Source organism: Methanogenium sp. S4BF (assembly GCF_029633965.1).
In the GTDB taxonomy this organism is placed as follows: Archaea; Halobacteriota; Methanomicrobia; order Methanomicrobiales; family Methanomicrobiaceae; genus Methanogenium.
The window spans coordinates 692,059-807,137 of sequence record NZ_CP091277.1 but is presented as its reverse complement, the minus strand read 5'-3'; the positions used below and the strand labels follow the sequence as shown (position 1 = coordinate 807,137).

General features: G+C 48.6%; 120 protein-coding genes and 1 tRNA gene (1 of these 121 running past the window's edge). 54 read left to right on the top strand and 67 right to left on the bottom strand.

Features of this window, described 5'->3' with window-relative positions; genetic code table 11:
- Positions 1-421 precede the first annotated feature (421 nt).
- From L1S32_RS03960 to L1S32_RS03940, 5 genes are all read left to right on the top strand, one after another.
- Complete coding sequence (locus tag L1S32_RS03960) at positions 422-793, top strand: hypothetical protein (protein ID WP_278156314.1); 372 nt, start codon at positions 422-424, stop codon at positions 791-793.
- 121 nt (positions 794-914) lie between these two features.
- Positions 915-1,103 (top strand): hypothetical protein, encoded by a 189-nt coding sequence (locus L1S32_RS03955; RefSeq protein WP_278156313.1) that lies wholly within the window; start codon positions 915-917, stop codon positions 1,101-1,103.
- A gap of 102 nt (positions 1,104-1,205) precedes the next feature.
- Entirely contained in the window at positions 1,206-1,508 is a 303-nt protein-coding gene (locus L1S32_RS03950; protein WP_278156312.1) for a nucleotidyltransferase family protein, read from the top strand.
- Positions 1,492-1,827 (top strand): DUF86 domain-containing protein, encoded by a 336-nt coding sequence (locus L1S32_RS03945; protein WP_278156311.1) that lies wholly within the window; start codon positions 1,492-1,494, stop codon positions 1,825-1,827. Before L1S32_RS03950 ends, L1S32_RS03945 begins: the two co-directional genes overlap by 17 nt.
- A 969-nt stretch (positions 1,828-2,796) precedes the next feature.
- Positions 2,797-5,076, top strand: a complete 2,280-nt coding sequence (locus L1S32_RS03940) for a hydrophobe/amphiphile efflux-3 (HAE3) family transporter (RefSeq protein ID WP_347403374.1) — start codon at positions 2,797-2,799, stop codon at positions 5,074-5,076.
- A gap of 23 nt (positions 5,077-5,099) precedes the next feature.
- Here the strand turns inward: L1S32_RS03940 and L1S32_RS03935 are convergent, their stop codons facing one another.
- The 6 genes from L1S32_RS03935 to L1S32_RS03910 all read right to left on the bottom strand — a co-directional run bounded on the left by L1S32_RS03935 (position 5,100) and on the right by L1S32_RS03910 (position 11,243).
- Positions 5,100-6,197 carry an MFS transporter gene (locus tag L1S32_RS03935; RefSeq protein WP_278156310.1) on the bottom strand — a complete coding sequence of 366 codons (1,098 nt, stop codon included), beginning with the start codon at positions 6,195-6,197 and terminating at the stop codon, positions 5,100-5,102.
- Positions 6,198-6,236: 39 nt separating this feature from the next.
- Entirely contained in the window at positions 6,237-8,129 is a 1,893-nt protein-coding gene (locus L1S32_RS03930) for a beta-CASP ribonuclease aCPSF1 (protein ID WP_278156309.1), read from the bottom strand.
- Positions 8,130-8,173: 44 nt separating this feature from the next.
- Positions 8,174-8,788, bottom strand: a complete 615-nt coding sequence (psmB, locus tag L1S32_RS03925; RefSeq protein ID WP_278156308.1) for an archaeal proteasome endopeptidase complex subunit beta — start codon at positions 8,786-8,788, stop codon at positions 8,174-8,176.
- A 135-nt stretch (positions 8,789-8,923) separates the two neighbouring features.
- Positions 8,924-9,748: a CBS domain-containing protein gene (locus tag L1S32_RS03920; RefSeq protein ID WP_278156307.1), complete on the bottom strand. Its 825-nt coding sequence runs from the start codon at positions 9,746-9,748 to the stop codon at positions 8,924-8,926.
- Positions 9,749-9,771: 23 nt separating this feature from the next.
- Positions 9,772-10,200: a universal stress protein gene (locus tag L1S32_RS03915; RefSeq protein ID WP_278156306.1), complete on the bottom strand. Its 429-nt coding sequence runs from the start codon at positions 10,198-10,200 to the stop codon at positions 9,772-9,774.
- A gap of 32 nt (positions 10,201-10,232) precedes the next feature.
- Positions 10,233-11,243, bottom strand: coding sequence for an amidohydrolase family protein (locus L1S32_RS03910; RefSeq protein WP_278156305.1), 1,011 nt, complete (start codon positions 11,241-11,243; stop codon positions 10,233-10,235).
- Positions 11,244-11,326: 83 nt separating this feature from the next.
- Here L1S32_RS03910 and L1S32_RS03905 point away from each other — a divergent pair, with 83 nt between their 5' ends.
- Positions 11,327-11,485, top strand: coding sequence for a preprotein translocase subunit Sec61beta (locus tag L1S32_RS03905; protein WP_278156304.1), 159 nt, complete (start codon positions 11,327-11,329; stop codon positions 11,483-11,485).
- Positions 11,486-11,487: 2 nt separating this feature from the next.
- Here L1S32_RS03905 and L1S32_RS03900 read toward each other — a convergent pair whose 3' ends face one another.
- Positions 11,488-12,225, bottom strand: coding sequence for a coenzyme F420-0:L-glutamate ligase (locus L1S32_RS03900; protein WP_278156303.1), 738 nt, complete (start codon positions 12,223-12,225; stop codon positions 11,488-11,490).
- Between the two features lie 114 nt (positions 12,226-12,339).
- Here L1S32_RS03900 and L1S32_RS03895 point away from each other — a divergent pair, with 114 nt between their 5' ends.
- Entirely contained in the window at positions 12,340-12,615 is a 276-nt protein-coding gene (locus L1S32_RS03895; protein ID WP_278156301.1) for a DUF1922 domain-containing protein, read from the top strand.
- A 149-nt stretch (positions 12,616-12,764) separates the two neighbouring features.
- Here the strand turns inward: L1S32_RS03895 and L1S32_RS03890 are convergent, their stop codons facing one another.
- The 18 genes from L1S32_RS03890 to L1S32_RS03805 are packed head-to-tail and all read right to left on the bottom strand — an operon-like array spanning position 12,765 to position 23,625.
- Positions 12,765-13,538, bottom strand: a complete 774-nt coding sequence (locus tag L1S32_RS03890; protein WP_347403362.1) for a formylmethanofuran dehydrogenase subunit C — start codon at positions 13,536-13,538, stop codon at positions 12,765-12,767.
- On the bottom strand, positions 13,535-15,235 hold the full coding sequence (locus tag L1S32_RS03885; RefSeq protein ID WP_278156299.1) for a formylmethanofuran dehydrogenase subunit A: 1,701 nt from the start codon (positions 15,233-15,235) through the stop codon (positions 13,535-13,537). The genes L1S32_RS03890 and L1S32_RS03885 overlap by 4 nt, the downstream gene beginning before the upstream one ends.
- Entirely contained in the window at positions 15,232-16,524 is a 1,293-nt protein-coding gene (locus tag L1S32_RS03880) for a formylmethanofuran dehydrogenase subunit B (RefSeq protein ID WP_278156297.1), read from the bottom strand. The genes L1S32_RS03885 and L1S32_RS03880 overlap by 4 nt, the downstream gene beginning before the upstream one ends.
- On the bottom strand, positions 16,511-16,903 hold the full coding sequence (locus L1S32_RS03875) for a molybdopterin dinucleotide binding domain-containing protein (protein WP_278156295.1): 393 nt from the start codon (positions 16,901-16,903) through the stop codon (positions 16,511-16,513). Before L1S32_RS03875 ends, L1S32_RS03880 begins: the two co-directional genes overlap by 14 nt.
- A complete protein-coding gene (locus L1S32_RS03870; protein ID WP_278156293.1) occupies positions 16,900-17,505 on the bottom strand; it encodes a 4Fe-4S binding protein in 606 nt (201 codons plus the stop codon). Before L1S32_RS03870 ends, L1S32_RS03875 begins: the two co-directional genes overlap by 4 nt.
- Positions 17,506-17,510: 5 nt before the next feature.
- The gene (locus L1S32_RS03865; protein ID WP_278156291.1) at positions 17,511-18,596 is read right to left on the bottom strand and encodes a nickel-dependent hydrogenase large subunit; all 1,086 of its coding nucleotides are present in this window, start codon (positions 18,594-18,596) and stop codon (positions 17,511-17,513) included.
- Entirely contained in the window at positions 18,593-19,048 is a 456-nt protein-coding gene (locus tag L1S32_RS03860) for a hypothetical protein (RefSeq protein ID WP_278156288.1), read from the bottom strand. Before L1S32_RS03860 ends, L1S32_RS03865 begins: the two co-directional genes overlap by 4 nt.
- A complete protein-coding gene (locus L1S32_RS03855) occupies positions 19,045-19,437 on the bottom strand; it encodes a hypothetical protein (protein WP_278156286.1) in 393 nt (130 codons plus the stop codon). The genes L1S32_RS03860 and L1S32_RS03855 overlap by 4 nt, the downstream gene beginning before the upstream one ends.
- A complete protein-coding gene (locus L1S32_RS03850) occupies positions 19,437-19,685 on the bottom strand; it encodes a hypothetical protein (protein ID WP_278156284.1) in 249 nt (82 codons plus the stop codon). The genes L1S32_RS03855 and L1S32_RS03850 overlap by 1 nt, the downstream gene beginning before the upstream one ends.
- Positions 19,682-20,524, bottom strand: coding sequence for an NADH-quinone oxidoreductase subunit H (locus tag L1S32_RS03845; RefSeq protein ID WP_278156282.1), 843 nt, complete (start codon positions 20,522-20,524; stop codon positions 19,682-19,684). The genes L1S32_RS03850 and L1S32_RS03845 overlap by 4 nt, the downstream gene beginning before the upstream one ends.
- A gap of 3 nt (positions 20,525-20,527) precedes the next feature.
- Positions 20,528-20,731: a hypothetical protein gene (locus L1S32_RS03840; protein ID WP_278156279.1), complete on the bottom strand. Its 204-nt coding sequence runs from the start codon at positions 20,729-20,731 to the stop codon at positions 20,528-20,530.
- 6 nt (positions 20,732-20,737) lie between these two features.
- Complete coding sequence (locus L1S32_RS03835) at positions 20,738-21,406, bottom strand: proton-conducting transporter membrane subunit (protein ID WP_278156277.1); 669 nt, start codon at positions 21,404-21,406, stop codon at positions 20,738-20,740.
- Entirely contained in the window at positions 21,399-21,998 is a 600-nt protein-coding gene (locus L1S32_RS03830) for an EhaG family protein (protein WP_278156275.1), read from the bottom strand. Before L1S32_RS03830 ends, L1S32_RS03835 begins: the two co-directional genes overlap by 8 nt.
- On the bottom strand, positions 21,995-22,450 hold the full coding sequence (locus tag L1S32_RS03825) for a DUF2106 family protein (protein WP_347403361.1): 456 nt from the start codon (positions 22,448-22,450) through the stop codon (positions 21,995-21,997). Before L1S32_RS03825 ends, L1S32_RS03830 begins: the two co-directional genes overlap by 4 nt.
- Entirely contained in the window at positions 22,443-22,682 is a 240-nt protein-coding gene (locus tag L1S32_RS03820; protein ID WP_278156272.1) for a DUF2107 family protein, read from the bottom strand. The genes L1S32_RS03825 and L1S32_RS03820 overlap by 8 nt, the downstream gene beginning before the upstream one ends.
- Positions 22,672-22,908: a DUF2108 domain-containing protein gene (locus L1S32_RS03815; protein WP_278156270.1), complete on the bottom strand. Its 237-nt coding sequence runs from the start codon at positions 22,906-22,908 to the stop codon at positions 22,672-22,674. Before L1S32_RS03815 ends, L1S32_RS03820 begins: the two co-directional genes overlap by 11 nt.
- Positions 22,901-23,143, bottom strand: a complete 243-nt coding sequence (locus L1S32_RS03810) for a DUF2109 family protein (RefSeq protein WP_278156269.1) — start codon at positions 23,141-23,143, stop codon at positions 22,901-22,903. Before L1S32_RS03810 ends, L1S32_RS03815 begins: the two co-directional genes overlap by 8 nt.
- Complete coding sequence (locus L1S32_RS03805) at positions 23,140-23,625, bottom strand: hypothetical protein (RefSeq protein WP_278156267.1); 486 nt, start codon at positions 23,623-23,625, stop codon at positions 23,140-23,142. The genes L1S32_RS03810 and L1S32_RS03805 overlap by 4 nt, the downstream gene beginning before the upstream one ends.
- A 207-nt stretch (positions 23,626-23,832) precedes the next feature.
- On the opposite strand from L1S32_RS03805, the gene L1S32_RS03800 reads away from it, so the two are divergent.
- From L1S32_RS03800 to L1S32_RS03785, 4 genes are all read left to right on the top strand, one after another.
- On the top strand, positions 23,833-24,873 hold the full coding sequence (locus L1S32_RS03800; protein ID WP_278156266.1) for an AI-2E family transporter: 1,041 nt from the start codon (positions 23,833-23,835) through the stop codon (positions 24,871-24,873).
- A 147-nt stretch (positions 24,874-25,020) separates the two neighbouring features.
- On the top strand, positions 25,021-25,773 hold the full coding sequence (locus L1S32_RS03795; protein ID WP_278156264.1) for a class I SAM-dependent methyltransferase: 753 nt from the start codon (positions 25,021-25,023) through the stop codon (positions 25,771-25,773).
- 145 nt (positions 25,774-25,918) lie between these two features.
- A tRNA-Leu gene (locus tag L1S32_RS03790) sits at positions 25,919-26,002 on the top strand.
- 179 nt (positions 26,003-26,181) lie between these two features.
- Positions 26,182-26,961, top strand: a complete 780-nt coding sequence (locus tag L1S32_RS03785; protein WP_278156262.1) for a hypothetical protein — start codon at positions 26,182-26,184, stop codon at positions 26,959-26,961.
- Here the strand turns inward: L1S32_RS03785 and L1S32_RS03780 are convergent.
- Genes L1S32_RS03780 through L1S32_RS03765 form a run of 4 tightly spaced genes read right to left on the bottom strand, consistent with a single transcriptional unit; the run spans position 26,958 to position 30,766 of the window.
- Positions 26,958-29,642 carry a DNA polymerase gene (locus L1S32_RS03780; RefSeq protein ID WP_278156260.1) on the bottom strand — a complete coding sequence of 895 codons (2,685 nt, stop codon included), beginning with the start codon at positions 29,640-29,642 and terminating at the stop codon, positions 26,958-26,960. The genes L1S32_RS03785 and L1S32_RS03780 overlap by 4 nt on opposite strands.
- Positions 29,599-29,967 (bottom strand): HNH endonuclease signature motif containing protein, encoded by a 369-nt coding sequence (locus L1S32_RS03775; protein ID WP_278156259.1) that lies wholly within the window; start codon positions 29,965-29,967, stop codon positions 29,599-29,601. The genes L1S32_RS03780 and L1S32_RS03775 overlap by 44 nt, the downstream gene beginning before the upstream one ends.
- An 11-nt stretch (positions 29,968-29,978) precedes the next feature.
- Positions 29,979-30,620, bottom strand: coding sequence for a hypothetical protein (locus L1S32_RS03770; RefSeq protein WP_278156258.1), 642 nt, complete (start codon positions 30,618-30,620; stop codon positions 29,979-29,981).
- Entirely contained in the window at positions 30,617-30,766 is a 150-nt protein-coding gene (locus L1S32_RS03765) for a hypothetical protein (protein WP_278156257.1), read from the bottom strand. Before L1S32_RS03765 ends, L1S32_RS03770 begins: the two co-directional genes overlap by 4 nt.
- A 264-nt stretch (positions 30,767-31,030) precedes the next feature.
- Here L1S32_RS03765 and L1S32_RS03760 point away from each other — a divergent pair, with 264 nt between their 5' ends.
- The 5 genes from L1S32_RS03760 (at position 31,031) to L1S32_RS03740 (ending at position 38,747) form a co-directional block, all read left to right on the top strand.
- The gene (locus tag L1S32_RS03760; protein ID WP_278156256.1) at positions 31,031-31,762 is read left to right on the top strand and encodes a hypothetical protein; all 732 of its coding nucleotides are present in this window, start codon (positions 31,031-31,033) and stop codon (positions 31,760-31,762) included.
- A complete protein-coding gene (gene cas1 / locus L1S32_RS03755; protein ID WP_278156255.1) occupies positions 31,759-32,982 on the top strand; it encodes a CRISPR-associated endonuclease Cas1 in 1,224 nt (407 codons plus the stop codon). The genes L1S32_RS03760 and cas1 overlap by 4 nt, the downstream gene beginning before the upstream one ends.
- Positions 32,983-33,168: 186 nt before the next feature.
- Positions 33,169-36,006 carry a DEAD/DEAH box helicase family protein gene (locus L1S32_RS03750; RefSeq protein ID WP_278156254.1) on the top strand — a complete coding sequence of 946 codons (2,838 nt, stop codon included), beginning with the start codon at positions 33,169-33,171 and terminating at the stop codon, positions 36,004-36,006.
- A 3-nt stretch (positions 36,007-36,009) separates the two neighbouring features.
- Entirely contained in the window at positions 36,010-37,239 is a 1,230-nt protein-coding gene (locus L1S32_RS03745) for a restriction endonuclease subunit S (RefSeq protein ID WP_278156253.1), read from the top strand.
- Positions 37,236-38,747 carry a class I SAM-dependent DNA methyltransferase gene (locus L1S32_RS03740; protein WP_278156252.1) on the top strand — a complete coding sequence of 504 codons (1,512 nt, stop codon included), beginning with the start codon at positions 37,236-37,238 and terminating at the stop codon, positions 38,745-38,747. Before L1S32_RS03745 ends, L1S32_RS03740 begins: the two co-directional genes overlap by 4 nt.
- A 4-nt stretch (positions 38,748-38,751) precedes the next feature.
- Here the strand turns inward: L1S32_RS03740 and L1S32_RS03735 are convergent, their stop codons facing one another.
- The 4 genes from L1S32_RS03735 to L1S32_RS03720 form a co-directional block, all read right to left on the bottom strand.
- Positions 38,752-39,030: a hypothetical protein gene (locus L1S32_RS03735; RefSeq protein ID WP_278156251.1), complete on the bottom strand. Its 279-nt coding sequence runs from the start codon at positions 39,028-39,030 to the stop codon at positions 38,752-38,754.
- A 145-nt stretch (positions 39,031-39,175) separates the two neighbouring features.
- On the bottom strand, positions 39,176-40,129 hold the full coding sequence (locus tag L1S32_RS03730; RefSeq protein WP_278156250.1) for a toll/interleukin-1 receptor domain-containing protein: 954 nt from the start codon (positions 40,127-40,129) through the stop codon (positions 39,176-39,178).
- Positions 40,130-40,480: 351 nt separating this feature from the next.
- A complete protein-coding gene (locus tag L1S32_RS03725) occupies positions 40,481-41,140 on the bottom strand; it encodes a DUF6293 family protein (protein WP_278156249.1) in 660 nt (219 codons plus the stop codon).
- Complete coding sequence (locus L1S32_RS03720) at positions 41,137-41,277, bottom strand: DUF6293 family protein (protein WP_278156248.1); 141 nt, start codon at positions 41,275-41,277, stop codon at positions 41,137-41,139. The genes L1S32_RS03725 and L1S32_RS03720 overlap by 4 nt, the downstream gene beginning before the upstream one ends.
- 101 nt (positions 41,278-41,378) lie before the next feature.
- Here L1S32_RS03720 and L1S32_RS03715 point away from each other — a divergent pair, with 101 nt between their 5' ends.
- Positions 41,379-41,570, top strand: coding sequence for a hypothetical protein (locus L1S32_RS03715; RefSeq protein WP_278156247.1), 192 nt, complete (start codon positions 41,379-41,381; stop codon positions 41,568-41,570).
- A gap of 144 nt (positions 41,571-41,714) precedes the next feature.
- Here the strand turns inward: L1S32_RS03715 and L1S32_RS03710 are convergent, their stop codons facing one another.
- The 6 genes from L1S32_RS03710 to L1S32_RS03685 form a co-directional block, all read right to left on the bottom strand.
- Complete coding sequence (locus tag L1S32_RS03710) at positions 41,715-42,230, bottom strand: hypothetical protein (RefSeq protein WP_278156246.1); 516 nt, start codon at positions 42,228-42,230, stop codon at positions 41,715-41,717.
- A gap of 53 nt (positions 42,231-42,283) precedes the next feature.
- Positions 42,284-43,555 carry a restriction endonuclease subunit S gene (locus tag L1S32_RS03705; RefSeq protein WP_278156245.1) on the bottom strand — a complete coding sequence of 424 codons (1,272 nt, stop codon included), beginning with the start codon at positions 43,553-43,555 and terminating at the stop codon, positions 42,284-42,286.
- Entirely contained in the window at positions 43,539-44,963 is a 1,425-nt protein-coding gene (locus L1S32_RS03700; RefSeq protein ID WP_278156244.1) for a class I SAM-dependent DNA methyltransferase, read from the bottom strand. The genes L1S32_RS03705 and L1S32_RS03700 overlap by 17 nt, the downstream gene beginning before the upstream one ends.
- Positions 44,960-47,632, bottom strand: coding sequence for a type I restriction-modification enzyme R subunit C-terminal domain-containing protein (locus L1S32_RS03695; protein WP_278156243.1), 2,673 nt, complete (start codon positions 47,630-47,632; stop codon positions 44,960-44,962). Before L1S32_RS03695 ends, L1S32_RS03700 begins: the two co-directional genes overlap by 4 nt.
- Before the next feature lie 187 nt (positions 47,633-47,819).
- Positions 47,820-48,101, bottom strand: a complete 282-nt coding sequence (locus L1S32_RS03690) for a hypothetical protein (RefSeq protein ID WP_278156242.1) — start codon at positions 48,099-48,101, stop codon at positions 47,820-47,822.
- Positions 48,102-48,135: 34 nt separating this feature from the next.
- Positions 48,136-48,342, bottom strand: a complete 207-nt coding sequence (locus tag L1S32_RS03685) for a CRISPR-associated endonuclease Cas1 (RefSeq protein WP_278156241.1) — start codon at positions 48,340-48,342, stop codon at positions 48,136-48,138.
- Positions 48,343-48,649: 307 nt separating this feature from the next.
- Here L1S32_RS03685 and L1S32_RS03680 point away from each other — a divergent pair, with 307 nt between their 5' ends.
- The gene (locus L1S32_RS03680; RefSeq protein ID WP_278156240.1) at positions 48,650-48,964 is read left to right on the top strand and encodes a hypothetical protein; all 315 of its coding nucleotides are present in this window, start codon (positions 48,650-48,652) and stop codon (positions 48,962-48,964) included.
- The gene (locus tag L1S32_RS03675; RefSeq protein ID WP_278156239.1) at positions 48,965-49,348 is read left to right on the top strand and encodes a DUF2283 domain-containing protein; all 384 of its coding nucleotides are present in this window, start codon (positions 48,965-48,967) and stop codon (positions 49,346-49,348) included.
- A gap of 47 nt (positions 49,349-49,395) precedes the next feature.
- Here the strand turns inward: L1S32_RS03675 and L1S32_RS03670 are convergent, their stop codons facing one another.
- The 3 genes from L1S32_RS03670 to L1S32_RS03660 all read right to left on the bottom strand — a co-directional run bounded on the left by L1S32_RS03670 (position 49,396) and on the right by L1S32_RS03660 (position 51,571).
- Positions 49,396-49,542, bottom strand: a complete 147-nt coding sequence (locus L1S32_RS03670) for a hypothetical protein (RefSeq protein WP_278156238.1) — start codon at positions 49,540-49,542, stop codon at positions 49,396-49,398.
- Positions 49,543-49,604: 62 nt separating this feature from the next.
- Positions 49,605-50,972: an alpha/beta fold hydrolase gene (locus L1S32_RS03665; RefSeq protein ID WP_278156237.1), complete on the bottom strand. Its 1,368-nt coding sequence runs from the start codon at positions 50,970-50,972 to the stop codon at positions 49,605-49,607.
- A 368-nt stretch (positions 50,973-51,340) separates the two neighbouring features.
- Positions 51,341-51,571 (bottom strand): hypothetical protein, encoded by a 231-nt coding sequence (locus L1S32_RS03660; protein WP_278156236.1) that lies wholly within the window; start codon positions 51,569-51,571, stop codon positions 51,341-51,343.
- A 406-nt stretch (positions 51,572-51,977) separates the two neighbouring features.
- Here L1S32_RS03660 and L1S32_RS03655 point away from each other — a divergent pair, with 406 nt between their 5' ends.
- Positions 51,978-52,130 (top strand): hypothetical protein, encoded by a 153-nt coding sequence (locus L1S32_RS03655; protein WP_278156235.1) that lies wholly within the window; start codon positions 51,978-51,980, stop codon positions 52,128-52,130.
- A 484-nt stretch (positions 52,131-52,614) separates the two neighbouring features.
- On the top strand, positions 52,615-53,136 hold the full coding sequence (locus L1S32_RS03650; RefSeq protein ID WP_278156234.1) for a RimK/LysX family protein: 522 nt from the start codon (positions 52,615-52,617) through the stop codon (positions 53,134-53,136).
- A gap of 242 nt (positions 53,137-53,378) precedes the next feature.
- Here L1S32_RS03650 and L1S32_RS03645 read toward each other — a convergent pair whose 3' ends face one another.
- Together L1S32_RS03645 and L1S32_RS03640 are read right to left on the bottom strand one after the other, a co-directional pair.
- On the bottom strand, positions 53,379-54,254 hold the full coding sequence (locus L1S32_RS03645; protein WP_278156233.1) for an ion transporter: 876 nt from the start codon (positions 54,252-54,254) through the stop codon (positions 53,379-53,381).
- Between the two features lie 901 nt (positions 54,255-55,155).
- Entirely contained in the window at positions 55,156-57,201 is a 2,046-nt protein-coding gene (locus L1S32_RS03640) for a right-handed parallel beta-helix repeat-containing protein (protein WP_278156232.1), read from the bottom strand.
- On the opposite strand from L1S32_RS03640, the gene L1S32_RS03635 reads away from it, so the two are divergent.
- Positions 57,200-57,526 (top strand): hypothetical protein, encoded by a 327-nt coding sequence (locus tag L1S32_RS03635; protein ID WP_278156231.1) that lies wholly within the window; start codon positions 57,200-57,202, stop codon positions 57,524-57,526. The genes L1S32_RS03640 and L1S32_RS03635 overlap by 2 nt on opposite strands.
- Positions 57,527-57,554: 28 nt before the next feature.
- Here the strand turns inward: L1S32_RS03635 and L1S32_RS03630 are convergent, their stop codons facing one another.
- Positions 57,555-58,136, bottom strand: coding sequence for a DUF5661 family protein (locus L1S32_RS03630; protein WP_278156230.1), 582 nt, complete (start codon positions 58,134-58,136; stop codon positions 57,555-57,557).
- Here L1S32_RS03630 and L1S32_RS03625 point away from each other — a divergent pair.
- The 4 genes from L1S32_RS03625 (at position 58,135) to L1S32_RS03610 (ending at position 65,546) form a co-directional block, all read left to right on the top strand.
- On the top strand, positions 58,135-58,626 hold the full coding sequence (locus tag L1S32_RS03625; RefSeq protein WP_278156229.1) for a redoxin domain-containing protein: 492 nt from the start codon (positions 58,135-58,137) through the stop codon (positions 58,624-58,626). The genes L1S32_RS03630 and L1S32_RS03625 overlap by 2 nt on opposite strands.
- A 306-nt stretch (positions 58,627-58,932) precedes the next feature.
- Positions 58,933-59,508, top strand: coding sequence for a pentapeptide repeat-containing protein (locus tag L1S32_RS03620; RefSeq protein ID WP_278156228.1), 576 nt, complete (start codon positions 58,933-58,935; stop codon positions 59,506-59,508).
- Positions 59,509-60,012: 504 nt separating this feature from the next.
- Entirely contained in the window at positions 60,013-64,569 is a 4,557-nt protein-coding gene (locus L1S32_RS03615; protein ID WP_278156227.1) for a PAS domain S-box protein, read from the top strand.
- A 287-nt stretch (positions 64,570-64,856) separates the two neighbouring features.
- Positions 64,857-65,546: a class I SAM-dependent methyltransferase gene (locus L1S32_RS03610; RefSeq protein ID WP_278156225.1), complete on the top strand. Its 690-nt coding sequence runs from the start codon at positions 64,857-64,859 to the stop codon at positions 65,544-65,546.
- 350 nt (positions 65,547-65,896) lie between these two features.
- Here the strand turns inward: L1S32_RS03610 and L1S32_RS03605 are convergent, their stop codons facing one another.
- Positions 65,897-66,070, bottom strand: coding sequence for a hypothetical protein (locus L1S32_RS03605; RefSeq protein WP_278156223.1), 174 nt, complete (start codon positions 66,068-66,070; stop codon positions 65,897-65,899).
- Between the two features lie 578 nt (positions 66,071-66,648).
- On the opposite strand from L1S32_RS03605, the gene L1S32_RS03600 reads away from it, so the two are divergent.
- Positions 66,649-67,107 (top strand): pyridoxamine 5'-phosphate oxidase family protein, encoded by a 459-nt coding sequence (locus tag L1S32_RS03600; RefSeq protein ID WP_278156222.1) that lies wholly within the window; start codon positions 66,649-66,651, stop codon positions 67,105-67,107.
- Positions 67,108-67,244: 137 nt separating this feature from the next.
- Here the strand turns inward: L1S32_RS03600 and L1S32_RS03595 are convergent, their stop codons facing one another.
- From L1S32_RS03595 to L1S32_RS03585, 3 genes are all read right to left on the bottom strand, one after another.
- Positions 67,245-67,778, bottom strand: a complete 534-nt coding sequence (locus tag L1S32_RS03595; protein WP_278156220.1) for a DNA-deoxyinosine glycosylase — start codon at positions 67,776-67,778, stop codon at positions 67,245-67,247.
- A gap of 16 nt (positions 67,779-67,794) precedes the next feature.
- Positions 67,795-67,974, bottom strand: a complete 180-nt coding sequence (locus tag L1S32_RS03590; protein WP_278156219.1) for a hypothetical protein — start codon at positions 67,972-67,974, stop codon at positions 67,795-67,797.
- A gap of 327 nt (positions 67,975-68,301) precedes the next feature.
- On the bottom strand, positions 68,302-68,526 hold the full coding sequence (locus tag L1S32_RS03585) for a hypothetical protein (RefSeq protein WP_278156217.1): 225 nt from the start codon (positions 68,524-68,526) through the stop codon (positions 68,302-68,304).
- A gap of 60 nt (positions 68,527-68,586) precedes the next feature.
- Between L1S32_RS03585 and uvrA the strand changes: the two genes are divergently transcribed.
- From uvrA to uvrB, 3 genes are read left to right on the top strand one after another with little or no spacing between them, the layout of a single operon-like run.
- Positions 68,587-71,394: an excinuclease ABC subunit UvrA gene (uvrA, locus tag L1S32_RS03580; protein ID WP_278156215.1), complete on the top strand. Its 2,808-nt coding sequence runs from the start codon at positions 68,587-68,589 to the stop codon at positions 71,392-71,394.
- Entirely contained in the window at positions 71,391-72,950 is a 1,560-nt protein-coding gene (gene uvrC, locus L1S32_RS03575) for an excinuclease ABC subunit UvrC (RefSeq protein WP_278156214.1), read from the top strand. Before uvrA ends, uvrC begins: the two co-directional genes overlap by 4 nt.
- Complete coding sequence (gene uvrB, locus L1S32_RS03570; protein WP_278156212.1) at positions 72,937-74,871, top strand: excinuclease ABC subunit UvrB; 1,935 nt, start codon at positions 72,937-72,939, stop codon at positions 74,869-74,871. Before uvrC ends, uvrB begins: the two co-directional genes overlap by 14 nt.
- A 104-nt stretch (positions 74,872-74,975) precedes the next feature.
- On the opposite strand, the gene L1S32_RS03565 is transcribed toward uvrB, so the two are convergent.
- Positions 74,976-75,665 carry a DUF5591 domain-containing protein gene (locus L1S32_RS03565; RefSeq protein ID WP_278156209.1) on the bottom strand — a complete coding sequence of 230 codons (690 nt, stop codon included), beginning with the start codon at positions 75,663-75,665 and terminating at the stop codon, positions 74,976-74,978.
- Between the two features lie 15 nt (positions 75,666-75,680).
- Between L1S32_RS03565 and L1S32_RS03560 the strand changes: the two genes are divergently transcribed.
- The gene (locus L1S32_RS03560) at positions 75,681-76,319 is read left to right on the top strand and encodes a metal-dependent transcriptional regulator (RefSeq protein WP_278156207.1); all 639 of its coding nucleotides are present in this window, start codon (positions 75,681-75,683) and stop codon (positions 76,317-76,319) included.
- Entirely contained in the window at positions 76,316-78,172 is a 1,857-nt protein-coding gene (feoB, locus tag L1S32_RS03555; RefSeq protein ID WP_278156205.1) for a ferrous iron transport protein B, read from the top strand. Before L1S32_RS03560 ends, feoB begins: the two co-directional genes overlap by 4 nt.
- Before the next feature lie 312 nt (positions 78,173-78,484).
- Here feoB and L1S32_RS03550 read toward each other — a convergent pair whose 3' ends face one another.
- From L1S32_RS03550 to L1S32_RS03525, 6 genes are all read right to left on the bottom strand, one after another.
- Positions 78,485-79,543 carry a DUF3089 domain-containing protein gene (locus tag L1S32_RS03550; RefSeq protein ID WP_278156203.1) on the bottom strand — a complete coding sequence of 353 codons (1,059 nt, stop codon included), beginning with the start codon at positions 79,541-79,543 and terminating at the stop codon, positions 78,485-78,487.
- Between the two features lie 349 nt (positions 79,544-79,892).
- Positions 79,893-80,363 carry an FKBP-type peptidyl-prolyl cis-trans isomerase gene (locus L1S32_RS03545; protein ID WP_278156201.1) on the bottom strand — a complete coding sequence of 157 codons (471 nt, stop codon included), beginning with the start codon at positions 80,361-80,363 and terminating at the stop codon, positions 79,893-79,895.
- Entirely contained in the window at positions 80,363-80,896 is a 534-nt protein-coding gene (locus L1S32_RS03540; protein ID WP_278156199.1) for a peptidylprolyl isomerase, read from the bottom strand. The genes L1S32_RS03545 and L1S32_RS03540 overlap by 1 nt, the downstream gene beginning before the upstream one ends.
- A gap of 29 nt (positions 80,897-80,925) precedes the next feature.
- Positions 80,926-82,071 carry a sugar-specific transcriptional regulator TrmB gene (locus tag L1S32_RS03535; RefSeq protein WP_278156197.1) on the bottom strand — a complete coding sequence of 382 codons (1,146 nt, stop codon included), beginning with the start codon at positions 82,069-82,071 and terminating at the stop codon, positions 80,926-80,928.
- Positions 82,055-83,041: a homoserine dehydrogenase gene (locus L1S32_RS03530; RefSeq protein ID WP_278156196.1), complete on the bottom strand. Its 987-nt coding sequence runs from the start codon at positions 83,039-83,041 to the stop codon at positions 82,055-82,057. The genes L1S32_RS03535 and L1S32_RS03530 overlap by 17 nt, the downstream gene beginning before the upstream one ends.
- Positions 83,041-83,517 (bottom strand): amino acid-binding protein, encoded by a 477-nt coding sequence (locus L1S32_RS03525; protein WP_347403360.1) that lies wholly within the window; start codon positions 83,515-83,517, stop codon positions 83,041-83,043. Before L1S32_RS03525 ends, L1S32_RS03530 begins: the two co-directional genes overlap by 1 nt.
- Before the next feature lie 137 nt (positions 83,518-83,654).
- Between L1S32_RS03525 and L1S32_RS03520 the strand changes: the two genes are divergently transcribed.
- A complete protein-coding gene (locus L1S32_RS03520) occupies positions 83,655-84,107 on the top strand; it encodes a hydrogenase maturation protease (RefSeq protein WP_278156194.1) in 453 nt (150 codons plus the stop codon).
- Between the two features lie 65 nt (positions 84,108-84,172).
- On the opposite strand, the gene L1S32_RS03515 is transcribed toward L1S32_RS03520, so the two are convergent.
- The 3 genes from L1S32_RS03515 to L1S32_RS03505 all read right to left on the bottom strand — a co-directional run bounded on the left by L1S32_RS03515 (position 84,173) and on the right by L1S32_RS03505 (position 86,594).
- Entirely contained in the window at positions 84,173-84,901 is a 729-nt protein-coding gene (locus tag L1S32_RS03515) for a DUF169 domain-containing protein (RefSeq protein WP_278156192.1), read from the bottom strand.
- 95 nt (positions 84,902-84,996) lie between these two features.
- On the bottom strand, positions 84,997-85,812 hold the full coding sequence (locus L1S32_RS03510; RefSeq protein WP_278156190.1) for an NAD(+)/NADH kinase: 816 nt from the start codon (positions 85,810-85,812) through the stop codon (positions 84,997-84,999).
- On the bottom strand, positions 85,809-86,594 hold the full coding sequence (locus L1S32_RS03505) for a bifunctional fructose-bisphosphatase/inositol-phosphate phosphatase (RefSeq protein WP_278156189.1): 786 nt from the start codon (positions 86,592-86,594) through the stop codon (positions 85,809-85,811). Before L1S32_RS03505 ends, L1S32_RS03510 begins: the two co-directional genes overlap by 4 nt.
- Positions 86,595-86,673: 79 nt before the next feature.
- On the opposite strand from L1S32_RS03505, the gene L1S32_RS03500 reads away from it, so the two are divergent.
- A complete protein-coding gene (locus L1S32_RS03500; RefSeq protein ID WP_278156187.1) occupies positions 86,674-87,057 on the top strand; it encodes a translation initiation factor IF-5A in 384 nt (127 codons plus the stop codon).
- A gap of 15 nt (positions 87,058-87,072) precedes the next feature.
- Positions 87,073-87,927, top strand: coding sequence for an agmatinase (gene speB, locus L1S32_RS03495; protein WP_278156185.1), 855 nt, complete (start codon positions 87,073-87,075; stop codon positions 87,925-87,927).
- An 87-nt stretch (positions 87,928-88,014) separates the two neighbouring features.
- Here speB and L1S32_RS03490 read toward each other — a convergent pair whose 3' ends face one another.
- Positions 88,015-88,680 carry a hypothetical protein gene (locus L1S32_RS03490; protein WP_278156183.1) on the bottom strand — a complete coding sequence of 222 codons (666 nt, stop codon included), beginning with the start codon at positions 88,678-88,680 and terminating at the stop codon, positions 88,015-88,017.
- Positions 88,681-88,935: 255 nt separating this feature from the next.
- On the opposite strand from L1S32_RS03490, the gene L1S32_RS03485 reads away from it, so the two are divergent.
- The 16 genes from L1S32_RS03485 (at position 88,936) to L1S32_RS03410 (ending at position 104,804) form a co-directional block, all read left to right on the top strand.
- Entirely contained in the window at positions 88,936-89,514 is a 579-nt protein-coding gene (locus L1S32_RS03485) for an archaellin/type IV pilin N-terminal domain-containing protein (protein ID WP_278156181.1), read from the top strand.
- A 165-nt stretch (positions 89,515-89,679) separates the two neighbouring features.
- On the top strand, positions 89,680-90,255 hold the full coding sequence (locus tag L1S32_RS03480) for a flagellin (protein WP_278156179.1): 576 nt from the start codon (positions 89,680-89,682) through the stop codon (positions 90,253-90,255).
- Between the two features lie 182 nt (positions 90,256-90,437).
- Positions 90,438-91,313 carry a FlaD/FlaE family flagellar protein gene (locus L1S32_RS03475; RefSeq protein WP_278156177.1) on the top strand — a complete coding sequence of 292 codons (876 nt, stop codon included), beginning with the start codon at positions 90,438-90,440 and terminating at the stop codon, positions 91,311-91,313.
- Positions 91,314-91,315: 2 nt separating this feature from the next.
- Complete coding sequence (locus tag L1S32_RS03470; protein WP_278156175.1) at positions 91,316-91,816, top strand: flagellin; 501 nt, start codon at positions 91,316-91,318, stop codon at positions 91,814-91,816.
- Between the two features lie 9 nt (positions 91,817-91,825).
- Positions 91,826-92,317 (top strand): flagellar protein FlaF, encoded by a 492-nt coding sequence (locus tag L1S32_RS03465; RefSeq protein WP_278156173.1) that lies wholly within the window; start codon positions 91,826-91,828, stop codon positions 92,315-92,317.
- Between the two features lie 17 nt (positions 92,318-92,334).
- A complete protein-coding gene (locus L1S32_RS03460; protein ID WP_278156172.1) occupies positions 92,335-93,075 on the top strand; it encodes an ATPase domain-containing protein in 741 nt (246 codons plus the stop codon).
- 4 nt (positions 93,076-93,079) lie between these two features.
- Positions 93,080-94,942: a type II/IV secretion system ATPase subunit gene (locus tag L1S32_RS03455; protein WP_278156169.1), complete on the top strand. Its 1,863-nt coding sequence runs from the start codon at positions 93,080-93,082 to the stop codon at positions 94,940-94,942.
- 1 nt (position 94,943) lies between these two features.
- Positions 94,944-96,545, top strand: coding sequence for an archaellar assembly protein FlaJ (gene flaJ / locus L1S32_RS03450; protein WP_278156167.1), 1,602 nt, complete (start codon positions 94,944-94,946; stop codon positions 96,543-96,545).
- Positions 96,542-98,029, top strand: coding sequence for a hypothetical protein (locus L1S32_RS03445; RefSeq protein ID WP_278156166.1), 1,488 nt, complete (start codon positions 96,542-96,544; stop codon positions 98,027-98,029). Before flaJ ends, L1S32_RS03445 begins: the two co-directional genes overlap by 4 nt.
- On the top strand, positions 98,029-98,826 hold the full coding sequence (locus L1S32_RS03440) for a CheF family chemotaxis protein (RefSeq protein WP_278156164.1): 798 nt from the start codon (positions 98,029-98,031) through the stop codon (positions 98,824-98,826). The genes L1S32_RS03445 and L1S32_RS03440 overlap by 1 nt, the downstream gene beginning before the upstream one ends.
- Before the next feature lie 116 nt (positions 98,827-98,942).
- On the top strand, positions 98,943-99,305 hold the full coding sequence (locus L1S32_RS03435) for a response regulator (protein WP_278156162.1): 363 nt from the start codon (positions 98,943-98,945) through the stop codon (positions 99,303-99,305).
- A 10-nt stretch (positions 99,306-99,315) separates the two neighbouring features.
- Positions 99,316-100,338, top strand: a complete 1,023-nt coding sequence (cheB, locus tag L1S32_RS03430; RefSeq protein WP_278156160.1) for a chemotaxis-specific protein-glutamate methyltransferase CheB — start codon at positions 99,316-99,318, stop codon at positions 100,336-100,338.
- 4 nt (positions 100,339-100,342) lie between these two features.
- A complete protein-coding gene (locus tag L1S32_RS03425) occupies positions 100,343-102,604 on the top strand; it encodes a chemotaxis protein CheA (RefSeq protein WP_278156158.1) in 2,262 nt (753 codons plus the stop codon).
- An 11-nt stretch (positions 102,605-102,615) separates the two neighbouring features.
- Entirely contained in the window at positions 102,616-103,230 is a 615-nt protein-coding gene (locus L1S32_RS03420) for a chemotaxis protein CheC (RefSeq protein WP_278156156.1), read from the top strand.
- Positions 103,231-103,245: 15 nt separating this feature from the next.
- Entirely contained in the window at positions 103,246-103,737 is a 492-nt protein-coding gene (locus tag L1S32_RS03415) for a chemotaxis protein CheD (RefSeq protein WP_278156154.1), read from the top strand.
- Positions 103,722-104,804 (top strand): hypothetical protein, encoded by a 1,083-nt coding sequence (locus L1S32_RS03410; protein WP_278156152.1) that lies wholly within the window; start codon positions 103,722-103,724, stop codon positions 104,802-104,804. Before L1S32_RS03415 ends, L1S32_RS03410 begins: the two co-directional genes overlap by 16 nt.
- Position 104,805: 1 nt before the next feature.
- On the opposite strand, the gene L1S32_RS03405 is transcribed toward L1S32_RS03410, so the two are convergent.
- Genes L1S32_RS03405 through L1S32_RS03395 form a run of 3 tightly spaced genes read right to left on the bottom strand, consistent with a single transcriptional unit; the run spans position 104,806 to position 108,167 of the window.
- Positions 104,806-105,996 (bottom strand): hypothetical protein, encoded by a 1,191-nt coding sequence (locus L1S32_RS03405; RefSeq protein WP_278156150.1) that lies wholly within the window; start codon positions 105,994-105,996, stop codon positions 104,806-104,808.
- Positions 105,997-106,041: 45 nt separating this feature from the next.
- Positions 106,042-107,817 (bottom strand): ribosome biogenesis/translation initiation ATPase RLI, encoded by a 1,776-nt coding sequence (locus L1S32_RS03400; protein WP_278156148.1) that lies wholly within the window; start codon positions 107,815-107,817, stop codon positions 106,042-106,044.
- 14 nt (positions 107,818-107,831) lie between these two features.
- The gene (locus L1S32_RS03395; RefSeq protein ID WP_278156146.1) at positions 107,832-108,167 is read right to left on the bottom strand and encodes a hypothetical protein; all 336 of its coding nucleotides are present in this window, start codon (positions 108,165-108,167) and stop codon (positions 107,832-107,834) included.
- A gap of 53 nt (positions 108,168-108,220) precedes the next feature.
- Between L1S32_RS03395 and rqcH the strand changes: the two genes are divergently transcribed.
- A complete protein-coding gene (gene rqcH, locus L1S32_RS03390) occupies positions 108,221-110,104 on the top strand; it encodes a ribosome rescue protein RqcH (protein WP_278156144.1) in 1,884 nt (627 codons plus the stop codon).
- Entirely contained in the window at positions 110,101-111,126 is a 1,026-nt protein-coding gene (locus L1S32_RS03385; protein ID WP_278156142.1) for an mRNA surveillance protein pelota, read from the top strand. The genes rqcH and L1S32_RS03385 overlap by 4 nt, the downstream gene beginning before the upstream one ends.
- 6 nt (positions 111,127-111,132) lie before the next feature.
- Here the strand turns inward: L1S32_RS03385 and L1S32_RS03380 are convergent, their stop codons facing one another.
- Positions 111,133-111,864: a peptidylprolyl isomerase gene (locus L1S32_RS03380; RefSeq protein WP_278156141.1), complete on the bottom strand. Its 732-nt coding sequence runs from the start codon at positions 111,862-111,864 to the stop codon at positions 111,133-111,135.
- Positions 111,865-111,908: 44 nt separating this feature from the next.
- Here L1S32_RS03380 and cyaB point away from each other — a divergent pair, with 44 nt between their 5' ends.
- Positions 111,909-112,445: a class IV adenylate cyclase gene (gene cyaB / locus L1S32_RS03375; RefSeq protein ID WP_278156140.1), complete on the top strand. Its 537-nt coding sequence runs from the start codon at positions 111,909-111,911 to the stop codon at positions 112,443-112,445.
- On the opposite strand, the gene L1S32_RS03370 is transcribed toward cyaB, so the two are convergent.
- The 3 genes in view from L1S32_RS03370 to L1S32_RS03360 are tightly spaced (at most 11 nt apart) and all read right to left on the bottom strand, a layout consistent with a single transcriptional unit that may run on beyond the window.
- On the bottom strand, positions 112,435-113,076 hold the full coding sequence (locus L1S32_RS03370) for a metallophosphoesterase (protein WP_278156138.1): 642 nt from the start codon (positions 113,074-113,076) through the stop codon (positions 112,435-112,437). The genes cyaB and L1S32_RS03370 overlap by 11 nt on opposite strands.
- Entirely contained in the window at positions 113,073-114,194 is a 1,122-nt protein-coding gene (locus L1S32_RS03365) for a TIGR04013 family B12-binding domain/radical SAM domain-containing protein (RefSeq protein WP_278156136.1), read from the bottom strand. Before L1S32_RS03365 ends, L1S32_RS03370 begins: the two co-directional genes overlap by 4 nt.
- An 11-nt stretch (positions 114,195-114,205) precedes the next feature.
- Positions 114,206-115,079: the 3' portion of a TIGR04084 family radical SAM/SPASM domain-containing protein gene (locus L1S32_RS03360; protein WP_278156135.1), read on the bottom strand. 248 nt of this gene lie beyond the right edge of the window; only the last 874 of its 1,122 coding nucleotides appear in the window; the start codon falls outside the window, past its right edge; its stop codon occupies positions 114,206-114,208.

The window sequence follows — 115,079 nt, the reverse complement described above, 5'->3', positions numbered from 1 at the left end:
AGCATAATTGCCGCTATATTGAGGTGCCTGCACCGTTTATCCATACTTACACCGAAAAAGATTTGACCGGGCAGTCATATGGCGAACTGCTGACCACAGACTCACTTTCCCTCCTTTATACCAGAGGGTCAGTCCTCCCGGATGATTTGAAATATATCCTCCACACCGATCCGGGATTTGATAGCACCGGAAGCGGCAACACTCCTGCATATCTCAAATGGTACGACCGGACGTGGGTCGAAGCATATGCCCGGATGCTTACCGAAATTTCCGAACACCTTGGGAAAGTCCCGTACACCATCGAGATCCATCCCGGTTCGCCAAAGAGCACTGCCGGCTATTATGTTCTCGCAATGAACATTCTCAGAAATGTCTTTGAAGAACGTACCGGGCAGATGCCGGATATTGTGCTGGAAACCTTATGGTATCACGTGTTCATTCCGGTGTCCATCTTGCAGAGATTGGTGAATTGCTTGAGGTAACGAATCCCGATCTGGTGGAATCCTGTGGATTTGTTGTTGATATATCAGGCATCCGGACAGCAGACAAACAGAAAAAAGAGGAATACCGGGTTTCATTCGACGCTGTCCCAACAGGAGCGGTGAAAGGGCTGCATGTTCACCTGAAGCACCAGCCTTTCAATGAAGCAGATGTCCCGGCGTTCTGGGCATATTTCCGTGAATGGATGAGAACCATCGATCATCCCATATTCATCAACCCTGAGATCCATACAATGGAGAACTTCTTCACATTGTATTCGTATTGTCGGGGACCGGCGGTGAAGGGGGTATAAGTGACGTATTGATTATGCTCCTCATCTACAGAAAAAATTCGTCACATAATCCAATTATTCCATCATTTAATCTGTGCAATTTCAGGCAGGTATCAGTGTATCGTGGCTGAAGAGTCCGTAAATGTTTGAAATGATATTCGTGGAAATGGTGATAGTATCAGAAAAGTTATACAAAAAAGAAGATGACCCGTATCCAACATTGTCGAAGGGAGATAGATGTTCATGTGTGGATAGGAGGGATATCTCTTTTACAGAACTTTATTCACACTCTCACTCTGTGGTGAGTGGGAGTGAAATCAGCATTGGATAATTATTTAACATGCACGAGACAGGCACTGGATCGAAAAGAGACAATCAAAATCGGGAAAAGCGTTATCAAAAATGGGGATTAAGATGAATATGAAAGGTCAATATGCTCACAGCAGAGAATATCCTTAGAGAGCTGGCTGGAAACGAGATGCGGATCAGAGACCTTGGGGTTCGGCGAATTGGACTGTTCGGTTCCTTTGTTCGTGATGAGGCACGGGAAGATAGCGATATTGATATTCTGGTCGAATTTGATGAGGGGAGGCGTTCTTTTGACTCATATATGGACCTCAAATTCTTCCTTGAAGATCTCTTCAGAAGAAAAGTAGACCTTGTTGACCGTGATGCGATAAAAACGGGTCTCAGACCATATATCCTTCGGAGCGTCAGGTATGCCCCGGGATTATAGCCTCTATCTCCACGACATTCTGGAATCCGTTGAAAGAATACAGCGGTATACACATGGGATGTCCTATGAAGATTTCAGGGAAAATGATCTTGTGCAGGATGCGGTGATACGAAACCTCATGGTTATCGGGGAAGCTGTTAAACTCATTCCCGTGTCCCAAAAAGAAGAGCATCCGGATATATCATGGAGGAAGGTTGCAGGACTGCGGGATATCCTCATTCATGCATATTTTGGAGTGCATAATGAAATTATATGGGACATCATCCGTAACAAAATACCCGAACTGCAGATAGTGGTAAAAGAGATGTCGGAGCCGTGAGAATGCGACAGGAGTAATTATTTCAGGAAGATCACGATAAAACAGAACGGAAATAAATCATCTTCTGTCTGAATTGGGAATCTCTGCAAACCACATCAAAAACAGGGGATGGAGGCTACCTCTGTTTCTGGTATTCATCAGGCTGTTTTCAGGCCAGTTCAGGTTTCCCGTCGGCCTACGCCTCAACGGTGATCGAGGATGTTGGGCAGGGGAAATGTGGTCCCTGCCTTTTTCATTCCCACCGTTCCACCCATTTCCACTATGTTCCACTTTGTTTTCCACTCATTCCGGGTCGATTATGTTGATGGATTTGAAATCTGACTGTAAATTGGCGTTATTTCTATTTCAGTTCCACTCTCCGCGGGATCACACATACCACCACGACCATCCTTACAGGAAACGGGATCGCTGAATGATATCAGAATGTGGTGGAAAACTCCTGTTCTATCTGTACATATATCTTTTATATTGTCCTATTTTCCTAAATTATCAGCAAAATGCACCTTGTTTATGTTTCCACTTTTTGCCGGATCCGGGTGGAAATGAGGTGGAAGAGTGGAACTTCTGTTGCAATTCCTATCTCCCGTATGCCTGCCGTTACCATAATGGGCATACGAATCGTCCCGGAACCAATCCTGTCCCGGGGTCACAATTCGTATCTTATCCCCCAGGTAGTTCGGGTATACCTGAACGAATCTCTCAAAAAAGTTCAATTCTACTACACGCTCTGCGGCCTGCTCATGCTATTGTCTATCATGCAGGATTCCATTCCACACACCACAGAGAGTCCTTGTTACTCAATGGTACCGGTGCGTATGTTCCTCTTTATGCATCCGATGCCTGCAATGCACCAATACCAACAGCCCGCTGCCCTTATCCATTCACCTCTCTCCGGTCGTAAGAATGCGATGAACAGAACCAGTCGCATTATCATCTGCCCTTATCAGCACCACAACCTCCAGACCTCCCATCATTTTTATCTCCCACTGCAATCTATCACTATCAGGGGGAACCAAACTGCGCTCGCCATTCACGATACTTGCAGATATCATTGACACGACACCCTGGGCGGTCGCAGCGGCCGTTATCCTGCTTGTTCTGGTCTCACTCTATGGCGCCACCAATCTCTCCATGGAGACCGGCATCGAGACCTATGTGGATATCGAGACCCCTCAGGGCGCCGTGCTGAACGAGTATCTGGACATATTCAGCACATCGGCTGTCATCATCATCGTTGAAGGAAATGACATCACCGACATTGATGTCATCGAGTACATCTACACGCTCCAGCAGGACCTGAATAATGAAATTTATATCGCGGGGACATCCAGTGTCGCTGACCTGATGGTTCAGATGAACGGCGGGCGGGTGCCGTCAGGCAAGGCGGAGATATCTGCTGTCCTCTCCCGAATCCCGGCAGAAGCCGTCAGTCAGTACCTCTCCTCCCAGCAGCTGACCCTTATTTTTGTCCCGCTGGACGCCGGCCTCTCCAGTGATTCCCAGCGGGTGGCCATCGAAAACATTGAACGGGTCATCGCGTCCTATCCGCCTCCCACAGGCGTATCCCTTACCGTATCCGGGTCGCCTGCCTACGAACAGCAGATGCTCTCCGAGATGAGCCAGTCAATGGGGGTGCTGATCATGACTGCACTTGCCCTCATGGTCATTGCCGTCGGCCTCCTGTTCTCTCATGTCAGATACAGTCTGCTGCCGGTGGCGGTCGTCTTCATCGGGATGCTCAACACCTTCGGCATCATGGGCCTCTTCGGCATCTCCATCAGCATGGTGGTCATCGGTGCATTCCCGGTCCTCATCGGTGTCGGTATTGATTATGCCATCCAGTTTCATTCCCGCCTGGATGATGAGTCACAGCGGCGCGCCCTTTCCGAATCCGTGCGGATAACCGTCGAAAAGACCGGGCCGTCCGTATTATACGCAATGACTGCCACTGCGCTCGGGTTCATTGCCATGTTCACCTCCACCATCCCCATGGTGCAGAATTTTGGGAAGGTCTGTGCCATCGGGGTGCTGTTCTGCTATATCTCGGCCCTGCTTATCGTACCGACATATGCAAAACTGGTCCGCTACACCCCGAAAGCGAAAAAGAACAATCATGCCCGAAACCAGGCGTATATGCAGCACTATAACAATCAGCTCGGGAGCATTGCACGAAAGATTGCAGGAAACCCGGTGCCGGTTATTCTTATCTTTGGCATGATTGCCGGTATCGGCTACCAGATTGACAGCGAGATACCCATCAATACCGATGAAGACACCTTTGTGCCGAAGGATATGCCGGCCGTTATCGACATGAAGAAGATCACCCGTGTCATCGGTGCAACCGAGACTCTGCCGGTATACATCCGGTCTGATGACATCTACCACACCGACACCCTGCGCTGGATCCGGGATTTCCAGGAATATGAACTGCAGGAGAATCAGAAGATCATCGGCGCAAGCAGTATTGCGACACTCATCGAGCGGTATAATGACGGGCACCTCCCCTCATCTGATGCGGACATCGCCGCAGTCGTTGAAGAGATCCCTCCATCCGAACTCAGCCGCCTGACGTCCGGGAACATGATCACAATAATTGAGTTCTCCCTGGTTGAAATGTCGCCCGATCAAGCCCTTGCCATGGTAAATACCGTCAAATCCGACCTTGCGTTTCATCATCCCCCGGCCGGGGTGACCGCTGAGCTGACCGGGAGCACGGATATGTTTGCCCAGCTTATAACCGATATCCAGAACACGAAAGTCACCATGACCATGCTGGGTTTTGGCCTGATAACAGGATTTTTGCTCCTCCTCTACCGGAAATTCTCTGCGATATCCCCCATCATACCGATCGTCATGATCGTCGGGTGGAACAGCCTCATTATGTACGCCCTGAAGATAGACTATACGCCGATGACCGCCGTTCTTGGCTCCATGACCATCGGCATTGCCTGTGAATATACGATTCTTATTATGGAGCGGTATCACGAAGAGCGGAAGGCCGGGAATGATGTGGATGCCTCCATCGAGCGTGCGGTCAGAAAAATCGGCACCGCAATCACCGTGTCAGGATTAACGACCGTCTTTGGTTTCTCCGCGCTCATGATGTCGGCCTTTGAGATCATCAGCAATTTCGGGACGACGACGGTGATTACGGTCGGTTTCTCTCTCATTGGTGCGATTCTTGTCATGCCTGCCGTGCTGAAACTGATCAGCAGATTTGAGTGCGATGCCCCGGTTCAGGCCACCTGATCACCGGGGTATATGGATGCATCCTATTCGGGGAGGGCGCATCTGCAGCGGGCAATGGTCACGGTCACGAGGAGGCATAATATGCCGTTTACCAGAAATGCCGCACCATAACTGAATACCTCGGTGAGGAGTCCGGAGAAAAACGGCAGCATCGCCATCCCCCCGTAGGATGCGGCGGTCAGCAGGCCGATCGCGGTGCCCTGCAGTTTTTCGCTGACGGCAAGATAGTTCATCTGGGAGACAAAGACAAATCCGATTGAGCCTCCGATTACCATGAACAGAACAAACACCCCCCCTATTCCCCCATAGGCGGGTGCAATGAAAGAAAGAAGTACAGCAATGCCCACCAGAGCGGATGCCAGACGTATCGTCTGAATCGGCTGCAGTGATATATTCGGCGCAATCAGGGATGCACAGATGGTTGCGCCATTCATGGCGGCAAACAGCAACCCCAGGATGAACGGGCTCTCATCGGTGAATTCCGGGTATAACGAAACAAGGACACCGGAAATTCCGACGAGGATAAAAGAGGAAAAATACAGCCACTTGTTTCTCCAGCCGATGGCATGCACCGGGGGGAGAACATTGGTGAGCACACCCGTCGTATCTCTGATAAAAAAGGAGAGAAGCAGGGGTATTACGGCTAATCCGGTAAAGAGCATCACCCCGCTGTTCTGGCCAAAATGGGAGTTCAGGATGCCGGTGCCCATCAGTCCGGCGATAAGCCCCGCGTTCAGGCCTGCAAAATACAGCCCGGAGAGGCGGGTATGGTCCGGCTGCATATTCACCCATGAGAGTGCACAGGACACAAAGAGCCCTGCACCGATGCCTTCGACAATCCGTGCGAAGGTTATTGCATACGGATTTGCGGCAAGCAGTATGATCCCCCCCGACAGGAGGGTGAGAAGAAGCCCTGCCGTGATGAAGGGTGCACGCCCATACCGGTCGCCGAGCACGCCTGCCGGAATGACCATCACAAAGGCGCCAAAGAAATATGCCGAAAAAATAATCCCCTGAAGTGCGGGCATCTCACTGGCATACTCCGGGAGCACCGGCACAATCGCATTGGAGAGTGCCATGACGATAAAAATCCCGATGATCAGTGACAGGCGTTGTTTCATTGAAGTAGTAATAGTGAGCGAAAATAAAAGAGATTCCTGTTATACCAGACGGTATGTTTCAAGATTCATGGGTGAAACGGTCTGGATATGGTAATTTTTGTAAATGGAGGATGCAAGGTCGATAGTGCTCTTTTCATCGCCGTGGATGGTAAAGATCCGTTCCGGCCGGGGCTGGAGGTGCTTCACGTACCGCATCAGCTGGCTCCTGTCAGAATGGCCGGAGAATCCGTCGACGGTCTGAATCTCACAGTTCATCATAATAGTCTCGCGGCGTCCGATGGGTATCTCCTTCCATCCCTTCTGGATTCTGCGTCCGAGGGTGCCGTCCGCCTGGTAGCCGACAAAGACCAGGCAGTTCTTCTCTTCCGGTGCAAGGGTGCGCAGATACTCCATGACCGGTCCGCCGGAGAGCATTCCGCTCGTGGTGATGACAATACAGGGCTCACCGTCGATGACCTTCTGGCGGAGGTCCGGTGAATCAACCTGCTCAAAGCATTCAGCAAGGAACGGATTCATCCCTTCCTTGAATATCTGTGTTCTGAGGTCCGGGTTCAGGTATTCCGGATAGGTCGTATGAATGGCCGTTGCCTCTTTGATCATGCCGTCCAGATAGACCTTGACTTTGGGGATCTTCTCCAGCCGTATGCCTTCTTCGAGGGTCAGCATCACTTCCTGCGAACGTCCTACGGCAAATGCCGGAATGACAATCTTTCCTCCCCGGTTAATGACGGTATTGACAATCTCGTAGAGTTTCTCTTCCGCATCCTTTTTGGATGGCTGATTGTCATGGGAGCCGCCGTAGGTGCTCTCCATGAAGAGCGTCTCCAGACGGGGGAACTGCACGGTGGCAGGGCCGAAGAGACGGGTCTTGTCGTAGTTGAAATCGCCCGTGAACGCGACATTATAGAGACCGTCTCCCACATGGAAATGGCTGATGGCAGACCCCAGAATATGGCCTGCGTTGTGGTAAGTCAGTTTTACATCCGGGGCGATATCCGTGACCGAGCCGTAATTCAGGGTGATGGAATGCTTCAGGTATTCCTGCACTTCTCTGGATGAATAGGGGGCAACACCGCCGTCTTTATTCACGACATCGATGTAGTCGAGCTGGAGCATGGCAGCGAGGTCGCGTGTTGCCGGTGTGCTGTATACCGGGCCGTCAAAGCCATATTTGTACAGCAGGGGGATCATCGCACAGTGATCAAGATGTGCGTGGGTCAGCACCACGGCATCCAGTGAACTGAGGGGGGATATTTCCGGAACGCCAAGATAGGGGAATCCTTCGGATGAACTGCCGGGTTTTTCCCCGCAGTCAATCAGAATCCTGCTCTCCGGCGTGGAGAGGAGGAATGCTGCTCTTCCGACCTCACGGCAGCAGCCGAGAGTGGTGACACGGACCCATTTGTCCTTGCTTCTGACATCACGATGGATTCTCTTTCCGATCCGCCGGAGAAACTCCTTGCGTTCATCCTTGACGGATCTGAGATACTGGCGGATGTCTTTTACCGTCTTGCTCTCAATGGGTGGTGTCCTGACCACTTTTGCCGTCCATCCGATCTCTTTGGTGATGTCCCGGAGTGTTGCTCCGTTCTTTCCGATGACAACCCCCGGTTTTTCTGCTTCAACCAGCACTTCTCCCGTGTCCGGGTCAAAGAACAGGTCCGTTATGCCGGCACTCTCCGGGACCACCGCCCGTACTTTTGTGGCGGCTTTCTCCGGGTCCTCCAGAATATTGGGGCGGACCACAATCCGTTTGCGCAGTTCACGGGCAAGGATCTTAATTAAATCCGCCTGTTCGGCAAACAACTTGGTATCATCGGTGTAGATGACCAGTTCCGGCCCTTCAAATTCAACTTCTGATATTGAAATACCCGCAGGTACTTTGGAATTGATCTTCTTCCTGAGATCTTCTAAACGCTCTTCAATTAACATTAAAATCGTCCTAAAAAAGAAAAATAGCGGGATGATAAAAGAGTTTAAAGAACCTCCTCACTCATCTCCTCGTATTTATCTTTGGTAATTACTACAATACTCATGGACTCGCCGGACGCTGAATCACGCCGGATGGCCGCCCTGAGTGCTCGTTTTGCAAGGTTGACTGCTGCTGCTTCATCCATATCCGCTTCAAAGCGGTCTTCCAGTACACCATATGCAAATGGTGATCCGGAACCGGTAGCAACGATATCATCTTCCTTTGACGCACCACCCATCGCATCCACCGAGTAGACGCTGGGGCCGTCGATATCAAATCCGCCGACAAGCAGCTGGACATAGTAGGGATAATACCGGTTCTGGTTCAGAACATTTGACAGAAGCGACGATGCTGCACCCACCGTCATATCACGACCGCGCCGAATCTGATAGAGGTTGCATTCAACCTGCATCAACCGCGCAAGTGTCTGTGCATCGCCCACTCCTCCGGCGGTTGTCATACCGATTCTGTCTGCAATCTGGTACACCTTTTTTGCTCGCTTGCTTGCAATCATTGTACCCATCGTGGCACGCCGTTCGGTTGCAAGCACTACACCATCATGAAACACAAGACCTACAGTTGTAGTACCTTTTGTTACCCCTTCTGGTAGTTCTGACATTTATAATCCTCCAATCAAAAGTACGCTATATAAGGGAGTAAAAGCGCTTAGATATACAAGGCGCCATTCTTTCATAAAGGTATTGGATATATTTTCAGAAACGGATCTGAAAGTATTTGTGAAATGAAGAAGGTGTTACGCTTCTTCAAGAATTATGCGGATTAACTCGCGGTCATACAGCATAGAAACCATTTTTCGGTCCCCGTTAATGACCGGAAGCTGATCGACCCGTGCCCGCTTCATCTTAAGAGCGCATTCACTTACCTCTGCATTCAGGGGGACGGCCACGACTTCCTTGACCATTGCCTCTTTGACCGGTTTATTCGGGAGCTGCACCTTGGAGATGCCATAGGATATGGTGTAGTTGTCGCGGAGGGATTCCCAGGTCCATTCATCGTCGTCCGTGCCGTTTGAGAAGTCACTCACTTCAACACTGTCTTCAATGCTTGAATGGCGGATTAAGTCCCGTTCTGATATGATGCCGGTCAGCTGACCGCTTTCATTCAGAATAGGCACGGCATCATATCCGGACATCTCCATGATTCTGCCGACAAGCGGCAGGGGTGACTCCTCCCAGATGGCAAATGTATGGGAGCTGAATTTATTGCGGATCTCTTCTGTGATCTTCATCCGGGCAATCGTTCCCACAATATCTGATATACTGATAAGGCCGACGAGTTCGCCTCCTTCCACGACCGGCAGACGGCGGAAATGATTATCAATCAAAATTTTCGCTGCAGCCTGAATCGTTACATCCGGCGTGATCGTGACCGGGTCGGGTGTCATCAGAAGCCCAAGCTGCATTTCGTCAGCCTTTCTGAGCAAATCTTTTCGGGTGATGATCCCTACCAGCACTCCCTCTTTCAGTACAGGCACGCCACTGATCCCTGTTCGTTTCAGAATCCTGAGGACATCGTCTCTGTTTCCGGGGATTTCCACACAGACGACATCCGTTGTCATCACGTCACGAACAGTTTCCTGTATTATGCTCTCACCACCAGTGTGCTGACCGGACTGTGCCGTACGACGTGTGTTGTCACACTGCCGAGCAGAATCTTTTCGATATCACTTTTTGCGTGGGAGCCGAGAACTATGAGATCAGCATTCATATCTGCTGCTGCAGCGATGATTTCGATACCTGCATGGCCTTTTCTAAAATGCGTATTCAGGGTCACGCCTTCTTCTTCGCACCGTTTCTCTGCATAGGAAAAGACATTCAGCCCCTGCTGTTCCAGCAGGTTTCTGATATATTCCGTTGTTTCATCTGCAGGAATATCGTCAAAAAGACCGGTCTCAAGAACATAAACTACATTGAGCTGTGCATTCCACACTTTGGCTTCGGACAATGCCGTTTCCAGAGTTTTAATACTGATTTCTGATCCGTCTACGGCGACGAGAATATTTGTAAACACAGGTACACCTCTTAGAATTGCCTTATTAACTATTACAAATGGCAATTTAAAAGACTTCCTTCCAGGTCAAGTGGGTTTAGTCGGTTTATTATAGTATTTAACATGTTTTTCGAGTATTTTGCATTTGAACGCGCTATATTGCACCGGATAAACCGTGCATCATTTCCTTTGGCAAGGGCATACTTTTTGCCTGTTATCCGGCTTCCTCCGGTTGCCATCCGGAGCAGTTCTCCTGCCTCCACGCCATATACATAGTGGCAGAATGCCATCTCTGCTGCGATGTCCGGCTGGACAAACATGACGTTGTCGGTCCCCAGCCAAAGCTCAATTCCTGCCTCAAGCATCGTATGAACCGGCGGATACTGACTGGATGAGGTTACTCCCAGCCGCCAGTTGGAGCGGGGGCAGATGACAACCGGTATTCCTGCATCCGCAATCGCTCTTATCTGGCCAGACGTTATGTGGGTGCAGTGAATCAGCATGTCCGGTTCAAAGGAGAGGGCCGTATCCACATCCCTGCTGTCCTTTTCTCCTGCATGAAAGGCGATCTTTTTCCCGTTTGCCCGGGCCGCCTCGATGATTCCGGTTAACTCCTCTCCGTAATGGCGGGTGCTGGAGATGCCCAGGCCGTCACTGATCACCTCACCGCCGTCCCGTCCAAAGATGGCTGAATCAAGGGAGCAACCAGCGTTGGCCTCCTGAAGATACTGAACGCCCGGTATGCCGCCCTCCCGGAAATCAGCAAATCCAAAAACGCCGGTCCGTGCCATCGTTTGTATACTGGCCTGCATCGCTTCCACACAGGTCCGGGGGGGTGCGGCACGAAGCAGACGGTGTTTCAGGCCGTCAGGGGGTGCGACGAGCTCGCCGAGAGTGCCGGGGGCATCGACGTCCATTGCAATGGTGTCGCCCAGGTGCGTGTGAGCGTTAAAAAAACCCGGAAAGATCCAGATGTCGGGGGCGCGGGAAATCTCTTCGATTGCGGAGATTTTACCGTCGGTGACCACAATCCGGACATTCTGCTCCTCAAAATCCCCGCCCAAAAGAGCCTTTCCCTCATATATCTGTTCAGCGTTCAGTGTTGGTCACCTTCCAATTTAAATATGCCAAAATTCAATTGTACTGCATGGCAAAAAAGAGTGGTGGAAGGCTTGTATCCTCAGCCGGTCTGGTTACGTATTATGATAGTGAAGATCGCAGGGCCGTGCATATTGCCCCGACAACGGTAATGATTGTTGCCGGAGTAATAGCTGTTATTACAATCGTTCTGAATGCATTATACTAATATTATTTTTTCATTGCTTTTCGGGTGATATCTTCTTCCGCCCTGAAATACAGGTTGTCATGCCCCTCCCAGTAGGGAGCATTTCTGCAGACGACCGCAGGGACGCCGCGATTGCTCTCACCCATGACAAAGTTCGCAATGCCTGCGATCTCGTCAACAACGGCTTCTTCGGTGATTTCAAGCACATGGCCGAAGAGATCCGTATCCCCGCGGTAATCCTGTATGGCGGGCATGCCGCTCCATCCAATAGCCGCTCCGGTCTGCCCTCTCCGAAATGAACGGCCGCAGGTATCGGTGAGAATGACACGGATATTTTTGCCGGTTATTCGCAGTATCTCCTGCCGGATTTCATCTGCGGCCTCCATGGGATTGGGGGGGAGCACAATGATGAGACCGTCTTCCACATTCGAGTGGTCGATGCCTGCCCGCACACCCACATGCCCGTGCGGCAGAGAGCAGAGAATGAATGGATAATCGATGATGATGTCATCGGCTTCATCCAGCACGGCCTGAATGAAACGGGGGTCTTCACCGCATTTTCCAGCGATCTCCTCTGCACGCTCCGTCGGCTGAATGTCTGCGAGACTCCGCATATATCCCTTTGATTTGGAATATGCGGAAGATGCCACACAGAGGATGTCGCCGTCTTCAATAGCGAGGCAGTCTGCGATGAATGCAGGGAAATTATCTCCTGCCTGAATGATGGGTATTCCTTCGACCGGAATGATTTCAATTGTCATTACTCAATAATATTCGCCAGAAATAAAAACCATCCGCAAACGTTCTCTCTCCGGCATCAACGGTCATCTGTCACAAAGATTAATAGTCTGGCGCATACATTAGCGATATATAAGATGTACCTTATTATCCGCTGTCAGAACTGCAGTACATTCACCTATATTGACCCGTTCCAGAAGTGGAAACTCTGCCCGGTCTGTGGTGAAACCATGCAGCGAAACAGTGTTCCGGAATATCTTGAAGTGACGGACCATCACGAAGCCGATGCCGTGATTGCTGAACTGGAGCGCTATCTGCAGCAGAATAAAAGAACGGATCTGACCGTTGAAGAGACCGAAAAACTGCGTGCGGCGTATGCACGCCGGGTCGGCAGCAGTATACTGAACCGCTGATCACCAGGGTTTTCCGCATCCGGGGCAGATCATGGTGACCTGACGACCACAATAGGGGCAGTACAGGCCGTTTTTCTCCCGCTGTATGAGTGGCCTGCCACAGTTTTTGCAATGAATGGGAGCAGTATATCCGCAACTATGTTTCAGCATTAATCCATATATTTGCAGGTTCCCACATAAAGTGTTCCCAATCCACGTGAGGTATAATCCCCGGAAAACCGGGTGACCGGCATTGCGTCTATTGTTGTCGCGCCCTCGTTTCTGAATGTCGGAAGCATATCATATGCCGTGCCGAATACGCGGCACTCGCCCCCGGACATATTGCCGCAGGGTCGTGAACAGTCGCCCATAATCGTCAGGCACCCGTCCCTGATGTCAACGCCGGGCATGTCCCCTGCGTTTCCGTGGATAATTATTTCTCCACCGGCCATGGTTTCTCCGGCAAAATCCCCGGCATTTCCCATTATCTCAATGATTCCGCCCCGCATGCCCTGTTTTTCGCCCCGATATCCGGAACCGGCATAGTCCATTGCATCGCCGTGGCAGACGATTTTTCCGCCCTGCATCTCACGGCCCAGCCAGGAGTCTGCATTGCCCAGAATCTCAATACGTCCGGCACTCATGAAATTCCCGCAGTGCATCCCGATATCCCGTTCAATCAGGATCTTTCCTCCGTCCATGTATTCTCCCACGCGCTTGATATGGGAGCTGTCACCGCGGATGGTTATCTCCACCTGCTCGGCGGATTTGGCAGTGCCGTCTTTGCGGACGTGAAAGACATCGGTCAAATCCAGCTCTTTATTGCCTTTCCAGACGTGAAATTCACGTTCCGCATCCAGAAAATTTTTCGGGGTGATGCATTCCGCCTCAATCGGGAGATTCGGTTTGTGGCGTTCTTTTACTTCAAGGATGACACGCATCATATGGATGCCTCCGTCTCAATGCAGACATTCCGACCGATATACTCGTCTCCGACCGGATAGTTTCCGATTCTCATGGAGTAATACTTGTTAAAGCCGTCAATAAATGCCGTATCCGTACTCATATCGTATGCCGGGGATACGTGGGGTTTCACCCAGTATGTCGAATGGTTTCCTTCCAGCGTGCACGTGCCTCTCCGGCAGACGACTTCACCCCGCTTAATGGTGTATTCCGTGGTGGAAAAGCCATTGATGATACGTTCATAATCGTGTGCCGGGTCGGTTGTGTCGACATGGATAGGATAGATGGCAATATCTGCCTCCGCTCCTTCCGCCAGGTGCCCTTTCCCGTAATCGATGATGCCCAGTGCACGGGCCTGTGCCGAACGGGTCATGACCGCAATCTCATCCCAGGTCAGCTCACGGTCAATTGCAGGCAGGGCCACCCGTCTGCCGGTTGATTTGTGGAGGGTTGCAAACTCCTTCTCCCGGTACTCTTTGCTCATGAGAAGCGCCATCACTTCGGGATATTTGACAAACGGTGCACCGTTGGGGTTGTCGGTCGCCAGAATGCACTGCCATGGGTTATCCACCAGCAGTGCAAGTTCAAGGCCGATTGACCACATGATGGCATTTACCAGGTTTTTCTTCCGGTAATGAACAGGAATGACCCCTGAGCCGGTCTCCATTTCCACATCATGATTGCTCCACTTGTTGTGGTACAAACGATAGAGGTTAAACTCCATCGGGCCGTCGGCCGTCATGGTGGTCGTCTTCCCGAACATCACCTGGCCGGTGTCGATGACGATCTGTGGTTTGTCATTCACCGATCGGGCAATATCGTCCGCTTTTGAACAGAAGTCATTCCATGAAGTGCCGCCGTAGGAATGGAACTGCACATGGGTTGAATAGAGGGACTGGCGCTTGTCATTGAGGTCAGGGATGGCATTGTAGGTGTCCAGCGTGCACATATAATTGCCCGGTTTTCCCAGGTTGTTGCAGTGCAGATGTACGGAATGGGGGAGATTAAGCATCTCGTTTGCCTCAATCATCCGCACGATGATCTCGCGGGGCGTGATGCCGAACCGTGGAATCGGCTTGTGAATGCAGGAGATGTCCTGTCCGAACCCCCATGCTTCTGTCCCGCCCGGATTGGTCAGTTTGACGCCGAATCCCTTTGCCGCGGACAGGTACCATGCCAGAATTCCTGCAAGCCGTTTTATATCCTTGTCCTGAATTGCCTCCAGAGCAAACCAGTTGCCGTCAAAGAGGGTATTTGCGAGGCAGTCCTGCATCGGCGTATACCGGAACTCCTCATGGGTGTGGCGTGCCTCCATGGGCGCCATCGCCCCTTCAAGGAGGGTTGTGTATCCCATCCGGGAATACCGGTAACTGTTCCCGTAGGTGGTCGGGACACTGTACCCCGATGTGGCATGCATATCCCCTTTGCGGGATGTCCGTCCGGCACGCATGTCCTCCGGGCTCATGTATCTCCCGAAATTCACCTTGGTTCCGCAGATATGGGTGTGGGAATCGATGCCGCCGGGGAGTGTCAGCATGCCCTCTGCGTCAATCACCTGATCCGGGTTTTTCACATCATCGACGATTTTCCCGTCGCGAACGGCAATATCCATCATCTCGCCGGATATCTTCTGAACCGGATCGATGACGAAGGCATTTTTTATCAGAAGCGTCTTCATAGCCCTTTCACCTCAAGCATCCTGTCATAAATCCTGGTGAGAATCTCTGTGTCGGAGGGGTAGTCGGAGTCCATCGCCTTTTTGACCTTGATGGGGATCCCGTCCATCCGGTATGCCGTCCCTTCCGCGTCGATGCCTGTCACTGCGGCCGGTATCTGGAGGTCTGCAAGGGGGGTGGTCAGTGACTGGAACGGGTCAATCACAATCAGGGGGATGTCACGCATCTGCTCCACACAGGCACGGGGAAAATGTGCGCCCGGATCGCTTGCAATGACCATACAGGCATCACACTCTTTTCGTGCAAGCACATCGACAGCTGAGGTCTCTCCGGGATTATAGAATGCAACACCCCGGCAGAAGTCAACCGCAAACGGGTAGCCGGTCATCCACGAGAAGACTTCATTTGCCCCGTAGACGTTCCAGTGCCCCCGCATGGGGGTGAGCGTAAATTTCGTGTGGCGGTTCAGGTCATCGACGAGTTCAATCGCATTTCTGATGTTTTTGTACTTCCCTTTCGCCATGGTCAGGCCGACGCCAAAGAACAATGCACCAAAGGAGCAGGTCCTGCACATCTCGGCGACCTGCATCAGCTGTGTCCTGCTGACGCCTGCCACTGAATCGGGAATCATATCGCCTTTGCCGCGGATGATTGCCCGCAGGGAGGAGAGCACCGCATAATCGCCGCCCGGTTTAATCCGGATGAATTCATCGGCGACATTTGCGGTCTCCGTCTCCCGGACATCGACGACGATGACTTTGCGGTTCCGGAATGCGTTGTCCAGGAAATATCCGTCTGCATAGGTGGTGTAGCGGCTCATATGACGGGGATGGGCCTCGATGGGATTGCATCCCCAGTAGATGATCAGGTCTGCACGGTTTTTGACCTGACCTAACGTGCAGCCGGGATGGCCTACTTCCTGGATGGCAAGAATGGACGGGCCGTGGCAGACCGATGTCGTGCTGTCAATCACGCCGCCCAGAATTTCGTTCATATGGACACCGACACACTGCGCCTCTCCGTGGGTGCCGGACCAGCCAAAGAGAAGGGGCCTGTCTGCATCCAGGAGAATGTCGACTGCGGTGTCAACGGCTTCGTCATAGGTGATGTCCACCCATTTACCGTTGACCTTTTTTATCGGGTTCTTCAGCCGGTGTTTGCCCAGGAACTTTGCGTTTCCGATGGTGCAGCAGTTGTCGGTCGATACGATTCTGTCACCGTCTATTTCCAGGGTGACATCATCGCAGAGGCACCCGCAGAAGGGGCAGACCATATCCTTAATTTCCTGCATACCTGAGACCTCCTAATTGCTCCAGCAGCTCAACCGGCGTTTTCCGGTCTTCTGAAGTCGGGACAATTTCCACCTCATGGATCTTATAGTCAGGCATCCCTGTGCCATGGGTGCTGGCTGAGATGATTGAATTACAGTGAATGCCGTAGGAGACAAAGACCATCCCTTTCGGTAGTCCCTCATCGGCAACGGCGACCAGCACAACCTCACCCGCCTCACTTTTCACCAGCACATTTTCCCCTTCTTCTACGCCCAGTTCAAGGAGGTCAAGTGGATGGATCTGGCACCGGGAGGTCTCTTCGGCATATCCCTTCCCCAGTTTACTCTCAATATATTTCCCCTGCCGGATGGTCCGTCCGGTATTCAGGATAAATTTCATACGCCTGCCTCCTGTACGCCTTCCACTACACGTGCAACCCTGATTGCATGGTTCGGGCAGGTTTTTTCACAGGTTTTGCACCCGGTGCATTTCTCGGGGTGAATGACACGCATCTCACCGTTGAAGATGCGCATGATGACCTCTTCGCTGAATGCGGTCCCTGTCCCGCCCAGATAGGGATCGATCTCTTTATTGACCGGGCATGCAACCGCACAGTTTCCACACCGTCTGCACAGAACGGGGTCGATGGAGAGGTGAAAGGTTGCCTGAAATGACGTCCTGTCGGTTTTTTGCACCGCGAGAATAACGCCTGTTGTCAGGACATCCTCCGGGCACGCTTCAACACAGAGTCCGCACCGGATGCAGTGGCCGGGATAGATGACCGGATTCCATACGCCGTCTGTCTCCAGCACCTCGATGGCGTTGGGCGCCGGGCAGATCATCATACAGGCGAGGCAATGGGTGCATTCCTTCTCTGTGAGTGTGGGAAATCCCCGGAAATAAGGCGGAGTGTCCAGAGGAGCGGTTTTGACGGTGAAGAACTTCGTGAGCCACTCTCCCCGGACAAATTCTCTCAGATACCAGATTATTGAAGATGCCATTTCATTCACCTCTCATTGCATGCGATGCATGGATCCGAGCTGATGTACGTGGATGTCACATCCGCAGAAGAACTCACTCCCTTCAGCATGTAATGCACACAGGCCTCGATATTCATGATGGACGGGGTCCGTATGCCAATCTCCTTCACCCGTCCGTGTTCATCGGTGCTGATAGAATACGAGAGTTCACCGCGGGGGGCCTCCCCTGCCCATTTGAATGCGCCTCCGCCGATGGTGCCGCCGCCCCGGATGCTGCCTGCCTCCATCTGCGCCAGACAGGTGCGGATGAGCTGAGTGCTCTGGAACACCTCCAGAAACCGGATCATGATGCGTGCATAATTGTCGCCGTCATCGAGAAGAATCGGCTCGAACCCCAGTTTCCGGTAGGTCGGGTGGAATCCTCTGCAGTCATTGTCCAGGTTGCTGGCACGGGCAGTCGGGCCCACGGCATGGGATTCGATGGCCTCTTCACGGGTGAAGGTGCCGACATCTTTGCTCCGGAGGGCGATCAGTGAGCCCCCCTCAAACATCCGTACAAACCGGGTGAGTTCGGCATCGATGTGATCAAGCATGGTGCGAAGGCTGCGCTCTTTCTCCGGGGTCAGGTCAAACCGCACACCGCCGGGGATGATGAATGAACAGGTGACGCGTGCTCCGGTGATCAGCTCCAGGGCGTCCATCGCAGTCTCCCGCAGATTCAGAAGATACATCGCAAGGGTTTCATGCTCGATGGTGTAGCAGTAGGAGTAATTGGCCAGCAGGTGACTTTGGATCCGGTCCAGTTCGTTCACCACCGCCCGGAGATAGGCCGCCCGGTCCGGTACCGGGACATCACTGATGCGCTCCATCCCTTCGATGCAGACATAATTGTGGATGACAGAACAGATGCCGCAGACCCGTTCTGCCAGAAACATCACTTCCTGCCAGGGCCGTCCGACCATGATGCGTTCAATGCCTTTTTTGACATAGCCAAGCTCAAGTTCTGCCTTGATTACGTATTCACCACGTGTTTCACATTTAATCCGGCAGGGTTCCTTAAAGACCGGATGCACCGGCCCTATAGGAAGGGATACATCAACAGTCTTCTTCATTCCTCTCTCCTCTCATAGTCTTTGAATACCACAGGTGCCAGTGACAGCACAGCTGCAAGAATCTCTGTCGGCCGGGGCGGACAGCCGGGCACTTCTGCCGCAATCGGGATGTGCTTTCGTACCGGCGGGTCGAGGTATGTCCCTTCACGGTTAAAGACACAGCCGGATATCGGACAGTTCCCGATGGCAATTGCCGCCTTTGGTTCCGGAATCTTTTCCCAGAGGCCTATCAGCTTATCCTCCCACTGGGGGGAAAAACCACCGGTAACTAACAGAATATCCGCTTCCCGGGGGTTATTGTGCACGTAAATCCCATATTGTTCAATATCATATCGTGGGGCGAGACATGCAAGAATTTCAATATCACACCCATTGCATGATCCTACATTGACATAGCAGACATGAATGGAGCGTGATCGGACCGCGTTTTTCAGGTCCTGTAATGGTTTCATGAAGAGAGTACCTCCCGTATCATTGTGAATCCTTCATTAAGCGCCTGTTCTCTTTCAAGACCGGCGTGAAGTTTGTCGTTTGTCTGTTGAATGATTTTGTCCATCTCATCGTCGGTGAGGAGGGGTATCTGCCGTGAGATCAGGGATGCACCGAATGCCGATGCCACACTGTTCTCCGGTTCCGGAGGCGCTTTTTCCCAGACTTCGTATCGTGCAGGGAGATTTTCCAGCAGGGACATGTCAAAGAGATCGATCATCTTGCGCCGGAGAATCTGGCGGCGAACCCCGTATTTGTCACACAGGGCGGCCATTATTGCTTCATGCAGCGGGCTGGACAGGATGATGAGCTTCATCTCCCGCAGGTCCTTTTCATAGAGATAGGTAACCATCAGACGATCCCTCCGGCCACAAGGACTGCATACAGGGCAAAGAGCCCGACAGCCACCCACAGGATCACCATCTCTGCTTTTTTGAGTGTCTCTTCGTCTGAGATCCAGGCAATGACGGTGAGCAGGATAAAGATCAGCCCAAGGGCGACCGCCTGAACAGCAATCTCCGGATGGGACGTCACCTGCCACACGGCGATGAGCAGGTATGCGGCCAGACCTCCGGTAAGAATTGTCTTGATTTGTGTCATGCGATCACCCCTAAAAGCGCCATCCATGCTACAAGAATGACGATGGTAACGAGCTGCACCGTCACACTGTCATACGGGCCCAGCATCGGGGTTACCGCACAGACAAAGGAGAGCGAAATAAGCAGGATGAGCATCGCGACAAAGAGCAGTACCGGGGACAATGCCCCCCAGAATACCAGTACAAACGCCATCAACAGCACGAAGGTTTTGATCGCATCTGATACTTCAAGCCCTGCACGCCAGGCGCCAAAATGCTCGGTCTTATACCCGCTGACGATCTCTTTTGCCTCGACGATGGAGAACGGGCCGTAGTGCATCTTTGAGAGGATGACGATATACATCGCAATTGCCGCCGGGAGAAGACTGAAGAGCAGCGGTCCGTGTTCTGCCTGGTACTGGATGATATCTGATATCATCAGGGATCCGGTGGTAAAGTAGATGCCTGCCACCACTGCAAAGAGCGGTATCTCGGACGACGCGGAGATGACCGAACGGACACCGCCGAATTTCGCATAGGGGGACCCGGGTGAGAGCCCTACCCCGTGCTCCACCATTTTATGCACCATATAGATGCCAAACAGGAGCAGGAGGCTGCCGCCGAGCATGACGATGTAGAGCGCCCCGACCCAGATGGCAATGGCAATAATAACGATGCCGATGTAGAGCGGTTTACTCGCGGTGCGGGGAACCCAGGTCTCCTTGAAAGAGAACTTCAGAGTGTGAAGAACCTCCTGCCAGACGGGAGGGCCGGGCCGTCCCTGTATCCGTGCAATTGCCTTCCGGTGTATTCCCATGAAGAGAAGGCCGATGAATGGTGCTGCAATCAGATAGCCTATCATTTTTCAGTACCCCATAAACGGATAGTCTTCTTCCCCATCCCGGTATTTCCAGGAGAGCATGATTCCCACGACAAAGGCCGGCACTGCGATGATGCAGATGACCGCCTGCCCGATGTCAGAAAGAAAACCGAAATACGGTCCGATTCCTCCTATAACGAGGGCAATGAGCGCGACAACGGTCATTATCTGAATACTTTTTCCTTTCATGGTCTATCACACGGTGAGCATTATCTCCACAACTCTCAGGAACATCAGCAGGGAGCTGACATGGATCATGATTACATACGGTGCACCCGGTGCACGGAACAGTTCCGCCTTTGCCGCATAGAAGGGGGCGATCCCCTCTCCCATGACTCCCACGAGGATCAGGGCCTTGGCGATCCACGGCATGGCGGGTGCGATTGCGGCGAGCTCCCAGATGGAAAGGGTGCCGGTCGCCGCCAGCGTGATGGCCGCCCCGCCAAAGAGGGGGACGGTTGCAAGCATCGAGATGATGCCATAGTTAAAGGCTGCATTCAGCACATGTTTGCTTTTCACCGCAGCGACAATGCCGATGATGCAGACACCCACCAGACTGACAAAGAGGGTGAAGTTAAACACGTCTCCGCTGGTGACGGCGCCCATCGTGGCAAGGCCACAGGCGATTGCCATGAACCGCCTGAAATGCAGTTCTTTCCCGGTGACTTCCTTGGCGTATATCGCGTCGGTCCCGAAGACCACGTCCAGCTGCTTCTCCGGTTTTGAAAAGATGCAGATGAGGGTGAAGACCAGCGCAAACAGGAAGAGCGCTCCGGTGTACGGGGTGAAGTAATCGACAATATCCCCGAACGGCAAAACAAAGAGCTCCTGTCCACCGACGCCGGATGATGAGAGCTCAAACATCTTTCTCACCCCGCATGGTGCCTATCAGTGACATCTTTGCGGTCACTTTGGCAAGGATTGCTCCGCCTGCTAACATAACTGCAAAGAACCAGTACTCGGGCATCACCATAAAGATGAAGAAAGCGACAATCCAGAGTGCCCATGCATAGCCGGATACGGCTTCAATGAGGGCAAAGCGTTCGGCATGCCTCTTCCCCATGAAGTAAAAGATCACACCCGTTCCTGCGACCGCACCTCCGGTAAATCCGGAGAGCACAATGCCGTAGAGAACGAGGATGACCGCGATGATGGTGGGGGCGGTGTCAAGCACTTCAATCCTGAACGGCTTATGCACCGGATTGTTCAGCCCTTCCCGTGTCAGATAGATCTCGGAGAGCGCCATCAGTTCCGAGATGCCGACGACAAGGCCCGGAATGATGAGGGCTTCGGCAAGGTCCGTCGCGATGAGTGCGATGACGACCAGAACCGAGACCTCTGCGAGGTCTGCAATGATGAGCCGGTGGATGTCATTTTTCTCCCGGATTGCCGCGACAAAGGTGATGATGACGGCAATGAATGCGACGGCAAGGCCGATTGCGTATTCCTCCATCATTCTTCATCCCTCCGGTACAAAAACGAGGCGATGGCAAAGGCGGCAAAGAGGATGCTTGTCTCCACGATGGTATCCAGTCCACGGGTGTTGTAGAGAATTTCATCGATGATGCCGCCCGGGTGGGAGACAATGGTGGTGCCGAGATAGAGATTGCTGGCAGCCAGAAACGCCGAGAGGGGGGTCAGGTATGCGGTGACATATCCCAGGTACGGGGAGTTATCCGGGTATTGTGCATGCACTTCGGTGGTGCCGAATGGCTCTCCGCCCCGGTCGTAGGGGTTCAGGGATGAGGAGGTGTTGATCTCTTTGGGATACAGCTGGGTATTCTCATATCCGATGGGCATCACGATGACGAAAACCAGAGAGATGCAGACGATGGCCGCCACAATGAATGCGTAGATGGCGATCAGATTGTCGACATCCGCCATATACCGGGAAAGTTGCTTAATCACTGGGCTCACCCCGTTCAATCACCCGCACCAGGACAATGGTGGCTATCGCTGTCACCGCAACAAATGTCAGCAGCGCAATGGTCTCATTGTATGCCAGCATAATAAGCATCAGGCCCGTTCCTGCAATCTCCACATGGATCAGGCGGGATATATAGTCTCGTTCGCGGGGGAATGCGGCGGCAGCAACGCCTGCCAGCAGAATGATACAGCCGAGGATGAGTTCAGGATTCATCGGTGTTCCTCCCGGTGGCCTGAAGAATAAAGATCGTCGTCAGGGGCATGATGATTGCAACAAGGATGGCCACATCCAGGTATCCCTTGAGGACAATCAGGGGTATCACCCCGCCCATCATGATGGCAAGCCCGATCAGTTTGTCAAAGGGGCTTTGTTTGATGTAGATGGATACGACGCCGATGAGTGCAATCACGCTCAGGATGAGGATATAAAATTCATTCATTGGCTACCCCTCCTGCAAAGGTGCTGGCGATCGCATTGGCTTCCAGGGTTGACCCGACAAAATAGGCGATGCCTGCAAAAAGCGCCATGATGTCCGGAATGGCAAGCACTATCAGCCCGGTGATGGCGAAGTTCATGACATTTAAATAAACCAGTTTTCTGAGGGTCTTTTTTTCGGTGACCACCCGGATGACCGCATAGACTGCAACAATGCCGCAGATGTATACCGGGATCATGCCCGCATCCCCCAGAGTTTCGTGAGAAGATGGCTGGCATACGGATGGGACATGCCCTGGATGGTGAGGATGGCGATGACCATGCCCGCGATAAAGGCGTCAGGAGTTACGCCGATGAGGCCAAATCCGGTGATGACAAACGTTGCACAGAGTGCACCGGTTGTGCCTGCATACCCGGGGTCATGGCAGATTCTGTTTCCGATATATACCAATAGTGCCGCAACGAGCCCGCCGGGGATGCCGGCAACGAACACCCCGCAGGCGGCAAGGAGGGTCCCTGCCGAAGCGTCCGGCGAACATACGATATTTCCCATCATATATCCGCCATTGAGTGAACCCCGTTCCTCTGCAATTGCAGTGCCAATAGCAGCAGCACCGCTCACCCCGCCTTTTTCCGGGAGTTTGAATATAATATCAATTGCAATAAAAAGAATCCAGCAGACAAGGACGGCAATGATGATGTTTACAACCACACCCGGCATTTATTAACTCCGAATAATAACAGATACCCTTTCATATGTTTAACATTTCCCATTGTCACAGTAAAATCACCGTTTCCATGACAAATTGGTGAATTGCACGAATTATATCTCTGATAATAGAAGAATACGGCTGATTTGATAAGGTAATGGGTTCTGTTTTGGATTCTGCCAGTATGTATATAGCCGGGCAGGGTGATTTTATACGTAATGAAAAGCGCATTTGCGGATCATGACAAACTCGCACTCCTGATTATAGGGATTGTGCTGATTCTCACACTTATTGCGTTTGGTCCGATTCTCGATGTTGTCATCCTTGCCGTCTCTCTTGCCGTCGTGGTGATGCCGCTGAAGACGTGGTTTACCCGGTTTATCAATGCGCAGGTGGCATCATTTCTGGTGACGTTTATCGTCGGATGCATCGCTATTGGTGCGCTGGCGTTCAGTGTTGCCATCATATATGATAATGCAGATTACCTGACCGAGATCATCACCCAGATATACCTCGCTCTTATCGGGATGCAGCTGATTCCGCAGGGGACGGCAACGACTCCCCCTGTTGATGTGGCAGGGATACTGAATTCCCAGATGGATACCATTCAGTCAGGGTTCTTCTCGGTATTGACCGGATTTACCGCAGCCATATTTAACACCATTATCTTCTTCCTCGCACTGTTTGTCTTCATCTATTTTGGGGAGAACATCTGGCGGGATCTGCTCTCCGGTGTTCCTGATGCCCTGAAGTCATTTGTCGGCCACATGACGGAGATCAGTTCAAATACGTTGTATTCCATTTATATCGTCCATATCTCCACATCGGTCATCACGTTTCTTCTGGCGATACCGTTTTTCTATGTGCTGGGATACGGGCATATCGTATTCTGGTCCCTGATTGTGGCCCTGTTCCAGCTGATCCCTATCGTCGGCCCGACCCTCATTATGATCTTTCTGGGAATTTTCGCCCTTGCCACCGGGGATTACCGGGCGGCCGCCCTGATTGCGATCATCGGCTATCCGGTCGTCTGTGCGGTCCCGGACCTCTTTTTCCGGCCGATAATGATGGGCAAGCGGACGTCCATTCATCCGGCCATCATGTGGATCGGCTTTTTCGGCGGGCTCTGGATCCTCGGGATTGTCGGGTTTGTCATCGGGCCCCTTGTCCTGGCACTGCTGGTTGCAGGCGGAAGGGAGCTGATTGCAATACTGAAGCGGGCAAAGGCGAACGGGTGGCTGGAGAAGCCCCCCGTTTGAGCATATCTGAAATTCAGTAATTCTCTCATTTTTAGCTCGTCCTCACTCAGATCCGAATGTCTCAGAACAGATCGGTACAGGGAGAACAGGCGTCAGCGGTGCCGGGACGACCACAAACTACATACAAACCTCAAAATAAAATGATGTATGGAAAACAATCCTGTTATTACAATTTTTGAATCCTTACCCAGTCTGGGGCCGGGGGATGATGAGCACACGGAAAAGGCATTCTCAATCATTGCAGAACCGCCTGAAGGAGGTGGTGAGATCCTTGATGTTGGGTGCGGGAGGGGTGTACAGACGATGGCCCTTGCCCGCCTGTTCCCGTCCTGCAGGATAATAGCGACAGATATCCACCAGCCTTTCCTCGATGTGGTGGATGAAAAAGCTGCAGCCGAAGGTTTTTCCGGGAGAATCAAAACAGTCTGTGCATCCATGGACGATCTTCCCTTTGGAGAGGAGTCTTTCGACATTATATGGGCTGCAGGATGTGCATCCATTATCGGCATCGAAAATGCCGTCAGGTACTGGAAAAAACTCCTGAAACCGGGCGGATACATGATGATCTCGGATGTGTTCTGGTTCACGGATACCCCCTCTGATGAGGCACGGGAATTTTTCGCCGAATTCCATCCCGCAATGATGTTAGAAGATAAAGGATTTGAGATCATCCGGAATGCCGGGCTTGAGCTGGCTGGATCCTTCCGGCTTCCTTCACGGGTATGGGAAGAGACCTTCTACGGTAAAATGAGGGGGAAGCTTGGAGAACTCGAAGAGGAATATGCAGATGATGAGGGCGCCCTGATGGTAATCGGGGGATTGAAAAGGCAGGCCGAAATCTTTGAGAAATACCCGGATGAGTTTGGGAATACCTATCTGGTAATGAGAAAACCGTTGTGAAGGATATTGGATTACGGTATTTCTCTTTTTTTTCACGGTTCTTTCCCGTTTCATTTCCGGTTCTTTCCCCTGATTATTTCCAGAAGATACAAGGAATTATACCTTTTTAGCGCTAATACTGGACTGCAATTTCTGTATTGCGTGAGCGAGGGTTGCCGAGTCGGTCAAAGGCGCTGGGTTTAGGGCCCAGTCTCGTAGGAGTTCGCGGGTTCGAATCCCTCCCCTCGCATTTTTGGTTCGGGTTATAGTTAGTTGTGAAAAACGCCACTATTTTGTTCAACCCTTTTACTCAAAGTCATCCATTTAGGATGTGACAATCTAAATTTACCTAAACAATCTTTTTTTTGAAAACATGACTGCATTATAATCTGACTTTCATTTAAATAGCTAAGTGAATAATTCATTGTTATGACACCTGATATCTCAAGATATGTCGTCCCCCCAAAATTTGGAGAAATGGGGTCAATTATCGAAGCTTTGATACTGATTATTAAGATTAATGAAAAATCTGAACGTTTAAAAGAAGTTACATTATTCATACCAACCAAACACCAGCTTAATGGAACTGATATTGACGCGGCTTTAGGTGAAAAACCTTGCAAAAACCTCTCAAAAGGTAAAAAATTGAAAATTGCGGATAATTTAGTCTTAAAATGTGAAACAATTAAAACATTCAATTCTTATTCATCATCAGAAATCGTTCTTTGTGTTTATCCAAACAAGAAAATGTTAGATATTTTAGATTCTGTAAAAAATCTTGATCTGGCTGTGGTTGTTCCGTGGTATATGGATGAAATAGGTGAATGGAAGAAAACATGGAACCCAATAATACTTGGAGAAGAACACAGTGAACTCGAAGATTTGATTAAAAATCCTGTTGTCGAAGAAGCAATGAAAACGCTTACAAGGAGAGTTAATTTGTCAACGGGTCTATCAAATCCAAGAGATAAACGAGAAACAGTTGAGTTGTTAAGAATTCTAAGAAACAATGGAGAATTATTTGATCCAGATTCATTAAAAGCATGGGCACTGAGAAATGATTGGAAGCCGCAAGGGGCTGAAGAACTTCGGAGTTGTGCACAGGCAATAATTGAAAGAAAATCTCTCCATGGAAATAAAGAAGCTTGGAACCCAGACATCATTAATGTCCTAAGAGAACGTGCGTATTCAAAAGAAGAAGGGAATTAATTCATTAACCTTTTTGAGTACAACCTTTTAACAGCTGGAGTCTTCAAATTTAAATCGCCTTTCTCCTGAATCCTCTGCTTCATCCTTTGGAACGTCTTCCTATCCACCCCACATTCTTCAGCTATCTTCTGAGACATAGAAAGAATCGTCTTCATGACATCAGCCTTATCGACAAACCTCTGAGCCTTCCGAACTTCCAGTGCCTGATCATCAATATTGTTAGCTTCCTTTCCGATGTGAGTCACATCATCAGCCACAATATGTCTCCTCTCAAGCAGACCAACACCCCCATCGAACTTGTTTTCCGGGTGATTGGCATAATCAAGAATGGTCTGGCAGAGTGCTCTGAAGTAGTGCGAACCCTGCTTGTTCTCCCCTGTCTGATAATCGATGAACTCCCTGTGAACAATTGTCTGCGGGTCTTTGGAGAAGGGACATAGCGGTTTAACAGGCACACCATTCTCATCCTCCGTTTTAAAGCCTGCAAGATAGAAATTGAACGGCTTAATCTGTTCATCCCATGCTTTCCCTTCATTGAAACTATCAAACCTCTTCCATACATGAGAGGTTGAGACCGAAAGACGGGAAACCGCATAAAATTTTGAATACTTCTCATAGATCTCCATCGATGAAACAAACCCATAGTGCATACGCAGGATGTCCTGCCAGACTTCTGCCTGCCAGTCCTTCACGTTGTTCGGGAACGGATTCGCCAGATGTCCCAGACCATGCAGCTTATACGACCGCTCTCCTTCCATGAACCGGATCTCCTGACCGTCAAGATAATAGAGAGCATACCGCTTGGAGGAGATGCCATAGAACCACATATCCTCCTTTTCAGGCTTGAGCAGAGGGATATCAATGCTATACGGGTTCAGTGGCTGGAAGAAGTCAAGGATAGGCTGTGCAAAGTCGGGCGGGACAAAGATACTATCCGTATCCATGTAGGCATGCTGCCCACCCAGCTCCAGCACCTTCGCCTCAGCCATTGCGAGAAAGAGACGTGACCCTGCGGTAATCATTACCGCCATAAGAGGGTGGAAATACTTCCCTTCTTTCTCATGCCGGTTCTCTTCAGTCGTGAAGGAGTAAACCCCATTCACCTCTAAAGCGCTTTTCTTATCTTCGGGATTGAGTTCAATGAAGATGCCATAACTCATCGCATTGACAAGAATCTTGATGGCCTGTGCCTGGCTGGAGAGGTGAAGCTGTTCTGGATCATCTTTGGAGATGGTCTTGAGGTCTTGTTTAATCTCCTGCCGCTTTTCAACCAGCACCTGAAACAGATTGTCCCTGCGAGGATCAATATCAACACTATGGATCTGTGTCTTCTGAAGGCTGGTCTGTTGTCCGACCGGCACAAACCGCACAGCCTCAAGAATATCAGGCACTTTCCCGGTGAGTAGCACCGAGGCGATGACATCCGGCAGAGCATACCACATCTCCTTTTCACTGGAGAGGTAATTGAGTCCGACCACATAGGGAGAGTCATCCCCTTTATAGTCCATCCTCGCCGGAAGGATATCATCATCCGGTCGCAGCTTGACAAGAACACAGAAGTCCTTCCAGATATCCGGGTTCTGCAAATCAGCAAGATTGAGAGAAGAGAGGAGCGCTTGTATCTCTTCAGTCGCATCCACTGATTCGATACGATCTGCAATGAGATAAGGCCAGAGACCCAGAATCATGGTGATGGTCGGATACATGCTTGTAAAGTCAAGCACCGACACCTTGGTCGGCTGTTTACGTATCCTGCACTCCGTTCTTCCCCCGTAATACGCTGACATGATATTACCGAGAATAGCATCCGGAAAGTCAGGGTTCTGCTGATGAAATGGTGTGACACTCATCTGTTTGAGGGCATACTTTCCGATGGATGCTGAGCTGAACACCTTCGTGAGAGGGATATCAATCTGGAAGAGATCCAGTTCCTGCACAAGCCTGCGATAGACTTCATAGGTCGCTTCGACATCCCGGATGTTGTATTCGATATATTTCTCCGTCACCCTTCCATGAGAGATTCCGGTATATTTCTCATGGCTGATGTTGAGCATCTCACCCGCCCGCTGAAGGGAGACACGTTTTGCCTGAAGCATTACCTCGGCCAGTGTCTGCACGTCCAGAAAATACCCGCCAAAAAAGTCTTTTTTCATGTTTTTCTTGGTCGAGCTGAACTTCATGCTGTAAGCGCTTCCCAGCTGTTTTACGATAATGGGAGGCTGCATGCGGTCTTCCGAAAGGGTGAGGGTGAACCCTCCTTTGTTCCGTCCGCGTGAATGAGCTGCCTTGTGAGCAATCCGACTGAGATCAAACGGGAGGTTGAACCCAATACAGAGGGTTTTCAGGTCAAAGACTTCCCGGTAGAACACATCATCAACGAACTCGTTCAGCGAGTATAGAGAAATTGAATTACGCTCTGCATACCGTTTCAGGGTCTTTCGTTCACGTTCGTCAAGATGTGCATTATTGTTGATCAGGCCGTGATGCTGTAAGATGTCGTCCTGATAGATCTGGAAATATCCGATCTTCAGATTCTGAAACCAGTCAATAGTGGTCTCTGTATCAAAGACCAAGACACGGGAATGCCTGAGCGGGTGGTCGGGATATGAGGATGCTTTCCCTTTCCCCTTCCCCTTTTTATTGAGTTTTCGAGTGTATCCACGCACTGCTAACGCCGGCATTCTGCTGAACCTCATGGGCAAATTCGATGAGTGACTGACCAACATATTTCAGAAGTGCACCAAGGCTCAGGAGCCAGAATGCAATCTGTTCTGCCTGAAGGCCATTGGCAGCACGGGCTTTCGGAGGGAAACGGTTCTGCTCCATTGTGACCTTTGCGTGACAGTTCTTGCAGAGGGGAACAGTCTTCTCAGATGCCGCTCTTCCATCGACATGGTGCATCTCAAGGAGGGCTGGATTATCTTCTCCACACATTACGCAGCAGTGTCCGGTCTGCCCTGACCGTTTCATCTTCTCTGTTGTTTTTCGGTAGGTATTTTTGTCCATATGCATCGCTCCTATGACTGATAGATCTCGAAAAATTCCGGTTCTTCTTCTGCATCCTTGATCTCATACAGGCGTTCCACATCGGTCTCAAACCGATAGCGGATACCGGTTGCATCAATAACAACCATCTGCTCAAACCGCTTCAGGAGTGCAGGGTTGTTATCCTCAATTGCGAACCGGACATAGGCATGGTATCGTGCAATCCGTGTCCGGTCTACGGAGTTTGCAACAGGAATCGAAATATGACCCTTCTCACGGTCATAGATCATCATCTCAACTTCTATGCGGTCTGTTTTGTTGATGTGCCAGTATCCACGTTCTTTCCGGAGATTCAGGCCAAGGTGTTTGACAGCGGTGTCGCGTGAAAGACCCAGCTCCCTGAGCTTTGGGGAGAAGTGTTCATCGTTCCGCATGGCACGGAGCAGTTCAAGGGAGAGAAGACGTTCACGCTTCTCTTCAGGGGAGAGATCATTCCACGGGTTATTACTCAGGTCATAGTCCCGGACGCGGAGACCCTTCAGCTCTTTCAGGCTCTTGCCGGGAAACCGTTCGTGGAACCGGATGATACGTTTTGCATACCGTGATTCCCGTGGTTGTGCGTTGAGCCACTCGCCATAGGTGCGATACTCCTGAGAGAACCGTTTGCGGCTCATCTGTCTGCCTCCAGCATCCGGATGAACGCCATCCTGAGGACTTCAGCCTGGGAGCATCCATAGCGGTCTGCGGTCTCAACGATCTTCGCCTTCAGATACGGCGAAACAGAAATGACCAGTTTGTTGGTCTTTTCTTTTGGTTTCATAGATTCATGAAGGAGAGCAGACACTATCGTTAGTAATGATAGCTAATATGATAGCACATATTATATCATATAAAGATAATAGTGAATGTTGGTAGTCAAATGTCAGATGTTAAAAGTGATAGTGCAATACTCCAGTATCTCTCCACTCATCCCCCAACAAGAACCTCCAAACTTGTGAGAGAGATCGTGGAGAATCAAAAAGGTGAAAGAGGTTTTAGTGAACCAAGCCTGTACAGGGCAATTGAATATTTGAACAAAGCAGGCATGATTGCAAAAATTCAAAATCCAGACCTTATAGCCTATGGAATCAAAGAATCCAACAATAGAGCGGTTTATCTCACGCTGAAATCCTTTGCAGAACGGAAAAAGCATCTTGACACATTATTTGACCTGCTTTCCAAAGGTGACACAGCGGATATCAGGATGGTTCTCGATGAGATCCGGCTTTACCGTGACAAATACATCCTCACACCGAAACAGTTAGACGCGATTGTCAACCTGCTGACCAAAGACGCTGATATTGCCAAAGCAGCTACCGAAATTCTCTATGACTATTTCATAATCCGGGAAATCACGCCTTTTGACAAAGACCGGTTCAGGGTTCTTCTGCGTGCAAGCCTTACACAGTTTGACATTAGTGTGCCGCAAAATGCACAGATGCGTAATCACCATATCCGCATGCTCGGAAAGCTGAGGGACGAAAGGGTGGTATCTCAGCTCATTGAGGATGCCCGAAACGCAGATGACTTTGAATCTCTGAAGAACGACTATCTGACACCATTCACCGCCTTTATCATAGAATCACACCGCACGGAACTATTCAATCTGGAACGTGAACTGCGAAAGGGAGACCGGGTGAAAGAGGCTGATACTCTCGCAGAGATACGCAAGTATGCAACAGAGCATGAGAGTGACCCGCTTGATGCAACCGACCCGATGGAAGGCATCAGGGGTGCACCTGAACTGAACGGGTTGTTCAAGGGGATGAGGTCATGAAGTTCCTGCTTCTCAACGGGCATGGCATCAGCATGAAAGTGGATCGTGCACACCTTCATATCACGGACGGACGGTTCTCTACCGAAGAGGAGCCTGCGAAGTATGTCTTCCATCCACAGCGCATTGATATCGATTCCATTGTGATCTACGGGAGGAGCGGCAACCTCAGTCTTGAAGCCATCCGGTGGCTTGTCAAACACAATGTGCAGGTGTCCATTCTTGATTGGGATGGAACGATGCTCACCACAATGCTCCCTCCGGAGAGTGTGCAGGTGAAGACGAAGTTTGTACAATACCATGCATTTGACGATAAGAAACTGCGACTGAAACTGGCGAAGAAGTTCATCGAATCCAAGTTTGACCGCACACAGATCGTCCTTGACTATCTGCACCAGCGGTATCCCGGTGTTGACCCTGTGATTCCCTATGAACCAAAGAGTCTGAAAGACGCAAAGTTGATCCGGGAAGTGATGGGAGTTGAGGGTGCCGTTGCCCAGCACTACTGGAAACAGTTTGCCAAAGTCATCCCTGAGAAGTATGAGTTTGAGAGCCGGACGGGACGTTACCACACACGGCCCTCAGGAGCGGGAGATCAGGTCAACTGCATGCTGAATTATGGGTATGCCCTTCTCGAAGCAGAGTGTCTCAGGGTCATCAACAGTGTTGGTCTTGATGCACATGTGGGATTCCTTCATGAGATGCAATCCGGCAAGAACAGTCTGGCTTATGATATGCAGGAGTTGTTTCGGTTTCTTGTTGACCTGGCAGTTATCAACCTCGTTGAGCGCGATGCGATGACCGCGAAGGATTTTATCAGGACGGAGAGCTATGCACTGAGATTACGGCCCACGGGTGCACGCAAGATGACAGAAGAGGTCAACGCATGGTTCAACAAGACGGTTGAGTATCAGGGCAAAGAGCTGATGTGGAGTTATGTGATGGTGCTGAAGGGCAGGGAGCTGGCGCAGTATCTGACCGGGAAGAAACAGTCGGTGAGTTTCATGAAGCCGGAGTATCAGGTTGACAGGGTTGATACGGATGAGATACGCAGGAAGATACTCAGCATTTCGTATGCTGACTGGAAGAAACTGGGTTTCTCAAAAGGTTCATTGCATTATATGAAAAAGAACGCAGAGTCGGAGAAGCCGTTTTCCCTCAATCAACACGTTGTTGAACGGTTGATGGTATGGGATCAACTAAAAGAGACGTTATCTGTCTGAGTTTCTTTCTCATTTTTCTTTTCTGTTGAGGTAATTCAACCAATTTGTGGTGTTGACGTTGAAGTATTGTTGATATTATTGAGCAATATCAAACAGATTCCATAACATTGATGTATGGTGCCAAACGAGTCAATTATTGACTTGAATAAACTTTTCATTTAATATCTATCCACAATGGAGTAACGCATGGATCTCAATGAACATCAGACGAGGAAACAAAAGATTGATGTCCAACTCAGGGAGCAGGGCTGGGATGTGAACAGTCGTTCGCATGTCATCCCTGAGGTTGATACAAAGCAGTCTGATTTCAATGCCTGTTCCTACAAAACTGTTGATGAAACACTCAAGAATGATCGTGAGAGTAAATATGCTGACTATCTCCTGCTGGACAGTCTGAATAATCCCCTTGCCATCATCGAGGCAAAGCGGACATCAAAAGACCCCAATATCGGTCAAAAGCAGGCAGAAAAATATGCAGACGACATCAAAAGGCAAACGGGCCGGGATGTCTTCATTTTTCTCACAAACGGTTATGAGATCTGGTTCTGGGATCGGCAGCGGTATCCTCCCCGTCTGGTGACCGGGTTCTACGCCCGCAAAGACCTTGAGCGGCTTCGCTTCCAGAACGAGCAGGTTCAGCCGGACACACCAAGAGGAGTCAATACCGATATTGTTGACCGCCCGAAGAGTATCGAGAATGTCAAACGGATAGTGGAGCACATCCAGAAGGGACACCGGAAGGCGTTGATTGTGATGGCAACGGGCACGGGCAAGACTCGTGTCGCGATGGCAATTATCGATGCCCTGATGCAGGAGAACCGTGCTCACCGGGTGCTCTTCCTCGCAGACAGAAAGGCACTGCGGGATCAGGCATGGAACAAAGGGTTTCAGGAGTTCTTCCCGCAGGAGGCGAAGGACAAAATCCTGCACGGCAACTTCAACAAGGAGAAGCGGCTCTATGTCTCCACCATCCAGACGTTTCAGGAGATCTATACCCAAAAAGATGAGAACGGGCAGTATCTTATCTCGCCTGGTGAGTTTGACCTCATCATCTCAGATGAGGCACACCGCAGTATATACAATAAATGGCGGGATGTCTTCACGTATCTGGATGCCATCCAGATCGGGCTGACTGCAACACCGGCAGACCTTGTTGACCGTGACACCTTCCGGTTCTTCCAGTGTGATGATCAGGCACCAACCGCTCTCTACTCATATGAGGAGGCAGTGCGAGACGGTATCCTCTGTGACTTCCGCAAGAATATCATGGGTGCGCAGACGCACTTCCAGATTGAAGGGGTGAAGCCCTCAGACCTGAGCGAGACCGAACGTAACCGCCTCATCGAGCAGGGCATCGACCCGGACGAGATCGATTTCGATGGCTCTGTTCTGGAGAAGAAGATCGCGGTGAAGGGCACGTCTGAAGCAATTGTCCGGGAGTTCATGGATAACTGCCAGATGGATGAGACTGGCACACTTCCTGCGAAGACGATCTTCTTTGCGATATCAAAGAAGCATGCGAACCGGCTTCATGAGGCGTTCAATGACCTCTATCCTGAATACAAGGGGAACCTCGCACGCATTATTGTCTCTGAGGATTCCCGTGCACAGGCACTCATCCATGACTTTGAGAAGGAGTCATTCCCCCGTGTTGCCATATCGGTCGACATGCTGGACACCGGCATTGACGTACCGGAGGTCTGCAACCTTGTCTTTGCAAAACCGGTCTTCTCCAGGATCAAGTTCTGGCAGATGCTAGGGAGGGGGACAAGGGCGGATGCGGCCTGCAAACACCGTGACTGGCTCCCGAACGGGAAGAAGGAGTATTTCAAGGTCTTCGATTTCTGGAACAACTTTGATTACTGGAACATGAACCCGGAAGGGGTGAAGAACGAACCCATCGAAGCTATTACCAGTCGGATCTTTCTCCTGCGGGTAAAGCAGCTTGACCGGTTGATACAGGCGGGAGATGGGGAACGTGCTGCGGTGATCCGGGCAAAAATTGAGGACGATATCCGTGCCCTGCCTTCCGACTCCGTGAGTGTGCGGGAACACGAACAGGAGATTGCAAAAGCACTCTCTCCCAAACTCTGGGACAATATTGCCGTTGACCCGGTTGAATACCTGACATCCCATATGATGCCCCTGATGCGCTACCAGACGGGTGTCAATCTCAAGGAGGCGTCCTTTACGATCAAGACCGAACGGCTTGCGCTTGCTGTCTTAGAAGGGAATGACAAGGAGATAGAGCGGCAGAAGAAGGCCATCGCTGAGATGGTTGACCTCCTCCCCCGCAACCTCGAAAAAGTCCGGCAGAAGGAAGAGCAACTGGATGACGTGCTCTCCCGATCGTTCTGGAAGGGTGTCTCGTTCGAGGATACCCGGATGCTTGTTTCTGATATCGCACCGCTGATGAAGTATATGTCCAAGGAGACGCCCCAGACGATTGTCATCGACATGGGCGATGTGATTGAGGAACGCAGCATCTGGGAGGTGAACGAGGACACCCCTCCCTATGTCACCGCGTTTGTCAAGAAGGTGGAAGAACGAATCCGCGAGATGGCAACCGAAGACCCGGTCATCCAAAAGATCGCAAACGATGAGACAATCACGGAGACCGACCTCTCCCGTCTTGAGGAGACCCTCACCGAGGCAGGGGTGGACATCACCGGGGAAGTCCTGCAGAAAGGCTACCGGCAGCCACGGGGGACGCTTGTTGATTTCATCAAATCTGTGTTGGGACTCTACAAGGCACCCGACCCGAAAGAGCAGATCGAGGAGGCGTTCCAGACCTTCATTGCTGAGAACAACAAGCACTACACCGCCGACCAGCTCCACTTCATCAGGACGATTCAGACGGTATTTATGCGCAAAAAGCATATAGAAATGAGAGATCTCTGGGATGCCCCGTTCACCAATTTTGGCATCAACGCACCGCTGCCGATGTTTGACGAGGGCGATCTCAGGGCGTTCATTGGCATATGTCAGGGACTGGAACGGGAACTGTTTGTTGCGGAGGCGTGATGATTGAATATAATTGAGAATAATAAAGAAAGTATTCAATATTCTATAGTTAACTTGACATCAAGTGAAGGAATTTTCACGGATGGGGATTGGGTTGAAAGTAAGGATCAGGATCCATCTGGTCAAGTCCGATTGATACAGCTTGCAGATATTAAAGATGGATATTTTGAATTTAATTCAAACAAATTTTTAACATTAGAAAAAGCGATAGAATTGAATTGCACTTTCCTAAAAAAGGGGGATATTTTAATTTCTCGTATGCCTGATCCAATAGGACGTGCATGCATCTTCCCTGGAAATGAGAAGAAATGTATTACAGCTGTTGATGTTTGTATTCTGCGTCCGGATAATCCATTGATAGATCCGAACTGGCTGAAATATGCAATTAATTCTCCAGAATGTAGAAAAGAAATTATTCGGCGTTCTAGGGGAACGACACGCAAACGTATTCCCAGAAAAGAATTGGGAAAAATACAATTATCAATTCCAAATCTGGAAACCCAGCGCAAGATTGTCGCCATTCTTGAAAAAGCAGAGGCAACGCAGCGCCTGCGGGCGGATGCGGATGCGCTCACGCAGGAACTGGTGCAGAGCGTGTTTCTGGAGATGTTCGGTGACCCGGTGACGAATCCTAAGGGATGGGAAAAAGTAACTCTGGGTAGTATAATTCAGAAAGTTGAAGCTGGCCCATCACGAAGATTGAATGCAGAAGGAAAAGGGCCTGTCAACATTACTTCAGGAGAAATTCATGATGGAATGTCCATTAAAGCGACAAAATTGAAGTACATTGATGTGCCTGAAGACATCACTCGATATGTTTTAAAGAAAGATGATATCCTGTTAAATTACGTGAATAGTCTTAGCCGAATAGGCAAAAGTGCCGTATATCAAGGAGAATATTCTCCAGCTATTGTCGGTCATAATATATTTCGAATTAATGTCAATAGAAAGCTTGTAAACCCATTTTTTTTGGTGGCACAATTTAAAACCACATTTTTTATGAACCAAATAAAGAGGATCACAAAACCTGCAGTGAATCAAGCTAGCTTTAACACTAAAGACTTGAGGAAATGTGTTGTTGTGTTGCCACCGGTATTATTTCAAGAAAAATTCATTCAATCTCTAAAACACATTGATTCTGCCTTTACAGATCAATCTAAAGCTAATCAGGAAATTGCTGATTTATTTGCATTACTTCAATCAAAAGCATTCACCGGAGAACTAATACCATGAAACTCGCCCCCGAACTTAAATCAAAGATAGACACCCTCTGGGATCGCTTCTGGAGCGGTGGTATGTCCAACCCCCTCCAGTCCATTGAACAGATGTCCTATCTCATCTTCATGAAGCGGCTGGAGGACATGGATGTGGTCGAGCAGAACCGTGCACGGGCACGGGACATCGCCTATACCTCGATCTTTGAGGGACAGGATGAGTGCCGGTGGTCAAACTGGAAGCACTATCCTGCTGAACAGATGCTCGTGCATGTCCGTGATGTTGTCTTCCCGTTCATCAAGAACCTGCACAACGGGGAGAAAACACTCTTCGCACGCCAGATGCGGGACGCGGTCTTCATCATCCCAAAGCCGTCCCTCCTGCAGGAGGCTGTTGCCATTATCGATGAGATGGACATCACTGCACAGAATCGTGATACGCAGGGTGACATCTACGAGTATCTTCTCTCCCAACTCTCCACCGCAGGGAAAAACGGACAGTTCCGGACGCCCCGGCATATCATCCGGATGATGGTGGAACTGGTCGAACCGGATGTCAATGACCGTATCTGTGACCCTGCCTGTGGAACAGCAGGGTTCCTGATCAACGCCTATGAGTACATTATCCGGAAATACACCAGTCCCGATATGCTGGAGGTGGACAGTGAGGGCGAATACCACAATCTCATCGGGGACAATATCACTGAACAGCGGCACTGGGAGAAGCTCTGGAGCGATACGTTCTATGGCTATGATTTTGATTCCACGATGGCCCGCATCTCGCTCATGAACATGATGCTCCACGGGATCAAGGCGCCGAAGATTGAGCAGAAGGATACACTCTCCAAGCTCTACAATGAGGAGGAGCGGTATTCAGTGGTGCTTGCCAATCCACCGTTCAAGGGGAGTATCGACAAGAGTGATATTAACGACAGCCTGAGCCTTTCCACGACAAAGACGGAGCTTCTGTTTGTGGAGCGGATGATTCATCTCCTGACGATTGGAGGGCGGTGTGCCGTAATCGTGCCGGATGGTGTCATGTTCGGGAGTTCACGGGCGCATAAGAAACTCCGCCAGATGCTCCTTGAGGAGAACCAGGTCGAAGGTATTGTCTCCATGCCGTCCGGTGTATTCAGGCCGTATGCAGGGGTCTCCACCGCTGTGCTCATCTTTGCGAAGGGTGGGACAACGGAGAAAGTCTGGTTCTATGATATGGAGGCAGACGGATTTTCACTGGATGACAAACGGACGCTCATTGACGGGAAGGGTGACATCCCTGATATCATCGAGCGCTTTAGGAGCCGGAGGGATGAGGTGCCTGAAGACCGGAAGGGCAAGTGCTTCTATGTGCCGTATGATGAAGTGAAGGAGAATAATTATGACCTCTCGATCTCGCGATATAAGGAGATTGAATATGAAGAGATTGAGTATGACCCTCCTGAAGTGATCATTGAGACAATTGAGGGTATTGAGAAGCAGATATTGGTTAATCTTGATGAGTTGCGGGATTTGTTGAAAAAGAGTTGAATTTCTATATTTTTATCATACTTATGATTCCATCAAATAAACCCGCAAACCAAGCTATCACAGCCAAAACAGTTCCAATTCCACTGATAGTAAGAAGAAGAGAGAATCCGTTTATTGAAATTGATTCAATATTTTCGATGTTTTCTTTTGAATTTTCATCCTGAACATATTTTTCTGTAATTGGTTCGATTGCGCCAAAAAATGCTGCAAGAGCAGCTAGAACAATGAGTAAACAAATTGTTACTCGTAGATCTTCAAAGAAGATGTTAAATAATTTATGCATAACCATGGATCAGAATAATATATTTTAATATTTATCCGCGTGGTGTGAAAGTAATTATTTAATATGTCATTCCAGATGAGTACAACTTAGAGTAATCATGAGGATTATTTTTAATCTTCCTCAGAAAATAGATTATATTTTCATTCTATCGCAGTAATCGCTTCAGTTCTGCCATATTATTGGGGTGGACTAGTACTACTCCTTCATGTGCTGTTGTGGTTTTAATTTTTCCAATATTATCCAGATAGATTAGAATGTGTGATACAATTGATTGCTTGATTCCAGATTCAGCAGCAATTTCAGAATTTTCCAACTTATTTTCATTGACGATGGCTGAAATCACAGATACCACTTTATTGTCATAATCATCAATGCATTGTCTGCAATACTTTTCAAGTAATAATGTTGATATTTTAATTGCTGGAATCTCTCCACCATAACATTGTTCAGCTTCAATATACCCCCGTCCATCCATTATTTCAATAGTATCATAAAATTCATCCTCTGTTATGCCATTTCCACTAACAATTGGCAATATTTGAGTGGGAGTTACAAAAAATGGATAATCATCTTCTAATGCCTTTTCACAAATAATGCCCGCGATGTAGTTGTCAGTATGTGTAAACTTGTCAATGTGCATCTGAACGGCAGTTAGATATTGTGGAAGTTCACCTAGTGGAGGCTTTTTTGTTTCACCAAATATTGTGGAACGAATTTCATTGTATTCAGCATCATAGTTGTTGAGATTTTGAATTTTCACATGTAGTGTGTGCTTGATTGATTCTGGTACAATGCAATCATCAATAATGATTGGAATTATTCTGCATTTACCCTCAATTTTTCTATATACTGCTAAATCAAGCTCTTCTTTAACCCATTTTTTAGTTATACTATATTTTGATATTACTATTGCAATGATATCAGATTGCTCTAAACCTTCATCAAATATTTTCTGGACTAGACTGTCACCCAGCAATATTTCCCATTTATCTAACCAAGCTTCTATCCCATCATAACGCAGTCTTTCTGCAAACTTTACAACAAATCTCTCTTTATCCTCACTAGCATGACTAATGAAAACCTTCGGGTGGTTTGACATACTAATATATTATCGTTTCAGACATTAAATATTTATAATGATATAATATTATAAGTATTGTTAGTAGTATGATGGGTAGTATAATTTCTTGGATGTCCTTATATGCCATAAATTAATTTCATTATATTATTTATGGGAAATATCAAGACAAAGATGAGATGAAAAATAAATTTGCAAATTCAGTAAAAGTGGCGTTTTTCACAACTAACTATAACCCCGCATTTTTGGGTAGGGTTATAGTTAGTTACAAAAAATGCCACTATTGAAAATCACTTTTATCGTGTCTGTTGAACTAAACGCATAGCGAAGCATTCTTCTGAAAAATGATATTGTGTTTATTAATAACAGTAATTATTCCATCATCCCACTGATATGTGCTGCATAAATTCCTGATTCGGTTATTGAAACATACGTAGCTCTCCCCTTTTTGGTTCGAAAAACAAATCCATTTTTTTCTAACCGAGCAATAATCGTTTTATCCAGTTTCATTAATTGCCTGCTCTGGACACTTCTTTTTTTCTTAAACTGTTCAATCATTTTAAAATCCTCCTCGAAACCTTCAATATTTTTATCATGCATCATTTCCAAAATATCGCTCATTCTGGCGGTCTCTCTTTGCGTGAGAAAAAGAAGTATTTCTAAACCTTCAGAGTCAGGCATTACAATTTTAAAATTTGATAATTGAGTAATTTCCTGAGAAGAACAAATGCTTAAACCGTGAACTTCTCTGATTTTTTCATCATCAGGATATTCATCAGCATGGACGTAATACACCTGAACATCATGAGCCATCCCAACAAGTGTTGCTGCCACTGATGTTAGCCTCCCTGCAGCTGACATGTTTACAAAAATTCGGTTATTTTTCGCTTTTTCTTCTACGATTATTTTTGAAATTGTTTTCATTACTTCACGTAAATCGAAGAGGTTCACATGAATACATGTAACAGATATGCCTTTTTCCTGTAATTTTTCTCTTACTTTTTTAGCGTAATAGAGTTGTTTTTTGCTCAAATCAATTCGGGAATTCGTTCTTTGAGCCCGGTAAGGATGTAAACCTGATCAACTGTCGTATCATCAAATGTGATTACCGCACGATCAATTTCATGACCAAGTGGGATAATGTGAATAGTCCTTTCAATTCCAGCCATATTCTTACAATGCTAAAGATGTTAATGATGCTATAATAAAACTTTTATTGATGTTTCAGGTTCCAGGAAAAAACACGTAAAAAATTGAACGGGAGGTGAACATGACTCAAAGTATTTTTGGACTTGGTATGGGAGGAACGGGAATTGTAACCGTCCTTATCATAGCTGGAATTTTATTATGTGCCACCAACGTTAACGCCGCAGCAGGACAACTCGCAATTTGGGGTGGAATTGGTATTGGGCTTATCTTTGGAGGACTTGGTGTTATCGGGATTGTCAGTAGATACGTCTAACCGTCAAGACATGCGGTTAATTAAATATTGACTATTACTCTATTCAAAAGAACACATGACTCTGGTTTTGATTATCCAAGAGTCTTACATTTTTATTTACTAAACATCCGGCAAACAAATTTGAAGGATCTGACCATATTGGCTTTACCCCCAACTGGATTTTTTATAGTCAAGTCCAAATGCACCAGCTATTTTTTCACAACGAAGTTCTGATTTGATTCGTAACATGTCGAGATAAATATCTTTGGAATTTAAATAGAAATCAGCGGAAAATTGGATATCGTTAAGTTCTGATTGAAATTTAGAATTAGTATTAATTGCATCAAAATAATTTCCCATATCCTCTGAAATCGGCCACATATTTCCCTTTGGTTTCATCGAATACAAACCACATTTTCCTACAACACGAATTTCTTGCAATTGGATGGAGGAAGCCGTCATTAAATCATTTTTGCCAAATGATGTGCCGGATGGGTGATTGTGAGTAAGAATGTTTCCGCTTAATTCCGAATCAAATTCTACAGGAATTTCAGTAATTAATTCCCTATTCAAGTTATACTCGGCCTCAAATTCTTTAATCAGTTTTCCATCCTGAGAGAAAACCGCGACTTTCTCACCATCAAAAGGAGTGAAATGACAGATTTCCTTTTCAAACTTCATAATGTTTGGATGAACTGAAAAAATATCTGCTCTGAAATTTAGAAATATTGTGTTCATTTTTCTGCCTTGATTCTCATTAAAAGAGTATTTGCATCCTCATACTCACGCCCCTCCCGCCGGGCCAGTTCCGCCTCGGTTGGCACCAGCTGCCCGGAGAATGCCTGGGCAAGAATTGACTGGCAGAGTTTTGCGGTACGGTCCTTCGCAGCTGCGACATTTGCCTCAATCTGGTCGGCGAGAGAAAAGAGGGCATCGACGCGCCGGGCTATTTCATGTTGTTCGGGGAGAGGGCGACAATAAATAACTAAAGAAGTTACATCTTTTTGATTTATACTCGATTGATTGACAGCATTTTTTGCCTTTTTCAAGATCTGATTTTTTATAAAAGGGCTGCATAGGACATGATTTAGATATTTTTGATTGATGATGTTTGTATTAGGGGTTATCCGCATCATATTCGATTCAAAAACAGTATTTTCTTCAATATTTTCAATAAGGGCGCATTTACCGAGAAAATCAAGACTATTTACTCGGTTAATTAAAATATCTCCATCATATAGTTGGAATTTATTTATTTCTGATTCAGAACAGTCCAATCTTTTTAGTATTATTTGATCCGTAATTTTACCCTCATAAAATGAATCGATCCTAATTATTGGCGTCCCAGCCCCATATTTTGAAGACGGTTTGTATAACCCGTTTTGGGGTGTGCCAACAATTACATCTTTAATTACATATTTTTTTGAGTTTTCAAAATCTGTTAGAAGCCCCCAATAAATGGCCTGTCGGAACTGATGCACAATGCCCGGCACCCGCTCCAGCCGTGCCTCCGCCGCGTCCAGCCGGGCGAAGAGCGCCTCGATGGCGGTGACGATGCGGTGCTGTTCGGCGAGAGGGGGGAGAATAATAGGGATTTTTTTCATTGAACCTTGGTTTAATTTATATCTAGTAGTACCTGTGACATATCCATTATAATCAAAAAAATTGAGATAATATTTTAGGAATTTATTGCTTGTGAGTTCTTTAATTGCCCTAATAACATGAGCATGGTTGTTAACCCATGATTTTCCCTGAATAACATATGCAATCTGTTTTGTTTTGTCAAAGAATGGTGCTCCATCCTCACCAATCAATAGCAGTTCCTCATCAAACAGATAGTCATTTATCCATCCAACTTGACCTGTTGCACCGTAATAAGGAATATCCCCAAAACGTTTCTCCCTCTCTTTAGAATTTACAGGAATCCGTTGATTATCGAGGATGTCAACACATGTCACCAAAGGAGTTTTGGCCCACCCTTCCGGCACCTCACTCGTCTGCTGCATACCCATTCCCCATCAGATCTAGGATCGCGTTCAGCTCTGCCACCGCTGCCTCCAGCTCATCAATCGCTTCTGCGGCAAGCTCCTCCGGTAGGGGGAGATCTTCAGTTGATTCAAGGGAGTCGTCCCGAAGCCACTTCAGGGAGTCAATCTTGTAGTCGCGTTCCTTGAGCTCCGAGATGTGGAATTTATGCCATCGGTCGGCGGTGGAGTCATTCGGGTCACGAGGCGAACGGCCGTTCGGGTCGTCGCCGAAGCACTGCTCGAACTCGGCAAAGTGTTCCCGCGTTAGGGGACGGTCTTTCTTCGTGATCTTCGGGATGTTTGTGCGGCAGTCGTAGACCCAGGTGTGCTCGGTGGGAAGGCCCTTCGTGAAGAAGATCACGTTCGTCTTCGTGCCGGGGGAGTAGGGAGTGAAGGTGCCGTCGGGGAGGCGGAGCACGGTGTGTAGGTCGCAGTCCTCGCAGAGCACCTTGAATATCTCTCCCGCCTGATCGGCAAAGAGCACGTTGTCCGGCACGACCACCGCTGCCCGTCCACCGGGCTTGAGGATGGTCATTACGTGCTGGATGAAGTTGAGCTGCTTATTGGAGGTCTCAATTGTGAAGTCCTCACGGCCCGGTGACTGGTTCGCTCCTTTCGTCCCGAACGGTGGGTTTGTCAGGATCACATCAAAGCGTTGTGCGTCCGGCACCTCATAGATGGAGTCGCCGAGCTTAATCACCGGCTGTAGGTTATGCAGGTAGAGGTTCATCAAGGCAAGCCGCCGCGGCCGTTCGACGAGTTCCTGCCCGTAGTAGGTGCTCTCCTTGATACGCCGTGCAAGGTCGCGGTCAATCGCTCCGCCGCTCGTCACTGCCTTTAGCCACTCATAGGCACAGACCAGAAACCCGCCGGTTCCGCAGGCAGGGTCCATGATGGTGAATTCACGAGTGCCCCGTGGGTCGGGCTTCATGCACCGCACGATAGACTGGATCACAATACGCGGCGTGAAGTACTGCCCGGCACCTTTCTTCCCCTCGCTTGCCGCCTTCTCTAACAGGCCCTCGAAGGCCAGCGCCTTCACATCTATGTCGAGTCCTGTCCACTCTGTCTCATCGATAAGAGAAATGATCTTCTTCAGGCTCACCGGATTGTGAAACCGGGAAAGGGCACCTGCGAAGATATCGCCCAGAAGCCCCTCTGACTTGCCAAGAGTTCGCAGGGTATCGGTGTAGTGGTCGGTGAGTTCTGTTCCTGAGAGTCCCTTCAGTGATTGCCAGTCACAGCATGCCGGAAGTTCGATATCCCGCTCATCTGACATCTTTAAAAAGAGCAGATAGGTGATCTGTTCGATATAATCTCCGTAATCAATCCCTTCATGCCGTAAGGTATGACAAAAGCCCCAAAGTTTCTGCACGATATCGCTCATACTGCTACTGCCTCGTTGAATTCCTGAATAAGAATGGAGAGCTGGTTATTGAAGATCCGGTTTGCACGACCCCATCCCCCGTGGTCCGCAAAGACCGGGATGGTCTCAAAGTCCTCTTTATCTATTGAGAGGTTTTCGATTAAATGTGAGCGTATACGCCTAAGCCATACCTTCTGATCGGGGGTGAAAGTCTTGCCTGACGTCACTGCATCACACGCCCGCCGTATCCGCTCTTCTGCCGTAAGAAGCTCACTTTCCTCAATGGCTGCATGCTTGACCATCGAGATGATATCAACGAGCGCCTTGTGATACTGCACCTTGTGCGCACGTTCAAGGTTCTCCAGAGTGAACCGCTGCGGGGTTGCCGCAAGTTTGTGCTTCAGTTCACTGAGGGCATCGGTGCTCCAGTCCTGTGGACGGTCGAGGAGAATGCGTATCGCCTCAATTCTCTCTGGATTCTCCCGGACAAACTCCGAGAACTGGGTGAGATAGTCCGCCGGTTTGTATTCGTGCCCAGCAGCGTCACGGACAACCCATGTTGAGGATACCTCGTCCTGTGTATCATAGTCGACGATAAATTTCTTCGGTGGACGTGGATAGTTTTGCAGAAGATTCTGCATATCACGGTCACGGAGGAGTTCCATCGTCCCGGTGAAATCATCCTGAAGCCTTCGTTCAAGACTGACGGCGAACTTTTTCAGATCACCCTTCTCCACAAAATTACTGAAGAGATCCCGTGCCTCCCCTGACATCTCCTTGTCGATGCGGTTGAGCCGTTTCACGAGCACACGGGTGTTATATTCCCGGTCACGGTTGTTCCATATCTCATCGATCACCTGCGTGATCGGTTTTGTCTCCCGTTGTGGGGGTTCTGCAGTGATGCCGGTTACCTTGTTAAAGTAGTCCAGCAATGATCCGCCAAAACAGTCGAAGACCACAAAGTGAGACTTGTCGGGATGGTGTTCCCCCTTCCGCGTCCCGCGTCCCAGCATCTGCTCGAAGAGAATACGTGACTTCACCGGTCGGAGAAATACAATGTATTCAAGATCGGGAATATCAACTCCTGTTGAGAGGAGGTCCACCGTAACCACAATTCCCGGCTGTTTTCGGTTCCTGAATTCCCGCAGGTGCTGGAGGGGACGGTCCACCTTCCCGGTGATCTTTTGCACAAAGGAGTCACCCTGACCGAAGACATCACGTGCCGTCTCGACAAGCTGGTCGGCATGGGAGATGTGGGGGACGTCCTGTGCGGCAAAGATCAAAGTCTTTGGAAACCGCCCATACTGTTCTTCATGCTCAAGGGCATACTTCTGGATCTCCTCGATGATCTTCCGGTTCGAATCGATGGACGTGATACTGCGTTCGACCTGCTCGGACGGAAATGCCCGTTCATCTTCCAGCACATCAAGCGTCCGCTGGCCAGTCGTGGGATCGATGACATCAATGGCTTCTCCCTCATTGAGGAAGATACCCTCCATTCTCACGCCGGACTCAATATTCACGACATCATAATCAACAAGATATCCTTCCTTCACCGCCCGTTCGTAGCCGTATTCATACACCTTATGCTTGAAGTAAGCCATCGTGTGGGAGGCAGGAGTCGCAGTAAGCCCTATCTTAATCGCATCAAAGTGTTCAAGCGTATTTCGCCAGACCGAAATTTCCTGAGCTGAATACCCCCGATGGCATTCATCTGCAATGATGAGGTCAAAGGCATGAATAGGGATATCAATCTTCCCGGTGTCCTCTTCCGGCTCTTCATCCGAACAGAACTGAGCAGATTTCCCGAAGAGATTGATCGTCATCCGCTGGATGGTAGAAACATAGACAAAGCTGTGTCCCGGTTGTGGATCAGTTAGATAGACTTCGGGAAGAACATTCACATCATATGGCTCATTTTCATCAAGATCACCCCGATGAAACGCCTGACTGTATACCTCATAGGTCTTGTCGAACTTCAGTCCCTGTTCGGTCTCAAATGAGGAGAAGGCCCTAACGGCCTGTGCAGCAAGAGCACGCCGGTCCACCAGAAAGAGTATGCGTTTGGCAACTCCTGCCTTCATTAGTCGGTAGATCAGATTGACCATCGTGTAGGTCTTGCCTGTCCCGGTAGCCATTGCAACAAGCATGGCCCGTTTTTTATCTCCAATCGCTTCACCAATAGCATCGCAGGCTTCCCGCTGATAGGGACGCATCATAGGATTGTCCGGCACATCAGAGAACCGCATGCAGGCATCATCGATGTCAGCGTTAAGACGTTCCATAAGGGCATCTGGCGTATGAAATGAGGAAATCTGTTGTGAACGATTGAAAGCATGCCGAACATCATGGTGCCAAATCACTTCGCCATTGGTTGAGTAGAGGAATGGCACAAATAGTCCATCAAAATTGAACGAGTTTGTTGACAAACCACGGGCATATCGTTCCGCCTGAAGAAGGACACTTTGGGGACCAAGAGAGAGCCGTTTTGCCTCAACAACACCAATGATGGAACCATTCATACAGAGGGCATAATCAGCAGGGCCATTTTCAGTGGGATATTCTTCGATAGCACATCTATCGTGTGCAGTGAGATCCTTTCCCTCGGTAAATGGAACCACCTTCCATCCTGCCGCCTGTAGTTTTGGATCAATCCGTTTCTTACGGGTTTGTTGTTCGCTCTCTCCCATGCAACTCCCTCATAGTTTCCAAATATTGAATAAAAATAAATTCAAGTCAATAATTGAGTCGTTTGGCACCATACATCAACTTTATGGAATCTGTTTGATATTTTTCAATAATTACCAACAATACTTCAACATCAACCCACAACAACCATTGAATTGACTCAACAGAAAAGAAAGTTGAGAAAGAAACTCAGACCGCCAGCGTCTCTTTCAGTTGATCCCACGCCATCAACCGTTCAACAACATGTTGATTGAGGGAAAACGGCTTCTCAGACTCTGCGTTCTTTTTTATATAATGGAGTGTTCCTTTTGAGAAACCCAGTTTCTTCCAGTCAGCATACGAAATGCTGAGGATCTTCCTTCGTATCTCATCCGTATCAACCCTGTCAACCTGATACTCCGGTTTCATGAAATTCACCGACTGTTTCTTCCCGGTCAGGTAGTGCGCCAGCTCCCTGCCCTTCAGCACCATCACATAACTCCACATCAGCTCTTTGCCTTGATACTCAGGCCGTCTTGTTGAACCATGCGTTCACTTCTTCCGTCATCCTGCGTGCACCCGTGGGCCGTAACCTCAGTGCATAGCTCTCAGTCCTGACAAAATCCTTCGCGGTCATCGCATCACGCTCAACAAGGTTGACAACTGCCAGGTCAACAAGAAACCGAAACAACTCCTGCATATCATATGCCAGACTGTTCTTGCCGGATTGCATCTCATGAAGGAAGTTAACATGAAATTACAGACCAATGCTATTGATATTCCGCAGACATTCGGCTTCAGGAAGATAATGTCCAAATTCGAAAATGCAGTTGACCTGATCACCGGCTCCAGGCGATCCTGTTCGAAAACGATAGTTAATAGATTCAAATTCAGACTTTTCGGGGATGAAATTTCCAAATTCATGTCAGTGTTCTAAGGAACAAAGTATGAGTGCCTGAATTCATCAGAATGTTCTATTTTTCGTTCTAAAAGAATTCGAATGTCTTAACTAAGGACATATCAAAAACGAATATGATAACATGAATATTTCAATATTATTGCAATCTCTTCCCAAATTAAAAAGTGAGAATATTAGAAGTTCCACTCACTTTAATATCCGATTTGAAGAAAGGAAAGATGATGTAATGCCTGATATTGATGGTATTCATAAAATGCTTATAAGTAGTGATCCTGTTGCAATATCGAATCAGGAAGGCGAAAAATTTGAAATATTATTCAATTTAAACGAGGATTATGATCTGGCTTTGGTAGTTTCCGTAAAGGATACCAATCCTGAAATAATAATAAGTTTAATAACCTGTTATAAAAAAGAAAGAAAGAGGAGGGTGAAATAAATGACTGCAGATCAAATTTGCACGGATGTAGATTCTTTTGATTATGATTATGAAAATGACAGTCTTTTTATTTTCACAAAAGGGCCCAATTATTCGCATTCACTGAATTTAGATAATATCATTATTGACTTTAGTGAAGGGAATATTATCAAAGGAGTGGAGATACAAAATGCTTCCCAAAAATTTGGTGTCTCGAAATATGCGCTAAAAAACCCTCATAAAGTTGATGTTGGACTTAATGTTTCAGATGAAAAAATTGAGCTTAAAATAAGACTCACTCTCAGAATAAGAAATAAATATCTCCCCAAAGTCATCGCTACAACAGATATGAACGAATTCAATATTCCATCCGGGACAATGGCCATGTCGTGCGGAATGTGCTGAGAACATATTTTCATTTTTTCAAAATACATTAATCCGGTTACAATGGGTCAATAATCCCCAGATAACGTTTTTATTGAAACCCTGTTGTTGAAAGTATATTCCAGGAATATTCTAGCTGCTGTATTTAGGAATTCAACAGAGTCAAAACAGAGCCTTCCACTCTTATCTGGAAACGGGCGTTTTGCGACTTCCATGGGGATATTTGTTTATTGGCCTATTAAAACAAGAGTTGGGAAAGAAGGTCAATTAAGCCCCCTTACCCCTTCATCCCCATCGCATCATCAAGCCAGTCAAACTTCTCAGCAAACGACTGCCCGAATGCCCCGAACTGGCAGTGCGACCCGGCACCGTACTCATCGGAAAATTCCATGAATTCCCGTTCACCGGTGAGGTGGTCATAGAGTGCCTGTGCCTGCGTCCCGTCCGGGTCCAGGTGATCGGTTGCACCGCTGCAGACCAGCGTGGGGCATTGAATCTGTTCGGCAATGCTGTCGAGGGAAAATTCCATCCATTTCGCCCAGAACAATGCCGGCGAGCTGGCATTGAAGACGAACATGCCGTTCTCGTTCATCCAGCGGGTGCCGGTATCGTGCGCCATGGCTTCGCCGAGGGCATCGTTGAATGCTGCCGGATCCGTCAGCAGCCATTCATGCAGGTCTTCTTCTGTCATGTTCGCGGCCGCTCCCCCGCCTTCTTCCTGCAGGTTCCGCAGGAGATTCTGTCCGACATCGTAGGTGCCGGGGTCCGTGACCAGTGCCGTAATCCTGGGCTCATATGCAGCACCACGGGGGGCAAGGTAGCCGCCAAGAGAAATGCCCCAGAGTGCAATCCGGTCTTCTTCGACGTCGGACCGGCTCACCGCATAGTCCACAACCGGTGTGATCACATGCTCCCAGTCGGGACGGAACGGCAGATGCCGGATACGGATCACTTCGCCCTGACCAGGCCCCTCGAATGTCAGGACATTATAGCCGCGTTGTATTCCTTCCATTGCATATGGATGGAGTTCTTCCTGGCACCCGTCAAAGCCGGTCTGGACAATGAGGAGCGGACGGGGTGTGCCGGAATTGTCGACCATGTAGAAGTACCCGGGGAGTGTCGTATTTTCGTACGGGATCTCTACAATCTCGTACGGGACAACGTCAAGCGCGAGTGCATCCCGGAACGTTTCCCTGCCCTTTTCCCACGTCGCAACGATGCGGGGATCGGCGGGATTTCCATGCAGGAAGAACTCGGCTGTGCGGTAATAGGTTGCGGCCCGGTAGTATGCTTCCATGGCGGAAACCCGGTGCCCGGCTGCGAGGCTCTCGTCACCCGCCGTCCGGAAGGTGTCTGCCGTCCTGTTCCATTCACGGTACCAGCTCTCAAAGTCGCCTTCCGTGATACGTGACGCAGTCGAAAGACACTCCCCGATATCGGCTTCTCCCGAATACGAGGCGCCTATGATCCTCAGGAACTGGAACGCAAATTCCTGATCGGCAAACATGAGCGAAGGGCTCTCAGCCTCAGTGACGGCAGGTGAAGCCGGAGTTTGCTGAACAGATCCTGTGCAGCCTGCAGAAATGGCTAAAATAATTGTGAGCAGGACGGTGAACGTGATTCTGAAGGCTTTCCGGGGTTTCATGGTAGCTCATGGAAAGATACCGTTACAGGAATGATAACCGTTACGATAATTCCGTGGGAGAAACGGGGCTGCCTGTCTCATGCTCAGCCGGTGAACAGCAGGTTGTTCCCCTCATTCTGGTTCTTTTTATGAAGCGATCCCGCTGTGCGGGCGGCGTATGCAGTCCCTCTCGAGGGAAGGGCACAGAGTATCCACAACCCTCCCGTTCTGTGTCTCTCCCCTCTTTGTGGTGGCTTATCCGTTACTGAAGGGCTAACTCACTAATGTACAACCTGGTTTACACAGATCAAATATTTGTCTGGCGCCATGGGAGAATGTTTCTCCGCAGACAAACGTAAAAAGGCAGAAAATCCACGGGGAAATATGACCTATTCTTTCCCATATTCCCCCATCACACGCATACCCAGATACGTCTTCGATTCAACATACATGAATGTCTGCAGCTCTTCTTTTTCGAATATGGCCCGCTTCTCAAGAGACTCTATGGTTGGCCATTCTTCAATTCCAATATAATCCCACTCTTCGTTTGACCACCGGCAGTCAATCGTCATAATGAGTTTCATCCCGCATTCGTCCAGATACCTGCGGTCCTTACGCATGAAAGCAGACTTTTCCTCTTCAGACAGGCTGTAATATGCTTCCCTGATTTTGGCGAAATACATTCTTATGACAGGTTTTTTCTCTGGTATCGTTTCATATCCCCCCTATCTCATCCCCCACTGTTTTTTACATGGAATGTATGACCGATACATGAATTTTTTGACTGATATATGTTCCTGCCCCCTGAATTGTGTGGAACTTCATCCATTCCTGTCCGGATCCCGATTCTTCCCTCGCCGATGAGGCGTTCAGAGGCTCTATCATAAAAATTCCGGAAAGCATTTGCCTCTCTTAAGGATATTCGGATATGTTATACGGTCTTTCTGGCATTTGCGATATTCTTCATGTTATGTGCCTTTCCTGCTCAGGGATTTGTTCGGGTTTACCTCAGGAGGGTCCGGTTTGATGCTCGCAATTGAAGGACTGGCTGTTGTCATTCTGGCTTCCCCTGTAAAGAATTTTACCCGAAAATTTTCAATGCCCACGGTCATCAGTATGGGTTTTACGCTCATCGGAATCGCGCTGACAGGAATCTCATTTGTCCCCTCAGTTATCTGAATTCTTCTCCTTTTAATGCTGTTCGGAGCAGGTTTCGGGCTGGCACAAACTACCATCGATGTACTCATTGTGAAGATTTCACCTCCGGAATCAAGAGGCGGAATATTGTCGATTCATAATTGTATGAAATATGCTGGTCAGAGTCTTTCTCCGGTAATTTTGGCAGTTATTTTTGTCAGTTTCGGCATTAAAACGGTATTACTGATAGCAGGTATCCCTGGACTGCTGATCGCTCTAATGATCTGTCTGATGATACGAAGGTTTGAGAATCCGGTTGGACAGCCTGTTGCAGATGGGAAACCAGCCGTGCTCTGAATATTCCCCATTTTCCTCCCTTCCGTGCCCCCGGATACCTCCGTGATTCGACATACATGAACGTTTCCCGCTTATGTTTTCAAATATCAGCCTGCCTCTCAGGATATTCCTGTGCTGCCCATTCTCCCGAACCCCAACTATTATCCCTTTGCGAAAAGAGGAGGGAGCAATGGAACCTGCCGATCTCCTGAGGGATTTGACCTTCCTCAAGGCCGAGAAGGACCTTGCTGCACGGTTTTCCCTCTCCCCTGAGGCCCTCCTCCCGTTCATCTTCTCGATCCGGTTCGGGGGTGACTGGAGCTACGCTTCTGAGCATCTCTCGGCCATATCGGTGATGAAGAAGACGTCGGTGTACGACGAGGAGACAAAGCTGGGTTCCTCTCTGGAGGAAATCTATCTCCTCGTGAACCCGGCGGTACAGGAGAGTGAAGGGACCGTCCACCGGCTCGAAAAATGTGGCAATCAGCCCACCCGTCTCCTCGTGGAACGGCCGTTCCGTATCAGGGCAAGTGCTGACAGGATCCTGAAGATGACCGTTGACCCCCTCGCCGGAGAGATCAGGGTCGAGAGCCTCAGCAAAAAGGAGATCTCCTTCGAGGGATCCCCGGCATATGGCTTCGCCCACGAAATCGAGCATCTGGAGAAGAAGGAGATCACAGGAAAGGACCTGAGCGAGCTTCGGTTCGTCTGATCCCCGCACATGCCGTCGATATGGTTTCAAATATTCATTCCTGCAGGAGTTCCCGGGTTGTCGAACAGAAACGCAAAATTGCTCATCTGGTGCAGGAATTGAGATCTCCCCAATAGAGAACTGCATTTCCGTATCGAGATTCCCATTTCCATAAATGTCCCGTGTGTTCTCGGGAATACAATTCCGGACTCTTTCTTTCTCAGCTGCCTCTGTCGGGAGAACTCCATCAAACGTCTCATCCGTTACGTATTTCGGTTGCTATTATTATGCAGCATATCATCTTTCAGTTGTTCAAATTCTTCCACAGTAAGATGTCCGTTTTCTTTTAAAGTTGCGATTCGTTCCAAATCGCCAATAATATCATGTGCGGTGTCATCCTTTCTGTTTCGTAATTCTTCAACATATCCGGAAGAGATTATCCCTGTTGGTAAAGCAACAAATCCTATTCCGACTATCGCAATAATGGCGGCCATTAGTTTCCCGATTGGCGATATGGGATAGATATCTCCATACCCAACGGTTGTAAGGGATGCTACTGCCCACCATAACGCATGAGGAATGGAAGCAAAAGCCTCTGGCTGGACATCTCTCTCCACGTAATACATCAGGGATGAAGAAATAATTACAACAACGATCAGCAAAAAGAACGTCAGTAACAGTGCCTCTTTTTCCCGTTTCAGCACCCGAACCAGGATATCAAAAGAATGGGTATATCGTGCGAGTTTAAAGACTCTAAAGATTCTGAAAAGTCTGAGAACTCTTAAAAACCTTAAATCAACGCTCATAAATATTGGTAAATAAAACGGAGCTATTGCCAGAAAATCTATGAGCGCCAGGGGGGTAAATGCATACTTTATCCTTCCGATTATCGGCCGTTTAAATTCCTTATTTTCGGTACATGTCCATAATCTGAGAAAATATTCTATGGTAAAGACGATAATGGACACAATTTCAATAAGGAAAAAAAATTCCAGGGTTTCAAATTCGGTAATGCTCTCAATGATAATTGAGAGGACACTTGCGACAATTAAGATAATGATGAGGATGTTAAAAAAAACAGCCGGTTTTCCTGAGTCCTCGGTTAGTTCGAGTGCGTCATAGACCTTTTTTTTCAGCATTTCATAAAATTATGGCATTGAATGGGATATATTTTGCTGGCATGACCATTCTCAGATTCCGGCAGATGATATTTTCATTCATGTCTGACTTCATTGTCACGCACCCTTCACCAATGAATCCAATGTTATGAACGATACAGAAATTCGATTTAACTGCATCATCCCCTCTCCTTAAAATGGCTTAAACTGTTTTTGCAGCAGAAACGATAATTGCAGGAAATACCGAAAAAATCTTCTTTCTCAGGTTTGATCCCACATAAACATCAAGCCCCACACTGTTGATAACCCGCAGTCACCCGGCCTCGGAAGGGTGAAATAATGCAGCATACAGGTGGCCAACTCTCCAGCCCATTTACCTCCCCGCAATTATGTATTACACCTCATTCACTCTTTTGAAAATCTCACCGTCCGGCTAAGAAACGCTTAAATTAACTCCTAATGTCCCTTATGCGCAGAAAACCCGTCCCCACAGAAGGCCGGAGAAAGCATTTCTCAGCTAAAGACAGTTAATATATCCTCTCAAAAAATGCAGGGGATAGCGCCCCTGTATTCCCCTTGATAATCAGTCAAAATGCAAAAATACTGTCCAGATGGGCATTGTTTTGATGGCATCGGGGGATGGCTGAAATAGCGTTCATTTCGCCCGTTTTTTCGCAAAAAACAGTGTTTTTCCGGGGGTAGTGGACGAAACAAATCAGGGCTCATATTGCACCCACTCCTGAAATAAGAACGGGTTTTAGTCCGAATCCATCACTGCAGCAGATGGATCCGAATTTACTGTTCCATCCGGAACACCGGCCATATCGTATCACATCTGCTCAGCTGAAAGAATGACTCCTGCGGACTCCCCCTTCACAGCCATACTCACAGTATATGTACATCATGCCCGGCCATACTCATATCATCGAGTATTATTCCTCCGGACAAATACACCCACACCACCAAGAATCCCACAGACCATCCCCATCACCAGAATCCCCCCTCCCTCCGGAAATTCATGCATGGGGGCGGGCGGTGCGTCTACGCAGATGCAGTTTACCTGCTCGGTGGTGTCACTCCCGTCCGCGTTCGTGACGGTCAGGCAGACGGTGCAGGTCCCGGTCGTTGCATAGGTGTGCACCGGGTGCTGCTCGGTGGAGGTCGTGCCGTCGCCGAAATCCCAGAACCATTCCTCCGGCCCGCCGGTCGAACGATCAGTGAACGCGACCGTCAGCGGTGCTGCTCCTTCGGTTACATCCGCCGCGAAGGCCGCCGACAGGGCCGGCATGGTCTCCTGCGGTTCATAGAGGACGAGGACCCCTCGTGCCGCGAGCGTTTCGATGGCCGTCATTGCCGCAGATCCCGGCATGAGGTCGAGGCCGTTGTACCGCAGGTCAATCACGTTCCCCGGTCCAAGCTCGCCCGCATCGCTGTTTGCCACCAGCGGGGTGAGGTCGCGCACTTCGTTATGCGATATCACCAGCTCATGGAGGCCGGTCAGCCCGGCAAGGGGCCAGAGGTCGCTGACACGGTTGTTGTCAAGCAAAAGCACCTGCAGGCTGGCCGCGAACTCCAGTCCGGAGAGGGACACGATCCCCCGGTCAGGGGCAGAGAGTACAGAGAGCGTGCGCAGTTCCTCTGCGGAGATATCTCCATCAGGAATACCGAGCGCCTCCCGCACCGCATCCTCAAGGCTGTCATCAGCAAAGAACGCAAAACCGCACCAGTCCGCAGTATCACCGTGCACGGTGCACCGGGTAAAGATATTGTTCTCGGAGAACCGCCCCTGATACACGCCGCATCCATAGCTGGAGATGGTACAGCCGGTGAAAGAATCCATATGGGATGCATCAAGGAATACCCCGTATTCATCTCCAAAAATATCGCAATCGGTGAATTTATTCTCGTATCCACCGTTGAATGCGCCATATTTACCCCCAAAAATATCACAGTTCGTGAAGGTGATATCGTTTCCAATGAGGAACACGCCGTATCCACCCCCGAAAATATCGCAGTTCGTGAAGGTGATCCCGCTTCCGCTCCCGAACACACCGGCGTTCATATAATCCGTGTTTCTCATGCTGCAGTCGATAACGGTGGTATTTGTGGACTCACTGAGGAGGATGCCGTTACCTCGTGCAAAAAATATGCATTTCCGGAAGGTGGTACCGGAAGAGTATATGAGATGGGCACCGGTGCAGCTGTCAATAACTCCGCTACGGGTGAACGTGTTGCCGGTGGTACCATCAATAATAATGCCGGTAGCGGCAGGCCCCAGGTAAAACCCATCCACTATACAGTCGGTGAAGGTGTTGTGGGAACCTCTGACAATAAATCCATCCCTCCCCTCCGGTCCGGCGCTGGTAACCGTCCACCCGGTGAGAACACCTTCGAGGGTATTATTGTCCGACTCCACCCGCACCCCGTAGACCACCATGCATCCAATGAGGCTACATTCGTCCGCCGTCAGGGTGACCTTTCCGTCGATCGCCGTATCATAGCCGCCCACCAGGATGAGAGGCTTATCCACCACGACATCCTCCCTGTACGTCCCGGCACCGATGATGACGGTATCGCCATCGGCTGCCGCATCGATGGCACTCTGAATGGCTGCAAAATCGTCATCCTCATTCGGTCCGACCGTCCACTCATTCGCCCGCACCGTTGGGATGTCACTGACTGTGGCAATTCCGGCCAAAGGGACATCACTGAACGTCGTTTCACCGGCAGATGGGAGGTCGCCGAATGAATATGTCCTGATACGGCCGGTTTCAGGATCGTTCACATAGACATTCCCGGCAGTATCCATCGCGATGCCGTACGAATGAACAGACTCCCTGTCGGCAGGTGCAAATGACCCCCAGATAACCCCATATTCTTCCCCGTCTGCAGGCGATGCGACTGCGGCCGCCGCCGACGGGAGCAGCATGCATCCGAATATCAGTGCCACTACCATATACCACTCCATGTGCTTCACCGCGGACGAATCACGGTTAATACAGATAATGGTATGTGAGGCGCTGTATGGCTCCACGCTGTCGTCCGGACGAAGAAAGCCTCCTTTCCCCTTCCTGAATGTAAATATGCCGGGGTATGACTCCGCCCTTTTCTCAGGTGCGTCACCCCCGATTGCACGGATGAACACCGGTTCAATGAGGGAGGCCCCGGCGATACGGGTCAGTTGCAGTATCTCTTTTCTGCTCTTTGTTCTCCGCCCCGACCCGTTTCATCGCAGCATTGAGTGCAGGCGGAAATACAATGATTTCCGGGAAATACCGGTTTTTGATCAATAACCGTTCGTGACGGCAAAAAAAAGAGAAATCATTCCTTTCCGGATTGTTTATCCCAGAATTCCTCAGCCTCTGTCTCCATCTTTTCGAGCCGTTCGTAGTAGTCGGGGAATTCGTTCAGATGAGCAAGGGCTATTTTTCCGGTCATCAGGGGATCGTCATTTGTCACGTTTGTGCCGGGATCTCTCTGCCCGTGTTCAAGCTCCACGTTCATTCCCGCCGTAAACTCCTCAACGGAGAATTTGTCCCATCCGACGCCGAGTTTCTCTCCGATTTCTTTTCCTTCGGCAGTTGTAAATGTCTTTTTCGCGCTCATAACCGTAATCAATTTGGTGAAATGGCAGTATGGAATGATATACCTATTGCCTCCATCAGTATCCATTACTATCACGGTATTTTGCATCATCAGTATTCTGCTGTGGAAACAGCAGTCATATCGGTTGAAAAATGCATTATAAAATATGATGAATGCATCCCTGGTTACAGGGATAGCGACTCCTGAGAAGAGGAAAAGACTGGTAGTGCGGTACGCGATACAGCGGTTTTGTAAGATCTCTGCACCGGCAGCAGGACTGATATAGCAGTATGGAGTAGTGAACAGCAGGTGTACCATGGAACAGGCACGACTTATTCGTCCGGGGGATGCGGCAAAGAATTTTTCACTGAAAAGTCAGCACGACAAAACCGTGGATCTCTTCGAAATGACAGGGAAACGGGTGATTCTTTCGTTTCACCCTCTCGCATGGACGGATTACTGCGCCGCCCAGATGACATCGCTTGAAGATAACCGGGAGTGTTTCGAACGGATGAATACGGTCGCAGTGGGCATCAGCGTCGATTCCCTCCCCTGCAAACGGGCGTGGGCAGAAACCCTCGGCATTACCGGAACGCCGCTCCTCTGTGATTTCTGGCCTCACGGTGAGGTCGCCCGGCAGTATGGCATCTTCCGTGAAGCAAACGGCTTTTCCGAACGGGCCACGATCATCATCGATGAAGACGGAACGGTTGCCCGGGTGAAAATCTACCCCGTGCATTCGGTGCCTGATATCGGGGAAGTGATCGGCTGGCTCAGCGATATGGATACAACCCGATCAACGATATAAAGAGACATAGAGATGGTGTGGTCTTAAATGCCGGGGGCAACATAGCCCTGACAGGATAGAACCGATCATAAATTCCCGGCTCACTGATTTTTGCAAATGTCTGAAGGGGAAGAATTCTCAGGTCATCGGCACAGATACTGTACCGGCAGATGTGTGGTGGTGCTCAGAAAAACCCATAGGGACGTATTCCTGATGAAGCAGCGACAATACGGTTCTATCTGTCCGGTATCTTACGCATCTGAATGGAATATATGGCCCGCATCACCGGTTCCGGCGCATTCCTCACTGAAATAAGAGGGCACAATAATGGAAGAAAAATCATACTACGACCGAATTTTTGAAGGACTGGATTATGCCGATACAGAATTCTGCGGCAGGGAATTTGAGTCCTGTACATTTTTGGACTGCATTTTTTCAGACAGCAATCTGTCACAGAATACGTTCACGGATTGCCGGTTTCAGAGCTGCAATATGAGCACCGCACTTTTCAGCAATACCAGCCTGAGAAATGTCGATTTCAGGGCATGCAAACTGACAGGCGTTGATTTCGGGAACTGCAATGCATTCCTCTTCTCCGTGACCTTCGAACAGTGTCGTCTGGACTATTCGGTATTCTTTAAAAATGCCTTGCGGAACAGTAGATTTGCAGACTGCATTATTCACGAAGCAGGTTTTATCGAGTCGGATCTGTCCGGAGCGGTGTTTCATGACTGTGATTTACTAAACTCCGTCTTCATCCGGAGCAATCTGAGAGGTGCTGATTTCAGAACCGCGAATAATTACTCGATTGACCCTGCGGGAAACAGAATTGAGAACGCACAATTCTCCTATCCCGGTGTACTGGGGTTATTGGATGCATACGATATTGTGGTAGAGTATTAGCACGGTGCAGCCCGTTCGGGATTGGCCTTTCGCCGTGGATGTTGGACACATAATTCCCAAATCATTTGTTCCGGTATTTCCGGGTAAAACCGATATTTTCGGCGGTTTCCATCATTTATGTGGCTGGTTCCCAGACAATTATTCTGCATCGCTTTAATCTGCGCATCACACCACCGTCCGTGTCCTGATTGTGATATGTGCCATTGTTTAAATAAATGTACAATCATTTTACCTATAATGCCAAAATGATCAGATATCCGACCCGGAAAAGAGACGGATGTCTTGTCTGACAAATATGAATACCGGAATCAGCATCTGGTTGATGAAATGAAGGGTGCTGGTGCAGCAGCCGAAGACAGAAATTGGTTCCGAAAAGCATGATGATGCACTCTGTGATAAGAAACAGGGATGACATGTCTGCCCCCATGTCTGTGAACGACACATCCCCGTGTTTTTCATGCCGGACACCGGCACACGCAGCACAATTCCACTTTGGGAGGAAAAATGATCCATATATGTATCGTATGGGACCGGACGCCTGAATCAGCGTATCGGGGACCTTCGGTAGAATCAGCCGGGTTTATTCAGACGACTTCGGTATCCGCCGATGGTTTTTTGCATCACCCCCACGTTCCGGATTCATGTAATGCTGTCTTCCTGATTGGAACGGTGGCCGACAGCTCATTTTGTGCAACCGCAAAAATTATTCGGGAGCACTGTGCCGGTCTCCCTCTGATCATCACCACAACAGCGGAAGGGATGGAACCCGGTGGTATACGTGCGTTTGGCTGGGATCTCTTTGCCGACCTCTGGCTTGTACGCACACCGGAAGAGGATGTTTTTTCCGAACGCCTCTGGCAGCAGTTTTTCTGTCTCTTTGAAAAAATGCCGGAAACATCTGACGATATATTCAGGACGTTCAAAACAATTGCAGACCATGCAAATTACGGGATTGTCATCACCAGTCCGGATGCGACCATCTTCTATACAAATGCCTGGTTTGCAGCGATGTACGGGTATTCTCAGGAAGAGCTGATCGGGAGAAATATCGGTGATCTCTATCAGTTCCGGCCCGAGGCGTTCGCTGAATTTAAACGCCGCTTATTTGAACAGCACCATCTTGAGCTTGAGGAACTGAACGCATACCGGAAGGACGGGAGCATCGTCCCGACGCAGGCATATCTTCAGGTTCTGAGTGATGAGGAGGGGGCGCCCCTTTATGTTTCCGGCATCGTTGTTGACATAACAGAGCGGAAGAAGGCAGAGCAGGAACTGGAGATTGCCCGGTACTCCATAGAAAACGCATCCGATGAAGTCTACTGGATTCTCCGGGACGGACGATTCTTTAATGCCAACAAAGAGGCGTGCCGGATGCTGGGATACACCAGAGAGGAACTCCTTACGCTTTCTGTGTTTGATATAAATCCGGACTTTTCGAAAGCTGACTGGGAAACGCATTGGCATTACATCAGTGAGAAGAAGAATGTGCGGATAGAGTCCCGCCATCTGACAAAAGACCGGAGGATATATCCGGTTGAGATTTCTGCCAATTATTCCAGGTATGGAGATTGTGAGTTCAACTCTGCCTTTGTCCGTGATATTACCGCACGCAAACAGGCCGAAGAGGAATTGCTAAAAAGTGAGGAGAAACTCCGCCTCAAGCTTGACTCAATTCTCTCACCGGATTATCCTGTTGAGGAAGCGGAGTTTCGCAATATCATCGACAGCGACGCGATACAGTCACTGATGGATGATTTTTACACACTAACGGGCATTGGCATCGCCATTCTTGATCTAAACGGGAATATTCTGATCTCTACCGGATGGCAGGATATCTGTACAAAATTTCACCGGGTCAATCCTGAAACGCAAAAAAACTGTTTTGAAAGTGATGTCGCACTGACAACGGGTGCGACTTCAGGTGAAATCCGGTATTATAAATGTAAAAATAATATGTGGGACACGGTAACGCCGATCTTTGTCGGAGGGAAGCATATGGGCAATCTCTTTCTTGGGCAGTTTTTTTATGACGATGAAGAGGTTGACATCCGCATATTTACTGAACAGGCAGAACGATATGGATTTGATACAGAAGCGTATCTTGCTGCTCTTGAACGTGTTCCGCGATGGAGCCATGAGAAAGTGCAGACAGCAATGGTATTTTACCAGAAGTTTGCCCGCATGATCTCGGATCTGAGTTACAGCAATCTCAAACTGGCAGCCCTGGTGGAGCATCATAAGCAGACTGAAGAAGAACTCACCTTTTCTGAACAGAAATATCGGAGTTATATTGACAGCTCACCGGAGGGGGTCTTTGTCACTGATGCAGGGGGCCACTATCGTGAAGTCAATCAGGCGGCGTGTGATCTCTTGGGGTATACCGGGGATGAACTTCTCGCGATGAATATCACCCAACTTGTACTGCCGGAAGACCTGGACGAAGCACGCCAGGGTTTCCGGATGTTGCAGGAGACCGGTCATTTAAAGTCCGAGACACGCCTGCTGAAAAAAGACGGGAGTATCTGTACCGTCAATCTGAGTGCCATCGTGCTCCCCAACGGGATGTCTCTTGGATTTACATCTGATATCACCGAACGCAGACAGGCGGAAGAGCGGATTTATCACCTGAACAGACTGCTGGCCTCTATCCGAAATGTGAATCAGCTGATTGTGCAGGAAAAAGATCCCCAGGTACTGACAGAAAAAACCTGCGGGGCCCTGACCGGGGTAGGAGGGTATGAAAATGTCTGGATTGTCCTGTTTGACAGGGATGGTAAAACACAGTCCATAGCAGTATCAGACTCCGGCGATACGTTCCGGCCGATGCTTGAGTACCTGAAGGAAGGCAACCTCACCGGGTGTGCAAAGAGGGCAATCGCGACAGGTGAGGTTGTGGTAACCGATGATCCCACGAAGACCTGCACCGACTGCCCGCTCCCCTGGTCCTATAAAAAGATGAGTGGACTAACGAAACGTCTTGAGTCTGACGGCACCGTCTATGGGATCATTTCCACCTATGTCTCCCGTGAACTGGCACGTGACACTGAGGAGCAGGAACTCTTCGCTGAGGTGGCCGGCGATCTGGGATTTGCCCTGTACAGCATTGAACTCGAGGAGAAACGCCGGAAGGCAGAGGAGGAGATTCTGGAGAAGAATAATTCCCTGAAGGCGGCGTATCAGGATCTTGCAGCAGGTGAAGAGAAACTGCGTGAGTATCTGAAGGATCTGGTAGTGAGTCAGCAGGAGTTGCGGGAGACCGAACGCCGCCTTTCGCAGATTATCGAGTTCCTGCCGGATGCTACGTTTGCCATTGATACGAACGGCCGTGTTATCGCGTGGAATAAGGCTATAGAGGCGATGACGGGCATTCCTGCGTCTGAGATGCTGGGTGAGGGGAACTATGAATATGGGTATCGGGTCTATGGAAAACGCCGGCCGATTCTGATTGATCTCATGCTTCATACAGAACTTCGTGATCAAATTGAGTATCCGGTATGGTATGAAGAGGGAGATACGCTGGTTGCAGAAAATTATGTGCCCCATCTCTATAAGGAAAGGGGAGCCTATGTCTGGTTTACTGCGTGCCGTCTCTACGATTCTGAAGGGAATGTCACCGGCGCCATTGAATCCATTCGTGATATCACCTTGATGAAAGAGGCTGAACACCAGATCCTTGAGACCTCGCATGCCCTGGAAGAGCGTGTGAAAGAGCTGACCTGCCTGCGGGAGATCTCAGAAATCACTCTCCAAAAACCCTCTGATGAAGAGTTATTTTACGGAATCCTTCCTGCCATTCAGGCAGCGATGCAGTATCCTGCGGATACGGGTGTTGCGGTGCAGACCGATGGTCATACGTACCAGACGGAAGGGTTTCAGGAAACCGGACCGGTGATCGACAACACGATTTTTGTGGATACCCGTGTGTTTGGGACGATCACGGTGAGGTACCTGCGAGACCATTCTGATGAGGAATCTTTCCTGCCTGAAGAACGTTCGCTCTTAAAGATCATCAGTGAACGTATCAGTAATTATCTGAGCAGGCGGTCTGCTGAAGTCCGTCTCCGGGAGAGCGAGGAGAAGTTCCGGGAGCTCTTCAGCAATATGAGCAGTGGTGTGGCGGTATATGATGTGACCGAAGACGGAAGTGACTTCATCTTCCGGGACATCAACAAGGCAGCAGAAGCGATTGATGATATTCGGCGGGAGGATGTAATCGGGAAAAGTATCTTTGCAGTCTTCCCCGGTGCTGAGGCGTTTGGCCTGCCTGCTGTCCTGCGCAGGGTCTTTGAAACAGGGAAACCGGAATATTTGCCCCTTGCAGAGTATAAAGACGAATCTATTCAGGGGTGGCGTGAGAATTACGTGTACCGGTTGCCGTCCGGAGAGGTTGTCGCGGTGTATGATGATCAGACAGAGAAGAAACGGGCAGAGGATGCCCTTATCGAGAATGAACAAAAATACCACGAGATTTTCAATAATATTAACGAAGCCGTTTTTCTGCATGAGGTGCTGGCAGATAATAGTCGGGGATTTTTTGTGGAGGTTAATGATGTTGCCTGCAGTCGTCTGGGATATTCCCGTGAAGAACTCCTGAACCTTACTGTTGCTGATATCAATACCGGGCCGGTCAGAAAAGAAGATGCGGCACGGGTTATCGCACTTCAGACCGGTAACACGATTTCGTTTGATGCTGAACACGTGCGAAAAGACGGGTCCGTATTCCCGGTGCATGTGAACGCCCGGATGATTGAGCTTCGTGGCCGTCATTTCATTCTGTCGCTCGTTCGTGATCTGACGGAGGAACGTGAAGCCCGGGACCGGGAGGCGACCGCTCTCCGCCAGATAGAACAGAATCTGATGCAGCTTGGGACATTAAATGACGAAATCAGGAACCCCCTTGCGGTTATTACCGGTATCATCGGCTTTTCTGATGAGGAGGTGGCTGAACCCATCCTGAAACAGGTCCGGGCCATTGATGATATCGTGCACCGTCTGGATCAGGGCTGGCTGGAATCTGAGAAAATACGGGAATACCTGAAAAAACATCATGGTATTTTTTAGAGGGTCTGCTTTTTTCGCAGGAGTGATGGTTTGTCGTCCGGTAAGAGAGCAGGCAGTGTCGGATGCTATTACTGCCCTGCCACGATATCGTGAAACGATGCATTCCTGTGCATAAAACGATTTATTTCCCTGTCTTTGGCACACATCTGTAAGCACGTCCCGATGGCTGCCGGGTGGGCCGGAAAACCAAGGACGGGATTCCATCCGGAGGGCCCTTTTTTGCAGCACAAAAAATATGTCATATCCCAAAGATGACCGTGAATGGAACACAGGAGAGGCAAAGATACATGGCGAGGGACACTGAGGAAGAGGCAGGCATGCAGTGGGACTCTGTAAAAATGGCGGCAGACTATGACGACATGACCGCACGGATCGTCCCCGGGATGGAATACTTCTATGGTGCTGTCACCGATGCCATCCCGAAGCATAGCGTCCGGGTGCTTGAACTTGGCTGCGGTACCGGTATCCTCACCGCCCGAATCCGATCAATTCACCCGGAGGCAGCTGTCATCTGCATTGATAGTTCTGAGGCCATGCTTGCGGTTGCCCGGCAGAAAACGGAGCTTGAGAGCGTCATAATGATAATGGGAGATATCCGGGAGCCGTGGCCGGCCGGGCCGTACGATGCCGTGGTGAGCTCCTTCTGCTTTCCTGCCCTTGAATCCCACGAACAGCAGACGGTGCTCAGACGGGCATATCGTGCACTTCGCCCCGGCGGCGTCTGCATCACGGGATGTGTTGTACGGCCCCCGACTGCAGATGAGGAGCAATGCCAGCTGGCCCGCTGGGAGACGTTCATGCAGGATGCCGGCCTTGACCCGGAAGAAGCACAGCGGCAGCGTGCATCATGGGACGGGGCACGGGAACGAATACCCACGCCGGACGGATTCCGGGAGATGCTGGAGGCAGCGGGATTCTCAGAAATCCGGTGCCCGTATCACCGTGGGCTGTATGCTGTCTTTATCGGGATACGGTAGAACTCTGCGCAGACCTCTCCTTTCGTAATAATTCTTCGTGTCCTTCGTCCTGCTAAAACGGAAAGGATCTGTAATAGATCATCGGCCAGATTACGTGCCACAGACTATAGTCAGCAAGCCTCCGGATCACCGGGGCCAGGAATTCGTATTTGCGGAAAAAGGGCAATGGGAATGAGGTTCCCGGCAAATATAAAGATGAAGAGGCCGGATCCGAAAATCGTACCCGGAAGCATTCCCATCTGATACATGCCTGTTATCTGCATGATCGGTTCCCACAGACTTGCGAGAACAGCAACCACGACAAAAACCTCGGCCTGTTTATCACCTTTCAGCAGGACATTTGAGATAAATCAAACCAGAAAACCTGTCGGGATAAGATGATAGAGGATTTCAAGGAAGATCCCGCCGCTGAGATACACGGGAATGGAATACGGAAAGGCTACATGGATAGCGGGCAGGTTCATTGCCAGAACGACCCGAATCTCCACCAGGGCAAACACAAGACCCAGGATAACCGGATACAAAAACGCTCTCTGTTCGAGACGTTGTCGTCCCGGATGTCGGGAAACCGGTTTGTGGGGCCAGTTTTATCACAATATAACCAAAAACAGCTGCAAGGATGGCAGCCAACCAGGTCCCGGTCCGGTTTTGGACGATCGGATGGTCCACACCGGCGTATGTCCAGACACCTTTTCCCGGAAGCATCAGGAAAACGAGTCCAGGAACGTTTTTTCGGATTTCGTTATGGTATGCATACAATCATCCCGGTTTGTTTTCCATGATATCTCCGGATTTTTGAGAATACCGGTTGTTCGGAAAAAATCAGGATACGTGATACAGGCGCTGTTTGTCATTAAGATTCTGTACGAAGTGAGCTGAACTCCTGGCCTCATGCCAGCGAATCCCCGGCCCGACTCCGTTTGCCCCTGTGCACTCCCCCTGATGGTCTCTATGAGTTTCCATCATCACGAATTGCCCGGATTCTGGCCGGTACGGTATCTCTCTCCTCTTTTCAACTCTGCCATCGGCAGCGAAATCGATTCCAAACGATAATGAATATATATCTCTGATCTTTCCCGGCAGAAAGAGCAGGATGTGTCACATGAGCGAAAAAATCGTGGATAACAAAGTGATTGAGAAGATATTGTCAGATGCACCGTATTTACGTCTCGGTCTCTGCAACAATGGGCGGCCCTATATCGTGCCGATGTCTTTCGGATACAGAGACGGAGCCATTTATCTGCACAGTTCAATAACCGGGACAAAAATGGACTTTCTCAGAAGCAACAAACATGTCTGTTTTGAAGTTGATTTGTATTATGAAACACTTCGCGGCGACCATCCCTGTTCATACAATATGAAGTATCAAAGCGTCGTTGGCTTCGGAACAGCAGCAATACTTGACAATGAACAGCAGATAAAAGACGGGATTGCCTGTATCATTGACCGTTATCACGGCGAAGAATATTGTGTCGATGATCTGAACCTGACTCAGGTGGCAGTCATTCGTATCGATATTGAAGAGCTGCATGGAAAACAGAATGGAATGGACAGCGAATAATTCCGGTTGACCATCTCACGCTCCCCGTTATTGTCCATCATCTGGATCCTTTCCCCCGGTTTTTGTAATGATGACTGCCGGACTTCTGAATACCACCATGCCTGCTCCTTCAAATGTCAGAAGCAGGAACGCTTTGTTCATTCAGATTTCATGCAAACTTCAGTTATCTGCCGCCAGATAACAGCCTTCCCTTCAAGGCTCATCCCTGCATAGGCGGGAGAGGTTGACGGAAGGGATATCACCCTCAGTCCCCTGTCTTCATCGTTCAGGAGATCAGAAAAATACCGCTGAAACCAGTGTCCTGCACCCGTCTTTCCGTTTAAGGCAATGCAGCGGATTGAAGGGTGGTCCGCTAAAAAACGGCGAATATCATTTGGTATGGTATCACAGATTGAGCTGTCACTGCTGCCCTTGCGCGAACATGACGCAAGCACATCCCAGATGGCAATGCCATGGGCGGTCAGGCAGTTCAGCCGGTTCTGGTAGGGCAGTTCCGGAAAATCAGAACGGAATGAGAGAACCATTCCCATTATTCTCCAGAACTGATTCCGGGGATTGCCGTAGTACTGATGCCGCTGCAACGACAGTTCACTCGGATAACTGCCCAGAATCAGGACATGCGGATGAGCACCGGAAACCGGTGCAAGTCCTGATGCGAAGTAATCATTCACCTGTCTTGAGAGTATCTCATTCGTAGCGGATAAAATAGCACTCTCCCCAGTCCTTTCTCTCACCGGGTTTCATGGCAATCAGCATCTTCTCGGCATGGTCTTCGCAGACATTCTGAGTTACTGATCCCAGGATCTGCATACCGATTGCCTTCTTCACACAAAAATCACACCTTGCATTCGACGTCGGGGTGTTCATGGATATAAATTTCAACAGGTGATATTTAACTGGTTTGTGTGCATTTTTGGACGGAAATTATCGACCTTAATACCAGATACAGAGTACAGCAGCTCTCCCTTCCGAAAGAAAAAAGGGGTAAACCCGTGCCTCGCCTCCGTCCTCCCCGGCAAGGCAATTACACCGGCTGTAAGGACTCTGTCTGAAAAACGTAAGGATCTGATTCAAACCGATCCCGGCTGGCACTACCGTGGGCGTCCGGAAAGTTCAGCCATTCCTGACAGGGCACCTCCGACGAAACAGTAAAGTCAGGGAGCAGGAATCTGTATTCACTCAAGTCTGTGCCCGTTATTCCGGTTCGGTTTCCGAATTCTCTTCCCCGGATTCAGGTTTTTCGGGGTAGCGGACATAGTAGCATGCCCCCCAGTCCTTTCTCTCGCCGGGTTTCATGGCAATCAGCATCTTCTCAGCATGGTCTTCGCAGACCTCCTGTTTGCAGCAGCCCAGTATCTGCATGCCGATTGCTCTCTTTTTGCAGAAGTTGCACGTTGGCGTGTCCGTCGGGTGTTCCATTATTATACCCCTACCTGTAGGTCTATTTATGCAGTGCGCATATATATCTGGAACGAATTTATGGATCATATTACCATACGCGGAGCACGGGAACACAACCTGCAGAACGTAACACTGGACCTCCCACGGGACCGGTTTATCGTTATTACCGGTGTTTCCGGGTCCGGAAAATCAACCCTCGCCTTCGACACCATATATGCGGAAGGGCAGCGGCGGTATGTGGAGTCACTCTCCGCCTATGCCCGGCAGTTTCTTGGCCTCATGAATAAGCCGGATGTCGACTCCATCGAAGGCCTCTCCCCCGCAATATCCATTGAACAGAAGACAACCTCGAAAAATCCACGCAGTACGGTCGGTACCGTCACCGAAATCTATGACTACCTCCGCCTGCTCTTTGCACGCATCGGGACGCCCTACTGCCCGGAGCATGGCATCAAAATTGAATCACAGTCGCCGGAGCGGATCGCAGATGCAATTGAATCCGACTTCTCCGGTGAAGTGACCATCCTCTCGCCTATCATCCGCCAGAAGAAGGGGACCTACCAGCAGCTGATAAAAGACCTGAACGAAGAGGGATATGTCCGTGCCAGAGTAGACGGGACTATTATCCGGACAGATGAAGAGATTCAGCTGGAACGGTATGTGAAGCATGACATCGAGATTGTCCTTGACCGGTGCATGAATGATGACCGGTCCCGGCTGGTGGAGGCCGTGGAAAATGCGGTGCACAAATCCGATGGCCTTGTCATTGTTGCAGGGAAAGACGGGGAGAAAGAACACATTTACTCCTCCCGGATGGCGTGCCCTGTCTGCGGCATCTCATTTGAAGAACTCCAGCCACGCATGTTCTCCTTCAACAGCCCGTTCGGTGCCTGTGAGGAGTGCAAGGGACTTGGAATCCGGATGGAACTGGACCCTGACCTGATTATCCCGGAACGGGACAAATCAATCGCCGACGGGGCGGTGGCCCTCTACCGCAATTTCCTGGACGGATACCGGATCCAGTACCTCGCAGCGGTTGCAAAACACTATGGATTCACCATCTTCACGCCGATTGCCGACCTGAGCGACGAGCAGTACCGGGCCCTGATGTATGGGTCTGATGAGAAGATTGAGTTCCGGATGAATATGAAAGGCGGCGAGGGGCACTGGGCGCATAATGGCACATGGGAGGGCCTCCTGCCCCAGGCAGAGCGTCTCTACGGACAGACAAAGTCTGAATACCGCCGCAGGGAACTGGAAAAATTCATGCGGATATCCGGCTGCCCCTCCTGCAACGGACAGCGCCTGAAACCGAAGGTGCTTGCCATCCGTATTGACGGCAAGTCCATCATTGATGTGACAGACCTCTCCATCAGCAGCTGCAGTGCATTCTTCCGGGACCTCACCCTCACGGCAAAAGAAGAAGAGATCGCACGGCAGGTCTTAAAAGAGATCCATTCACGGCTGGGATTTTTGGAAGAGGTCGGCCTTGGCTATATCACGCTCTCCCGTGCGGCAGGCACCCTCTCCGGCGGGGAGGCGCAGCGCATCCGTCTTGCAACCCAGATCGGTTCTAATCTGATGGGGGTATTATACGTCCTTGACGAGCCATCCATCGGCCTGCATCAGCGGGACAACCACCGCCTGATTGAGACCCTGCAGCACCTGCGTGATCTGGGAAATACCCTCATTGTGGTTGAGCATGATGAGGATACCATCCGGCAGGCAGACCATGTCGTGGATATGGGACCGGGAGCGGGCATCCACGGCGGCAGAGTCGTTGCGGCAGGCACCCCGGCTGAGATCGAGCAGAACGCCGAGTCTCTCACCGGGAGGTACCTCTCCGGTGCGGAATTCATTCCCGTCCCGGACCGGCGCCGTATCTCCCATGAATATATCCATCTGCTGGGATGCACGGAAAACAACCTGAAGAATGTGGATGCCCACATCCCGCAGGGGGTATTTACGGTCGTTACCGGCATGTCGGGGAGCGGAAAATCAACCCTCATCTATGACACCCTGTACCGGGCACTGATGAAGACCATCCACAAATCGAGTGTGACACCGGGCAAGTACCGTTCCATCGCGTTTGACACACAGCCCGACAAAGTCATTGTCATCGATCAAAGCCCGATCGGACGGACGCCACGGTCAAATCCTGCCACCTACACAAAGGTGTTTGATGAAATCCGCAAGGTCTTTGCCGGCACCAAAGAGGCAAAGATGCGGGGATATAAACCCGGCCGTTTCTCCTTCAATGTCAAAGGAGGACGGTGTGAGGCTTGCAGCGGCGATGGGCTCATCAAGATTGAGATGAATTTCCTGCCGGACGTATATGTGGAATGTGAGGAGTGCAAAGGGAAGCGCTACAACGCAGAAACACTCGAGGTCCGGTTCAGGGAAAAGACGATCGCAGATGTCCTCGAAATGACGGTCGATGAGGGCGTCGAACTGTTCGAAAATCACCCATCCATTCTGCAGAAGCTCAAAACCCTGCAGAAAGTCGGGCTGGGCTATATCAAACTGGGCCAGAGTTCGACCACCCTTTCGGGAGGAGAGGCGCAGCGGATTAAACTGACCCGTGAACTGTCCAAAAAAGGGACGGGGAAGACCATCTATCTCCTGGATGAACCCACTACCGGCCTGCATTTCCATGATGTAAAGAAGCTGATCGGGGTGCTGAATGAACTGGTCGAAAAGGGGAATACGGTCATTGTCATCGAGCATAATCTGGATATGATAAAATCGGCCGACTACCTGATTGATCTGGGACCGGAGGGCGGTGAGTATGGTGGTGAGATTCTTATATCCGGCACCCCGGAAGAAGTGGCGGCTGAAAAGAGAAGTTATACCGGAGTTTATCTTCGACCCCTGCTGCAGGCATGATTGATTACCTCTCCCTCCCGTCGGACCCCGGCTGCTACCTGTTCAAGGATGATACGGATACGGTCATCTATGTGGGCAAGGCCAGGAATCTGAAGAAGAGGGTGGGCAGTTATTTTTCCCGCACAGTCAGGGATCCCAAGACCGCGGCGATGGTCGCTGCTGCTGTCAGCCTCGATTTTATCGTCACCAAAAAAGAGGTGGAGGCGCTTATCCTTGAGAATTCGCTCATAAAACGTCTTCAGCCAAAGTTCAATATCGACCTGAAAGATTCCAAACGGTATGCTTATATTCACCTGACTGATGAACCGTATCCCCGTATTCACTATATCCGGGATACAACACAGGGCGGAGACTATTTTGGCCCGTTTGTATCCGCAAAAGACCGGGACCAGGTCCTGCACGTCCTGAAAAAGACGTTCCGCATCAGATCCTGCAGAAAAATCCCTAAACGCCCCTGTCTGCGGTATCATATCGGGACCTGTTCCGGGCCATGTGTAGGGGCGGTCACTGAAGAAGAGTATACCCACCAGATATCCCGCGCCCGTGAGGTCTTAAAAGGACATTCTGCCGCACTCATAGAGGTTCTGAAAGCAGAGATGGAAGCGGCATCACAGGTGCAGAACTTTGAAAAAGCGCTTGAACTGCGGGATCAGATAGAATCCGTTCAAAAACTCTCCGAGAGGCAGGCAGTGGAACGGTTGAAAAAGACCGATGAGGATATCATCAATTATCAGATCCGCAACGAGATGGTGTATCTGATTCTCTTTTCCGTCTACAAGGGGGTTCTGGGGGAAAAGCAGGAATTCAGTTTTCCGTATCAGGCAACCGCTATCGAGGAGTTCATGGTGCAGTATTACGGGGAGAATGAGCCTCCGTCCGAATTAATCCTCCCGGAGGCGCCGGATGATGCAGTCGGTGAGTATCTGTCACTCCAGAAAGGAAAGAAAGTTAAAATATCAGTTCCACAGCGGGGAGACAAAAAAGACCTGCTCGAGATTGTGTCCCGGAATATTGAGACGACCTTTTTCGGGGGAGGGGGGAAGGTAGACGCCCTCAGGAAACGCCTGCGTCTGCCGGAACCGCCGGAGATCATCGAATGTTTCGATATATCCCATCATGCCGGGAGTGCGATGGTCGGGTCCATGGTGCAGTTCCGGTACGGGGTGCCTGACAAGAGAAACTATCGCCGGTTCAGGATACGCACCGTAGAAGGAATTGATGATTTTGCCGCAATAAAAGAGGTGGTGCATCGGAGGTACTCCCGCATCCGGGACGAAAACGGGGAGTTCCCCGATCTGATTATTATTGACGGCGGAAAAGGCCAGCTTCATGCAGCAGAAGAAGCCCTGAAAAACCTGAATCTCAGCATTCCGCTGATTTCGGTTGCCAAACGTGAGGAGGAGATCTATGTGCCGCATTTTCAGCATCCGCTCCCCATCAAACAGAACGAAAAAGTATCCCTGTTTATTCAGGAGATCCGTGACGAGGCGCATCGGTTTGCCGTAACCTATAACCGGACCCTCATGAAAAAGAAGATCAGGCATGACCAGGTTTAATCTGAAATCTGACTTTTCTCCCCAGGGCTCACAACCTGATGCGATCAAATCCCTTGTAGAGAGCATTGGTCATAAAAACCGGTTTCAGACGTTAATGGGCGTAACCGGTTCGGGGAAGACATTTACCATTGCAAATGTGATTGCCGCAGTGCAGAAGCCGACCCTTGTCCTTGCCCACAATAAAACACTCGCGGCACAGTTGTATAACGAATTCAGGGACTTTTTCCCGGAGAACCGGGTCGAATATTTCGTCTCCTATTATGATTACTATCAGCCGGAGTCCTACATTCCCCAAAGAGACATCTATATCGAAAAGGACGCCGCAATCAACCCAAAGATTGAGCAGATGCGTCTTGCGGCGACCGCATCTCTACTCTCACGTGATGATGTTATTGTCATCGCATCTGTCTCCGCCATCTACGGTCTGGGAAACCCGGAGAATTTTGAAGGGCTTGGATTTGAGGTGGCGCAGGGAGAACGGGTGAAACGCAATGACATCCTCTCCCGCCTGATTGAGATCCAGTATGAACGCAATGATATTGAACTCCAGCCGGGGCGGTTCCGGGTGAAGGGGGACACCATTGATCTGATCCCCGGATATGGCCCGGACATCATCAGGATTGAGTTTTTTGGCGATGAAATTGAGAGAATTACCGAGATTGACAAAATCACTCATACGCAGAAGCAGGTGCTCCCATATTTTTTCATCTACCCCGCCCGCCATTATGTGATACCGGAAGAGGAGAAGGCCGGGGCAATAATCGAGATACAGAAAGAGCTGGAAGCGACTCTTCCTACACTGGGCCTTATTGAAGCACATCGGCTCCGCCAGCGGACGCTCTATGACATCGAGATGATTGAGGAGACCGGCTACTGCAAAGGGATTGAAAACTATTCCCGGTTCTTTGATCATCGGCAAAAGGGAGAGAAACCATTCTGCCTGCTGGATTATTTCCCCGATGACTTTCTGATGGTAATAGATGAGAGTCACCAGACGCTCCCGCAGGTGCGGGGGATGTACAACGGCGACTTTTCGCGGAAGAAATCCCTTGTTGAGTATGGATTCCGGCTCCCGTCCGCCTTTGACAACCGCCCGCTGAAATTCCCTGAATTTGAAGACTACATGAGGACGGCGATATTCGTATCCGCGACCCCCGGCCCCTATGAAAAAGAGCATTCCTCAGCGATCATTGAACAGATCATCCGTCCGACCGGGCTGGTTGATCCTGAAGTCAGTATCCGGCCGCTCAAAACCCAGATTCCTGACGTATGCGAAGAAATTCAGAAGACCATCGCGGCAGGGGACCGGGTACTCATAACGACCCTGACCAAAAAACTGGCAGAAGAACTCTCGGAATACCTCGCAGAAAAGGGAATAAAGACCCGCTATCTCCATTCAGAGATAAATGCCATCGAACGAACCGAGATCCTCCGTGAACTCCGCCTGGGAATCTTTGATGTGCTCGTCGGCATTAATCTCCTCAGGGAAGGGCTTGATATTCCGGAAGTGAGTTTCATCGGCATTCTGGATGCGGATAAGGAAGGCTTTCTCAGGGATGCCCGAAGCCTCATCCAGACCATCGGGCGGGCGGCACGAAATGACCACTCCCATGTCGTCCTCTATGCCGACAAAATCACCGATTCGATAAAAACCGCCGTTGAAGAGACCGGCAGGAGGCGTGCGATGCAGATGGAGTATAACCGGGTGCATGGCATCAGCCCGGTCACCATTCACAAACCCATCCGGGAGAAAGAGGTGGACATTCAGGATACCAAACATATTCCACGGTATGAACTGCCCAATCTCATTATTCAGGTAGAAACCGAGATGCAGGAGGCGGCAGAACGGCTTGATTTTGAACGGGCCATTGTGCTGCGGGATAAGCTGAAAAAACTGAATGCGGAAGTGCAGAAAGGGTGAGATCGGGGCCCGTGAGGAGTGAAAAACCCATCCACAGCCTTCCCCACATGTGCGACAGGTCACCGGAAAGACCGGAGGGTCTCCCGCCTGTTCCCCAAAAAATGCTATTTCTCTGATATGTCGACCAGTGTCTTCGCCCTCAGAAGACCGGCCGTGAACTCATCGATATATTCCTGCATGGAGAGACTGCCCTCGGGAAACGGGCAGTCGTCGGCATACATCTTCTTGATCATAGGATCGGTGGGATAGATCAGAATGTCGGTATTCGTCTTTGCGGCCGCCCGGACCATTGCCTCCCGGAACACACCAATGCAGTATGCAATCCGCACCTCGTATATATCGGCCGTTTTCTCCAGAAATTCTGTCAGGCGATAGGTCTCTATCTTTAGAAAATCGTCTCGAATTCTCTCGTTCGTGCATTTGCCCAGCATGTAATGGTATTGTGCGTACGGGTACATGCATTCCAGTTCGGCCGGTACGGTCCCGCAGGTGCCGAAGATCACGACATGATATGACGTGCCGGTGGCATACACGGAATCAAATATTTTATGGAACAGGCGGTGGCTTGGCGACGTGCTGTAGGGTTTTCTGACCGCACAGGGAATAAATACCCCGATGTCATGCCGGGGAATCTGATATTCATCGATAATATAGCGAAATGCCTCCTCAAACTGGTTGAGGTAAAACGGGGGATCCAGAATCTGTCTGGAATTATTAGAGTGGGAAGATGCGTTTTTTCCTGAAATATCTCTCACCTTGGTAAGGCCGACATAATCATTAGCCACGGACAGCATAATGTATTTCGATATATGCACACTGCAGTTCACGAGGATTATCTGGAATGGATCCTCGAAAACCGGATTGATACTCTCGAAGAAGATACACTTCAGTTTCTCTCCCAGAAATTTGACCGGAGCCGGGATACGGTTCGAAATGACCTGAACCAGCTCGAAGAAACCGGGGATATTATCCTTGGCCCCGGCAGCACCGTCAGGTTGACAGAAAAGGGACAGAAAACGGCTGAATGTGTCCTGAAAAAACATAAAATACTCGAATGTTTCTTTACGGAGATGCTGGGGATGGATCAGGACACTGCCTCACAGCAGGCCTGCCGCATGGAGCACGAAGCATCCGATGACACCATCAGCCGGCTCAATCAATATCTTTCACGCCCGAGGCGGTGCAGACAGGAGCGTCACCATGTCTGTGCCCAGCCGTGTGAGCTGAAACCCCTCTCTCTCCATAATGAAAAAGAAACCGTCCGTGTAGCCGTCATCAGGGGACCCCGCCGGATGGGACGCCTCAATGATATTGGTGTTATACCCGGCGAGGAGATCACCATCCAGAGAAAACTCTCAAACGGATCACTTGTCGTCACCATCAAAGGAAGTGATATTGCAATCAGCCCGGAAATTGCAGCATCTGTACTTGTGGAGACTATCGAATGAAAGTCGCACTCATTGGAAACCCCAATGTCGGCAAATCGTTGATCTTTACCCAGCTGACAGGGATCGGTGTTGAGATCAGTAATTTTCCCGGCACCACCATCGATATTTTATCCGGCGGTGTCTGTTATCAGCGGGAGATTGTTGAACTCGTTGATTTTCCCGGCATCTATTCCCTTGACGGGACATCCGATGAGGAAATCAGTGTCCGCCGCTATCTGCAGGAAGAAAATATTGATGTAATCGTCCCGGTCCTCAACGCATCAAATCTTGAACGCAACCTTTACCTGCTGTTGCAGATTGCGGAGTATCAGCTGTCCGGTGTTGTCGTCATCAACATGGTTGATGAATCCGAAAAGGCCGGTGTCGAGATTGATTTCGCCCGGCTCTCTGATATGCTCGGATGCACAGTCATTGCCGCAGCTGCATCAGAAGGACGAAATGTCGGAGACATCATCCCCTGTGCACTCTCAGAAGCACGAAAAATGAGCTACGAGGTTCCCTATGGCCAGCACATTGAGGCTGCCATCCGAAGCCTTGTCAAGATCCACGGATGTTCCCGGAGGGAGGCCCTTGATGCCCTTCAGAATCTGGGAGCAGATGCCGATCTGCTTGATTCGGCATCCACCCTTGCCGGAGAGATTGAAGACGAGCACCAGATGTCCGTGCACCAGATCATTGCAACCAACCGGCACAATGCCGCCGCAAAAATTGCGGATGAAATTACGGTATTTAAAGATCAGAAGAAAAAACCCGATCTGGACAGCCTGTTGACACGGTCATTTCCGGGCATTCCGATACTCCTGTTCCTGCTCTTCTCAACCCTGCTCACAGTATTTTTTGTCGGCTCGTTTCTCGAAGAAAGAATTGTCGAACTGTTCGATATCTATCTGATTGCACCCCTCATGAGTGCCGGATTATCGCCGTTCTGGGAGCAGATTCTCTTCTCACTCATTCTTGCGGTGCAGGCAGGACTTGGGATTGCATTCCCCTTTGTCTTTGTTTTCTATATCCTCATCTCGATTCTCGAGGACTCCGGGTATATGACACGGGCGGCATTTCTCGCAGACCGGGCAATGCACCATGTCGGCATGCACGGGCAGGCGCTGATTCCCATGGTGCTGGGGCTGGGCTGCAATGTGCCTGCCATTATGAGCATACGCCAGTTATCTAAACGGGAGCGGATAATTGCGTCATTTCTGATCACGATGGTGCCCTGTTCGGCACGAACAGTGATTATTGCCGGTATTGTTGCTGTGTTTGTCGGTGTTGCGTGGGCCTTCTCCATCTACCTGATTGTGTTTATTCTGATCATCCTTACCGGGTTTGTGCTGACAAAGATTACTCCCGGTGAACAGTTCGGGATGATCCTTGAGATGGCTCCCCTGAGAAAACCGCAGCCGGTGCAGACATTGAAACGGGCATGGCTCCATATGAAGGAGTTCCTCTTCATTGCCATGCCCCTGCTTCTGGTCAGCAGCGTCTTTTTAGGTGTGCTCCAGTATGCAGGAATCATCCAGGCATTTCAGGATATCTTTGCACCGTTTATGGAGACTGTTCTCGGCCTTCCGCCTTATGCCTCTACTGCACTGATATTTGGTATTCTGAGAAAAGAAATGGCGTTTGAAACTCTCGCTATCCTTGCAGGCACCGCAGATCTGGGTTCGGTGATGACCGGCCTTCAGCTCTATGTATTTGCCGTTGTCAGTGTGCTCTTTGTGCCCTGCATCTCAACAATTGCGGTTCTCTACCGGGAGATGGGATGGAAGACAGCGCTCATGGTCTCAGCATACACCCTGACCCTCGGCATGGGTATTGGAACCGTCGTTAATCTGCTGGCAGTCTCGTTTCTCTGAAAAACATCTATATTTATCTTTTTTGGGGTTCATTTGTCCATTAAACAGGCTCATATCAATACCCCCTCTCACCCGCCCGGCATACGCCGGGCTCCTCCTCTCCCCCTTGAGGGGAGAGGCAGTTCATGGGATGGTGGGGTTGATTTGAGAACGCAATAGAATAGACACGTAGATGATTGATTATCTCAAAAAATACCAATAAATCACAGATATCACATAGACTAACCCGAATAGTCCTCATCACATCTGAGGAGGTCTGTCAGGGGGAGGAATCCCCCCTTGACACGGATGACCTACCTAAAAAATAAAATGTCAAGATGACTGTGCTGACCGCTCATATCGATTTAGATATGCCTGAATACGATCGCCGACATTCGTTCTGAGGTTCTCGTAAAAGACTGCATAATCATACATGTGGTAGACACCCTCAGGGAAGGTGACGCTGGTCGCCGGTAATTCCTCCGGATTGGATATGTCTGTTATCACCAACGCGTTGTTTACGACCTGGGCTGCTGCAAAGTTCGGATACCTGTCCGGACTTTCGGGATGCTCATGTTTGAAGAACACTGCTTCACGATTCAGGGAAGCAGGTGCAAACGTGGTATCGGTCTTCCAGGTCAGAGGATTTACCACAAACGTTCCCGGAATGATTGTCGGCCCCTCCTTCTCTTTGCCTTCTTCATCGGATATCGTATTGTAGGTGATGAAACAACCCGTGTCAGTCGCATGTTCACTGATCCTCATAAACGGGTTTAAATCCAGATCCGACTGCGTGATCGAATACCCAATAACATACGCCGCCACCAGTCTCTTCAGTGATTCGGCATCACCGGTCAGGAGTTCTCCTGCCTTTGACAGTTCAACGACCCTGACCGACCCCTGACTGTGGGCCGCGAGGATAATGGGCCGTTCTCCCTTATTGAAATGTTCCAGGAAATAAGCAAATGCAGTAATGAGGTCCTGCTGCCCCAGAACAAAGATGGATTTCGCACGGGTGAGCATCAAAGGATTGATTTTCACATTGTTCTGCCGGTAAAACGGTGCGTAAATATTTGCCTGTCCGTCAAATATGCTGGCCTGCTCCACCAGCGTCCAGTGTGCCTTCTCCCGTAATACCGGATCATTCATATCCATCAGATACGTCGAATTATCAGAGAGAATGGTGGGATACACCCAGAACACATCGACTGGCTGCTCATCCGTGCTGAAATATGCGGGCATGGTGAGCCAGCTGTCGGGATTGGTATAATCCGGAGCGTCCGGGACATCGGTATCGGGATTAAAGGGTGGCAACGTTGTCGGGATGCCTAACTCCTGTCCCCGTAAGTCTTCCAGCGTACGTGTATCCTCTTCTTTTTTGGTAGATGCCATCGTCGTAACTCCGGTAAATATGAACGCTACTGCGCATAACAGACACAGGACGCGTTGTGAGAAGAATGGGTTATCATTTCACGATGATTTGATTCCCTTTCTTCATGTTCTTATTTGATCACAGACATTTATGAGATGCGATTCTTCTTTGGATATCTGCAACGAAACAGCTTATCGCTCAAAAATGTGTCTCAAATGGGTATGTCTGTTCAATACTGATAAAAATGAAAAGGGATTTGAACATCCCGGCTGCTTTCACAGAGCCTCTTTCACTCCGCTCCTGTAATTATGTTCATTCATAATTTCAGAATCAATAAAGAATAGGAGGAGGAAGGGAATGTCTACGACATTAGTTGTCTGACGCTGACTCAGGAGAAGCGACAGAGCATACCCAGATTTTGTACTGGATATCTCTTCCGGCAAACGGATGATTTGCGTCTACAACAACGGTTGTTTTGGAAACCGACAGAATCGTTACATTCGCCTCACGACCTCTGGGCAGTTTCATGGGAAGGATTGTACCCGGCTCCGGGATGGTGTTTGTTGGCAGCTTTTTTCGACTGATTTTTAAGACCAGACTTTTATTGTAGGTGCCGTAGGCTTCCTTGGCCGGCAGCGTCACACAGATTTCATCATCCGCCCTGCATCCGAGAAGTGCCGCCTCAAATGCCGGATTTATTTTACCTGCACCAATGGTGTACGCCTTAGGCGCTTCGTCATACGTGTATTCCAGCATTTCCCCTGTCTGTGCGTCAGCGGAGGAAAAATGGAGGGTGACGATATCACCCGGTGCGATTTGTGGGGACAGATTCTCCGACATCAGACATCTGCAGGGTTAATAGCGACAAGTTCAATGTCAAAGTTCAGTGTCTTTCCTACCAGGTGGTGATTTGTATCGATGGTTACTGCAGATTCATTGACTGCAATAATGGGGAAACTGAAGACCCCCTGTGGTGAGGACAGGTAAACGGATTGACCTATTTCAAAGGTTGAATTTTCAGCAAATTCATTCTTATTGATGATCATGAGTTTATCTTCAGTCCATTCTCCATATGCCTGATCAGGAGACAGTCTGACGGTTTTTGTCTCACCAACCGCCATCCCAACGACCGCGGCATCAAATCCGGGGATCATCCGGCCTGCTCCGACAACAAATTCACTGGGCATTCCCCGTTCATAGGATGAGTCGAAGACCTCCCCGTCATCGAAATATCCTTTATAATCCACCTGAACCGTATCTCCGGCAGCTGCGACTTCCGTCGGCTGTGACTGGTCCGTGCATCCTGCAGCACAGATGCATATAAGGAGAAGACAGAGGAGCCCTGTCATTCTGTTCAATACACGTTTCTTCATATTGTAATAGAAATCACGATGAGAATAGTTCAATTTTTCCCCGAAAGGGGGGTGAAGGATCCGCTCGCGGAATCCGGCGAATCGCCGGGATTGAGGAGAATCGCATTGTCTTCACGTGACAGGCCGATTGCTGCCACTGCCCCGATTCTTCCGTTCCCTCCAAAAAGGCGGATATTCTCAGAATCTGCCACGGTGTCGGCCATCTCTGCTGTCACGACCTGGCCGCGTGCCGCCATACCAAACCGGCGGAGCCCTTCTGAAATAATGAACCCCTGCTTCACCGCAAGTCCCCATTCTCTGGATAACGATTCTGCCTCAATAAACCGCACCGCACGCTCGACAACATGATCAACGGCTTCAGGATTTACTGCTATCTCGATAAAACTACAGGAGTTGCCTGCTGTACATTCGGTTAGATAAGGGTACAGCATTGCAACGGCATGCCCAATCGGAATCACCTCATGCATCTTGGCCAGATACTGCAGAAGGCCCAGTGCAAGTGCAAATGTTGCACCCCCCTCTTTGGTATCAGTATCATCAAGGCCGATGATCAGATGGGTAAGTGCCCGTGTCACGACCTCCCCCTCGGTAATCATGCCGCTGTCGGTCAGGTGCACCTCACAGACCCCGACCGCCATTGCCATCATATCGGTCAGGGAATAGGCAGGCCCTCCCACGCACCGGATGGTCTGAATAATATACTGCCCGTCCTTTCTCACCCGGGTGACACCGACAGCCGGTTTCGGGTACAGGCCAATGTCAGAACCGCCCGTCCCCAGATGGGCATATTCGATGAGTATTCTTCCGTCTCTCCTGACATCATGGATGACGCCCCCTGCAAGACGGTGATGATATTCACAGAACGCAGCACACCCCGTACTCATACACTGGTGATAGATTGTGACCCAGTCTCCGTCAGTTGTGGTAAAAATTCGTCTGCACGAACTGGTCATCATGACATTGGTTGTCACATACTTTGCCGGTGCGCGCCCTTTCTTTTCTTCTTTAACTGCAACACACTTTTCCGTCACCAGACGGTTAATCCAGTCCTGAATCGTACTTCGTGCAATTTCTGTTGCATCTGCGATATCATTGATGGTAAAAAAACCATTCTCGAGGGTGTACTCCCTCATAATGGCAAGAAGTTCACGACGCTTTTCAATCACGCCTGCCATGGCAATCACGAATGAAGAGCAGATCTGAAATAACTGCGCTTGCTGTCTCAGATGAACCCGCACCTTTTCCAATCAGCGTGATCTCCCCGGCGAGATCCGTTTCAATTGTTACCGCATTGAGGGTATCACGGACAACAAGCGGATGGGATTTCGGGATGATGCCCGGAGACACCCGGAGTACTCCATTGGCCGGATCAATCTCACCGATCAGCCGGATGGTCTGGTCCTCCCGTTCGGCCAGTGCGATTGCAGCCGATGTAACGCCGTCAATGCCGATGATATCCACATCCGCGAGGGTTTTCTTCATGCCCCACACCGCGTTTGCGAGAATGACCAGCTTTATTGCAGCATCAATTCCCTTGACATCATAGGTTGGATCCGCTTCGGCATACCCGAGTTCACGTGCTTCAAGGAGCGCCTGCTGGTAGGTAAGCCCCTCTTCTGCCATCCGGGTCAGAATATAATTGCAGGTTCCGTTAAAGACACCATAGAGACGGGAAATCTCGTTTCCTGCAATGCCGCACTCAATGGTATGCATAAGGGGTATTGCCCCGCATACGGTGGCCTCATAGCGGAGTGTAGCGTTATGTTCAGCGGCAAGCGTATGCAGCTCCTCAAATCTGAGAGCAACAGGGCCCTTATTTGACGTGACAACATGTTTGCCGCCTGCAAGGGCTTCCCTGATATATCCTAATGCCGGTTCACCGGTTTCAGCATTGGTGGGAGAAACCTCGACCAGAACATCGTAGGCATCTGAAGAAAGGATGTCAGAAACAGTGATATCAGGAGTGCCGCACATGCCGGTTTCCTTTTTATTGCTGAGAACGGCGGCAATATCCAGTCCGGACGCATCAATTGCCCCGCTTCTGGAGTCTGCAACCGCGGTAACAATCAGGCCGGTATTCTTCGCGGCGATTACCTCTGCAACCCCTCTGCCGACAGAACCGAATCCAATGATTGCAATGCGCATCAGTTCCCCTCCAGCGGTTCGATAATTAAAAATCCTTTCGCCCGTGCCACATCACGGAGGATTGCCAGTGCCCGGTTGATATCCTTCAGACAGTCGGATTTAATGGTCATTTTGGCCGATGAAGGTTCATTGATTGCAGGCATCACCATGGAAAGTTCATGCACTTCGGCATAGCCTGTCGAATCAATTGTGTCGATGGTGTCACTGATATCGGTGTGAATCAGATGGCCAATGAGAATCACTGATCGGCGTACCAGAAACCGCTCTTCACCGACACGCAGCACATTGACTCCCTGTGTCCTGAATCCTGAAAGCAGGGTTTCAAGGGAACCTTCCGGGATCTCACACATGATTTGTACATCAAGAAGATCCCCCCCGGCTTCGGGGTCCCGTTCATGAATAACCGAGAGTATATTGCCACCAATATCTGATATTGGCTGTATAACAGAGACCAGCTGTCCGGGTGAATCTTTCATTTCCAGTTTCATTGAAACCTGCAATTATATCTCCCTCTTGTTCTTTCTGTTGAACGCCAAAAGGGATAAGCATTATACTATTGGATGGAGAGTTGTTTTCAAATTCGGTGGGTGCCGGAATCATCAGGAAGATTTAGATGAGCAATAAACGTGTGCGGGTGATCGGCTGTGGCAACCCATTGATGGGAAACGATGCGGTAGGTGTCCGTGTCATTGACATGCTGCATGAAATCCATCCGGAGATAGATGTCATTGAGGGTGGTGTTGGCGGACTGGGCCTGATCCCGATGATGGAAGGATATGACCACATCATTCTGGTCGATGCAACAACAGGATATGGGACGCATATCGGAGAGATTATGGTCTTTTCAAAACCGCCCTCCAACGAATTTTTCCCGCTCTCGTTATCTGATATCGGGGTGCTTGATGCAGTAAATATTGCTGAAGAACTGGGTATCTGTCCGCAGATAACAATTATTGGGATAGAGGCAGGGACAGTTGAAGAGTTCTCTGATTCGATGAGTCCTGAAATGGAGCGGGCAGTAGAAGATGCATGTGAACGAATTCTGAGCACGATAAAAAAAGAATGATGTATTCTGGAGAGAAATCACATCGTGATCTCTCATCAGAAGTCTGAAACCTGGCCGTTTCATCCTTATTTCTTTGAACCTGCAGCACCCAGAATTACCGGTAAGGCATCTGCAACATCTTTTATCAGTTCGGCAGGGATTCCCATTACCATCAGGTCGTCAGCAATGCCCGAAAACTTTCGTGATCCATCGCATCCGAGTGAAAAATTTACTTCACCGGACATGTACGGATAGGCGCAGGTGTCTGCACACACTGACTGTATTCCCGACATATTGGTATGGATGCGCCCGCCGGTTTTGTAAAGAACTGCCTGCGCAATCTTCAGCATGACGAGAGGCTGTGCCATGATGATGACAACATGCGGGTCAAAGGGTGTTTTCTCCAGAGGTGCATAGACGGTTGCATAGGTGCTGACTTCCTCACCACCCGGCGGATGGACATGAGGCACCGAGTCAATCGTCCGCATGCATCCGGCCCAGGATGCAAATTTGCCCAGTTTGAAATAAAATTCGCCGGATTTCAGGGTGGGAGAGAGTTCCCTCAGGCCAAGGGCCCATGCACCACCCATACACTGGTGCTTGTCTGCACGTGCAAAGAGAATGCTCCCCTCGGTCCGTGCCATACTTACCATCTTACAGTGACGGACGGCTTCTGAGATCTCCTCCACGCCATCAGGAATCCCCTCTTCGGTTTTTGCAAATTTCACCGCGACAGGGGAACCGGATATACCGGCCATCTTAAATGCATCTGCAATTTCCTGATAATTAAGGTCCATTTTGTTTTCATCGATCATTGTTTCACCAGCTATTCCAATACAGTCTCACATCAGTCGGGAGAATGATAAATATTATGTCACTGACAAAAAAAGGGAGAAAGACTCTGGTATCGCTATAACGTCCTGAGTTTCCGGTCCACTTTCGTGAAGAAATTTTTCCTGACATTGATGAAGAGTGCCGGTTCCGGGGATGCGGTAACGGTAATCAGGGATTCATTATGCAATTCTCCTGCATACTGGCCGTCAATCACAAGGCTTGCCGGTTTATCGCTATCCAGCTGAACCGCGAGGTTGCGTTCGCTTGAAATGAGATGGGGGCGCGAAGAGAGCATAAACGGTGCCAGGGGAACGAGCAGAAAGCCTTTCACTTTCGGGTCAACAATCGGGCCTCCGGCACTCATTGCATATGCGGTTGACCCGGTGGGTGTACTGATGATGAGTCCGTCGGAACGGAATTCCTCCACCGGGATGCCATCTACAATGATGGAAAACTGAAGCATTTTTGCCGGACGTTCTGTGACAATAACAGCCTCATTGAGTGCACAGCCGCATATTTTTCCATCCACAGAAATTTCCACGCGCATTCGGGCTTCGGTTTCCATGGTTTCCGGGTGCAACTGTGCGATAAACGCGTATGCCTCATCGGATTCAAGGTCTGCAAGGAACCCCACCCTCCCAAAATTGATGCCGACGAGAGGCACCTGGGGCTTCATCGACTGCACTGCATGAAGAACCGATCCATCTCCTCCGATAACAACGGCAATATCGGCATCCGCATCCGTCAGGGGAGACAGGTGGAATGACTCATTGAGTGGGTTCCCCTGTTCAAACCAGATCGTCTGACCATCATTTAGAAATTTTACCCCAAGCTCTCGTGCATACCTGACAGCACGGACATCATCCGGACGCGGAATAATTTTGATCTTCATGCAGAGTGCTCCAGGCAGCGGATAATTTCGTCCTGCAATAACCCGTTGGTAGCGACCAGCGTTCTCCCCTCTCTGACGTCTTCAGAGAATGCGACCGGTTCACCCACGGCAGAGGTAACCCTGCCGCCTGCCTCCTCGCATATTAGCATGCCTGCGGCTGCATCGGTATATCTGAGCGTTCCGCGCATATCGACAAACCCATCGATTCTTCCGCATCCGATATAGGCAAGTTCGAGGGCAGACGCACCAAGATGGCGCCACCGCCTGACAGTACCTGCGATCTCCATCACCGAATCGATATGGTGCCGCTTACCATACAGACTGAACGTGGCGGTATCAAGCGTGTCAACAGCAGAGACCCGTATGGGTTTTCTGTTCAGAAAGGCACCACCATTTTTCTCAGCGGTAAATACCTCGTGAAATCCCAGATTGCTGATATATGCAGCAATAACCTCCCCATTTTCCATATATCCTGCAGAGATTGCATAATAGGGAATTCCATGGATTGCGTTATAGGTGCCATCTATCGGGTCAAGAATGATGATGCCGTCTGCATCAGAGACACGGCATCTGCCTGCTTCTTCACTGATAACCTCGCCGCATGCTTCAGCGGTACGAAGAGAGGAGAGAATGACATCTTCTGCAATTTTGTCAATTGCCTTTGTCGGTGTACCGTCTGCTCCCATTTCAACAATTATTCCGGCATCCGGTGTACCTGCAATATCGGTGATGGCATCTGATACTGCTGACGTAATCTCGTCGAATAGTGAAAAAAAACTCATACCTGAACCTGTTATTACGTGGACATTACCATTGTATTTATTTAATTTTACCGAGATATCTATTCCGAGATTGATCATCATGAGTAAACAACAGACCGAAATAGGAAAACTGAAAGAAGGCAGATATGTAGTTGTTGATGATGAACCCTGCAAGATTCTTTCAATTGCAACATCAAAACCCGGAAAACACGGCGCCGCAAAGGCACGAATTGATGTCGTCGGCATCTTTGACGGGATGAAGCGCTCGATTGTTCAGCCGGTATCAGCAAAAACCTATGTCCCCATCGTCGAGCGGAAAAGCGCGCAGGTTATCTCCATCGCAGGCAATACCGTTCAGTTCATGGATATCAAGGACTACGAAATGTTTGACCTTGACGTCACTGACGAACAGCTCAAAAGCATTGAAGCAGGAGCGGAGATCCCCATCATTGCATCACTGGGAAAGCGCAAACTCGATATCTAAAGCCTGATATCCAACATGCAATATTTTACCAACAATCTTTTTGCGGATGCCGAAACCCCGTATGAAGATGCACGGTATGTTATTTTCGGGGTGCCCTATGACGGTACCACATCATTTGCAGCAGGCACGCGGCATGGTCCGGATGCAATACGGAAGGTCAGTTATAATTTTGAACAGTATCTCCCTGAATATCAATATTCGCTGAGCGAAGCAGAAATTCATGATCTCGGCAATCTGGAAGTCCCCTCGCTTCCTGAGGATGTCGTTGATGCAGTTTTTGAGATCACTGCTGAGATTGCAGCAGACGGGAAAATTCCTGTTCTACTGGGAGGGGAGCATAGCATCACCCTTGGCGCGTACCGGGCATTTCGTTCTGAATGTTTTGTGGTCTGTGATGCGCATCTTGACCTGCGGGATGAATTTGGGAATACCCCTTATAATCATGCATGCATCACCCGCAGGGTTTCAGAAGCAGGGGCAAAAGAGATCTTCATTATCGGTGCGCGAAGCGGAACCGAAGAAGAGTTTGCCTTCGCACAAAACCTGAATCTCTACTCCGCTGACTATGTCCGTGAACGGGGAATTACCGATATTCTGAAAGAAATTGTTGAAAAGATCAATGGAAGGAGTGTATACCTGTCCATCGATGCGGATGCTATCGACTGTTGTCTTACTCCCGGCCTCGGCACCCCGGAGCCGTTTGGAATAACCCCTTTTGATGTCCGGGATGTCATCAGAACAATCGGACCGCTTGCAGAGGCGTTTGATTACATGGAAGTATGTCCCATTGATGCAGGGCAGACGGCGGCAGTGGCAGCAAAACTCGTACGTGAGTTTATTGCAGGTCACCGGATAAAAAATCAGGGATAGTCCGGAAGAATCCGGATTATCCGGCCTCTTTCATTTGTCGTGGTTTATTTAAGTTTATCCCTTATGGTCCCGTAAAATGGACATATATTATATGTCCGTTTTTGGAATCAGGATCTCTATGGTATATGATTTCAGCAGCTGTTCGTTAATGACGAAATAAAAGCTGCCGGCTTCGTACCGCTCGATAACCCACATGTTCTGTCCTCCCGCCTCCTTGGATACACGGGGGCCTTCATCAACGGAATTGAATGTCTGATAATCAGACCTGTCCTCAGCATTCCGGATCTGGAATTCAAGATATGAGTTGATGGGACTGTCCGTCCATGGATCAAATGTAATATGCATCTCCCAGTATCCGGACGGGATGGCAACAATTTCTGTGACGCCGCTTGCCTCGCCCTGAATGACTGCGTAGGTAGTCATCGTACGATTTTGCTGGTAGGGGGCCGGCTGCTCGCCCATGACGAGCTTTTCCGGCGTCTCGATATTGTATGTTGACGGATCGACATAACTGACCGTTTTCACTTCTCCGTCCCAGACTGGTGTGGGCGTCGGAACCGGTGTCTCGGTCACTTTGGGAGTTCTTGTAGGAAGGACGGCCGGAATGGGGAGGGGTTCATTGGGGTTGACGGAAGGTTCCGCTGATGGCAGAAATGGTATTGGTTCGCCCATCATGAGAGGTTTCCCAATGAGGGCAACGACGATGACAATGACAATCGCCGCTCCAAAGAATGCCAGATCCTTCTTATCCATGCTAAAATAATGGACATGTGTGCATTAAAGCATATTGGATATAACTCTCCGGAAGGCGGGTGATATGTGCCAATGGAGTCTAAGGAGCATACCGTGACTGATAGGCAGATGAGTCTTGCAATTACCCTGTTCGTTTAAATATAGGGCAGAATAATGGGGTGAAAAGCAGGATATATACAAAACTTATATATATTGGACCTGCGAGATATACTTTGTTAATCATCATTCCGATGAACAACAGAAAGGAGGCAAAAAATGCAGAAAATAATGAACCGTGATGAAGGGTTCACCGGTCTGGAGGCCGCAATTGTGCTCATTGCATTCGTTGTGGTCGCCGCAGTATTCTCATACGTAGTACTCGGCGCCGGTTTCTTCACCACACAGAAATCACAGGAAGTTGTCTATACCGGTGTTGAAATGGCATCATCCAGTATGGAAGTTATTGGCGATGTGTATGGGCTTGATACTGCAAGTGCAACTAAAGTTGATATGATTCGATTCACTCTTGGTCTTGCAGCAGGTGGATCGCCGGTTGACTTCAGCACGGTGCAGATGGTATTTGCTACCAGTGCCAATGTTGACATTCTTAATAAGTCTCCAACTCTGGTGAGTACAACCAATCCAGGGACCGGAAACTGGAGTATCTTTGAAGGTGCTACTACTAGTGATGTGCTTTTAGAAGGTGAAGATAAATTTACAATTCTTGCCAAGCCAAAAGTAGCACTGGTAGAAAACCAGGAATTTAATCTTGAAATTAGACCATCCACCGGAGCATCTTTTGGTCTAAAAAGAACAATCCCAGCTAAGATTAATGCAGTAAATCTTCTCTACTAATCTTTTTTTCTTCTCATTGCGCAGTTTTTAGGGCATTCTTTCTTCCTGTTGTATTGAAGATTTTCATCAGGTCGATCTCATTAGAGTATTTATACCTTCCAAAAAAGAAATGGTCATCATAACTCCTCTCATGGTTATGAGATAACGAACACACGGGGGTATAAAATGAAACAAAACAGGAATAAAGATGAGGGATTCACCGGCCTTGAGGCAGCAATTGTGCTTATCGCTTTTGTCGTCGTTGCCGCAGTATTCTCATATGTTGTGCTGGGCGCTGGTTTCTTCACCACACAGAAATCTCAGGAAGTTGTCTATACGAGTGTTGACATGGCGTCATCCAGTATGGAAATCATCGGGGATGTGTACGGTCTTGATGCGGATGATGACAATGACATCGAAGCAATTCGGTTCACCCTTGGCCTTGCCGCAGGAGGGTCGCCCGTTGATTTCAGCACGGTGCAGATGGTGTATGCCACAGAATCGGCGGTAGAAATCCTTGATGGGACAGATCCCCTCAATGCAACGGTGGCCGGTACGAAAGAATGGAATATCACCAATGGTGCATCAGATACGGATGTTCTTCTGGAGGGTGAGGACAAATTCACCATCATCGCAGTATCGACGACAGCACTCGGAACAAACACCAAATTCAACCTGGAGATCAGACCATCAACGGGTGCTGCATTCGGACTGAAAAGAACCACTCCGGCAAAGATTGACAAAGTCAACTTACTCTATTAATAATTTTCTTTTTTTGACAGGCTGTATCGAATAGTATTATATTTAATTGTCCAGAATTTCCATAAAACCGGAACAAAGGGATATTTAGTAGTTAGATTCCCCAAAAAAGGAAAATAGGATTTATCCGGAATTGGGAATATTATAAAAGTATTTATACTATCCTATTTAAATTAAGTATAGTTATGGCTATAAATCAATCGCAGGTGGACCACATTATCAGTTCGGCCTCTGCTGACGATCCGGAGGTTAAGCTGCAGAACCTTCAGGACGAGGTTGATCTTCTCAAAAAATCTATAAAGCGACTCCTCATCGATATCCGGGAACGAATGAATGAAATGGAAAACCCGTTCATTGTCGCTTCTATGCAGACTGAAGTGCCAAAACGCAGTTCTGTGCCGGAGAAACTGACCGAGGATCTGGAAGAACCTGTACTGAAACCTGAGCAGACTGCAGTGCAGCCTGCGATGCAGCCGTCGTCGTCGGCAGAACCAGCGTTGCAGGGTAACCCTGAACCGTGGAATACCGGAGCGATGCAGCAATCCGGCATTCTGGTTCCAGAAGGCATGCCGTCTCACGGGTTTTCCCAGTTATCGAAGGATGAATCCCTGCTTCTTTCCCTGCAGCGAAAGATGGAGGAGCTCGCTCCCGTAGATAAGGATGCACCTCCTGAGAAGGTACGTCTCCAGAAACTTCACCGCCTGTTTGAATGGACCAATAAAATGGTCAAAAAATACGGGCATGACAGACTTGAAATCATGATTGAATCATACCGGACAATGGGGTATATCTCGGATGATTCCTATCAGCAGGTCAATGATATCGCCCGTCTCATGCCTGAGAGTCTGGGTGAATCCCATGAAATAAGCTCGGATGAATTCGTTTCCGAGCTGTATGTGCTCAACAGAATTCTGTCACCCAGTGATTCGTCACTGGACCGCGATATGATCGAAGTCCTCATGGATATGCGGGCCGGGCAGTCGTCACCGGAAGAACAATCCGGAAAAATCAAAACAAAACTGGCAAAAGATGAATGGATTGACATGCTTGACAGGATCTAAGAATGTCAAGTGAAACATTCACCACCGCAATATTTCTTATCACTGCCATTGTAGCTGCGGCAATACTGGTGAATGCTTTTTTTCCGGTTATTTATTCTGCAACCAGTACATTCACCGAATCGTCACAGAGTTCGGACGAACGGTTGCGGACCGATCTGAAGATTGTCAATGCATACTCTGCAGCAGACGGCAGTTCTAAAATCTGGATTAAAAATATCGGTTCAATCAGGATTGCTGACACGGATATCTCTTCATCGGATGTTTATTTTGGCATTCCGGGAGATTTTGATTACATGATCAATACTGCCGGGGTCCCTTCGTCCGGTCAGTGGACATTTACCATACGGGATGTCGGAACAGCAAATGAATACTGGGATTCGGGTGAAACAGTAGAAATCACGCTGGCAGTTGACGCCTCCACATTCTCATCGGGGGAGTATGCATATTTCCAGTTTGTACTGCCTAACGGTGTTTCTGTCTCAACCCAGTATACTGTATCATAAGGTGGAATTATGGGAAGCGCAAGCCTTATTGCAACTGCTATTGCTCTGGTGCTCCTGATTATCACAGCATATGTCGTTGTCGGAGGAATACTCGCCACATCAGATATTGTGACAATGTCACAGGCAGAACGCTTCCGTCTTCAGGAACTGAGGATGCACACATCCATCGATATTTTTGATATCACGGTATCAAATGAAACACATACCCTCGATATGATTGTCAATAATAGCGGGAATGAGAAGATCTCGCAGTTTAAGTACATGGATATATATATGATCTATCCGGGAGCGCAACCAATACTGGTCCCGTACACCGATACGCCGGGAACAGATAATACCTGGTATGCGTCGCAGATAACACCGGATGTCGTCCATCCAAATGAGCTCGATCCGGGGGAGGCAGTGACGATGACCGTGACATATACCGCTGGAATCACTCCGTCATGGATAAAGGTCGCCACTCCGAACGGTGTATATGACTCCGCATATGTGAATACATAATCAACAGGGGGATGCCAATGAGCAGAAAGAATGGACTAGGAGATTTGTTGGGCGGGGATGATAAGAAAATTCTCTCAACCGGGTATCCTGATATTGATAAAAAACTCGCGGATGGCCTTCCGCTGGAATCCCTGACACTTATCGAAGGAGAAAATGATACCGGAAAGAGTGTCATCACCCAACAGATCATCTGGGGCGGTCTGAAAGGGAGCATGAATGTTGATCTCTATACTTCTGAGAATACAGCAAAAAGCTTCCTGAGCCAGATGGAATCCATGAGCCTTGATATCTCTGATTTCTTTGCATGGGGTCATCTTCGTATTTTTCCCATGCATACCATCGGGTTTGAATGGGGTCCGGAAGAGATGCAGGGAATGTTACGGCGAATCATCAGACATATGCGTGAATCAAAGGCAGATGTCATCATCATCGATTCTCTGACACTATTAACCGAATCCACCGATCAGTCGGATCTCCTTGCATTTCTCACCAACTGTAAAACCATGGTTGATACCGGAAAAACGATACTCATCACGCTTCACACCTATGCTTTCCAGGAGGATACCCTCGTAAGAATCCGTTCTATCTGTGATGCACATCTGATGATGAAGCGGGCGCTTGTCGGCCAGAAATATGTCATGGTCATGGAGGTGGTTAAGATTCGCGGGGCACGGAGAACAACCGGAAATATCGTTTCATTTGAAGTACACCCGGGTTTTGGCATGAAGATTATTCCGATTTCAATGGCACGGGTGTAGAAGAATGGGAACATTAAGCGCTTCAATCAATCTTCCGTTCACGCCTGAAGATGCTGATGAATCATTATCCTATGATGCAAAATCGGTTGAAGCCAGTGCATTATTCCGGATGCTTCCGGCGAACGCAAAGGAGTATGTAAAGCAGGCACCCCATCTTCTTGAATATCTCCAGATATTTCCCGTGAATACCTTTGGGATCCCGCTGTTTTTCTCTGAACTTACACGTGATGTCAAGGGGATGGAAAGCCCGAATCTCATCTATCCGGTAAGTGATATGACATTTATTCACATCTTTCCGGATGAAAATGATGTCAGAAATTTCTATATTCCCATTGAGCCGTCATTCCTTCACAGTGTCACCGAAATGATGGCTCATGTGGAGAAGAAACTTGTCGACTTTATTGACAGTTTTGAAGAGGACCCAATCACCGATGAGCAGCGGATTGAAGTGCTGCGCCGGGTGCTGCGGGAAATTACTCATATTGTCGGGCCTGATGAAGATGTAAAGACTCTCACAGCCGGAGATACCGCAGAAAAAGGACTGAAAGAAAAGATCATCGCATTTCTGAATACTGATTTTACGGAGAAAAATGAGTCAAAAAAAGCGAAACTGCCTGAAGTGCCCACAACGCCGGAGGGAAAGCTGATCCTGACCCGGATGGAATTTAATTCCATTGAATATCTGCTTATCCGGGACAAAATCCGTATGGGAATTCTGGAGCCGTTCCTGAATGATTCATATATCGAAGATATCACCTGTGATGGAGTAGGGCCAATATTTATCGAGCATAAAATATTTAAAGGCCTTAAATCTGCCGTCGAATTCAGACAATCAAATGAAATTGATGATTTTGTAATTCGTATGGCAGAACGCATCAAACGGCCGCTTACCTATCGTGATCCAATCGTTGATGCGACCCTCCCGGATGGGTCCCGTATAAATATCGTATATGGTACTGAAATCAGTAAACACGGGTCTAACTTTACCATCCGTAAATTCAGTGAAGAACCGGCAAGCATTCTTCAGCTGATTGAATGGAAGACGACAGACTATATGGTTGCTTCCTATCTCTGGATCTGTCTGGAATACGGGATGTCGCTCTTTGTCAGCGGCGAAACAGCATCCGGAAAGACAACGAGTCTCAATGCTATCACCACCTTCCTCGGGCCGGAAAATAAGATTGTAACCATTGAAGATACTCCCGAACTGACTGTTCCCCATAAAAACTGGACCCGTGAGGTATCCAAAGGAAAAGGGAGCGGTGAAGGAGAGGGCGGATCGGTTACCATGTTTGATCTCCTGCGTGCAGCGCTGCGACAGAGGCCAAACCAGATTCTTGTGGGTGAAATACGAGGTTCCGAGGGTGCAGTTGCATTTGGTGCGATGCAGACAGGCCACCCGGTCATGAGCACATTCCACGCCGCTTCTGTTGAAAAACTGATTCAGCGTCTCTGCAGTGACCCCATTAATATCCCTATCGCCCATGTCGACAACCTGAATATCGTGATTATTCAGAGTGCAGTACGCAGGCCAAACGGTGACATGGTGCGCAGAATGCTCTCTGTCAATGAACTGGTAGGATATGACCCTGAAACAGGTGGTTTTTCATTTGTGGCGATGTTTGTCTGGAACCCGGTTACCGATACGTTTGATTTTCCGGGGAACGGAAGCAGTTTCCTTCTGGAAAATAAGATTGCCACCCTTCTCGGACTCCCCGAAGACCGGAGAGCCGAAATCTACCAGGAAGTTGAAAAAAGGGCTCGGATATTAGAACGGCTTCATAAAGCAGGATATACAGGATTCTGGGACCTGTATCATATGATCACGAAGATCAAGAAACAGGGCCTGCTGAAAATTGAGATCTGATATGTTTGAATCGTTTACCAATAGTGTCCGCGAAAAATCAGGAGGCAAGTTACCCTTTGCAGATACGGGAGTAAAAATAAAAGCATATTTTAACCAGATCGCAGAAAATAAGCGAATGGGGTCAGACCTCCTTTTCATGGTCACCTATATGGCCTCGATTATCACTGCTGATATATCACGCCCGGAAATCTTCGCATTCACCGCAACGAGAAAGGAGTATGCCACTTCAAAGTATATCGCGAAGGTTGAAACATTCGTCAAGCGGTGGAATTATAATTATGCAAAGGCGCTGGAGATGGTATCTGACCGGACAAAAAACCCCATGCTCTCCAGCATGTTGTCCCGGTATGGAAACTCAATAAGCTCCGGTGTTCCGGATGATGAATTCCTTCTGCTTGAATTATCCACCGTACGGAGTGTGTACCGGAACTATTTCGAACAGGGTATCGAGATGCTCAAGAAATGGGGAGATGCATACATCGCCCTGATGCTTTCAGCGACCATTGTCAGTGTCATTATTATGGTGTCGATTGCCATTTATGCACCTGATGATTTAGACACTACCCTGAATACATCGTATCTGCTGATCATCGGAATTGGCATATTTGGTATCGGTACCATGTACCGTGCAATCCCCGGTGATCAGAAATGCCATGAAATTCCCGGTCAGGGGAGTTATGAGCAGAAGATGATTCGCAGAATGGAACGGTTTATTCTGCCCACAATTCTGATTGCCGCTCTTATTCTCATGGTGGGAGGGTTTAACACAGGCCTGATTTTCCTTATCATTGGGATTCTCCTTGCACCCCTGGGAATATTTGCGGTTATTGATGATACCAACATCATTGGACGGGATGCAGACTTTTCCGTTTTTATCCGGAGTATTGGTACAATTATGGGCGGCAAAGGCCTCACCGTAACCTATGCCCTTGCCGAGATTGATATCAAAACCATGAAAGTCCTTTCTGAATTCATCCAGTCAATCTATTCAAAGATGAATCTTGGTCTGGACGAGAATCTGGTCTGGGAGCGGTTTATCGATGAATCCGGCAGTAATCTCATCTCCAAGTATCTGAATATTTTCCGGGACTCCATTAAACTTGGGGGAAAACCGTCAGAGGTTGCACGGGTAGTCAGTTCATCAATGCTTGAACAGACACTGTTGCGCGAAAAAAGGGAGATGCTTGCGACAGGATTTATTGTACTACTCATTCCCATGCATGTGGCAATGGTTGCAATTTTTATCTTCCTCTATCAGATATTACTCTCTATGTCACATGCCGTTACCGCGGTGATGGCTTCATTTAGTGAAGCCAGTGCAGCAATGAGCGATTCGACAACATCCGTCGGAGGGTCAATGTCAGGCATGGTGAATATCTTTGTTAATTTTCCGGAAGAAAAAATGGGAACGTATGTAGCTATTGTCGTTCTTATAATCACTATCTGTAATATGATGGCTGGAAAAATAGTCAAAGGCGGCGCAAATTATCTGTATTATGCATTTGGAAGTATATTGTTCACCCTCACCGGAATAATATTTATTGTGACGCCATTTATCGTAGATATGCTATTCCAGATTCCTGCTATGGGAGGTTTACCATGAATGAAATTGTACGCCGTTTAATAATGATGATTGGAATTGTTTTCGTTGGAACAATTTTGATCTTCTTCAATACATCCGTTTATATTACCATCACTGCTGCACTCGCGTTTGGTCTCATCATGGCAATGGCCCTCGGATTGCTTAAAAAGGAAGATTTTAACCGGTTAAAGAATCTGAAGATGCCTTCGATAAAAAAAGTGAAAGCAAAAAAAGAAACCAAAAAGCAGGAATCAAAGAAAGAAACAAAAAAAAAGGAATCAAAACAGGATAAAAAAATCACCAAATCCGGTCCGATATTTTCACGATTCCGTAAAAAAGAACAAAAAAATGCTCCGGCTGATGAACCCAAAAAAACAGAAAAAAGCAGATTGTCAGCTGGTGTGAGTGCAGCTCTTGGCTCTTTTAATGCAACCGTAAGCAAAGCCAGGGATAATAGACACTCAGAAAAAATCAATTCGCTCCTGAATTCGACGATAGATGAACCACTTGCATCCTCTCCTGGTACAGGAACAGATACGCCTGCACCAGTATTATTGGATGATACAAATATGTCCTCTGATGAGATGGATTTCTTTAATGATGAGGATTTTGCGAGTCTGGACTCTCTTGAAATTGAAGGTGAGGAGATGTCATTTGATTTTGACAGGGAACAGTCAACGGTGTCTCCTGCCGAAAAAGAACAGGATTCCGGACTGAACCTTGATGATGAAATCAATTCTATCCTGCTTGCTGAAAATGCATTTGATGATGATTATGATGATACTGATCTAACACCAGAATCTGCCAGTGCTCCTGTCTCTTCTAAAACCGAGCCTAAAGATGCAGACGATCAGGCCACACGTCCGGAAGAGGGTTTATTTAATTCCGAGGAATTTTTTGTACAGGGCATTGAAGACGGACTTGATGAAGAATCCTTTATCAGTCTCCCTGATTCGTTCAGTGAGAGTCGTATTCCTGCAGCCACGCTGAATGATTCACTGGATGAACTCAGCAGCATTAAAGATTTTGAAAAATCAAACCCGGAAGATGATCCATTTTCAGATTTTAATGCGATCAATCTTGATGAACTTGAAACTGATGATCTCTCTCTCGAAACAGATGAAATTATCATTGAAGAAGAAGAAATTAATGAAACTGATATATTCCCCGATGACTATCTCCCATCTAAGGATTCAGGCGAGGCTAAAAGTGGAAGCGATAAGGATTCAGAGGATAATAATTTTCTGCTTGAAGATTCCGGTCTCAATACTCCTCAAATTGATGCTCCAATATCATTTTCCGGAAAAAATGAGTATGATGATATCCTGAGTGTTCTGAAATCAGACATCAAATTAACAAAAAAAGCACCACAGGCAAGCCTTGTGCGTGATATGAAGGATGTAAATGTCACAGCAGTTGATCTGGCAGAAGAACTCGAAATCGTTCTTCATGCGATGGGTGGAAAATCCAGACCGATAAACGATCTGAATGACAGGAGTGAATAATGACAATAATTCCCGTTAAATTTGAAGCAGAGGGTAAATGGATATCGGCCAAAATTGGAATAGATGAAACGGTCATCCATCTGCCTGAACCAATAAATGAACAGGTTCTGATAAAAACCATTGACGACGTCCAGCAGAGAAAAAATGTTCTTACCATTTCTGTTGCAGATAAAAAATACCGCATTGCAACCGTACCAAAAGCACTTGTCGTACTCAAACGAGTGATCCTGATGGGATGTTCGGGGTATCGTCTGATGGCCTATTTTATGTCTCCGGCCATCAGAGGCGGTGTGATGGTAAAATCCGCTGAATGGGAAAAAGGGGCAATTATTATCCTGAAAACAGGGATCTGGTTTGTCAGTCAGAATAATCAGATCTGTATCCCGATATCTGATGTCTCAGCAATTGAGCAGACCAAACGGGAAGTACAGGGAAGCGATAAAGAAGTTGTAAAGATTGATCATGTGGAAACAGGTGAGGTCTCAACAAGTTTTGTCCTCTGCCCCCCCACGACTCTTCAGGTGCTCTATAACTACCTGACGGATGCTACCAAAGAAAGTTCAATGGATGGAGAACTGGACCCGCTTTCAGGACAGGTTGCAATGCTTGTGTATAGTGGGATGGATACGCATTCAATTGAGGGGATGCTGGAAAAATCTCAAAAGGAAATAGATATGGTGTACAGCAGAATGCTGGAGCTGGGACTGGTTGAGGTTGTGCAGACACGCCGTGAGGTGAAACTGACAACAAAGGGTGTCAGGTTTGTAACAGAGGCTGTGAAACCTCCGTCACCATAGATGAATTCAATAGTTATATACTATTAATTGCATAAAAATTTCTGACTGATTTTCTCCGAAAATATCCCATTAAGAATATTTATTACATATGTGGCATAAGAAATATTTGATCACATATGGGAAGGATTCTGGTCGTTGATGATACTCTCTTTATGAGAACACTTCTTAAAAATATCCTGTTCTCCGGAAATCATGATATTGTGGGTGAAGCTGAGGACGGAGAGGATGCAATTCAAAAATACACATCACTCAAACCCGATCTTGTTACAATGGATATTGTAATGCCGAAAAAAAACGGGATTGAAGCACTGAAAGAGATTATGACGATTAACCCGGGAGCAAAAGTAATTATGTGCACTGCTGTCGGACAGGAACAGATGGTTAAACTTGCCATCAAAACAGGTGCCAAAGGATATATTGTAAAACCGTTCCAGGCACCAAAGGTATTAGAAGAGATAAATAACGTATTGAAATCGTAAGACTGTCACTATGCTCAGGGTTCTTATCGTCGATGACTCAGTATTCATCCGGACTGTTTTATCAGACTTACTTAACCGTGCTCCGGATATCGAAGTAATCGGAACAGCATGTAATGGTATCGAAGCACTTCCGATGATAGCGGAGCTGAAGCCGGATGTGATAACGCTTGATATTCAGATGCCTCAGATGGATGGGATTGAAACCCTGAAGGAGATAAATAAGCAGTCATACCGGCCAAAAATTCTGGTCTTAAGCACACTTACTTCGCGGGATGCTGAACTGACATACACGGCTTTGCGTCTGGGTGCTGATGATTTCATGCTGAAACCACGCAACATCTCGAAGATGCGGGGTATTGAGAATGAATTGACAGCCAAATTACAACAGCTGATCAGTATCTCAGAGACAAAGAAATGTGTGCCGAATACGGATATTCCTGCAGAGAATCTGGTTTTAATCGGTTCATCTGCAGGAGGCCCTCCCATGCTGGACCAGCTGTTTTCTAATCTGAAAGGAGAACAGAACGCGGCATTTGTAATTACGCAGCATATGCCGGAAGGGTTTACCGCAGCTCTTGCAGAACGGCTTAACAGAATCTGTCCAATGCCTGTTAAAGAGACAGAAAGCGGTGACATCCTTACCAACGGACATGTCTACCTCTCTAAAGGCGGCTACCATACGGTAATTTCACGGCATATTGATGGGAGGGGCCACCAGGGCGGACAGATAATACTGACAAAATCAGCTCCGGTCCATGCCGTTCGTCCTGCAGTAGATATTACCTTCTCTTCGGCTGCAAAGGTATTTGGAAAGAACTGCCTCTCGGTCATTCTCAGTGGTATGGGAAATGATGCAGGAGAGGGAGCACTTGCAATAAAAAATGCCGGAGGGAGAAATATTGTTGTTCGGGAAGAGGACTGTCTGGTATATGGGATGGCCAGATCTGCATTAAAGCGGGATTGTATTGACAAGGTCGTCCCACTTAACAGAATGCACCGTGAAATTATGAAATCTATCGCACAGAAGGAATAAAATAATGGCTGAAGATGACACATACCGGAAACTCTTTGTGGCTGAATCCATTGAAAACCATGAGAATATTGTAAATAATCTCTTAATTCTTGAAAATGGTTCCGATGATACCGCAATAGATGAGATCTTCCGGGCTGCCCATACCCTGAAAGGAATGTCAGCATCAATGGGATTTGATGAGATGGAAACACTTTGCCATTCCATGGAAGATGTTTTACATCTTATTCGAAGTGGTGAGCGTAGTGTCGATAAAGATCTTATTGATATACTTCTTGCATGCACTGACAGAATTGAAGAGATGCTTGAGGATATTGAAGCGGGTGGAGACAGTTCCTCTTTTGATTCCCGTGAATTAGCCGGAAAGCTGAAATTACTGATATCAGAAGAGAATGAGATCCACGAAGAGGAACCTGAACCGCATTCCCAGACAGATGCGACTCCTCTGGATAAACCACAGGAATATTCTTATCACATTTCTCTGACCGTTGATGAATCCAGTCATATGAAGGATATCCGTGCACTTCTTGCTCTTGAGAATCTCAAAGAGGTTGCAGAGATCATCAGTTCCAGTCCATCTGTTGAGATGCTGGAGTCATCGGACTCAGATTTCAGCGGCATACTCTCGCTTTATATTCTGACGGACTCTGATGAAGAGATTATCCGGAAGGCAGCGATGGTTTCTGAAATAAAAGAGATCACCATTGTGCCATATTCATCAGCACAGGAAGGGATTTCCGGTGAGGGGATGCGGTCAGATAATGCCTTAAAATCTACAAATAATCTCTATAAAATCACGGTTATGGTCTCTGAAGACAGTGACCTGGGTGATGTACGGGCATTGATTGCATATCAGAACCTCGCTGACATCGGGCAGATTATTTCCTCTGAACCATCCCCTGAAGATCTTGATGACGGAAAGTTTTCCGGAATTCTGACGGTCATTCTTCATTCAGATGCCGGTCCGGATGCATTGCATGATGCGGCATCGGGTGTTGATATTCAGAATGTACGGGTCGAACCATTTGTACAGGAAGAAGAGACCAAAATGAACATTTTCTCAGGTTCTGAGAGCAGAGATCCGGAAGAGAGTGACCAGATAAACCCGGAGAAAATGCCGAAAAAATCAAAAAAGAAAGAGGTGCAGAATCTCAGGGTTGATATTCACCGGTTAGACCAGATGATGAATCTGGTAGAGGATCTGGTCATTACCGGAGGCAGGCTTCGGCAGATTGCCCACCAGTATAACAGCAAAGAGATGGATGAAGCACTCAATATGGTCAGCCGTTCTGTTTCTGATTTGCAAAATCTGATGATGAATATCCGTATGATTCCTCTCAACCAGATCTTTAACCGCTTTCCCCGTGTTGTCAGAGACGTTGCGGTGCATGATGGCAAAGAGGTGGAATTTATCATGACCGGAGGAGAGACTGAACTGGACAGAAGCGTTATCGACGGACTGGGTGATCCACTCCTTCATCTGATTCGAAATGCGGTAAACCATGGTATTGAGACTCCCGAACAGAGAATCAAAGCAGGGAAAGATCCAAAAGGGACTGTTGTTCTCTCTGCATGGAGAGAAAAAGGGAATGTCCTCATCAGACTGAAAGATGATGGAGGTGGGATCTCCCCGGACGCAGTTCTGTCGAAGGCCTTATCTAAGGGTCTTATTGCGCCTGAACAAGCGAAAGGCCTCTCCCGGGAAGAAATTATTAATATCCTCTTTCAGCCGGGTTTTTCCACTGCAGAAGAGATTACGGATATCAGTGGGCGGGGTGTCGGTCTGGATGTGGTTAAAAGCGCCATTGAATCGTTGAAAGGAACAATCAACGTCGAAAGTGAAGAAGGGAAGGGATCGACCTTCACGCTGGTTCTTCCGCCTACGATGGCAATAATTGAAGTGATGATGGTCCGGATTAACGGAAAGCGGTGTGCAATTCCCATTGCCGCGGTTGTTGAAGTGGCACGCATTGACCGCAAGGCGATTAGCCGGATCGGAAAGAGTGAAGCCATCCCGTTCAGGGGAGATGTGCTTCAGATTCATCATCTGAATGAAATGTTTAAAGGAGAAAGCAGCGGCGATATTGTTGTCGTGATACAATATCAGGACACAAAATGCTGCATCCCGGTTGATGTAGTAGAAGGACAGCAGGAAGTCGTTGTCAAACCGCTGAGCAATGTAATCGGATCATGTAAAGGGGTAAGCGGAGTCACAATTCCAGGTGATGGAGACGTGGTTCCCATTCTCGATGTAAATTCAATGATATAAGGTGCGTAAAAATGGATTTAAGTGACCAACAACTGGATATGCTAAAAGAAATGGGAAATATTGGTGCCTCACACGCAGCGACGTCTCTTTCCCAGATGCTGATGAGTGAAATTGAGATGACTGTACCTGAGGTAGCTGTTATCGATATTTCTCAGATCGATCAATACTTCAACGAAGAAATTTCGGCTATGGTGGTATTCGAGATACAGGGAGAGATTGAGCCTGCAGGCTATATTGTCTACCATGTACCACGGTTATCAGCTATTCGGCTCACCAATACGATGCTTGGTTCGACCGATGAAGACCGGGAATTTAGTGAACTTGATGAAAGCGCAATCATTGAAATTGGAAATATCATGATTTCCCATTTCCTTGATGCAACAGCTGAACTCCTCGGTGTTGTCATGCTGCCTTCACCCCCTATGATGTCAATTGACATGGCCCTTGCAGCCTTTGAAAATATTCTTGCGCAGGTGGCAGTGGATATTAACGAAATCATCCTCTTCTCGACAGAACTGAAATCCAAAAATAACGATATCAGCAGTACGATTATTATGCTGCCTGAAGAAAAGACTCTCCGGCATATCCTCCAGCTTCTGAATAATCTTATTAACCCAGAGATATAGAGGCGGCACTGATTAATGGAAAAAATAAATGCAGCTGATTCAAGGGGAATAAATGTTGGAATAGGAGAATACATAATAAAAAATACACATATTTCATCAATCGGGCTTGGATCCTGTGTTGCATTTATTCTGTATGACAGAAAATTCAAATTAGGCGGCCTGGCACATGTGATGCTGCCTGAGAGTAATGGCAGAATTGAACGCCCGGGAAAATTTGCTGATACAGCAGTCCCGCATCTTATCCGTGAAATGGAAAAATGCGGCTCTTCAAAGAGGAGTTTATCCGCATCTCTGGTCGGGGGGGCAAGTATGTTTGAGCAGTTCAAAGGGAATCTGGATATTGGAAAGAGAAATGTAGCTGCCCTGAAAAAATATCTTGACGAAATGCATATTCCCATTGAATCCGAGGATACCGGTGGAACGTCCGGAAGATCTGTGAATTTTTATCCGGAAGACGGGGGTAAAATAACCGTTCGAAGGGCAGATGGCAAATGTTACGAGCTTTAATTTTTTGTATCATTCTGTTTTGTGTAATCACTCCGGTATCCGGCAGTGTTATCACATATATACCTGCAACCGGGTCGATCTCTTCAGTTGATGTCACCGATATTGCAGAAAGCCATGATGGTATGATTGCCTTTGCAACAACGAATGGCCTGTCTCTGTTTGATTCGGGATGGGTAGCCATCCAGTCTGAGCCATGGAAATATGATACCGGTTTACAGGACAATTTTATCAATACCATCGAATTTGATGAAAATAATTATCTCTGGCTCGGTTTTTCAGCTGGTGTCCAAAGATACGATGGAATAACATTTACCCGGGTTGGATCAGATGAAATTTTTACCACAATGGATATCCATGATATCCTTCGCGATGGTGATGCCATTTGGATAGCAAACGGGAACTCCGGGCTGAATTACTTCTCTGAAGGAAACTGGGAATGGATACGCCCGTTTACCCGGAACGGGCCTGATGCCTATTACATTCCTTCGATGGCAAAGGATCATGCAACCGGAAATATTATTCTGACATCCCGTTTCAATGGTGTGTGGAAAGGCGTACAGGATGAAGGGGGATTTACCTTTTTACGCATCCCCATCGATGAAGAGCAATATGGGAAAATAACGAATGTAGTGGACTATCCGTTTGGAGGGATAATTCTTTTTAACCGTGATACTGTCCTGCATTACTCTGAATCCAATGGTATTGCTGTAATCACCGGTCCGAAAGCGCTGGGCCCTGGCGTTACCCGAATCAATGATGTGGCAGTGACAGAGGAGGGAGTATTTGTAATCGGTACGAATAACGGGCTGTATGGAGTATACAACGATGAAATTATTGTCCATATTACCCGGAATACCGTTGGTGTTACCCGTGATGAAGTAATTAAGGTCTTTTCCGACTCAAAAGGCCGCTGGTGGTTTGTTACAAAGGGGGAGGCAGGATACTATCTTCCGGATGATCTGAACGAAAAAATTCCGGTTACGTTGGTGAATGCATTCATTCCGGAGAATTCAGACGGGTCAGAAGCTTCCAATCCTATCCGGATCCCGGTTCATTATGTCGGATAAGCTATGCAAGGACCTTCAGTACTTTTTTGGCATAGAGATCAATCGAATCAATGAATAGTATGCGGGCCCGTTTTGACTCTTCTTCATCGGCAGAAAAAATATTCTGGACAATATAATCCAACGGGATGAAATAGTATGATAATGATTTAAATCTGCGTGATAATTCCCTGAATTGCATGTTTGCTTCTTTTTCCTGTTCTTTTAACACATAAAAGGCCCAGTCGAAAATCTGGATCAGGTAGACAGGCATTCCTTTCTCTGCTGCCATCGAGCGATATTGTGAATACGAGGTCTTGCCGGTAGCTATCAGAGAGAGTTTCAGGCCATAATACACCGGTTCAAGACTGTCAGGATACTGCTGAATCATCTGTTTGACAATGCCATTTGCTCCAACCCCGTCTCCCTGTTCAAGTCTGAACATGAACGATTCACGGAGGAAATCAAGGTCATTGAAGAATTTTACGGTTGCAATATTAAGAAGTTCAACCCGTTTTGCCTCATTATTATCTTTTTTTGCTTTTTCCAGGCCAACCTGAATGAACCACTTCTCATTCGGGAACCACCAGAGAGACATCTTCACCATAAACCATAAGGCGTTATCAACCGCTTCATCTTCTGAAAGGTCCAGCGGTTTCAGGCGATACAGGGGAGGCTTAACCCGCACCATTTCCAGTAACTGCTCCCGTGCTGCAAGCTCCGTTTCCTGCTTCTGACGTGAGATATCCGAACTCTCCTCCCCTTTCCTTGATTTTGAAATGGTATAATAACAATATGCAATGTAGAAACCTATTCGTGCATCATGCTTCCAGTAGTCGGCAAAGTACGAAATCGCATCCTGACAATGCCCTGATGAAAGGAGCTGCAGCCCACCGAGTATTTTCAGAGAAGCCTTTCCGGAAGATCGTTTAGAGCGGATAGCTGTCAATATTATCCGTTCAATATACTGTGTTGAACCCCCCTGACTGCTCTTTGTCATCAAACGGTACGCTATACTGTCAATAAATTCATCGTAGGTTGCGCCATCAATATCCGGAAATCCATTATCCAGTGCAGATACGATATGGGCAAAAAAAACAGGGAGATTTATATCAATTTTTTCCGTATTATTGTCGATATATGAATAGAGATCCTGCCGCAGATTCTCAATTTTTTCATACCGGATTGCATCCCCGAGCTTCTCACCCCGTGCCATATCTCAACCTTAATACTACTATAGATTTTTTAAAATGATAAATCCCTATGATTTAGAGATTTCTGCATAATAGTAGGTACCTTTCGCCCGCTGTTCTCTGTCAAGATAGGATCCCGGTTTATTGATCCGCGGTCGTCCGGACTGGTCTCTCCTGAACGTTATCCCCAATCCTTTCAGGAAATGGTTCATTCCGTCCTCCATATCATAGGGTCCATAAGCAGCACCTTTGACACCGGGCGTGCCGTCAAACACAAGCATTCGCTCACTGATCATATCAATGAGGTAAATGTCATGGTCGATGACAATGATGCCGGCCTCTCTGCCTTCTGCATGCCGGCGCAGAACCCGTGCCAGTTTCACCCTCTGTTCAACATCCAGATGAGCACTCGGCTCATCCAGAATATAGAGGTCGGCATCCTGTGAGAGGCAAAGGGCAATAGAAACCCGCTGCAGTTCACCTCCACTCAACTGATCCACCGGTGACTGCAGAAGGGGGATAATTGACAGGGGTTCGATAATTTCATGCTGATAATATGAAGAATCAAATGAACGGCAGGCCTGTCTCAGAAGGAATTCTACGGAAACGGAGGAATCACCTTTTACATACTGCGGTTTGTATGCAATCTTCACATTTTTATTCATCTCACCGCGGTCAGGTTTTTCTGCACCGGCAAGCAGTTTTGCAAATGTACTTTTTCCGATACCGTTTGCACCGACAAGGCCCAGCACCTCTCCCGCCTGAATTTCTCCGGCAGCAATGGTTAACGAGAAGGTATCGCCATAGCTCTTCTCCATCTCGGGAAATGCAATGAGAGTCTGACGGGCGGTATCCCGCATGTGCGACCGTGTCTCAAAGGTGACCGCATAATCCCTGAACCGCACATTTTCTTCCGGTAAAAATCCTTCCAGATACTGGTTAATACCAATTCTCACCCCTTTTGGCCGGGTAATGATACCAAAGACACTTGGTTTACCGTAGGCGACATGCACGGTGTCTGCGAGCATATCCAGAATGGCAAGGTCATGCTCAACGATGACTACCGGACGTGTCTCTGCCAGTTCCCGGATGAGTTTTGCAGCGGTCATACGCTGGTAAATATCGAGAAACGGGGTGATTTCATCAAAGAAATAGAAATCTGCATCACGCGAGAGGCAGGCAGCAATAGCAATACGCTGCAGTTCACCACCACTCAGTTTCCCGATCGGACGATCCAAAATGGATTCCAGACGCAGTTCCTGAATATAATAATCCAGCATCCCGCGTTCATCCGTTGATGACAGAAGCTCAGATACCGTTCCCTTAAATGCCTTCGGGATATAGTCGATGTACTGGGGTTTGAGCGATGGCTTTATGGAAGACTTTGAAACCTGCTGGAGGTAATCAAATAATTCCGTTCCTGTATACTGCTTTAATATCCCTTCCCAGTTGGCCATGTCCTCCGGGTTTCCCAGATTCGGGACAAGCTGACCACAGAGAATCTTGACTGCCGTACTTTTTCCGATACCATTTGCTCCAAGAATCCCGGTTACTTTTCCTTCTACCGGAATCGGCAGTCCATAGAGGGCAAACCCGTTTGTTCCATAGCGATGTGTCGGATTATCAAGTTCTTCAGGCAGGCTCACAATGTCAAGTGCATCAAACGGACATTTTTTGATACAGATACCACAGCCGACACACAGTTCCTCTGAGATAACCGCTTTTCCGTCCTCTCCGATGATGATCGTTTCATCACCGGTCCGGACCCGTGGGCAGTACAAAATACATTCGGTGCCACATTTTATCGGGTGACACCGATCACGATGAACAACAGCAATTCGCATAGTATATCACAAAATTATTGAATTGTCAGGAGAATGGTCCAGGAGATAAACCAGAACGAAAATGCCATAAAGCTCTGGTAAAACCAGTCTTTTCCGCCCAGTCCGGATATATCCAGCTTTATGAGCATGAATATATGCTTCTGGAATACCATTGCTCCAAGGAGAAGGAGAAATCCAATAACACCCTGAGTTTCATTATGAACAAGGAGAAATGAGAGAGCTCCGGCGATAATACCCATAATGCTCGCAATACCAGTTCGGATGATCCGTTCATTATGCTCTTTCCTCTTCTGTTCTTCGGACTTGACTATTTTTGCCTCAGTTCCGTTGGATATATCTTCTTCAGTCATCCTGACACCAGTCATTATAATTTTGTCGTAGGACAATATGTAATTTGGTATAAATGGCGAATTTAAAGGGAATGAGTGGGCTTGATATTCATGCCATGGTATCAGAAGCCCAGGGTTTCCTCCCTTTGTGGATAGGAAAAACCTACCAATATGATACAGGGCTGTTTGGAATTCGTCTCAATGGTCAGGATAAGCAGAAATATTCACTTATCATCGAAATCGGAAAACGAGTGCATTTCACGTCATCCCTCCCTGCAGCAACACCAAATCCATCCGGATATTCAATGTTTCTGCGGAAATACTGCAATGGCGGAAGGGTGCTTGGCATCTCACAACCCGGAATCGAACGGGTTATAGATATTGAAATCGGAAAGAGTGATAACCGGTTTCACCTGATTGTAGAACTCTTTGATGAAGGCAATATCATCCTGACGGACGGGGATTACACCATTATTCAGCCACTGAAAAAACATCGGTTCAAAGACCGGAACGTTTTCGGTGGTGAGACATACACCCTCACAGAAAGTTCAGTCCCGGCATCTGAAGAGGAATTTGCTGCTATTCTTCAGGCTTCTGATGCCGATACGGTCAGGACGCTCGCCACACAGTTCCTCATGGGTGGTAAATTTGCGGAAGAAGCATGTAAAATGGCCGGAGTCAGCAAATCAGAACCGGCCCTCAGCGCCCCCGCAGACAAACTGTTCGCGGCCTATGCAGCGATTCTGAAAAAAACAGAAGATGAACGCAGCCCCTGCATCACAAAATCCGGATGCTGGCCGTTTCTGCTGGGAAATGAAACCCCGGTTGAGACATTTGCGTCCTTTACGCAAGCCCTTGATCAGTATTTCCCCCGCGGGAAAGAGCTGATCACCCCGCCAAAACCCAAACTCACCCGTGAGGAGAATATCCGAAAGCGCCAGCTGGATGCGATCGCGTCATTCGAAAAGAAGATTGAACGGTATGAAACGATTGTTGATGCGCTGTATCTGCATTATACGTTTGTTCAGGACGTCCTCTCAACCCTTAAAAATGCCAGTGCCTCTGCATCCTGGCAGGACATCGAGAAAATCCTGAAAGAGAGCAAAAGCGAGTCGGCTGCAGCCATTAAGACGATATACCCTGCTGAGAGTGCGATTGACCTTGAAATTGACGGAAAGATTGTCAAACTTTTTGTTCAGGAGACTATTGAAGTCAACGCCGACCGGTATTACGAACTGGCAAAGAAATTTAAGAAGAAGCGAAAGGGCGCATTTGCAGCGATGGAACGCATGATCGTTTCGCCAAAAAAGCAGAAAAAAGTGATCCCTCTCCGGAAGAAGAAGTGGTACCACCGGTTCCGCTGGTGCTATACATCAGACGGAATACTGATGGTCGGCGGGAAAGATGCCGGGACAAATGAAGAGGTCGTAAAGAAATACCTCCAGGGGGGCGACACCTTTGTCCACGCCGATGTGCATGGCGGCAGTGTGATCATTCTCAAGGGCGATACGGATAAAATGAATGAAGTCGCCCAGTTTGCCGCTTCATATTCAAATGCCTGGAAAAACGGCCATTTGACAGCGGATGTATATGCTGCGTCTCCGGAACAGGTGAGTAAGACTCCGGAGTCCGGAGAATATGTCTCACGCGGTGCGTTTGTCATCAGGGGGGAGCGGACCTATATACGCAACGTGGGCCTTGGTGTGGCAATCGGCCTGCAGACAACGCCGGAGTTAGGTGTCATCGGGGGTCCGGTAGATGCAGTGAAAAGCAGGGCAGAACACTATGTTGTTCTCCGGCCGGGACGATTTGAGCCAAATGACGTTGCCAAAAAAATACTCCGGATACTGCGGGATAAATACGGAGATGACTGGAAATCAATGAAAAATGTGCTGAATTCGGAAAGTATTGCTGCATTTGTTCCGCCGGGCGGGTCTGACATTACTGAAGAGCTATGAAAGCGGAATATGACGGCCTCAAAAATTCAGACGGGGAAATACGGCTGTTCCCGGAATCAATCGATGATCTCTGGCATATCAAACACCTCATCAGAACCGGAGATCTCATTTTCGCTGATACCTTCAGGAGCCTTGATTCCCAGACAGACAAAACCCGTCCGGAAAAGGCCGAGAAGAAGCCGGTCCGTCTTGGCATACGGGTGGAAAAGACAGAATTTCACCCCGATTCTCTCAGGCTGAGAATCTCAGGGGTGATTGAACAGGGTCCTGACACCGGCTTTTACCATACCATCAATCTTGAGTCAGGGCGGGAAATATCTGTCATTAAAATCTGGACGCCGGTGGAACGGGAGCGAATCGAGCGGGCAGTCACCGTATCGACAACCGGTATCGTACATATCGCAGCCATTGAAGAAGGAGAAGCGCAGATATTCCGTATCCGCCAGTACGGGCCTGAATATGTGATGAAAATAACCGCAGGAAGCGGAAAACGTGAGGGCGTGGATGCCAGACGTGCGTTTTTTGAAGAGATATACCAATCACTCTCCTCTGTCACCGGGTCGATTGTTATCGCAGGGCCGGGTTTTGTAAAAGAGGATTTTCTGGCATATCTCACCAGAACCGATCCTGATATGGCCGGTCGTATGCTTACGGCTGAAACACGCAGAACCGGTCGGGGTGCTGTACAGGAAGTTATCGGGCAGGGAATACTGGAACGGATAACACAGGACCTTCAGCTGGGACGGGAGGTAACCCTGATGGATGAACTGCTCAGCAGGATGTCGGGGACAGGCCCTGCTGCATACGGCATCGATGAGGTTGCCACAGCCGTTCAGTATGGTGCTGTTTCAGATATTCTTGTTGTGGACATCAAAATAAATGAGGAGGCCATCAACCGTCTGCTTGAATCCGCCGACTCAATGCGTGCAAAGATAACCGTATTCTCCTCAGAATTCGAACCTGGAAAACAGCTGGGAGCGATTGGGGGAATTGCCGCACTGCTGCGTTTTCCCATTCAGTAAAAAAAATTATTCTTCGGATGATTCTTCAGGTGCTGAAGATTCATCTGCTTCTTCAATCTCTTCTGTTTCTTCCGGCATTGCGGGACGCTTGTACGATTCTTTTAAGACGACCTCGTTGATACCATCGATGAATTCAAAGATCTGGTGGATGAGGATGCCGCGAGCCATTCCCCATCTCTTGTCATAATTGATTCCGGGAGGGAGAAGCACGGTGAGAACGCCATCAGCGAGTTCAACATCCATGGTTTTTCCGGTATACAGATCAATCAGACCCTCTACCTGTTCCTTGGGGTCCTCAACAAGAGCCTCAATCTCATATTCGTAGGTAAGCGTTTTTCCGGCAAGAACATGGTTGAAATCAACGACCGCACGCTTTCCAACAATACTGGCAACGACACCTTCCTGACCGTCAGAGGAGATCCTCATGCCGACCTGGGGTTTCTCCGCAAAGTTTTTGATGGGAGCAGACCGGATCATTGATTCGTCACGGGGGCCATATGCCTTCTCCGGAGGAATTTCAACGGTGCCCTTTTCGCCAACCTCTTTGCCGATTAATGCCTCGTCGAGGCCGGGGATGATGTGCATACCGCCAAGGCGCACAACAATTGGCTCATAGTCTTTCTTTGGATTGAAAATACCTGCTTCTCTTGCTTTGTCTTCTTCAGTTGTATCAAAAACGATACCATCTGATAAGCCGGTAAATCTCAGTTTAATAAAACTTCCTTCATTAACTGCCATTCATTTCACCTGTCTATATTTATACGGTGTGCCTACTTAAAATAATGAGCTCTGTAATTGAAGTTGAAACCAAAATTGCGGTATCAAATCTTTCTGAAATCGCAGACCGTCTCCTTTCTCTGGGTGCAACCGACCTTGGAGGGTCTGTTCAGCAGGATACCTACCTGAATGCACCGCACTGCGATTATGCACGCACCGATGAGGCGCTTCGTGTCCGTGAGACGGAATGCGGCACCGAAATAACGTATAAAGGTCCGAAAACTCAGGCCAGCGGGTTAAAGGCACGCAAAGAGATTACCCTCTCCGTTGCATCCGCACAGGATGCTATTGCTCTTCTGACTGCCACCGGTTTTTTCGTGAGTGCCGTTGTCAGAAAAGAACGGAATGAATACCAATACGGCGGCACAACGATTTCTCTTGACAATGTTGAAGGGCTGGGCACCTATATGGAAATTGAAGTGCTGACTGATGCAGACGTCTCTGCTGCAAATACAAAAATTGAATCCGTAAAAAAAGAGCTGAATATTTCCGGGGCACACATACCGGAATCCTATCTTGAACTGCTGCTCGCTAAAGGGTGATGAACTCAACTTCAATCTCTTTTGCTTCATCCCCCAGCGTAATCAGCGCACATTTTCCCTCTGATGCAGGGCCGGGATTAACAACCAGCGTGCCTTCGACTTCAATAGCACCGGTATGATCATGAATGTGGCCGCAGCAGACGAGATCAAAATCCTTCAGCTGGTCCCGGAAACATTTACACCCGACATTGGTACCGCCTATATCATCAAGGGTACAGAAGGGGGGTGCATGGGTGACCAACACATTGTGTACATTCTGCCGTGCTCTCTGTTTTGCCTTCTCAAATACTTCAGACAGTTCTTCCTCAGAGAGTTCAAACGGAGTATTAAAGGGTGTGGGATTTGAACCTCCGACTCCCGTAAACGTAACCGGCCCGAGTTCAAGGGAAGTCCCATGGAGGCTTACCGCGTCAGAATCCTCGATGATTTCCAGGATCCGGCGGGCATCACAGTTACCGGGAATTGCAAAACACGGGACATCAATCTGCTTAAACACCTCCGTTGCTTCCTGCGGATCGCCGCAGTCGGTGATATCCCCGGCTATGAGTACCACATCCGGAGCAAGCTCCATAAAACCGGGAATAGTATCATACTGTCCGTGGATATCTGTCAGAAGCAGGATTTTCATCATGGTAACTGGTCTTCATCTTCCTTAAAAAACCTTACCTCAGCATCGATCCATGAACCCGTTGCCTTTCCATTGAGCGCCATCCGCCCGAGCTCGCGCTGTACATCCGGAAGGATGGTGCGTGCCGCCATCCCGGCAAGGGGTGTGCCGGGAAGCGGCGTGAAATGATGCACATGGACCTTGCCGCCACGGGTGATCTCTTTCATCTGCGCAACAGAAAGCCGCTGCTCCTCATCTGATTCATATGGAAGGCCCACGATATAATCAACCACCGGAGTCATGGCATGCGCTCTGCAGATGTCATATGCCCGCATTACATCCTCTGCAGTGTGGCCGCGCCTGAGCAGCTGTAAAACCCGATTACTGCCCGACTGCGCGCCGAAATGGATTTTCCGGTTTTCACAGTGGCTCTCAATCAGGTCGAGTGATGCATCGGAGATGCACTCCGGCCTCACTTCACTCGGAAACGTTCCGAAAAAAATTCGTCTTCCGGTCAACGAGCGGAGCAGTTTTTCAACCTTGTCAAGGCGCAGGTGGATGCCATCCGATCCATAGGCAAGAGCATTCGGCGTAACAAACCGTACGTCGCGAAATACACGGGTGGCACGCTCAATATCATCAATTCTGCGGTGGCGCATATTCCTGCCAAAAAGCTGCGGCGTCTGGCAGTATCCGCACCCAAACGGGCATCCGCGGGTGATCTCGGTATATCCCTTCACGATAGTAAACGGCGGATAGGAGGAGAGGAGCACACAGTGATTGGGCATCACGGTCTGCTCTTTTGAAGCCACACCGGCAGGCAGGGTATGGCTGCCGGACGCAATCATATCGATAAGGGCAGGGAGGGTGAATTCCCCTTCACCAATCACCACATAATCTGCATACTGGCGTACATCTTCCCAGCAGGCGGATGAATGCGGCCCTCCAACAATGGTGATGCATTCAGCACGGGAGATTTCTTCACGGAAATGTGGTTCATTGACAGAATTCAGGCTATAGCAGGTGATATCATTCTCTGGTGCACTTACTTCATGGAGCGTAATGCCGGAACATTCGCATGCTGCGCTTAACGCAGCAAATGAATTTTTTGCCCAGGGAATGGAGCGCCAGTTAACCTTCATCTGCACTTACCTCAGGGGATTATTTCGCACCCGTTAAATTTAGGATGATCAAACTGCTCCGGTGAGACCGTATGGTCACGGATGCATGCCATCACGCGTGGCAGCGCCTGACAAACAGCCTGATACAGGGCATTGACGGTGCGGTAGATATCAGTGCACCCTTCATCCGGCCAGAGATCCATTACCTTGGAATAGAGGCACCGTCCCCCACAGAAATCAAAAAGGTCGCATTCAATGCAGTCGCCGTCATACACCACTTTCCGCAATGTATCGGGCGTGTCATTTTTGATGTCACCACAATAATACTCGGTCATCCCAACCATGCAGGGACAGGGTGAAACCATGCCGTCAGGGGTAATTGAATAATTGGCGAACCCGGAGCCGCATCTGAGAACAGACAGCCGCTTACCGTTCAGTGCATCCTGCATGGTATCAATAAACGGATACCAGCGCAGCACCTCACCTGTCTCCTCCATATGGGACACCCACCGGTCCATAAGCCTGAAGAGTCCGGGAATATAGGAGTTCTCTACCCAGGTACTGTAGGAATCACGGCAGTAGGTTTCAGAGAAATTTGCATCAAGCTGCCAGTGAACAGAAGGAAACAGCCCACCGGTATCGAATGCAAGGTGGGTAACATCCCGGTAGATATCGGTGTCTTCTGTCACCGTCATTCTGCCAATGAAATCGGCAGGCAATTCCATTGCCTGAATCTTTTTACAGTTCTCTATGATCTGTTGATATGTGCCTGCCCCCCGGTTTTGGTCATGTGTTGTTTCACGGCCGTCTATTGATACGATAATTGTCTCCAGACGGCTGAGGACGGTCTCAGGCACCTGATCCAGAAGGGTGCCATTGGTGTGAAGCATAAACCGGCATGTTCCG

Coding starts and splice junctions, on each gene's coding strand:
- L1S32_RS03470 (WP_278156175.1), top strand. CDS start 91,316: ATGTCAAGTGAAACATTCACCACCGCAATATTTCTTATCACTGCCATT.
- L1S32_RS03775 (WP_278156259.1), bottom strand. CDS start 29,967: ATGGACAAAAATACCTACCGAAAAACAACAGAGAAGATGAAACGGTCA.
- L1S32_RS03820 (WP_278156272.1), bottom strand. CDS start 22,682: ATGAATCCTGAACTCATCCTCGGCTGTATCATTCTGCTGGCAGGCGTT.
- L1S32_RS03520 (WP_278156194.1), top strand. CDS start 83,655: ATGAGCAATAAACGTGTGCGGGTGATCGGCTGTGGCAACCCATTGATG.
- L1S32_RS03840 (WP_278156279.1), bottom strand. CDS start 20,731: ATGAAAGGAAAAAGTATTCAGATAATGACCGTTGTCGCGCTCATTGCC.
- L1S32_RS03880 (WP_278156297.1), bottom strand. CDS start 16,524: ATGCAGGAAATTAAGGATATGGTCTGCCCCTTCTGCGGGTGCCTCTGC.
- L1S32_RS03665 (WP_278156237.1), bottom strand. CDS start 50,972: ATGAAACCCCGGAAAGCCTTCAGAATCACGTTCACCGTCCTGCTCACA.
- feoB (WP_278156205.1), top strand. CDS start 76,316: ATGAAAGTCGCACTCATTGGAAACCCCAATGTCGGCAAATCGTTGATC.
- L1S32_RS03380 (WP_278156141.1), bottom strand. CDS start 111,864: ATGGCAGTTAATGAAGGAAGTTTTATTAAACTGAGATTTACCGGCTTA.
- L1S32_RS03930 (WP_278156309.1), bottom strand. CDS start 8,129: ATGTTAATTGAAGAGCGTTTAGAAGATCTCAGGAAGAAGATCAATTCC.
- L1S32_RS03400 (WP_278156148.1), bottom strand. CDS start 107,817: ATGCGAATTGCTGTTGTTCATCGTGATCGGTGTCACCCGATAAAATGT.
- L1S32_RS03490 (WP_278156183.1), bottom strand. CDS start 88,680: ATGGATAAGAAGGATCTGGCATTCTTTGGAGCGGCGATTGTCATTGTC.
- L1S32_RS03865 (WP_278156291.1), bottom strand. CDS start 18,596: ATGAAGAAGACTGTTGATGTATCCCTTCCTATAGGGCCGGTGCATCCG.
- L1S32_RS03485 (WP_278156181.1), top strand. CDS start 88,936: ATGCAGAAAATAATGAACCGTGATGAAGGGTTCACCGGTCTGGAGGCC.
- L1S32_RS03890 (WP_347403362.1), bottom strand. CDS start 13,538: ATGATGCGTGTCATCCTTGAAGTAAAAGAACGCCACAAACCGAATCTC.
- L1S32_RS03710 (WP_278156246.1), bottom strand. CDS start 42,230: ATGAAGTTTGAAAAGGAAATCTGTCATTTCACTCCTTTTGATGGTGAG.
- L1S32_RS03900 (WP_278156303.1), bottom strand. CDS start 12,225: ATGACAATTGAAATCATTCCGGTCGAAGGAATACCCATCATTCAGGCA.
- L1S32_RS03675 (WP_278156239.1), top strand. CDS start 48,965: ATGACTGCAGATCAAATTTGCACGGATGTAGATTCTTTTGATTATGAT.
- L1S32_RS03465 (WP_278156173.1), top strand. CDS start 91,826: ATGGGAAGCGCAAGCCTTATTGCAACTGCTATTGCTCTGGTGCTCCTG.
- L1S32_RS03395 (WP_278156146.1), bottom strand. CDS start 108,167: ATGACTGAAGAAGATATATCCAACGGAACTGAGGCAAAAATAGTCAAG.
- L1S32_RS03950 (WP_278156312.1), top strand. CDS start 1,206: ATGCTCACAGCAGAGAATATCCTTAGAGAGCTGGCTGGAAACGAGATG.
- L1S32_RS03685 (WP_278156241.1), bottom strand. CDS start 48,342: ATGCAATCCGGCAAGAACAGTCTGGCATATGATATGCAGGAGTTGTTT.
- L1S32_RS03835 (WP_278156277.1), bottom strand. CDS start 21,406: ATGTTTGAGCTCTCATCATCCGGCGTCGGTGGACAGGAGCTCTTTGTT.
- L1S32_RS03810 (WP_278156269.1), bottom strand. CDS start 23,143: ATGATCCCGGTATACATCTGCGGCATTGTTGCAGTCTATGCGGTCATC.
- L1S32_RS03855 (WP_278156286.1), bottom strand. CDS start 19,437: ATGGTTACCTATCTCTATGAAAAGGACCTGCGGGAGATGAAGCTCATC.
- speB (WP_278156185.1), top strand. CDS start 87,073: ATGCAATATTTTACCAACAATCTTTTTGCGGATGCCGAAACCCCGTAT.
- L1S32_RS03850 (WP_278156284.1), bottom strand. CDS start 19,685: ATGACACAAATCAAGACAATTCTTACCGGAGGTCTGGCCGCATACCTG.
- L1S32_RS03815 (WP_278156270.1), bottom strand. CDS start 22,908: ATGAATGAATTTTATATCCTCATCCTGAGCGTGATTGCACTCATCGGC.
- L1S32_RS03780 (WP_278156260.1), bottom strand. CDS start 29,642: ATGCCGGCGTTAGCAGTGCGTGGATACACTCGAAAACTCAATAAAAAG.
- L1S32_RS03460 (WP_278156172.1), top strand. CDS start 92,335: ATGAGCAGAAAGAATGGACTAGGAGATTTGTTGGGCGGGGATGATAAG.
- L1S32_RS03420 (WP_278156156.1), top strand. CDS start 102,616: ATGGATTTAAGTGACCAACAACTGGATATGCTAAAAGAAATGGGAAAT.
- L1S32_RS03700 (WP_278156244.1), bottom strand. CDS start 44,963: ATGAGCGATATCGTGCAGAAACTTTGGGGCTTTTGTCATACCTTACGG.
- L1S32_RS03760 (WP_278156256.1), top strand. CDS start 31,031: ATGATTGCAAAAATTCAAAATCCAGACCTTATAGCCTATGGAATCAAA.
- L1S32_RS03680 (WP_278156240.1), top strand. CDS start 48,650: ATGAATATTTCAATATTATTGCAATCTCTTCCCAAATTAAAAAGTGAG.
- L1S32_RS03805 (WP_278156267.1), bottom strand. CDS start 23,625: ATGCCGGGTGTGGTTGTAAACATCATCATTGCCGTCCTTGTCTGCTGG.
- L1S32_RS03435 (WP_278156162.1), top strand. CDS start 98,943: ATGGGAAGGATTCTGGTCGTTGATGATACTCTCTTTATGAGAACACTT.
- L1S32_RS03600 (WP_278156222.1), top strand. CDS start 66,649: ATGAGCGAAAAAATCGTGGATAACAAAGTGATTGAGAAGATATTGTCA.
- L1S32_RS03885 (WP_278156299.1), bottom strand. CDS start 15,235: ATGAAGACGCTTCTGATAAAAAATGCCTTCGTCATCGATCCGGTTCAG.
- L1S32_RS03440 (WP_278156164.1), top strand. CDS start 98,029: ATGACAATAATTCCCGTTAAATTTGAAGCAGAGGGTAAATGGATATCG.
- L1S32_RS03960 (WP_278156314.1), top strand. CDS start 422: ATGGTATCACGTGTTCATTCCGGTGTCCATCTTGCAGAGATTGGTGAA.
- L1S32_RS03480 (WP_278156179.1), top strand. CDS start 89,680: ATGAAACAAAACAGGAATAAAGATGAGGGATTCACCGGCCTTGAGGCA.
- L1S32_RS03590 (WP_278156219.1), bottom strand. CDS start 67,974: ATGAACACCCCGACGTCGAATGCAAGGTGTGATTTTTGTGTGAAGAAG.
- L1S32_RS03585 (WP_278156217.1), bottom strand. CDS start 68,526: ATGGAACACCCGACGGACACGCCAACGTGCAACTTCTGCAAAAAGAGA.
- L1S32_RS03845 (WP_278156282.1), bottom strand. CDS start 20,524: ATGATAGGCTATCTGATTGCAGCACCATTCATCGGCCTTCTCTTCATG.
- L1S32_RS03630 (WP_278156230.1), bottom strand. CDS start 58,136: ATGGTACACCTGCTGTTCACTACTCCATACTGCTATATCAGTCCTGCT.
- L1S32_RS03735 (WP_278156251.1), bottom strand. CDS start 39,030: ATGCATAAATTATTTAACATCTTCTTTGAAGATCTACGAGTAACAATT.
- L1S32_RS03920 (WP_278156307.1), bottom strand. CDS start 9,748: ATGACAACGGATGTCGTCTGTGTGGAAATCCCCGGAAACAGAGACGAT.
- L1S32_RS03945 (WP_278156311.1), top strand. CDS start 1,492: ATGCCCCGGGATTATAGCCTCTATCTCCACGACATTCTGGAATCCGTT.
- L1S32_RS03870 (WP_278156293.1), bottom strand. CDS start 17,505: ATGGCATCTTCAATAATCTGGTATCTGAGAGAATTTGTCCGGGGAGAG.
- L1S32_RS03500 (WP_278156187.1), top strand. CDS start 86,674: ATGAGTAAACAACAGACCGAAATAGGAAAACTGAAAGAAGGCAGATAT.
- L1S32_RS03635 (WP_278156231.1), top strand. CDS start 57,200: ATGTGCTTCACCGCGGACGAATCACGGTTAATACAGATAATGGTATGT.
- L1S32_RS03765 (WP_278156257.1), bottom strand. CDS start 30,766: ATGAAACCAAAAGAAAAGACCAACAAACTGGTCATTTCTGTTTCGCCG.
- L1S32_RS03660 (WP_278156236.1), bottom strand. CDS start 51,571: ATGCGTAAGGACCGCAGGTATCTGGACGAATGCGGGATGAAACTCATT.
- L1S32_RS03625 (WP_278156229.1), top strand. CDS start 58,135: ATGGAACAGGCACGACTTATTCGTCCGGGGGATGCGGCAAAGAATTTT.
- L1S32_RS03415 (WP_278156154.1), top strand. CDS start 103,246: ATGGAAAAAATAAATGCAGCTGATTCAAGGGGAATAAATGTTGGAATA.
- L1S32_RS03510 (WP_278156190.1), bottom strand. CDS start 85,812: ATGAAGATCAAAATTATTCCGCGTCCGGATGATGTCCGTGCTGTCAGG.
- uvrA (WP_278156215.1), top strand. CDS start 68,587: ATGGATCATATTACCATACGCGGAGCACGGGAACACAACCTGCAGAAC.
- L1S32_RS03740 (WP_278156252.1), top strand. CDS start 37,236: ATGAAACTCGCCCCCGAACTTAAATCAAAGATAGACACCCTCTGGGAT.
- L1S32_RS03860 (WP_278156288.1), bottom strand. CDS start 19,048: ATGAAACCATTACAGGACCTGAAAAACGCGGTCCGATCACGCTCCATT.
- L1S32_RS03720 (WP_278156248.1), bottom strand. CDS start 41,277: ATGGCTGGAATTGAAAGGACTATTCACATTATCCCACTTGGTCATGAA.
- L1S32_RS03550 (WP_278156203.1), bottom strand. CDS start 79,543: ATGGCATCTACCAAAAAAGAAGAGGATACACGTACGCTGGAAGACTTA.
- cas1 (WP_278156255.1), top strand. CDS start 31,759: ATGAAGTTCCTGCTTCTCAACGGGCATGGCATCAGCATGAAAGTGGAT.
- L1S32_RS03565 (WP_278156209.1), bottom strand. CDS start 75,665: ATGCTGTCCGTGGCTAATGATTATGTCGGCCTTACCAAGGTGAGAGAT.
- L1S32_RS03365 (WP_278156136.1), bottom strand. CDS start 114,194: ATGAAGGTTAACTGGCGCTCCATTCCCTGGGCAAAAAATTCATTTGCT.
- L1S32_RS03795 (WP_278156264.1), top strand. CDS start 25,021: ATGGAAAACAATCCTGTTATTACAATTTTTGAATCCTTACCCAGTCTG.
- L1S32_RS03640 (WP_278156232.1), bottom strand. CDS start 57,201: ATGGAGTGGTATATGGTAGTGGCACTGATATTCGGATGCATGCTGCTC.
- L1S32_RS03955 (WP_278156313.1), top strand. CDS start 915: ATGTTTGAAATGATATTCGTGGAAATGGTGATAGTATCAGAAAAGTTA.
- flaJ (WP_278156167.1), top strand. CDS start 94,944: ATGTTTGAATCGTTTACCAATAGTGTCCGCGAAAAATCAGGAGGCAAG.
- L1S32_RS03620 (WP_278156228.1), top strand. CDS start 58,933: ATGGAAGAAAAATCATACTACGACCGAATTTTTGAAGGACTGGATTAT.
- L1S32_RS03645 (WP_278156233.1), bottom strand. CDS start 54,254: ATGCTGAAAAAAAAGGTCTATGACGCACTCGAACTAACCGAGGACTCA.
- L1S32_RS03530 (WP_278156196.1), bottom strand. CDS start 83,041: ATGCGCATTGCAATCATTGGATTCGGTTCTGTCGGCAGAGGGGTTGCA.
- L1S32_RS03370 (WP_278156138.1), bottom strand. CDS start 113,076: ATGATGAAAATCCTGCTTCTGACAGATATCCACGGACAGTATGATACT.
- L1S32_RS03515 (WP_278156192.1), bottom strand. CDS start 84,901: ATGATCGATGAAAACAAAATGGACCTTAATTATCAGGAAATTGCAGAT.
- L1S32_RS03690 (WP_278156242.1), bottom strand. CDS start 48,101: ATGGTGCTGAAGGGCAGGGAGCTGGCGCACTACCTGACCGGGAAGAAA.
- L1S32_RS03695 (WP_278156243.1), bottom strand. CDS start 47,632: ATGGGAGAGAGCGAACAACAAACCCGTAAGAAACGGATTGATCCAAAA.
- L1S32_RS03615 (WP_278156227.1), top strand. CDS start 60,013: ATGATCCATATATGTATCGTATGGGACCGGACGCCTGAATCAGCGTAT.
- L1S32_RS03800 (WP_278156266.1), top strand. CDS start 23,833: ATGAAAAGCGCATTTGCGGATCATGACAAACTCGCACTCCTGATTATA.
- rqcH (WP_278156144.1), top strand. CDS start 108,221: ATGGCGAATTTAAAGGGAATGAGTGGGCTTGATATTCATGCCATGGTA.
- L1S32_RS03730 (WP_278156250.1), bottom strand. CDS start 40,129: ATGTCAAACCACCCGAAGGTTTTCATTAGTCATGCTAGTGAGGATAAA.
- L1S32_RS03425 (WP_278156158.1), top strand. CDS start 100,343: ATGGCTGAAGATGACACATACCGGAAACTCTTTGTGGCTGAATCCATT.
- L1S32_RS03535 (WP_278156197.1), bottom strand. CDS start 82,071: ATGGCAGGCGTGATTGAAAAGCGTCGTGAACTTCTTGCCATTATGAGG.
- L1S32_RS03650 (WP_278156234.1), top strand. CDS start 52,615: ATGGAACCTGCCGATCTCCTGAGGGATTTGACCTTCCTCAAGGCCGAG.
- psmB (WP_278156308.1), bottom strand. CDS start 8,788: ATGTCAGAACTACCAGAAGGGGTAACAAAAGGTACTACAACTGTAGGT.
- L1S32_RS03560 (WP_278156207.1), top strand. CDS start 75,681: ATGCACACTGCAGTTCACGAGGATTATCTGGAATGGATCCTCGAAAAC.
- L1S32_RS03705 (WP_278156245.1), bottom strand. CDS start 43,555: ATGCAGCAGACGAGTGAGGTGCCGGAAGGGTGGGCCAAAACTCCTTTG.
- L1S32_RS03410 (WP_278156152.1), top strand. CDS start 103,722: ATGTTACGAGCTTTAATTTTTTGTATCATTCTGTTTTGTGTAATCACT.
- cheB (WP_278156160.1), top strand. CDS start 99,316: ATGCTCAGGGTTCTTATCGTCGATGACTCAGTATTCATCCGGACTGTT.
- cyaB (WP_278156140.1), top strand. CDS start 111,909: ATGAGCTCTGTAATTGAAGTTGAAACCAAAATTGCGGTATCAAATCTT.
- L1S32_RS03875 (WP_278156295.1), bottom strand. CDS start 16,903: ATGAAATTTATCCTGAATACCGGACGGACCATCCGGCAGGGGAAATAT.
- L1S32_RS03525 (WP_347403360.1), bottom strand. CDS start 83,517: ATGAAAGATTCACCCGGACAGCTGGTCTCTGTTATACAGCCAATATCA.
- L1S32_RS03715 (WP_278156247.1), top strand. CDS start 41,379: ATGACTCAAAGTATTTTTGGACTTGGTATGGGAGGAACGGGAATTGTA.
- L1S32_RS03540 (WP_278156199.1), bottom strand. CDS start 80,896: ATGAAGAAACGTGTATTGAACAGAATGACAGGGCTCCTCTGTCTTCTC.
- uvrC (WP_278156214.1), top strand. CDS start 71,391: ATGATTGATTACCTCTCCCTCCCGTCGGACCCCGGCTGCTACCTGTTC.
- L1S32_RS03545 (WP_278156201.1), bottom strand. CDS start 80,363: ATGTCGGAGAATCTGTCCCCACAAATCGCACCGGGTGATATCGTCACC.
- L1S32_RS03445 (WP_278156166.1), top strand. CDS start 96,542: ATGAATGAAATTGTACGCCGTTTAATAATGATGATTGGAATTGTTTTC.
- L1S32_RS03905 (WP_278156304.1), top strand. CDS start 11,327: ATGGCAAAAAAGAGTGGTGGAAGGCTTGTATCCTCAGCCGGTCTGGTT.
- L1S32_RS03405 (WP_278156150.1), bottom strand. CDS start 105,996: ATGGCACGGGGTGAGAAGCTCGGGGATGCAATCCGGTATGAAAAAATT.
- L1S32_RS03610 (WP_278156225.1), top strand. CDS start 64,857: ATGGCGAGGGACACTGAGGAAGAGGCAGGCATGCAGTGGGACTCTGTA.
- L1S32_RS03750 (WP_278156254.1), top strand. CDS start 33,169: ATGGATCTCAATGAACATCAGACGAGGAAACAAAAGATTGATGTCCAA.
- L1S32_RS03785 (WP_278156262.1), top strand. CDS start 26,182: ATGACACCTGATATCTCAAGATATGTCGTCCCCCCAAAATTTGGAGAA.
- L1S32_RS03895 (WP_278156301.1), top strand. CDS start 12,340: ATGTACCTTATTATCCGCTGTCAGAACTGCAGTACATTCACCTATATT.
- L1S32_RS03935 (WP_278156310.1), bottom strand. CDS start 6,197: ATGAAACAACGCCTGTCACTGATCATCGGGATTTTTATCGTCATGGCA.
- L1S32_RS03770 (WP_278156258.1), bottom strand. CDS start 30,620: ATGAGCCGCAAACGGTTCTCTCAGGAGTATCGCACCTATGGCGAGTGG.
- L1S32_RS03475 (WP_278156177.1), top strand. CDS start 90,438: ATGGCTATAAATCAATCGCAGGTGGACCACATTATCAGTTCGGCCTCT.
- L1S32_RS03830 (WP_278156275.1), bottom strand. CDS start 21,998: ATGATGGAGGAATACGCAATCGGCCTTGCCGTCGCATTCATTGCCGTC.
- L1S32_RS03505 (WP_278156189.1), bottom strand. CDS start 86,594: ATGAGTTTTTTTTCACTATTCGACGAGATTACGTCAGCAGTATCAGAT.
- uvrB (WP_278156212.1), top strand. CDS start 72,937: ATGACCAGGTTTAATCTGAAATCTGACTTTTCTCCCCAGGGCTCACAA.
- L1S32_RS03385 (WP_278156142.1), top strand. CDS start 110,101: ATGAAAGCGGAATATGACGGCCTCAAAAATTCAGACGGGGAAATACGG.
- L1S32_RS03655 (WP_278156235.1), top strand. CDS start 51,978: ATGCTCGCAATTGAAGGACTGGCTGTTGTCATTCTGGCTTCCCCTGTA.
- L1S32_RS03455 (WP_278156169.1), top strand. CDS start 93,080: ATGGGAACATTAAGCGCTTCAATCAATCTTCCGTTCACGCCTGAAGAT.
- L1S32_RS03670 (WP_278156238.1), bottom strand. CDS start 49,542: ATGGAAGTCGCAAAACGCCCGTTTCCAGATAAGAGTGGAAGGCTCTGT.